Source organism: Microbacterium hibisci (genome assembly GCF_015278255.1).
GTDB classification, from domain to species: domain Bacteria; phylum Actinomycetota; class Actinomycetes; order Actinomycetales; family Microbacteriaceae; genus Microbacterium; species Microbacterium hibisci.
The window spans coordinates 57,672-173,014 of the sequence record NZ_JADIJC010000004.1 but is presented as its reverse complement, the minus strand read 5'-3'; the positions used below and the strand labels follow the sequence as shown (position 1 = coordinate 173,014).

Sequence of the window (115,343 nt, the reverse complement as noted above, 5' to 3'; positions counted from 1 at the left end):
GGATCCATCCTCGACGGCGACCCGGGCGACGCCTCGGATGCGACCGACCCGGCCGACGTCGCCGGCCGGAGCATCACGCTGCTCGCGCCCGACGGCAGCGTCGGCACGGCCGCCGACTTCCTCGAGATCGACCTGCTCGACGGGATCGTCGACCCGGTGACCTGCACGGCCGTCGGGTGCGAGACCGCCGCGGGTGCGCTCATCGCGCGCGCCGCACTCGTGGTGATGATCACGGAGGTCGCCGGTGATCTGCGGCTCGACGAGGTGACGTCGCGCTCGGTGGACCGCAGCGTCGCGGCCGACGTCGTGCTCACCACCCGCTCGGGCTCGATCCTCGGCACCACGACCGCCCGCACCATCGTCTCGGGCGTCCGGGTGAACCTGCTCGCCGGTGGACTGGGCGGCATCGGCGGACCGGCGGGCGGATCTGCGCTCATCGTCGACACCTCGGTCGCCGGTGCCGGATCCGGGCACCTCTTCGCGTCGGGCTACGGCGACGTGGTCGTCACCGAGGCCGACGACGAGCTCGTGCTGCTCGGCGCGATCTCGACGCACGGCTCGGTCGTGCTGACCGTGCCCGACTCGGCGTCGCCGCGCGGCCCTCCGGCGCTCGGCGGCCCGAACGGACTCCCGCCGCTCGTGTCCGACCCGCAGCTGTCCGACGCGAGCCAGCCCGACGACCTCATCCTCGTCGCGCGCGGCGAGGTGCTGCTGACGCAGAACCTCCCGACGGACGCCCTCCCGAAGGGCGAGACCGCCCCGTACCGCAGCGGCATCTGGGCCGCGGTCGACATCGCGCTCTGGGTGGGCGACGACGTCTCCGCCCCCGTCGACACCTGGATCGTCGCCGGCCGCTTCATCTCGATCCACGGCGACGAGGCCCCCGCCGGGGTGAACGCCGACGCGGCCGGCACCGCCATGGTCTTCGCCGGTGTCGTAGGCGGCGTCTTCGACCTCTGCGCCGGCGGCTGCGCCGATCGCACCGACCTCACGCAGATCTTCGGGCACTCCGACCCCGACGTCTTCACGTTCACGCGCACGTATCTCGGCACCAAGACCCATGCCTTCGGCAGCAGCACCGCGGCCAACGGGGGAACCGCCGACGACGGCGCCGACGTCTTCACCGTCACCGAGCTGCAGACGATGCTCGTCGATCTCGGCCACACCCTCACGCTGGACGGGCAGGACGAGGGCGACACCTACCTCGTCCAGACGACCGGCAGCCAGGGCGACCCGCGCGACTACGTCGTCAACGTGCTCGACACCGGCGGCGCCGGCACCGACACGCTCGAGATCCGCGGCACCGACGCCAGCGCCGACGTCTTCCTCCTCCGTCGCTTCACGACGCTGACCGAGGCCGGCTGGACGCCCGATCGCCCCGCGTTCGTCGCCCTGCTCCACGTCGACACCGACGACGCCCGGGCCTCCGACCCGACCGGCAGCGCCGGCATCCGTCCTCAGCACGTGCAGCGGGTCAACTACGACCTCGGTCTCGACGACGCGCTCGGCGGCCTCACAGTGCGCGGCCTGGGGGGCGACGACACGTTCGCCTCGGACGACAACAGCGCCCGCACCACGCTGGACGGCGGCGACGGCGACGACACGTTCCAGTTCGGCCAGCTCTACGGCACACAGCGCAACGGCGTGGCGGCCCCCGCGGGCGGCGACCTGGCGGCCGGCGACATCTTCGGCACCATCGCGACGACGCGCGGCTGGCTGAGCGCCGGCGTGAGCCGCGCGACGGTGGCTGTCGGCGGGGCGGGCGACGACGTGTTCGCCGTCTATGCGAACGAGGCGCTGCTCACGCTGCTCGGCGGCGCCGGCGACGACCTCTTCACGCTGAGGGCGTTCGCGCTCGCCGAGACGACAGGCGACTGCACGCCGGATGCCGTGAGCCCGACCTGCGAGATCGTGTTCCGCACCGACGCGCCCGGGGTGCCGATGCCGAAGCTCGTCGGCACGCAGGTCGTCTATCACGAGAACCGGCCGGTGGCGATCGACGGCGGCGACGGCTTCGACAAGACGGTCATGATCGCGACGGAGTTCGCCGACCACATCGTGGTGACGGTGGCGGGCGTCTACGGCGCCGGCATCACCGCGACCTACACGACGATCGAGGTGCTCGAGGTCGACGCGATGGAGGGCGACGACACGATCGACGTGCTCTCGACCGCGGCCGGCGTCGCGACCCGTGTGATCGCCGGTCTCGGCAGCGACGTCGTGCAGGTCGCCGGCGACGTCCGACCGGATGTCGTCGCGCGCGGTGCTGCGGGCGAGCTGATCGTCTTCGGCGAGGGCTCCCACGTGCTCACCGGCATCGACGGCCCGCTCGAGGTCATCGGCGGCGCGGGCCGTGCCCGCCCGCTGTGGATCGCGCTGGTGCTGCCGGGCGAGGCCAACCAGGACCTCTTCGCGCTCGCGCCCATGCCGACCGAGGCGCAGCAGGTCGACCTGCTGCTGGTCTTCGACGACGGCGAGACGGCGGGGCAGACGGGCGTTCTCACCGCGACCTCGCTCACCGGACTGGGCCTCGCGGGGGCGCTGACGTTCGGCATCCCCGTCGCCCACGGCGAGCCCGCATCGTTCGGCGCCGGCATCACGATCGGCGACACGCTCGAGGTCGTCTCGGTCTTCCTCGGCACGGGTGCGGACTCGTTCACGGTCGCGTCGACGCTGATTCCAGGAGCGGATGCCTCGACCGGCGTGCCCGCGGTGCACGGGGACCTCACGCTCGTCCACGGCGGCGGCGGCAGCGACACGGTGCTCGTGACCGGCGGCGCCGGACCGCTCTCGCCGCTCGTGCTCTACGGCGACACCGACACGACGGGCCTCTGGTACAGCGGCGACGCCGGAACCGTGTCGCTCGTCTCGCTCGGCTCCACGCCGTTCGCGAACGAGATCGGCAACGCGGGCGTCTTCACGGTGAGCGTCGCACGGAGCTTCGCGAACCCCGGTGCCGACGTCATCGACGCCTCCGCGATCGGCGACGCCTCATGGTCGATCGGCGTGGTGGCCTATGGCGGCGCGGGCGCCGACACCCTGCGCGGCTCGCAGGCCGGCGACGTGCTGGCGGGCGGCTCGGGCGACGACCTGATCGTGGCGAACGCCGGCGACGACGTCGTCTGGGGCGACTCGGGCGTCGTCGTCGACGTGCGCACCCGCGCGCTGTCGGTGCCGACGCAGGCCATCGGCACCGAACCGGCCGCCGACCCGCTGGTCGCCGGGCACGACACCGTCTCGGGCGACGCCGGCGATGACCTGATCTTCGGCGACCACGGTGCGCTCGTGCAGGACACGATCGAAGCCGTCGTCGGCCCGAACGGCTACGTGCGGTCGGCCGTCAAGCCGGAGCGCATCGAGACCACGACGCGACGTGTCGACGCGCGGACTCTCGAGCCGGCGAACGGCGCGAGCGATGCCATCTCGGGCGACGCGGGCGACGACGTGATCTTCGGCGGCAACGGCGGCGACCTCCTCTCGGGCGGCGCGGGCGAGGATGTCGTCCTCGGCGACCACGGGCACGTGGCGTGGGCGCTTCCGGACGCACCGATCGCGCTCATCGAGACGACCGATCCCGGCGTCGCCGCCGGCGACGACGTGATCTCGGGCGGTGCCGAGCGCGACGTGATCCTGGGCGGCAACGGCGCCGACACGATCCGGGGCGATGCCGAGGCCGACATCATCCTCGGTGACCACGGCCTCGTCCGCGACGGGGCGAGCCCGGCCGTGTCGGACGGCACATGGGACCTCATCACGACCACCGATCCGAACCAGGGCGCCGGCGACGTCGTGTTCGGTGGTGCGCACAACGACCTCGTCGTGGGCGGCACGGGGGCCGACACGATCTCGGGCGACGAGGGCAACGACCTGATCTTCGGAGACCACGGGAAGGTCGAGTCGACGGTCGCGCACAACGGCGCAGTGGGCATCTTCCTCGAGCTCCTGCCGCTGAACATGCCGCTCGCGGCGCACCCGTTCCGCTGGACTTCGGTCGACACGCAGGCAGCCGACGGCGGCGGCGCAGATCTGCTGCGCGGCAACGCCGGCGAGGACGTGATCATCGGCGGCCAGGGCGCCGACCGCATCACCGGCGGCGACGGTGACGACGACCTCATCGGCGGCCACAACGTCGCCGGGGGCAGCGACGATGCCGGTCCGGACGGCTGGGGCGACCTCATCGACGGCGGCGCGCAGAACGACGCGATCGCCGGCGACAACGCGAACCTGCTGCGCACCGGCGACATCTCGAGCCGCCGGTTCCAGGTGCTCACGACCACCGGGATATACGCACAGGACACCGGGTGCGCGAACATCGCCGGCGGCGCCTGCGGCACGAACCCGGCGAACGCCTACGACGATCCGCGCGCGGCCAAGGAGCGCGACGTGATGCTCTTCGACCACGATGCGTCGACACCCGCCGGCCGGTACGGCGACGACGTCATCGCGGGCGGCGCCGAGGACGACCTCATCTTCGGCCAGCTGGGCGATGACTGGATCCAGGGCGACGGCTCGGTGATCGACGATGCCGGCGCCGTCACGGTCGATGTGCGCACGACGCGCCAGTCGGCCGAGGACTGGGCGGGCGCCGGTCGCGACGGCGACGACTACATCGAGGGCAACGGCGGGAACGACGTGATCTTCGGCGGGCTCGGCCGGGACGACCTCGTCGGCGGCAGCTCTGAGCTGTTCAGCCTCACCACCCCGGAGCGTCGCCCCGACGGCGCCGACACCATCTTCGGCGGCGCGGGCATCCGCCTGGTCCGCAACAACCACGGCGACCTGGAAGAGGGAGGCCACGCCGCCGACAGCGACGTGATCCTCGGTGACAACGGCAACATCCACCGCCTCGTCCGGGTGGTCGCCGCCGCGGCCGGCGCCGACCCGTTCACGCCGGGCACCGCGTTCGTCAGCTACAACTACGACACCTACGCAGGCACCGTGCGACTGCTTCCCCGGGCCTACACGTTCCTCGATTACACGCAGGGATCGGCCTCGGGCATCGGCGCGGCCGACCTCATCCACGGTGAAGACGGCGACGACACGATCCACGGTCAGCTCGGCGACGACGTGCTGTTCGGCGAGGGCCAGGACGACGATCTCTACGGCGGCTGGGGCAACGATCGCATTTACGGCGGCACGGGCGTCGACGGCGTCCTCGGCGACGACGGCAAGCTGCAGACGAGCCGCAACGGACTCACCGAGCCGCTGCACAACGTGAACACCGTCGACACCGCCCAGTTCGTGTCGGTCCCTGGGCCGTTCACGGGCGCCGAGATCTATGTCCTCGGCGAGCTGCTCAAGCGCGCCGATCTCGCGATCTGGATCGACGGCCTCGTCAACAACGACGTGATCTACGGCGGGCTGGGCGACGACTTCCTGCACGGCGGTGAAGGCAGTGACTCGATCTCGGGTGCCGAGGCGATGCAGGAGTTCTACAACCGCGACCTGCGCAACGGCCTCCTCGCACGTCTGGCGACCGAGTTGCCGGCCGTCGACACGAACCCGCTGCACTACGACGCCGACACCACGATGTTCGCGCAGTACGACCAGGACGACCCGCGCTCGATCATCCCGGGCTTCCTGCTGAACTTCGACGCGTACGTGCTCGACGAGGCCACCGGACTGCCGATCGACATCGACGGGGTCAAGGTCAAGAGCGACGACGGCCGCGACCGGATCTACGGCGACCTGTGGCACGACTGGCTCGTCGGCGGCACGAACTGCGACTGGCTCTTCGGCGGCTTCGGCGACGACCTGCTCCAGCTCGACGACAACCTCGAGACCGCCGGCGGTGCCAACACCGACCCCGAGAACGACGACCCGCGCTTCCGCGACGGCGACTTCGCGTACGGCGGCGCCGGACGCGACGTGCTCATCGCCAATACGGCGCAGGACCGCATGTTCGACTGGACGGGCGAGTTCAACAGCTTCATCGTCCCGTTCAGCCCGTTCGGCGCCCCGACCGTCAATCGGCTGTTCAGCCCGGCCGCGCGCGACTTCATCCGCGCGCTGTCCGAGGCCGGCGGTTCGGACGAAGGACCGGGGGTTCCTCCCGGCGAGCCGTTCGACGAGGAGGCGCTGGTCGAGCCGAGCGACGGTCCGCTGTGGCAGGACCAGCACGGCGGTCCGCGCGACCCGCAGCCCGGCAACCTCCCGGGCGTCGGCCGCGACGACGTCGGTGGGCCGAACCTGCACTGCCCCTGCGACGGCCAGACCATCCTCCGCGTCGTGAAGCTCGTCAACGGCGCCGACGCGAACGAGCCGGGGCTCACCGTGCCGGCCGGCTCGAGCGTCGTGTGGACCTACCTGGTCTCGAACCCCGGCACCATCCCGATTCAGCTCACCCGCATCCTCGACGACGCGGGCACGCCGGCCGACCCGTCCGACGACTTCACGCCGATGTACGTCTCCGGCGACACCGACGGCGACGGCCTGGTCGACCCCGGCGAGGTCTGGCTCTTCCGCGCCGAGGGCGTCGCCCGCGCGGGCCGCTACATGAACCTCGTCACGGTCGAGGGGGTCGGAGGCACCGGCCACGCCGTCCGCGACAGCGACCCCGCCGTCTACGACGGGATCACCGTCGACGACCCGCCGCGGATCTTCGTCGAGAAGGCGGTCAACGCCGCAGACCCGCTGAACCCGACGACGGCGGAGGACGCCGACACCGGTCCGGGCCCGTCAGTCGCGGTGGGCTCGCTGGTGACGTTCACCTATCGGGTGACCTCTCTGGGCGGTCCGGTCGCCGGCGTCACCCTCGTCGACGACAACGGCACGCCCCTCGACCCCACGGACGACTTCGCGCCCGTCTACGTCTCGGGCGACACCGACGGCGACGGTCTGCTGGATCCCGGCGAGGTCTGGCTGTTCCGTGCGGTGCGCACCGCGGTGCTCGGGCCGTACGTCAACGTCGGCACCGCGCGCGGCACGTCGGGAGGCACCCCGCTCACGGCGACGGATGCCGCGCACCATGTCGGCGTGCCGGTCGGCGCTGTGCGGATCCAGAAGGCCGTGAACGCGGCATCCCCCCTCTCCCCGTCCGCCGCCGACGCCGCCGACGCGGAGGCAGCCGCCAAGCCGCTCGCCCCCGGGACGAGGGTGGTGTGGACGTACCTCGTCACGAACCTCACCGAGTTCGCGCTGCGCCAGATCGCCGTCACCGACGACAACGGCACGCCGTTCGACCCGACCGACGACTTCGCGCCGGTGTACGTGTCGGGTGACGTCGACGGTGACGGCCTGCTCGACCCGGACGAGGTGTGGCTGTTCACCTCCGAGGGTGTCGTCGACCACTTCGCGGTTGCGGGCCTCTTCGGCAACCGCGCCGAGGTGACCGCGTACGACCTGGGCGGCGTGCTCGTGACGGCGGACGACATGGCGTTCCACTTCGGGGCGGTCGTGACGCCCGGGATCGTGAAGTACGTCGATGGGCAGGATGCCGCCACCCCGCCGGGCGTCGAGGTGCCGGTCGGGCGCCCCGTCGCCTGGACGTACGTGGTGACGAATCCGGGAAACATCGCGCTGGCCGTCACGGTGCGGGACGACAACGGCACTCCGCTCGACGCCTCGGACGACTTCGCACCGGTGTACGTCTCGGGCGACCTCGACGGCGACGGCCTGCTCGACCCGGGCGAGACGTGGCTGTACAGCGCGACCGGCATCGCGGCGGAGGGCCCGTACCGCAATGTCGCGGAGGTCACCGGTGCGGTTCCCGGAACGACCCTCACCGGCCGCGACGAGGACGACGCCCATCACCTCGGTGTCGTGGTCCCGCCGACGGGTGTCGTGGTGGTGAAGCGGGCCAACGGACACGATGCCGACACGGCCGAGACCGCGGTGCGCGTCGTGCCGGGGTCGGCGATCGAGTGGACCTTCGAGGTGCGCCTCATCGAGGGTTCGCCACCGCTCGACGGCATCGTGCTGGTCGACGACCGTGGCACCCCGCAGACCGACGACGACGTGACGCTGACGCTGCTGAGCGGTGACACCGACGGCGACGGCATCCTCGACGACGGTGAGGTCTGGCGCTACGCGTGGACCACCGTCGCGAGCGCCGGCGCGTTCCGCAACGTGGCGCGGGTGAGCGGCATCGACCGGTTCGGCCGGGTTTTCACCGACGACGACCCGGCGCACGTGTACGGCGCGGTGCTCGGCATCGACGTCGAGAAGGCCGTGAACGCCGTCGATGCGTGGCACCCCACCGCACTGGAGGACGCCGACGTCTCGGGACCGCAGCTGCTCCCGGGCACCACCGTCGTCTGGACCTACGTGGTGCGCAACACCGGCAACACCGCGCTCGCGGTGACCCTCGTCGACGACAACGGCACGGTGAGCACCGGCGACGACTTCGCGCCGCTGTACGTCTCGGGCGACGTCGACGGCGACGGCCTGCTCGACCCGGACGAGGTATGGCTGTTCCGCGCCACCGGCACGGTCGGCACCGCGGCCTACACGAACACCGCCACGGTCACCGGCACCGACGCGACGACCGCGCAGACGACCACCGACCGCGACAGCGCCGCCTACCGGGCGGCGACGGGCGGAGCCGAGGGTCACACGCCCGGCTTCTGGAAGACGAATGCGACGAACTGGGGAGCGGCGGCCTGGCCGCGCCTGCCCGACGGCACGCTGCTGTACCGCCCCGACCAGACCGTGGCCAGCGTGTTCTCGGCGGCCACCGGCGCGCTCGGCGCCCAGACGCTGCTGCAGGCGCTCGGGACCGGCGGGGGCGGGGCGACGGCGCTGCTGCGGGCGGCCGTCGCGGCTCTGCTGTCGTCGGCGCACCCCGACATCCCCTACCCGTACACGACCGCCGAAGTGATCGCCCGCGTGAACGCGGCCCTCGCGAGCGGCAGCGCCGCCCAGGTGAGCGCGCTCGCCGCCGAGCTCGACCGCTGCAACAACTACGGCTCCGACGTCGACCAGCACGGGGTGACCACCAGCACACGGCTTTTCGATCCGTCCGAGTACTCCGAGCCTGTGACGACCCTGCCGACGCTGAGCATCTCCGACACGACGGCGATCGAGGGCGACAGGGGCGCGGGTGCGACCGCGACCCTCGTCATCACGCTGTCGTCGGCCACGACGACCGCTGTCACCGTGGCCGTCAGCGTCGTCGGGGGCACCGCGGCCGGCGGCGACTACAAGGGCGCCACGAGCATCGTGCTCGTGATCCCGGCGGGCGCGACGAGCGGCACGTTCTCGCTCACCATCAAGCCCGACAACGCCGACGAGGCCAACGAGACGATCATCGTCGCGCTGAGCGGTGCCAGTGCGGGTGCCACGATCGCCGACGGCATGGGCGTCATCACGATCATCGACGACGACTGACCCGACCCCGCCTGCCCTCGTCCTGCGCGATGCGACACCTGCTCTGCGGATCGCGTCGCACCCTTCGCGGGCGGGGGCAGGCGGCCTCGGTAGGCTGGAACCCATGCTCAACATGGCCGAGGGCATCGCGCGCCTCGGCGCGCTCGCCGAGTCCCCCGTCGTCGCCACGCTCGCCCGCGCGTTCGCCGACGCCGGGTTCGACCTGGCGATCGTCGGCGGTCCGGTGCGTGACGCGCTGCTCGGGCGGCGCACCAACGACCTCGACTTCACGACCGACGCGCGGCCCGACGAGATCCTGCGCATCGTCACGCCCGTCTCGACCGCGCAGTGGGACATCGGCCGCGCGTTCGGCACGATCGGCGCTCGCGTCCACGGCGAGCAGGTCGAGATCACCACGTATCGCGCCGACAGCTACGACGGCGTCACGCGCAAGCCGACCGTGGAGTTCGGCGACACCATCGAAGGCGACCTCGTACGCCGCGACTTCACGGTGAACGCGATGGCGCTGCGCGTGCCGGGCCAGACGCTCGTCGACCCGACGGGCGGCGTCGAAGACCTCGTGCGCGGCGTGCTGCGGACGCCGACCGACCCGGCCGTGAGCTTCGGCGACGACCCGCTGCGCATGCTGCGCGCCGCCCGCTTCGCCTCCCAGCTCGGGTTCGGCGTCGACCCCGCCACCGAGGCGGCGATCGCCGAGCTGCGCGGCACGCTCGAGATCGTGAGCCCGGAGCGCATCCAGGCCGAGCTGGTCAAGCTGCTCGCGACCGACGACCCGGTGCGCGGCATCCGCCTGCTCGTCGAGACCGGGCTGATGGGCGAGTTCCTCCCCGAGATCCCCGCATTGCAGCTCGAGGTCGACGAGCACCACCACCACAAGGACGTGTACGAGCACTCGCTCACGGTGCTGCGCCAGGCGATCGAGCTCGAGAAGGCGCGGAACCCGGATGCCGCGCCCGACGTGCCGCTGCGGATCGCGGCGCTGCTGCACGACATCGGCAAGCCGGCCACGCGACGACTCGAGCCCGGCGGCGGGGTGACCTTCTACCACCACGACCTCAAGGGCGCGCGGCTGGCGCGCAAGCGCCTGCAGGCGCTGCGCTTCGACTCCGCGACGATCACGAGCGTCGCGCGGCTGATCGAACTGCATCTGCGCTTCTTCGGCTACTCGGAGGGCGCGTGGACGGATTCGGCGGTGCGCCGGTATGTGAGGGATGCCGACGCCGAGCTCGAGCGCCTGCACATCCTCACGCGGGCCGATGTCACGACGCGCAACGTCAAGAAGGCCGCGCGCCTGGCCCGCGCGTACGACGACATCGAGCGCCGCATCACGGAGCTCGCCGCCCAGGAGCAGCTGGACGCGATGCGCCCCGAGCTCGACGGCAACCGCATCCAGGAGGTGCTGGGGCTGAAGCCCGGCCGCGAGGTCGGCGAGGCGTATCGCTTCCTGCTGGACCTCCGCCTCGACGAGGGCATCGTGGGCGAGGACGAGGCCGAACGGCGGCTGCGGGAGTGGTGGTCCGCCCGGTCGTAGGCGGCGGTGAGCGGGACTCGGGTTCGGCGCTGATGCGGGTCTCGGCGGCTCGAGTCAGCGTGAGCGCAGGTGGCGCGATACGCGCTCGGCGAAGGCGGGGCAGCCGGCGGCCGTCAAGGCCTCGGCGAGGCCCGCGTTCGAGGCGCCGTCGCCGTCGCCGGCGTCCTGCCGTGCGGCATACTGCCGCGCGGCGGCGCTGCGGACGTGCGTCGCCGCGGTGTCGTCCAAGAGGCAGAGGAACTCGTCGGCCGTGTAGACCTCGAACGGCAGCTCGTCGGCGCCTGCGACGTCCCCGGCACGCGAGGAGAGGAGCACATGCGATCCCGAGGACGCGGCGGCCCCGAGCGGGCCGGGCGCGTGCCCGGGGGCCGCGTCGGCCGAGGAGTCGAGCACCTCGTCCAGGCTCGTCGCGAGGAGCTCGCAGCGGCGCTCGGCCGCTCCTTCCCGCCGCTCGGGGTCGCGCGCGACCCATTCCCGGACGGACTCAGCCACGACCTCCGACGTCGAGTGCAGCTGGAACCAGTCGCCGGTCTCGTCGCGCAGGAGCGCGAGCCATTCGAACGGGGCGCGCGCGGCGAGGACGTCGGCGTCGACGAATACCCGTTGGAGCACCCGGTCAGACTACCGAGCGAAGCTTGTCGATCCGCTCAGAGTTCGTCGTCGAGCGCGCGTAGCGCCTCGAGGGCCTCGCGGCGCTCCTGGGCGCGCCGGCGGCGCAGCGCGAGCACGTCGGCGGTGGCGAGGCGGGTGTGGCTGCCCACCGATCGCGAGGGCAGCTCGCCGCTGCGGACCAGCTTCATCAGCGTGGGGCGCGAGACCCCGACGAGCTCGGCCGCGACGGTGGTGGTGAGCTCCTCAGGAAGGGTGCTGACCGAGACGCGACCGCGCGCGAGCCCGCGGAGCACCTGCACCAGGAACGAGTTCAACTCGGGCGACAGGTCGGCCGCGGACGCCCCGCCGGCCGCGAGGACGAACTCCAGCCGACCCGGATCGGCTGCCCTCTCCAGGAGATCGGCGGCCTGCGCGCGGAGGTCCTCTTCGACGAGAACTGTCCCGTTCGTCAACAACACGGTCATAAGGCCCCCCGACCCGTGACGCGCCGCAGACGGAAGCACGGCGCACGTGCATGATATCCGGTTGCACCTGCACGTGGAGGCTTTGCACATATAGGTGCAACGCACTAGCGTCGGCCTTTATCGACCGCCGACGGAGGGGATACGACACAGGTGGATGCGGAAGCGCTCAAGCGGACCTGGGCTCAGGTCGCCGCCCACGGGGACGCGGTGCCCGGGTACTTCTATGCGCATCTGTTCCTGGCCCACCCCGAGACCCGTGATCTGTTCCCGGTCGCGATGGCCGCCCAGCGCGACCGGCTCGTCAAGGCGCTCGGTCACATGGTCAGCAACGTCGACCGCGTCGGCGACGTGGTCCCCTACATCGAGGACCTCGGTCGTGACCACCGCAAGTTCGGCACGATCGCCGGCCACTATCCCGCGGTGGGCGCGTCGCTGCTGGCCACGCTGAAGCACTTCCTCGGCGACGCGTGGACGCCCGAGCTGGCGGCCGACTGGGCCGACGCCTACGGGTTGATCGCCACCACGATGGTGACCGCGGCCGAGGCGGTGGAGTCCGAGCCGGCGACGTGGGCGGCCGAAGTCGTCGCGACCGAGCGGCGCGGCATGGACGTCGGCACCGTGACGATCCGCCCCGACGACCGGTACCGGTATCAGGCCGGGCAGTCGCTCGCTGTCGAGATCCCGCAGCGGCCGCGCCAGTGGCGCTACCTCTCGCCGACGCACGCGCCGCGCGCCGACGGCACCATCACCTTCCACGTGCAGCTCGTCGCCGGCGGCCAGGTCAGCGGCGCGCTGCTGCGCGATGTCTCGGCCGGGGACCGGGTGCGGCTCGGCCCGCCCATCGGCGAACTCCTCACCCTGCCCTTCGGCAGCGAGTGGCCCGACCTGCTCCTCGTGGCCGGCGGCACGGGCCTCGCCCCCCTCCTCGCGGTGCTCGACCAGGTCGCCGGACGCCACGCGTCGCGCGGCGACGGCCCGCGCGTGGCGCTGTACCACGGGGTGCGGCATCCGTGGGGCTTCTATGCGAAGCAGGAGATCGACCGCTACGCCGACGCGCCGTGGCTCACGGTCGGCTACGCGGTGTCGGACGACCCCTCGTATCCCGGACCCCGCGGACTCATCGGCGACATCGCCGCCGCGGACGGGCCGTGGGACGACCGCCTCGCGATGGTGTGCGGCTCGCCGCGCATGGTCGACCACACCATCGCCGTCCTGCGTCGCGCGGGACTCGACGAGCACAGCATCCGCAGCGAGAAGTACGAAGACCCGTTCACCCAGCAACCCCGCGTCACCGGCGATCAGGCTCACTCCCCGGAACTGGTCCGGTCGGGCACCGCGAGGGGAACCCAGTAGAGGGCAGAGACGACCATGACCGCGACCCGATCCGCATCCATCACGCCCGAGTCCCTCCGCGACGCATCGTTCTCGGACGAGCGCAGCGGCTACTCCCGCGCCGAGGTGCAGGCGGTCCTGACCGCCGCGGCCGACGCGCTCGAGCTCGCGTGGCGCAACAACGACGCCCTCACCGCGAACGTCGGCACCGAGGACGGCGAGATCTCCAGCCGCGCCGTGCTGCTGCTCAGCAGCGCGCAGCGCATCGCCGACGACGCGGTCGCCGAGGCCGAGTCCTACGCGAAGGACCTGATCGAGACCGCCCGCAAGCAGTATCGCGAGATCATCGAGCGCGCGCAGCACGTCGCGCACTCGATCGAGAAGCAGGCCGCCGCGCACCCCGGGCAGGTGGCGGCTGCCGCCGCCGCCGCAGCTCCGGCCACCGGCGCCATCCCCGTGGCGGGTGCCGTCGGCGCCGCCCCCGCCGCCGACCCGTGGGCCGCCGATCGTCCGCCGGCGCTCGCCTTCGCGACCGACGACCTCGCGGCGGCCGGACCGGCGTCGCCGGACGAGGTCGTCCGCGCCCGCCAGTTCGCCCGTATGGCCACCGCCCAGGTGCACTCGCTGCTCGAGTCCATCGAACGCGAGCTCGGCCGCCTCGGTGCGACGCCCGCGCGGATCCTCCCGCCGGACCCGGCCGGGCGTGCCGTCCCCGCGGAGCCCTTCGCGGCCGCCCCGGAGCCCTTCCCGGAGTCCTTCCCGGCTGCGCGGCAGCCCGAGCCGGCCGCCCCGCAACCCGAGTCCGCGCGGCGGGACGGCTTCGCGCCCGGCGCGGAGCCTGAGCCCGCACCGGCGCCCGCGCCCGCCGCGGCCGAAGGCTTCTGGCGCCGCCGAGGTGCCGGGGAGAACTGAGCACCCGGCCCAACCCGTGGTCGACCTCGGCCCACAGCATCCATCCCCCTCTCACGATCGGAGCACCCGCATGACCGACACGACTGAAGCGACGCTGTACCAGCGCCTCGGCGAGGGCGACGGCATCGCCGCCGTCGTCGACAGCCTCTACCGCCGGATCCTCGGCGACGAGACGCTGGCGCCGTTCTTCTCCGAGACCCGCATGGTCGAGCAGAAGCGCCACATGGCCCTCTTCCTCGCCGCCGCGGCCGGCGGTCCCGACGGCTACCGCGGCAAGGACCTGACCGTGGCGCACGCCGGCCGCGGCATCACCGACGCTGACTTCGACCGCGTCATCGGCCACGCCGCCGCCGCGCTCGAAGAGGCCGGTGTGGACGCCGACGCCATCGCGCAGGTCGCCGGTGCCCTGATGCCGCTGCGCGAGAAGGTCGCCACCGCGGCGGCCTGAGAGCACCCCCGCCCGTCGGGCGCGAGAACGGCCCGGGTCGCCGGAGCGACGCGCGTGCGCGCCGACCGACGGCCCGGACCGAGCCTCCTCTCGAGGAGGGATGGATCAGCCGACTCCCGGGTCCTCCCACTCCGGGCAGTCGGCCGGACCGGCCTGCACGAAGGTGGTGTTGTTGTTCGCCGCGTCCAGCGCCTTCGACAGCGACAGGTCGTCGGTGCCGCTGGTGAGCGACGCCGCGGCGTCGGCCATCAGGCCCGCGATGGTCGTGTAGCCGAACGAGTTCGCGCTCGCCGCCGTCGGCGCGTAGACGATGGCCGTTCCGGCGGTCATGCCCGACGCCACGTTCAGCGCCATCGCGGCGAGCTGCGCCGACAGCATGTACGACGGCGTGCTCGCGTTGGCCGCCCGCAGCCAGGTGCGGAACGAGCTGTAGCTCGCCGGGTCGAACGTCGCGCCCCCGGCCTTCTCCAGCGGCAGCGCGACCAGCGTCGCCAGCGCTCCCGGCGTCGCCTTGAACGACGCCTCGCCGTTCTTGTTCTGCCAGTACCCGAGCGTGTGCCCGCCGCCCTCGCCGAGGCAGAGGTTGCCGAAGCTCACATCCGTCGTCTCACCTTCGGCCACCGTCACCTCGACGCTGTCGGGCGAGACGTGCGTCCATCCCTCGAGCAGTCCTTCGCTGACCGTGTAGTCACCGGCCGCGACGTCGACCTGCACGGTGCCGTCGCCCTGGGTGACGGTGTCGATCGGCGTGACGCCGTCGGTGATGCTGATCGGCCACGAGCCGATGCCCGGCTCGCCGGCATCGCGGCTGCCGTTGGCGTTGGCGTCGTAGTACTTCAGAGCGGCGATGGTGCCCGGCTCGGGCGCGGTCACGCAGTCGGGGTCGTCGCCGTCGACCAGCGTGTCGCCGTCGTTGTCGATCATGTCGTCGCAGATCTCGGGCGGCGTCGTCGTGATGCCGTTGCCGCGCAGCAGCACCCACGTGTCCAGCTGCTCGTCGCCGCTGTCGGCGAGGACGAGCTTCATGGTGTTGGGCACGTTCGGCGTGACCGCAGCCGTGCATGTCAGGACGACGGTGAGGCCGTCCATCTCGGTGTCGATCGCTGCGGCGGTGTTGTCGCGGAAGAGCGCCGCATTCGTCGTGCCGTTGATCGAGTCGACGGTGACGGGCGTTCCCGCCTCGACGGTCGCGCAGTTGGTTCCGTTCACGTAGAAGGCGAAGACATCATTGAACCCCTGGCCCACCCACTCGTTGTACTCCTCCGAGCCGAAGACGTAGCTGATGTAGACGGTCGCCGCGTCGGGGACGAAGTCGAACGAGAGAGCAACCGCGTCGAACGTGTCGTCGCCCGACAGCGCGCTGAGATCGGCGTCGCCCGGCGTCCCCACGATGGTCGACGTGTTGCCGGCGTCGTTGGGACCAGGGAGGTTGCCGACGTCGCCGCTGGACAGGACGGCCCCGGCCCCGAAGCCGTAGGTCGTCAGAACCGGGTCTGCGAACAGCCCCGCCTGATTGGAGCCGCCGGTCAGGGCGACATTGGACACGGTGATACCGCTGCCGGCGATGGCTTCCGCCACCTGCGTCGGTGTGATTCCTCCCGAGACCGGCTGCACGGTCGTCGCGGCCGATGCCGGCAGCGCCGAGACCGCGACCAGTGAGGCCGAGACGGCCATGATCGCCACGAAGGCATGCTTTTTGAACATCAGAATGATCCCCCCACGGGATACCCCAGACAAAGGGTCGGCCCCGCGCCGACCCACCCGCGCTACATCGTCCTCCTGCTCTCCGACGAGCACAAGACCCCCGTGAACAGGGCTTTCCGTGCGCCCCGCGGCGAGGACCCTGCCCGCGAACGGCTCCCCGGCGGTGAGACCCTGCCCGCGAACGGCGCCGTGCGGGAACCCACCCTCTCGCGATTGCGAAACCGCGAGAGGGTGGATCTCCGCGGGCGACGGCGCGCGACGCCGCACCTACACTGGACGCACGCTCCACCGACGTCGATCGGAGCCGCCGTGTCCTCACCGTGGTCGCACCGGCGGGAGGTGTCGCCCGAGACCTCGCGCCTGCTCATCGAGCGTGCGCATGACGAGCTCGTCGCGGGGAATGCGGGCGATGAGCGCCTGCGCGACGTCCGCATGCTCGTCCGCGAGTCGTGGCGTCGTTCGCTCGACAGTCTGGTGGGCGCCGAGGCGCTGCCGCCGCTGGATCTCACGGCCGAGGAGCTCGAGGCCTACCGCCGGGCGCATCCGCTGGCCGGCGTGATCGACATGGTGCGCGGGCTGCTGCTGCCGGGCGAGGCATCCGAATCCGGCGTCGTCGTGGCTGTCGGCGATGCGTCCGGCCGGCTGCTGTGGGTCGAGGGCGACCGGCATGTGCGCCGACTCACCGGCGACATGGGGTTCGTCGAGGGCGCCAACTGGTCGGAGGACGCGGTCGGAACCGCGGCGCCCGGCACCGCTCTCACCCTCGATCGATCGGTGCAGATCACCGGCGCCGAGCACTTCAACCGGCTCGTGCAGCCGTGGTCGTGCACCGCGGCACCCGTGCACGACCCCGAGACGCGCCGCATCCTCGGTGTGATCGACGTCACCGGGGGGCTCGAGGCGGTGACCCCGCAGGCGCAGCTGCTGGTGGATGCCACGGCCCGGGCGATCGAGGGCGAGCTGCTGGTGGCCCGGCTGCGGGCGCGGGCCGCGGCACCGCAGACTCCGGCACCGCAGACTCCGGCGCCGCGACGCCCGTCGCGCGGCACCAGCCGGCGGCCCGAGCCCACCCGCGTGACCCTGCACGTGCTCGGGCGCGACCGTGCGCTGCTCGAGGTCGCCGGCGAGGGGACCGACACCGTCTCGGAGCTCGGACCGCGCCACGCCGAGCTGCTGCTCATGCTCGCGCTCCACCGGCACGGCCTGTCGGCCGAGCGGCTGGGCGAGCTCGTGTACGGCGAGCCCGACGACAGGGCCGCCGGACCGGGTGCGACCACCGGCGGCGCATCGAGGGCGTCGGTGACGCTCCGCGCCGAGATGGTCAGACTGCGCAAGGCGCTCGCGACCGCCGCACCCGCCCTCGTGCCCGAGTCGCGGCCGTATCGCCTCGCGGTGGAGGTCGAGACCGACGCGCACCGGGTGCTGTCGCTCCTCGACCGCGGCGCACACCGCGTGGCGCTCGCCGCCTACCGCGGCGACGTGCTCCCCGACTCGGTCGCGCCTGGCGTGGAGGAGTTCCGCGACACGGTCCGCCAGGCGCTGCGCGAAGCACTCATGGCCGAGGCATCCGTCGACGTCCTCCTCGCGTTCGCCGAGACGGATGCCGCCGCCGGCGACGTCGAGCTGCTCCGGCTCTGCCTCACCATGCTTCCTCCCCGCTCGCCCCGGCGCGCCGGCCTCGTCGGGCGGATCGAGCGGCTCGAAGCCGACCTCTGACCTGGAGCCGCAAGACCCTCGGCCGGACGCTCGCAACGTTCTGCAACGTGGCGCGGCCTACGTTCGACGCATCGCGACGACGACCGTCGCGGACAGCGTCGAAGGAGACCAGCATGACCATCGTCGAAGAGGGCGTCTCGAGCGTCTACGCCGCCCCCGGGCAGCGCGGCTCGATCGCCGACTACCGCCCCCGCTACGGCCACTACATCGGCGGCGAGTGGGTCGAGCCCGTCAAGGGCGAGTACTTCGAGAACATCTCGCCGGTGAACGGCAAGCCCTTCACCGAGGTCGGCCGCGGCACCGCCGAAGACATCGACCGTGCCGTCGACGTCGCGTGGCGCGCTTTCGAGAGCTGGAAGCGCACGACGCCCGCCGAGCGCGCGAACATCCTCAACAAGATCGCCGACCGCATCGAGCAGAACCTCGAGCGGATCGCCGTGGCCGAGACCTGGGAGAACGGCAAGCCGGTCCGCGAGACGCTGGCCGCCGACATCCCGCTCGCCGTCGACCACTTCCGCTACTTCGCGGGCGTCCTGCGCGCGCAGGAGGGCTCGCTCAGCCAGCTCGACGACGACACCGTCGCGTACCACTTCCACGAGCCGCTGGGCGTGGTCGGCCAGATCATCCCGTGGAACTTCCCCATCCTCATGGCCACGTGGAAGCTCGCTCCGGCGCTCGCGGCCGGCAACTGCGTCGTGCTCAAGCCGGCCGAGCAGACGCCCGCCTCGATCCTGTTCCTGTTCGACATCATCGGCGACCTCCTCCCGGCCGGTGTGGTCAACATCGTGAACGGATTCGGGATCGAGGCCGGAGCGCCGCTCGCGCAGCACAAGCGCATCCGCAAGGTCGCCTTCACGGGCGAGACCACGACCGGCCGCCTCATCATGCAGTACGCGTCGCAGAACCTCATCCCCGTGACGCTCGAGCTCGGCGGCAAGAGCGCGAACGTGTTCTTCGAGGACGTCGCCCGCGACACCGGCGACTCCTACTACGACAACGCCCTCGAGGGCTTCACGTTCTTCGCCCTCAACCAGGGCGAGGTGTGCACCTGCCCGTCGCGCGCCCTCATCCAGCGGTCGATCTACGACCGGTTCCTCGGCGACGGACTCGACCGCGTGGCGAAGATCGTGCAGGGCAACCCGCTCGACCCCGCGACGATGATCGGCGCGCAGGCCTCCAACGACCAGCTCGAGAAGATCCTGAGCTACATCGACATCGGCAAGCAGGGCGGTGCGAAGCTGCTCGCCGGAGGCGAGCGCGTCGACCTCGGCGGCGACCTGTCGGGCGGCTACTACGTGGCGCCGACCGTCTTCGAGGGCACCAACGACATGCGCATCTTCCAGGAGGAGATCTTCGGCCCGGTGGTCTCGGTCACCTCGTTCGACGACTTCGACGACGCCGTCTCGATCGCCAACGACACGCTCTACGGCCTGGGCGCCGGCGTCTGGAGCCGCTCCGGCGACACGGCGTACCGCGCCGGCCGCGCGATCGAGGCCGGCCGCGTCTGGACGAACACGTACCACCAGTACCCCGCCCACGCGGCGTTCGGCGGCTACAAGCAGTCCGGCATCGGCCGCGAGAACCACCTCAAGATGCTCGACCACTACCAGCAGACGAAGAACCTCCTCGTGTCGTACGCCGACGGAGCGATGGGCTTCTTCTGATCCGCCTGCCGGTCCCTCCGGGGGGTCTCGGGGCCGGCACCCATGACCCGGGCGGCGTGCCCCACACTCGCCGCCCGGGTCGCCCTCGCACATGAGAAGGAGCTGGCGACGATGGAGGAGCGCACGTACTCACGCGTGGCGGTGACGGATGTCGCGGCATCCCTCCTGCGGCAACTCACCGCGCAGCACGGACCGCTCATGTTCCACCAGTCCGGCGGCTGCTGCGACGGCAGCGCACCGATGTGCTACCCGATCGGGATGTTCCTCGTCGGGCCGTCGGACGTGAGACTCGGCGAACTCGACGTCGGCCGCGACCCTGCGACGGACTCAGGTACGGCTGAGCCGATCGAGGTCTTCATCTCGGAGGCACAGTTCGAGTACTGGAAGTACACGCACCTCACCATCGACGTCGTCCCCGGGCGCGGTGCCGGCTTCAGCGTCGAGGGTCCGACCGGCAACCGCTTCATCATCCGGTCCCGCATGCTCGACGATGCGGAGCTGGCGAGCTTCGGGCTCGTGTGAGCGGCGTAGCTCAGCCGACCTCGGCCCTCTCTCGGGCGACGACGGCGGTTCCTTCGAGACGACCCTCCCGGTCGTCGTGACCCGTCGATAGCATTCGCACGGCGGCCGGTCGCACGGGCCCGGCCCTCGGCGGAGGTTCCGATGAGCGGCGACCTGATCCTGGTCCTCGTCCTGCTGGTCGTCACGATCGTGCTGTTCGCGATCGGGCGGCCGCGCATGGACGTCGTCGCCGTCCTCGTGATCGTGGCGCTGCCGCTCACCGGCGTGCTGACCGTCCCCGAGACCCTGGCCGGCTTCGCCGATCCCAACGTCATCCTCATCGCGGCGCTGTTCGTGGTGGGCGAAGGGCTCTCGCGCACGGGCGTCACCTACCGCCTCGGCGACTGGCTGGCCGCGCACGCCGGCCGCAGCACACCGCGACTCATCGTGTTGCTGATGCTCTCGGTGGCCGCGCTCGGCGCCGTGATGAGCTCGACGGGCGTCGTCGCGATCTTCATCCCCGTCGTGCTGAGCATCGCCGCGCGCACCGGCCTCTCGCCGCGGCAGCTCATGATGCCGCTCAGTATGGCCGGCCTCATGAGCGGCATGCTCACCCTCATCGCGACGGCCCCGAACCTGGTGGTCGACGCCGAGCTGCGCCGCCACGGACTCGACGGCTTCGGGTTCTTCAGCGTCACGCCCTTCGGCCTCGTGGTGCTCGCACTCGGCATCGGGTACATCCTCGTCGCGCGGCGGTTCCTGGGCGACGACGCCGGCGCCGCCCGCCGCGGCCGCCGCAGCTTCCGGAGCCTCATCGCCGACTACGACGTCGACAGCCGGACCGCCCGCTATCGCGTCGGGCCGGGCTCGCCCCTCGTCGGCCACAGCCTCGCCGACGCCGACTTCGCGCCGTCGCTCAGCTCGGTGCTGGGACTCGAGCGCGCCCGGTTCCTGCGCGGCACGGTCCTCGCCACGCGCGGCGACACCGTGGTGCAGCGCGGTGACACGCTCGTGCTCGACATCTCCCCGTCCGCGGCCGACCGGCGACGCCTCGACCTCGAGCGGCTCGACGTGGCCGGGGGCTTCTTCGACGCCTATGCGCGGCAGGTCGGCATGGCGGAGGTCATCGTGACGCCCGACTCGGTCGCGCTCGGCCGCACGATCCGCGAGCTGCGGTTCCGCACCGAGTACGAGGTGACGGTGCTCGGCGTGCGGCACGCCGGTCACGCGGCCGGCGAGGACTTCACCGACCGCCGCCTGCGCGCCGGCGACACGCTGCTGGTGGCGGGCTCCTGGGCCGCGGTGCACCGATTCCGTGAAGAGGCACGCGACTTCGCGCCGATGGACCTGCCCGCCGAGGGCGACGAGGTCGCCCCCGCGGCCGACCGCGCGCCGTTCGCGCTGCTGAGCCTCGCGGTCATGATCGTGCTGATGGTCACCGGCATCGTGCCGAACGTCATCGCCGCGCTCCTCGCCGCGCTCATGATGGGCCTCTTCCGCGCGATCGACATGCCGTCGGCCTATCGCGCGATCCACTGGCCGACGCTGCTGCTGATCGCCGGCATGCTCCCGTTCGCGCAGGCGCTCGAGGTGACCGGCGGCATCGATCTGGCCGCCGACGCGCTGCTGAGCGCGTTCGGCGGTGCGGGCCCGTCGCTCGTGCTCGCCGCGCTGTTCGTGACGACGGCCGTGATCGGACTGTTCGTCTCGAACACCGCGACCGCCGTGCTGATGGCGCCCATCGCGATCACCGCCGCCGAGCACCTCGGAGCGTCGCCGTACCCGTTCGCGATGATCGTCGTGCTCGCGGCGTCGTCCGCGTTCATGACACCGGTGTCGTCACCGGTGAACACCCTCGTCGTCGAGCCGGGGCGGTACCGGTTCGGCGACTTCGTGCGGCTGGGCGTGCCGTTCACCGTCGTGGTGCTGATCGTCAGCGTGGTGATGGTGCCGCTCGTCATGCCCCTGTAGGGCAGGCAGGCGGATGCCGGCGACCGGAGCCGCCGGCATCCGCCCCGCTGCTGCGCTCAGGCGCTGTCGCGGAGGTCGCGCGCGAAGCCCTCGGCATGCGCGCGGAGCGCATCGATGCGGCGCTGACGCGCGGCCTTGACGTCGAACCCGAGGTAGGCGGGCGGCATGGGCCGCCGGGCGTTCGCCGAGCACTCGAACTTCTCGCAGAGCAGCGTGCCGACGCTGTCGCCGTTGCGGCCGGCCTTGCCGGCGCGCTTGGCGCCGAAGAGCACGACGTCGTTGGGGAGCGTGACGTCCTCGCACCACGAGCACTGCGCGCGGGAGCGCGTGCGCTGCTCGGTCTGGCGCAGCAGGATGCCGACGGGCGCGTCGTCGACCGGCACCACGATGAAGCCGGCCAGCGGCTGCTTCGGATCGCGCCAGCCGAAGTAGTCGAGGTCGGCCCAGCCCACATGGGCGAGGTCGGGCACGACGAGCGCGTTGCGCTCGCGCAGGGAGGCGTTGATGAAGGACGCGCGGATGTCCTTCTCGGTGAATGCGTGCATGATTCCTTGATTCACGAGGGGTCGTCCGTGGGGACGACGAAGAGGGATGGATGCCGCAGACCGGCGGTCCGCGGAGAGTCGGGCGGCGCCGCACGCGAGGCCGGACGGTGACGTCAGCCCGCGCGGCGCGCGCGGCTACCTCCGCTCGGCGCGAGCCGCGCCGAGTACCCCCTCACGCCCGCCGGGCGTCGTGATCGTCGAATGCACGCCCGACAGCATACGCTCGCCCGCCTGATGACCGGGTCAGCGCAGGAACGCCGGTCCGACCTGGGTGAGGATCCAGAACAGCACCACCACGCCGCCGACGATGATCGTCGCCCACGGCACACCGCGCTGCAGGCGTCGGCCCTGCGGGGCGACGCCGGCCGGCGGTCGCAGCGCGTCGAGCGGAGGGACGAACGGGACGGATGCCGCGCCGCCGGGCCCCGCGCCGACCTCGGCCGAGGCGGGGCCGAGGGGTGCGGCATCCGTCATCGCCGTCGCGGCCGCCGCCAGCCTCTCGTCGCGCCACCGCGCCCACTGCGCGAACTTGTCGAGCAGGGCGCCGACGACCGAGAACAGCCACGCCCACGTCTGCGGGTCGAGGGTGGAGAAGTCGCGCTTGGCGTAGAGGAAGAGCCAGTCGTCGACGATCTCGACGTCGAGGGCGGCGGCGTTGTCGATGAACCGCGCCATGATGTCGGGCGTGAAGAGGTAGAGCGCGTCGCGCTCGTAGTCGGCGGGGCAGTAGAGGGAGAAGAAGCGGTCGAAGTCGCCCTCGAGGCTCAGCCGCTGCTCCTTGTCGAACGTGAGCGGCAGGTTCGAGGCGCCGAACAGGCCGTTGTTGCTCGTCGCGTCCAGCACGATGTGCGGGAGCGGGGTGTCGAGCTTCACCGCGACGTAGCCCCACTGGTGCGTCTGCTGGTTCTTGCCCGACCCGGTCGTGTAGCGGTAGTTCGCGAACTCGACGAAGCGCGGCTGCCGGCCGCGCACGAGGTCGAGCGCGTGGCGGGCGCTGCCGATCGAGAAGATCATCCCGGGAAGCCCCGGCGCGTCCAGCCGCGGCAGGTACTCCATGGCGTTGGCGCGCGCGAACCGGTCGAGGCGGTAGCGGCGCTCGCGGCCGGCGCGGGCGCCCCGAACGAAGAGCGTGATCCCGACGGCGGCGATGACGCCGATCACCAGCACCGGAAGCACGGCGAACAGCAGGGCGATCCCTCCGGCGCCCTCGACCCCGGCGCTCACAGCGCCCAGTACCGCCGAGATCATCGTGATCGCCACCGAGCCGAAGACCACGAGCACGACGAGCGCGAGGACGACGCCAAGAACGGCCCCGAACGACGAGCTCGCCATCCTTCCGGTGCGGCGGAGCTCGTGATCGAAGGCCCGTGCCGCGCCGGGGGGAACGGGCTCGACGAGCGGCCGCGCGTCGAACGGATACGACGGCGCGGCGCCGGGGGCGGTGGACGGAGCGCTCACGCGGTCCACCGTACTCGCGGCCGCGAGCCGGTCCGGTTCCGCGCGGGATGCGAGCGTCGTGCGGCAGGATCGGACTCGACAAGGAGGCACCATGACCGATGCCCGCAGGGATCCCGACGACCTCCGCACGCTCCGCGAAGCCTCCGACATCCTCGGCATCGACGCGCTCCTGAGCGCCGAGGAGCAGGCGGTCCGCGACCGCGTGCGGGCATTCGTCGACGCGGAGATCCGCCCGCACATCGCCGGCTGGTTCGATCGCGCGCACTTCCCCGCCGAGCTCGCCCCCGCCCTCGGTCGCCTGGGCGTGCTCGGCATGGAGCTGGACGGACACGGATGCCCCGGCCGCAGCGCCGTCGAGTATGGCGTGGCAGCCCTCGAGCTCGAGGCCGGCGACTCGGGCATCCGCACGTTCGTCTCGGTGCAGGGGTCGCTCGCCATGGGGTCGATCCACCGATGGGGCAGCGACGCGCAGAAGCAGGAGTGGCTCCCCCGCATGGCGGCCGGTGAGGCCATCGGCAGCTTCGGACTCACCGAGCCGACGGCCGGGTCGGACCCGTCGCGCATGAAGACGTTCGCCCGGCGCGACGGCGGGGACTGGATCCTCTCGGGCGCCAAGCGCTGGATCGGTCTCGCACCGATCGCCGCGGTGACGGTGGTCTGGGCGCAGACCGACGACGGCGTGCGCGGCTTCCTGGTGCCCGCCGGCACGCCGGGATTCGAGGTGACGGTGCTGGAGCCGAAGGGCTCGATGCGGGCGTCCGTGCAGACCGCCCTCCGCTTCGACGAGGTCAGGCTTCCGGCATCCGCTCTCCTGCCGGAGGCACGCGGGCTGCGCGGACCCCTCTCGGCGCTCAACGACGCGCGCTACGGGATCGTGTGGGGTTCTCTCGGCGCAGGGCGCGACAGCTACGAGGCGGCACTGCGGCACGCGCTGCGGCGCGAGCAGTTCGGGCAGCCGATCGCCGGCTTCCAGCTGACGCAGCGCAAGCTCGTCGACATGGTGGTGGAGCTGCAGAAGGGCGCGCTGCTCGCGCTGCAGATCGGGAGGGCGAAGGATGCCGGAACCCTGACCCCCGCCCAGATCTCGCTCGGCAAGCTCAACAACGTGCGGGAGGCGATCGAGATCGCCCGCGAGGCGCGGACGATCCTGGGCGGCGACGGCGTGCTGCTCGAGCACTCCCCGATCCGGCACGCGGCCAATCTCGAGTCGGTGCGCACGTACGAGGGCACAGACGAGGTGCACACGCTGATCCTCGGCCAGCATCTGACCGGGCTGAGCGCGTTCCGCTGAGCGGTCTGAGGGATCAGCGCGCGAACTCGGCGAGGACCGCGGAGCGCAGCCAGGCGGTGTAGCGCTCCGGCGTCCAGCCGGACTGCGTGACCAGCTGCTGATACCCCTCCGGCGACAGCTGGAACGACAGCGCGGCCGCCGTCGCGTCCGGGTCGGCGACGGTGGGCGCCAAGCCGCGCGCGACCAGTTCGTCGACGAACCGCCGGTAGTCCACCGCGCGACGGGCGAGGATCGCCCGCAACGCGGTGTGGACGACGGGATCGGATGCCGCGGCGCCGAGCAGCACCGTCCACAGGGCATGGCCGCGCGCGTTCGCGAGAGCGATCTGTCCCACCACCGCGTCGAGCAACGCCGCGTCGGGAAGGTCCAGGACTCCCCGTCCCACCTCGGTGTCGGTGAGCGAGTCCGCCGACTCCGTTCCGGCGAACATCACCTCGAAGGCGGCGATCAGAAGCTCCGACTTGGCGGCGGTGGTCTTCACCGTCTCGGTCGAGACGCCGGCTTCGCGCGCGATGCCCGCGAGAGTCGTGGCCGCATAGCCGCGCGTGGCGAACAGGCGAGCGGCGGCCTCGACCACGCGCCGGCGGGTCTCTTGCGCCTGCCGAGCCCGCAGTGCGGAGCGGTATGCGCGCGGCGATGTATCAGAGGTCATTGACCTGCCTCATGGGGTGGTGAATACTCCAGCAGTACATCCAATCCTAGCGAAGGCGCCTCACCCATGTCCCGGTTCCTGATCACCTGCACGCCCGCTCACGGTCACGTCATGCCCCTCCTGCAGATCGCGCGCCACCTCGTCGCACGGGGCGGCGAGGTGAGCTTCCTGACGAGCCCCCGCTGGGCAGACCGCGTCCGCGAGACCGGGGCGCGGTTCGTGCCGCTGCCCGCCGAGGCGGACGTCGACCTCGACGAGCCCGACCGCGCCTTTCCGGAGCGGTCCGGACTGACCGGTCCCGCCGCGATCCGCTTCGACATGACGAATCTCTTCGTCCGGCCCGGTGCCGCCCAGTTCGCCGCCCTCCGCGCGGAGCTCGCGGCACGTCATGTGGACGCGGTGCTGACGGAGCCGCTCTTCCTGGGCGCCGCGCTCTTGAACCGATTGCCGCGCTCCGAGCGTCCGCCGGTGATCGCGCTGGGCATCTTCCCGCTCGGGGTGAAGAGCCGTGACACCGCGCCCTTCGGCCTGGGCGTGCCGCCGAAGGCGGGCGCGGTGGGCCGTCTGCGCAACCGCGTCCTCTCGCTGGTGGCCGAACGCGCGATCTTCGGCGCCGTGCAGCGAGAGGCGGACGAGATCAGCCGGCGCGAGGTCGGCGTGCCGCTCGGCGGCTTCCTCCTCGACTGGCCGTCGCGCGCCGACGCGGTGGTGCAGTTCACGGTGCCGGCGTTCGAGTATCCGCGCTCCGACCTCCCGTCGACCGTGCACTTCGCCGGTCCGATCCCGGTTCCGGCGTCGGCGGTGGCGCTGCCGGAGTGGTGGTCCGACCTGGACGGCCGCCGGCCGGTCGTCCACGTGACGCAGGGGACGGTGGCGAACGCCGACTTCGGCCAGCTCGTGCTGCCGACGATCGAAGGGCTCGCGGCATCCGATCCTCTCGTCGTGGTCTCCACCGGCGGGCGCCCGCGATCGGCGCTGCCCGCCGATCTTCCCGCGAACGTGCGCGTCGCGGAATACCTGCCCTATGACCGGCTTCTCCCGCTCGTCGACGTGCTGGTCACCAACGGCGGCTACGGCGGCGTGCAGCAGGCGCTGGCCCACGGCGTGCCGCTGGTGGTCGCCGGGCAGACCGAAGACAAGGTCGAGGTGTCGGCCCGCGTCGGCTGGTCGGGCGCCGGCATCAACCTCAAGTCCCAGCGCCCGAGTCCCGCACAGGTGGCCGCCGCGGTCGATCGCGTGATGACGGATGCCTCGTACCGCGCCCGCGCGGAGGCGCTGGCGACCGCATTCGCGGCGGCCGACGGGCTGGCCGGGCTCGATGCGGTGATCTCCTCTCTCGCCGCGCCCGCGCCGGTGAAGACCTCGGGCGCTCACGGCGAGTGACGGGTGCGCCCACCCCGCGCGGCGGGCGGCGACCCCGAGCGCGGCGGTCGATTCGGCGCACGATCGGGCATCCGGTACCATAGGAGGGTTGTCCGTGTGAGCGCGCGCCCGCGCGCCGTCCGGATGACGTGCAACACACCCTCCTGCTGCCGGGAAATGCCCGACAGCCGTTCTAGTCCGAAGGAGGTGGGTTAGTGACGCACCAGTACGAACTCATGGTCATCCTGAACCCTGAGATCGACGAGCGCCAGGTCGGCGCCAACCTCGACAAGTTCCTGAAGGTCATCACGACCGACGGCGGCACCATCGAGAACATCGACATCTGGGGCAAGCGCCGTCTCGCGTACGAGATCCAGAAGAAGACCGAGGGCATCTACGCTGTCGTCAACTTCACCGCGACGGCCGAGACCACCCAGGAGCTCGACCGCCAGCTGAACCTCAGCGAGCAGATCATGCGCACGAAGGTCCTGCGTGCCGAGGAGGCCATCGCGATGGTCGCTTCGGAGAAGGCCCGTGCCGACGAGCGCGCCGCCCGCAAGACCGCCAAGGCTGCGAAGGCGTAAGGCTGATGGCCGGCGAGACGATCATCACCGTCGTGGGAAACCTCACGGCTGATCCCGAACTGCGCTACACGCAGAACGGCCTCCCCGTCGCGAACTTCACGATCGCGTCGACGCCGCGCAACTTCGACCGTCAGGCCAACGAGTGGAAGGACGGCGAAGCGCTGTTCCTCCGCGCGAGCGTGTGGCGCGAGTTCGCCGAGCACGTGGCCGGCTCGCTGACGAAGGGCATGCGGGTCATCGCGACCGGCCGCCTCAAGCAGCGCAGCTACCAGGACCGCGAGGGCAACAACCGCACCGCGATCGAGCTCGAGGTCGATGAGATCGGTCCGTCGCTGCGCTACGCGACCGCTCAGGTCACCCGTGCCGCGGGCGGCTCCGGCGGTGGCGGCGGCAACTTCGGCGGTGGCGGCCAGTCTCGTCCGGCGCAGGTCGCCGACGAGCCGTGGTCGACCCCCGGTTCGCAGAACGCCGGTGGCGGCGACGCGTGGGCTGCCCCGGGCGCCTACGGCGACGACACCCCGTTCTGATCGGTCAGATCTCAGCAACAGATTCCGGATGCCTCGTGACGAGGCATCCGATCATCAACACGTAAAGGAAACACCATGGCTGGAAAGGCAACCGGCGACCGCCGGAAGCCGCGGAAGGGCGCGAAGAACGCGGCCCCCGCGAAGGCGATCCGTGTCGGCGTCATCGACTACAAGGACGTCGCCACCCTCCGCAAGTTCATCTCGGAGCGCGGCAAGATCCGTGCCCGTCGTATCACCGGTGTCTCGGTGCAGGAGCAGCGTCTGATCGCCAAGGCGATCAAGAACGCGCGCGAAATGGCGCTCCTGCCTTACGCCGGCGCTGGCCGCTAAGGAGTACCCACATGGCAAAGCTCATTCTCACGAACGAGGTCGCCGGGCTCGGTAGCGCCGGTGACGTGGTCGAGGTCAAGAACGGGTACGCCCGCAACTACCTCATCCCCCAGGGCTTCGCGGTCGCGTGGACCCGCGGTGGCGAGAAGCAGGTGGCGTCGATCCGCGCCGCCCGCGAGGCGCGCGCGATCCACGACCACGAAGAGGCTGTGGCGCTGAAGAACAACCTCGAGACCAACAAGGTCCGCCTGGCCGTCAAGGCCGGCGCCGAGGGTCGCCTGTTCGGTGCGGTCAAGACCGCCGATGTCGCCGACGCGGTCAAGGCCGCGGGTCTCGGTGACCTCGACAAGCGCAAGATCCACATCACCTCGCCGATCAAGTCGACGGGCGAGCACGAGGCGACGGTCCGTCTGCGCGACGACCTCACCGCCGTGATCACCCTGCAGGTGGTCGCCGCCAAGTAATCCCTCGGGATACGGCAGAACGGATGCCGCAGACCGGTGCTTCTGAGAGGCACTGCGTCTGCGGCATCCGTCGTCTGTGGCCCGCGCAGTGGTCACAACTCAGGCAGATGCGGGTCGTGCGGCGCCGACGGAGCCGCTGCACCCGATTCCGCCCGAGTTGTGCGCGCACACACGGGGTGCCGACGGCTCAGAGCCAGCCGTTGTCCCGCGCGAGGCGGGCGGCGTCGGCGCGATTGCGACCGCCGGTCTTGCCGATCGCGCTGGAGAGGTGATTGCGCACCGTCCCCTCCGACAGGTGGAGGAGCGCCGCGATGTCGGCGATCGAGCCTCCGGTCTGCGCCGCCGAGAGCACGTCGGTCTCGCGTTCGGTGAGCGGTGAGTCCCCCTGGGCGAGGGAGTCCGCGGCGAGGACCGGATCGACGACGCGCAGCCCCTGGGCGACCCGCCGCACGGCGTCGGCCAGCTGCGCCGCGGGGGTGTCCTTCACGACGAAGCCCGAGGCGCCCGCCTGCATCGCGCGCTTGAGGTAGCCCGGTCGGCCGAAGGTCGTCACGATCAGCACGCGGCACGCCGGGAGCGCGGTGCGAATCGCGGCGGCCGCGGCGATCCCGTCCATACCGGGCATCTCGATGTCGAGCATCGCGACGTCGGCGCGTGAGGCGAGCGCCGCGTCGACGACCTCGTCTCCGCGGCCGACCTCGGCGACCACCTCGATGTCGGACTCGAGTCCGAGCAGCGCCGCCAGCGCGCCCCGCACGAGCGCCTGGTCGTCGGCGATCAGGAGCCGGATCACATCGTCACCCGCAGGCTGAAGCCGCCCAGGTCGCTGCGCCCGACCGCCAGGCGTCCGCCGGCGGTCTCGACGCGCTCGCGCAGGCCGGTCAGTCCGGTCCCGGCTGCGGCGGTGTCGGACGGTCCGACACCGTCGTCGGCGACCTCCACCTCGTGCCGGCCGAGCGTGACGCGGCATCGCGACGCGCCGGCGTGGCGCACGACGTTGGTCACGCCCTCGCGCACGATCCAGCCCGCGAGCTCGCGGCGGCCCGGGGGCACGGCATCCGTCGACGAAGGCAGCTCGGCCGCGATGCCCGCGGCCTCGAGCGCCGCCCGGGCGGCGGCGAGCTCCCCGCTCACCGTGACGCCGCGCACCCCCGCGACGGTCGACCGCACGTCGGCAAGAGCGCCGCGCGCGAGCGCCTCCACCTCGGCGATCTCGGCCTTGGCGCGTTCCGGGTCGACGTCGACGAGCCTGCCGGCGAGTTCGGCCTTCACGGTCACGACGGTGAGCGAATGGCCGAGGATGTCGTGGATGTCGCGGGCGACGCGGCCACGCTCCCGCTCCACCGCGAGCGCCTCGAGCTGCGTCTGCGCCCGCCGCAGCTGATTCATCGCGGCCGCGGTTCGGGCGAAGGAGGCCATCATGAGCGAGACCGACACGATGATGGCCGGGACCCAGAGGACGTTCTCATCCCAGCCCTCGGTCATTCCGTTGGTGACCAGTGCGACCACACCCAGACCGAGGATCGTCGGCCACGTCCACTGCCACGGCAGCACGCACATGCCGAGGGCGACCCCGACGTACGTCCAGAAGACGGCGATGCCCCAGCCGAGCCACGGGAACAAGGCGAAAGAGAGCACGAGGAGACCGGCGCAGACGGCGATGCGCCCGCGCTCGCCGAGCGTCCAAGCCAGCGGCACCGACACGAGGAACGCTGCCGCGAACAGCACGACGAGAGAGAGGCCGAGCGCGGCCGCGGCTGCGGAGCCCGCCTGCGCGATCACGTCGCGGCTCGGTCCGATGAGCCACAGGAGAGCGACGCCGGCGCCGAGGTACCAGCCCGCCGCCGCCCGCGACCAGAGGATCCGCGGAAAGGAGCCCGTTCGCCGGATCGTCACGTCGCCCCGGCGAGCCGTAGCCGGCGACGAGAGGTCGGCGGCGGGCCGATCGCCGGGGGGCGTGGCGTGCATGGACATCACCTTAGAGCGGCGGGCCGGGGAGCGGCACCGGGCCGTGTACGGCAGGAGTCGCGCGGCCCGGTGAACGGAGGCGGTGCTCATACGCGCTTGGTGTCGCGGCGGAAGGCCCAGGCTGCGCAGGCGACGAAGATGCCGAGCCAGGCCACGGCGTTGACGAACCACAGGATGTCGACGTCCGCGCCGGTGAGCGGCGCACGGGCGATCTGACTGATGCCGTACACCGGCGTGAACCGCGCGATCACCTGGAGGAGCTCGGGCATCGCGCTGAGCGGGGTGAAGAGCCCGCCGAGGAACGACAACAGGGCGATCGCCAGGCTCGTGACCTGCGCCGCCCCATCGCCCGGCATGAGGTAGCCGACGGCGAGGCCGAGCGTCGTGAACACGGCGCTCGCGAGCAGCCAGCTCGCCGCACCGGTGGCGATCCACTGCGCCCACGTCAGGTGGACGCCGCTGGCGGCCCCCACCAGGTAGGTGGCGGTGACGGCGAGCAGGCCCAGCACCATGCCGGCGAGCGTCTTGACCACGACGTTCACAAGGGGGTTCAGCGGAGTGAGCCGCAGCTGCCGGCTCCATCCGTATGCTCTCTCGGTGCCGATGGCCGTGCCGGTCTGCGTGGACGACATCATGGCGCCGTACATCGCCATCGACACCATGACGTAGGCGGCGACCGACGGACCCCCCTGCGAGAGAGGGGTGGCGGTGAGCTGCTGTTCCCGCAGCGGGAGCCCGATGATGACGAACATGGCGACCGGGAAGGCCACGGTGAACAGCAGGAGGCGGCGGCTGCGGAGCTTGCGCTTGAGTTCGATCCACAGATAGGTCAGGGTGAAGCCGCCCCTCGGCGGCACCCTCCGCTCGAGCGACACGCGGTCGCTGATCGTCGTGCTGGTCGTGGTCATGATGCCGTTCCTTCGGAGGTGAGAGCGAGGAACACGCTCTCGAGGGTTTGGGCGGCGATCTCGACGTCGCGCGCCTCGGTGCGGGTCAGCAGATGCCGCGCGACGGCATCCGAGTCCCTGGTGTGGATGGTGTAGCGGTCGCCGAGCGCTTCGACGCTGTCCACTCCGGGGAGCGTGACCAGTGCGACGGGATCCGCCCCCGGCAGGGTCGCGCTCACCGCACGGCCGGATGCGAGGCCTTTGATGTCGGCGGTCGACCCGTCGGCGACGATGCGACCGCGGTTCATGAGGATGATCCGATCGGCGTACTCGTCGGCCTCGTCGAGGTGGTGCGTGGCGAACAGCACCGTGCGGCCGCGGGCGGCGTCCGCCCGGATGGCGTTCCAGAAGGATCGTCGCCCGGCGACGTCCATCCCGGTGGTCGGTTCGTCGAGGATCAGCAGGCCCGGGTCGGACAGAAGCGCCATTGCGAAGCGCAGGCGCTGCTGCTGCCCTCCCGAGCACAGCCCGACGCGCCGGTCGGCGATCTCGGCGATCCCCGCGCGCTCGAGCACCTCGGCGACGGGTCGCGTGTCTGCGAACAGGCCGGCCGTCAGGTCGAGCGTCTCGCGCACTGAGATGTCGGGGAGGAGCCCTCCCGTCTGCAGGACCGCCGACACGAGGCCGTGCGCGATCGCGGCACGGGGCGACTCGCCGTAGATCCGCACGGTGCCCGAGTCGGGCTGCGCCAGACCCAGCAGCATGTCGATCGTCGTGGTCTTCCCGGCGCCGTTCGGCCCCAGGAAGGCGACCACCTCGCCGGGACTCACCTGCAGGGTCACGTGCTCTACGGCCCGGACCGAGCCGAACGACTTGCGCAGTGCGGTCGCGTCGACGGCGAAGGGAAGGGCGGATGCCGGGTCAGCCGGCCGGCCGAGGAGCTGTGTCGATTCCATGCCTCCAGCGTCGTGCCGCCGCCTCGGCTGGCCCTCACACGGGCGTCACGATCTGTCTGTGACATCCGTCACACCCGCCCGGCGAGTCGAGCGCCTCGCGACCGGCGACGTGCGGTGAGACGTTCGGACATGCCGAGACGGATGCCGCGAGCCCCCCGGGTCGCGGCATCCGCCTGGCTGCCATCCCCGACCACGGCATCCGGTCCAGGCATTGCCGAACGACCGGGGTCGGAGATGGGTCTGGCACCCCCGACCGCGACGCCCGCTCCAGGCACGGCCGGGACGATCGCGGTCGGGGGTGGTCTAGAAGCGGGAGGGCCGTTGGGGACGGCCCTCCCGCCTGCTCACGCGGGTCGGGGCGAGGGGCGTCTGGGGAACGTCGACTTGCCCCGTCGACTCACGCGGAGCGTCGCCGCGACGCGCGCGCGACGGCTCCCGCTGCGAACAGCGAGATCCCGAGCAGCAGGAAGGGCATCGCGCCCGTCCGTCCCGTCATGGCGAGCTGAGAGGCCGAACCGGCCGAGGCCGCCGAACCAGTGACCGCGGCCGAACCGGTGACTGCGGCCGAACCGGTGGTTCCGTCGGTGCCATCGGTCCCGTCGTCACCCGGCGTGCCGGGCGTACCGGGCTCGGTCGGGTCGGTCGGGTCCGTCGGGTCCGTCGGGTCCGTCGGGTCCGTCGGATCGGTCGGGTCCGTCGGGTCCGTCGGGTCCGTCGGGTCCGTCGGGTCGGTGGGGACCGTCGGGACGACGGTGTCGACGGTGCTGTCGCCGATCACCGAGATCCCGTTGCCGCCGATCGTGATCGGCAGCGAGATCGGAGCGAGGATCTGCGTGCCGCCGAGGATCGAATCGGTGCCGTCGGTCGTACCCGTCGCGCCGCCGCCCGAGCCGGAACCCGGAGTGGCGACCGCACCCGACGACTCGCTGTCGCCGACGCCCGAGATCGCGTTGCCCACGACCGCGATCGGCACCGTGACCGGAGCGAGCACCTGGGTGCCGCCGAGGAGCGAGTCGGTGCCGTCGGTGGTGCCGACGACGCCGGGTCCACTCGAGCCGTTCGACGGTGCCGCGGTGGCGCCGTCGCTCGTGCTGTCTCCGACGACCGAGATCGCGTTGCCGACCGCGGTGATCGGTGCCGTGATGGGTGCCAGCACCTGGGTGCCGCCGAGGAGCGAGTCGGTGCCGTCGGTCCAGCCGTCGGTGCCCGAGGTTCCGGCCGTGCCGGCGGACGGCGCCGTGGTGGCGGCATCCGTCGTCTCGCTGTCGCCGATCACGGAGACCGCGTTGCCGACGGCGGTGATCGGCGCCGTGACGGGCGCGAGCACCTGGGTGCCGCCCAGGAGCGAGTCGGTGCCGTCGGTGCTGCCGACGACGCCGTTGCCGCTCGAGCCGGTCGACGGCGCCGTGGTGGCGCCGTCGCTCGAGCTGTCACCGATCACCGAGATCGCGTTGCCGACGACGGTGACCGGGGCGGTGACGGGTGCGAGCACCTGGGTGCCGCCGAGGATCGAGTCCTCGCCGCTGGTCCAGCCGTCGGTGCCGGGGGTTCCGGCGGTGCCGGCGGCGGGCGCCGTGGCTCCGTCACCCACGACCGAGATCGCGTTGCCCGACACCGTCACCGGTGCCGAGATCGAGACGATCCCCTGGGTGCCCGACAGCAGGCCGTCCTCGCCGGACGTCTCCGCCGACGCGGGTGCGCCGGCCGGGGCGGGTGCGGTGGCGGCGGTGGCGGCATCCGTCGACGCGCTGTCGCCGATGACGGAGACGGCGTTGCCGGCGACCGTGATCGGCACGTTCACCGAGACGAGCGCCTGCGTGCCCGACCCGACGCCGTCGGCGCCGCTGGTCGAGGCCTCGGCGGGTGCCGGGGCGGGTGCGGGAGCCGCGGTCGTCGCGCCGCTGCTGGACGAGTCGCCCAGCACCGACAGCGAGGTGCCACTGACCGTGACCGGGAGGTTGACGTCGATGATCGCCTGGGTGCCCGAGAGCAGTCCGTCGTCACCGTTCGTCTCGGCCGCTGTGGCGACCGTCGCGCCGAGCAGCGTGATGCCGCCGGCCAGAAGCGTGCCCCACAGGGCGCGCTTGCAGAAAGTACGCATGATGTTCCCCTTTGTGGATAGATCGGTTCGCAGCGCGCGAAGAGGCACTGCTCAGCGCGTGAGGGCGCGCTGATGCTGTGCCGCCGAAGCCCGGATGGGCACGGCAGCCGAGAGCCGATCAGTCGGGGGAGACGTCGGTGGAGCCGACAGGCGCCGGCGGCGCGTGCTCGTCCTCCGGTCCGGCACGACGCACCCAGGCACGGTGTGCGGCGAGCGGGAGGAGGGCAGCGAGCGCCCAGGCGCCGGGACCCGCACCACCGGGTCCCGAGGAGGCAGCGGCGGGAAGGCAGAGCCCTCCCGCAGAGCCGGAGGTGCCGCCGGCGGCAGGCGCGGCGGAAGAGACGACGGCCGCGGTGATCACGGCGCTGTCGGAAGCGGATGCCGCACCCCACGCGGTGCGGAGCGCGCCGGCCGCCGAGGATGCGGCGGTCGCGGCATCCGTCACCGTCTCGGTCGACGTCGCTGCGGCCGGCGGTTCGGCGGAAAGCGATGGGGACTCGACGTCGGCGTCGGTGCCGGTCGAGAGTCCGGGAAGGGTGGGAAGCGGGGGCAGCAGCGGGCCGCCGACCGAGCCGTTCGCGGGCGGCTGGCCGACCGTGGCGCCGGTGTCGTCCACCGCGCCGACGACCGCGCCGAGCGTGTCGTCGACGGTGCCGCCCAGGTCGGTCACGGCGTCGTCGAGGCCGGTGCCCGAGACGATGCCGCCGACGACCGGAACCTCTGCGATGAGGTCGACGACCGGCTGCGTGATGCCGCTCACGACACCGCCCGAGACGACGTCCGACACCGGCTGAGTCACCGTGGTCACGACCGTGCCGACGGTCTGCACGACCTCGCTCACCGGCTGCTGCACGGGAGCGGGCGCCACGGAGACGACCGTGTTGACGGTCTCGGTGACCCCCGTCGTGACGGTCGATACGGTGTCGGTGACGGCGGTCGCGGTCGTGTCGACCAGCGAGGTCACCGCGCCGAGAGCACCCCCGAGAAGCCCTTCGTCGTCGGTCTCGTCGGCGTGCGCCTGTCCGAGGCCGAGGCCCAAGACCAGCGAGACGACGATCCAGGCGAACGCGGTTCCGATCCCGATGAGGGCCAGCCGCACGATCCTCGGCAGCTGCGAGGTTGCGATCTCCACGTTCACCTCCCACGACGAAAGAGCCGCACGTTCCGGACGGATCGTGCGTGAGGGTGCCTGGACTTGAGAGGCTACCCCGAGGCTCGGCGTCGTGTCCAGACCCCTCGAACAGAAGACGGACGGCGGATGCCGGCGGGTCCTTCGCGCGGGCCGAGGCCGCGGAATTGTGCACAGGGCGCCGGCCGGGGCGAAACCTTCAACCCTGACTTCAACCACATCGTCCTCCACAGGCTGTGAAAACAGAAAGGCCTGATCGGACGCGCTTCGCGCAATATATCCCCCAGAAAACGGCTCAGTTCTCCACAGAGGTTGTTCACAGGTGTGACGGCGTTTCTCGCAACCTCTCCACACACTTATCCACAGGGCATGTTGCGAGTGTCGGACCCCGTCCATAGCGTGGGGTGCGGCCCACTCGGGAGCGCGCGCCTGAGTGCTGAGCACGACGGCGAGACTGCGATCGGGTTCGCAGGACGCACGGACTACGGGGGACAGGGTGCGGGGGCATCCCGCTATCCGTCGTGCACTTCGGGGTGCACGGCGAGCCGTCCCCATCGCCGCCCGGTGAGCTGCACGATGTGAACGAACGGTAAGGAGGACGCGCACCCTATGTCGATAGCCGACATCTCCGAAGAGCGCATGGGGGGTCCCCGCGACTTCGAGCGCACTCCCCCGCACGATCTCCTCGCCGAGCAGAGCGCTCTCGGCGGAATGCTGCTGTCGAAGGATGCCGTCGCCGACGTGATCGAGACGCTCCGCGGCACCGACTTCTACGTGCCGAAGCACGAGCTGATCTTCGAGGCGATCCTCACCCTCTACTCGCACGGCGAGCCGACCGACGTCGTCGCCGTGACCGACGAGCTCATCAAGACGGGCGAGCTGCAGCGCGCGGGCGGTGCCGATTACCTGCACACGCTCACGTCGATCGTGCCGACGGCGGCGAACGCCGGCTACTACGCCTCGATCGTCTCCGAGCGCGCCCTGCTGCGACGGCTCGTCGACGCCGGCACCCGCATCGTGCAGATGGGCTACTCGGGTCAGGGCGAGGCCCTCGACCTCGTCAACAACGCCCAGGCCGAGATCTACTCGGTCACCGGCGCCGAGCAGGCCGAGGACTACGTGCCGCTCACGATCGCGGTGGATGCCGCGGTGGAAGAGATCGAGGCCGCACGCGGTCGTGACGGCCAGATGACCGGCATCCCGACCGGCTTCTCGGGTCTCGACTCGCTGACCAACGGTCTGCACCCGGGCCAGATGATCATCATCGCGGCGCGACCCGCGATGGGTAAGTCGACGCTCGCGCTCGACTTCGCCCGCTCAGCCGCGATCAAGGCGAACATGCCGACGATCTTCTTCTCGCTCGAGATGGGCCGCAGCGAGATCGCGATGCGCCTCCTGAGCGCCGAGGGCGCGATCCCGCTGCAGTCCATGCGCAAGGGCACACTCGACTCGCGCGACTGGACGACGGTCGCCGCCACGCGCGGCCGCATCAACGACGCGCCGCTGTACATCGACGACAGCCCCAACATGACGCTCGTCGAGATCCGCGCGAAGTGCCGGCGGCTCAAGCAGCGGGCAGGCCTCAAGCTGGTCGTCATCGACTACCTCCAGCTGATGACCTCGGGCAAGCGCGTCGAGTCGCGTCAGCAGGAGGTCTCGGAGTTCTCGCGTGCGCTGAAGCTGCTCGCGAAGGAACTCGGCGTGCCGGTCATCGCGCTGTCGCAGCTGAACCGTGGCGCCGAGCAGCGCGCCGACAAGAAGCCCGCGCTGTCCGACCTGCGTGAGTCGGGCTCGATCGAGCAGGACGCCGACATGGTGGTGCTGCTGCACCGCGAGGCCGCCTACGAGAAGGACTCGCCGCGCGCCGGCGAGGCCGACCTCATCGTCGCCAAGCACCGTAACGGCCCGACCGACACGATCACCGTCGCGTTCCAGGGCCACTTCTCGCGCTTCACCGACATGGCGCCGGGGGACTTCGGGTAGTGTCGGATCCCGACGATCCTTGCGCAAACCGCGATATCGGCCGGGGCACTTTGCGAATACGCAAAGTGCAGCTGGATTGACCGGACGTCGACTGCCGGCCAGGGGAGCTGCTATCCGCGCCAGACGTCGCGGTAGTCGGCGTGGTCCTGATGGGCGGAGGCGAGTAGCCGCAAGACAAGTTCCAGGGCCGTCGACGCTGGGTCTGACGCGACGAGAAATTCGTTGACGATGTTGCGCTTCGCGGCGCACTCAGCGATCACTCGTTGATAGTCCGCTGCGACGATCATCCGCTCTGCGTCGAAGGCGAACTGGGTCGCCCATAAGCAGAACTTGGTGTCAGTAGTCGGCGAGACGGATGCAACGTGATCGGCGATGCGTTCGTCCTCCTCGATCCGGGCGAGCAAGAACTCTACGAGATCCGCTACGTTGTCGTTCATGGCCATGTCCCTTCGCTCGAGCAACTGGCCAGGATCCCACATCCTGCGCTGAACGAACAGTGGCGACCTAAGCCGCAACGGCCCCGTCGAAGAGCGCTGAGACGGTTCGATCCACCAGGTCCTTCGCGGCGCGGAGCAGAATTTCGCGGGCTCCTATGCGTGCGACGAACTGCCCAACGGCCTCCCGTGCAGCGGCAGACTCGGCCACGGCGACCGCCCCTAGTCCCACGCCCGCGCACGTGAGCGCGACCGCGACCTTTCCGGTCGTTGACATGGATCTCCGATCTCTCAGATGTCGCTCTTCGTTCGAACGCGGTCGGGGGCTACTTGTCGGTGAGGTAGTACGTGATCGCGAAGCGCTTGGCGATTGATCGCAGTTCCTGAGGGGTGCCGTGGCAACTCTTCGCATCCCAGAAGTCGAGTCCTTTCCCGAGGAGCACCCGCCACTTGGGGGTCTCGATCGACCGATCGTGGTTGGACTCATCGAACGAAACGCAAAGCTTGATGCCGTGCTCGACGAGCTCTTCCTGAAGCGCGATGAGCGCCTTGGCCAGGCCATACTCCCAATCGATTCCGGCAGCGCGGGCGGTGACGATGTGCGCGTCGTGAGGACCTCCGTCGGGGTCAGAAGCAACCGCGAGGATCAGCTCACGGAGGTTGCGGATCTGACGGAAGGTCTTGATGTGCGAGTCGACGATTGTGATTGTTGCCTCCTTGGTGAGGTACGGAACGAGAACGTCCTCGTAGGTCACACCGCACTGCCCTGGTTCAAACCAGCGCGTTCCCTCCGCGAGCGGAGCCATGGCGGCGGATGCCTTCGCGGCGCGAGCGTCTTTGACGAGTCGGATGACGGCGGGAACAAGCGGAAGCGCGAGTCCGATTACCGCATGCAACGGAGCGATCCCCGCGAACGGTCGTGGAGCTGAGAGAGCGATCGACATTGCGGATTCCCTTTCCGATAGTTTGGTTGGTCCAACATAGCGCGCTAAATTTAGAGACGCAACCGCTAATTCCTCTGATTCACGCTATGCTCGTATCATGACAGTGTCAGATTCTGCATTCGGGCAAGTCGTCCGTGATCTGAGGCGCGAACAGGGACTCACCCAGGGCGCCCTCGGTGTTGCGGCGGGATACCAAGGAGGGGCGGGCGTCACCGTATCCCGAATAGAGAATGGGCTCCTGGAGCCGAGTGCGGACAGGCTTGAAGGAATCGCTACAGCCCTCGGCTTGACGAGCCGCGATCTCTTAGACCTCGCAACCGCACGCGCTGCGTCCGCGCGCGAGCAATCACAGAATGGGATCGAGAGCTTCGACCATCGAATCGCCGTTATCCAAGAGGTGAATGAACGCCGGAAGAGCCTTGCAACGGCGTACCGTGCCTATACCGAGGCCGGAGCTGCCGCGGATTCAAGCTTCCTCTCTCCATTTCGTGCGATGGCCGCGCGGATTGAGGGGATCGAGGTCGAGGAGGCGCCACACGCTGAGGATGGACGCGGCGGAGATTGCAACGCAAGAGCCGAAGCTTCCTATCAACTTCGCCTCACGACTTACGGGGTGAAGGAGGCGCTGGCAAGGTCCTCAAGGATCGGATCGGCCGCTGGTACGAGCTTCGACAGTTTCGCGGAGGCAGTCGCGCTATCTACTGTGGCAGCGGGAGCCGCCGCCGCTAGCGCCAGCATGACGTCGGCTATGAGTGGTCTCGGCACGGCGCTAAACGTCGCGTCTTCCTTGCGCGGCGCGCGGTCCACAAGCTGGCTCGCAGTCGCGGGAGGCGTCGTCGCGGGTGCTCTAGTCGCCGCGCTGACGGCCTCCGGAGCGAAGCGCACGAGGAAGCAGCGGCAGATTCTTGATGAGGAGCTCCTCAAGGTCGAGGAACAGATCGCGGACACCCAGCCCGGTCTCGATGCGCTCCTCGAAGTCCTTCCGACCGCTACGAAGACGCTGAACTACATCGCCGTTCACGCTGGACACGCACTTGATCGATGGGATGTCGTCGGGGCCTCTGGTCACGGCGACTGGCGGAATCTAGGCGACCTTGGTCGTTCGCAGTACGAGGCGTTCGCCGAGATCGCCGCTGCGCAGGTTGCTGTCCAGACCATCAGCGTCCGCGACCTCGTCGAGAGTCGTGGGCAGGAGTTGGATCGCACGAAGTCGCTAGTCGATGAGGTTCTGACCCAGTCGTGGGAAAGGGTCACTCAACAGGTTTAGGAGAGGTTCGCCCCCGTGTCGGTGCGCGGACGTACACTCCGAGAGCCAATACCCATTCGAACCCGTCCGCTTTGTGACGTGCCGATATGATTCGGGCATCATGGCAGATGGCGCGTCGAAGCAGAAGGAGCGGTTCAGTCGTGCCTGGATCATCGCAGCCGCAGCGTCTGCCAATTACACCTATGAGATCGTCGCTGACGACGCGCGCGGCGTCGATATGACGGTGCACAGCGACGTGCACACACTGGACTTTCAACTCAAGGCGACGAGCAAACCTGAGGTCCAAGATGGCCACCTCATCCACGATCTTGATGTTCGAACCTACAACCTCCTTCGTTCGCAGCAGCGCTCCGGGTACGGAGTCCTTGCTCTCGTCGTGGTGGGGTCGGATACGTCACGTTGGCACGTCATGGACCACAACGGCACCGCACTCACTCGGTCCGCCTACTACTTGCCGCTGATGGGCATGCCAACGACAACGAACACGGCGACCGTTCGCCTCAAAGTCCCAATGAGCAACCTCCTGACCGCGGACGCCATGCGGATGCTCATGGATGCCCAGGCAGCAAGGTGGGCGGCGTGATGGAGTCGCAGGAGTACGCATCCGAGTCCGTCGCACCGGCAGATGTCGGGCAGTGGCTGAGAGCTCACGGGTGGCGTCGCGTCGCACAACTTGGCGACATCGCTCAACGCTGGCAGGGCGAAGAAGCTCAGGTGGTCGTGCCGATGCTTGAGTCATCGCCGGACTTCGGACTTCGGTGGTCGGAGATGCTTGGTCTCCTGTCGAAGGCATTGGACACAGACGAGGCTGGCATCCTGCTTGCCATTTCAAAGTCCGGCTCGGACGTGGCCGAGTTCCGAGCTGCCGGCCAGATCGATGATTCCCTTCCCCTAGGAGACGCCGCCACGTTCATCGACTCAGTCCGTCGTTGGATGCAGGCATCCGCCAACTCCGTCCTACAGCCACGCAGCTACTTTGGGCACAGCGTCCCTGACGCTGCGCGAGATCACGCCCGCAAGGTTCGCATGGGGCAGACTCGTCGAGGCAGTTACGTCGTACCAGTGATCAGCCGCCTTCCGATCCTCTCGCCTGAGGATGAGGACGACGCTGTCCTGTTCGATGAGGTGTCGTATCAACCGTTTGCGCGTAGTGCGATGCTTCGTCTTGCAGAAGGGCTCGGCACGCTACGCGACCTCACGCACGGTGTCAGCGCACCCAGCCGTAGCAGGATCACTGAGGCCGTCGGTGCGGGCGTATCCTCCGAGCTCTGCGAAGCCGTCGCCAACACGCTTGAGACCGAGAGCATCGCTAGCCTCGACGTTTCCTTCAGTTGGGCCGAGAGGCTGCCCGTTGCTCATGCACCGCGCGCGGTCCGGCTCGAAGACGGCGCGGTCGCAGTTATCCGCGAAGTCGAGAACTTCCTGAAGGGAGAACCGGTTGTCGGCCGCCAGACTGTCACGGGATATGTCAAGCGACTCGATCGCGGTGAAGACGACCAAGTCGGACGAGTCACGCTGAGAATTCTCGATAACGACAAGGCGCGCAACGTCACGATTGAGCTCAATGATGACGATTACCACGTCGCGGGCGAGGCAAACACGGAGCGGAAGATGGTGTCAGCAACCGGCGTGCTCAATCGCACGCCTGGACGCGCTCTACGGTTCACGGAAGTCGATCAGTTTCGGTTCCTTGATGACCTCCCCCTCTTCGTTGACTAAGTCGGGTAGGCCCTGAACGGTCACTCGCATCCGAACGCGTCTGCTCCGGTCTGCCGCCGCCTGAGAGACGGCTCCCCCAACTAGCGGATCGGGTCGCCGATGTGTGCAAGCATCCGCAGCACGTCGGGCTTGGTCTTGCGGTACAGAAGCGTCCGCTCGCCGGGCAGACCGCCCGCTCGCTCAATCACGCCGATGCGAATCAAGCGTGAGATCAGCACGTGGATACTGCTCCCCGCGAGGCCAGTGATCGAGGCGATCTCGGGCGCCGAGAACTCATCGGTGTCGGTGCTATCGATGGCGACAACGACGGCGTGCATGTGCGAGCTGCCGTAGAGAGCCTTCGACAACTCACGATCGTCAGGCACAGTGCTCACCATAGGTCGAGTTTTCCACAGCCGACCGGACACCAGTGAATGTCACATTCATCATTCAGGAACATTGGACACGGAATCCGGAATTTGACTAGGTTGGCGGGGTGAGTGATACAGGATTTCGACTCCAGATTCGGACCGGGTCCGAGCAGTTCGAGGACGCTCCACTTCAGAACGTGACGTGGCGGTGGCTGCAACGAGCCATCCAGTTTCGAGAATTCAGGTACTGGAAGGGCCAGAAGCACTACCCCGGGCTCTACTGGTCATCGACCATGCGGGCGCACGTTGGATATGAATCGCGGCTCGAGCTCTGGTCGGCCCTCGGCGCTGACTTCGACCCGCACGTCTGCTTTCAGCTCTCGCAGCCCTTCGAGCTGTCCGAGGGCGCGGGCACGCGGCGGCTGTACCACGTCCCGGACTACCTCCTCAGGTACGACGATGGCCGGCTTTGTGTCGTTGACGTGAAGCCCGCCAGCAAGCTCGCAAAGCCGAAGGTTCAGGCTCAATTCGCCTGGACCCGTCGGGCGTTGAAGTCGCGCGGGTGGGAGTACCGCGTCGAGTCCGAGCCTGATGACACGTATCTGCAGAACCTGCGATTTCTTGCTGGCTACCGGCGGAGCATACAGTTCGACCAGGATCACGTTCACCGCGCTCATGAGCGCGTGAGCGGTTCGCTTTCTTTCGGCCAGGCTGTTGCTTCTGTGACGTCGATCTGCGGCGATCGCGAGGAAGCTCGGGCCATCGTCCTGCACCTGCTGTGGACGCGGCACTTGAGGGCCGACCTCTCTGTACCCCTCCAGTCGACAAGCATCCTTGAGGCGACTCGGGATGCCTGAGCTCGCGATCGGACTTGAGCTCGTTTACGACGGCGACCGGTGTCAGATCGTCGAGATTCAGGGCGGCGCCGTAGTTCTCGTTGATTCCCGTTCGCGCGCGAGGCGGGTTCGACTCATCGATCTCCTCAAATCCGCGGAGCAAGGTGGTCTCGCGCAGCTTCCGCGCGACAGCAGCGACGACAGGGCCACAGACGAGAACGTCTTGTTCGGGGTTCAGTGGACCACCGCCACGCCGGCTGCACGCGCGGAAGCTCATCGTCTCGCAGAGCACATCCGGGAGCTCGAGACAGGCTACCGGTCAGGGTCTTCCGAGATCGCTCGACCCGACGAGCCGCGGCCACAGTACGACGTCGGGGCGACCACGATTGGGCAACGCGAGCGTTCCAAGGCCGAGGAACTCGGCAAGCACTTGCGGACCATCCAGAACTGGCGTCGCCTCTACCGCGATCTCGGCGAACCGGGCCTGCTGGATGGCCGAGCGGCGCGACAGGGCACACTCCTGAAGAATCTTGATCCTGCGTGGCTTGATACGTGCAATTCGGTGCTCGGACGGCGCCTCAGGCGCAAGTTGCTCGAGGCGCGGAATGGGCACCCCGAGCTCTGGGGTGACGGTGAAGCTTAGGCGAGACCTGGTGCGATGACGTCCCCGTGCCCGGGGACGTAGGAGATCGCGCCGAGACGTGACCAGTAACTCAGGAACCAGGCCTCAACCAGCGCGCCTTGCTCGCGGCGATGCGCGAGCGAGCGTCGAGGGTCTTCGATGACTGCGCCCCAGTCGAGGTCCGGGAAGACCTGGTTCATGAGCTCGGAGCGGGTCGGGCCTGTGCCGTGGAGGTCCCACCACTGGCGCGCAGCCTCACCGGCGCGCCGGGCGGTCTCGCTGCCGTTCGGTTCCTCGATCGTCCCGATCAGCACCTCGAGGAACGGGTCGCCAGCGGCCAACGAGAACGCCTCAATCTCGCGAGGATCCTGCTCGTCCATGATCCGACGATGCCATACGGATTAGGCCATGCCAATCACGCATGCCGGTCAGCGTGCCGCGAGATCAGGCGCCGTTGCGGGGAGCAGGTCCGTGAGTTCGATCTCGAGCACCTGCGCGATCGCCAACAGCGTCTGTAGACGAGGGTTGGCGGGGTCGCCGGGACGAGACTCACCCTTCTCGAGCTTCTGGTAGGTGTACCTGCTGAGCCGAGCCTCGTACGCGACGCGCTCCTGGCTGTAGCCGCGTTCGACGCGACGTCTCTGGATGTTGTTGCCGATGTCCCGCGCGTACGACTCCCACGTCAATGTGGGGCGCTTGCTGTTGGACACCTCCCAAGGCTGGCGATTAGGCCACCTCAACATGGCCTAATCGGTATGGCATTCTTCGATGAATGTCACGTTGAGTGGTCGCGAACCCGGCCATCCCGGCCCCGACGACCCTCGACCGTCCGGGGCATGGGCCAGGATGGGAGGGTTCGCGGCATCGCTGCCGCTTGTTCGCTAGCTCTACAGCAGGAGTGCCCACCTGTGGTGAATCACGTCGCCTTCATCTGGAACATCGCCGAGTCCCTTCGCGGCCCGTTCAAGCCCTCCGAGTACGGGTCGGTCGTTCTCCCGTTCACGGTGCTCCGCCGCCTCGACGCGGTCCTCGCCGACACCAAGCCCGCCGTGCTTGAGGCCGCGAAGGGCATCGAGACGCTCCCCGAGATGCTGCAGGCGATCAAGCTCCAGGACGCATCGGGCCACCAGTTCTACAACACGTCGCCGTTCGACTTCGCCAAGCTCGTCGCCGACCCGGCCGACCTCCGAGCGAACCTCTCCTCATACCTGGCAGGGTTCTCCCCGAACGTGCGGGACATCTTCGAGCGGTTCGAGTTCGACAAGACGCTGAACAAGCTGGCCGAGAAGAACAAGCTGTTCGCGGTGACGGAGAAGTTCGCGCAGGCCGACTTCCACCCCCGCACGGTCAGCAACATCCAGATGGGCCTGGTGTTCGAAGAGCTGATCCGGTTCGCGAACGAGAAGTCGAACGAGACCGCCGGCGACCACTACACCCCGCGCGAGGTCATCAAGCTCATGGTCGAGCTGCTGTTCGCGCTCGACGACGACGCCCTCTCAAAGTCGGGTGTGGTGCGGTCCATCTACGACCCCACCGCGGGCACGGGCGGCATGCTCTCCGTCGCCGACGAATACCTCCGCACCCTGAACCCGGGCATCCAGCTGAGCTTGTACGGGCAGGACTACAACGACGCGTCGTACGCGATCTGCAAGGCCGACATGGTCATCAAGGGTCAGGACGTAGACAACATCGCGCTCGGCGATACCCTCACCGAAGACGCCTTCGACGACAAGAACTTCGACTACGGATTGTCCAACCCCCCGTTCGGGGTCGACTGGAAAGACCAGCGCACCTACGTAGACGACGAACACGCCAAGCTCGGCTTCAACGGCCGGTTCGGCCCCGGCACCCCCGCTGTCAGCGACGGCGCGATGCTGTTCCTGCTGCACCTGGTGTCGAAGATGCGCAAGCCCGAAGACGGTGGCTCCCGCATGGCGATCGTCCTCAACGGGTCGCCGCTGTTCTCCGGCGGCGCCGGCGGTGGGGAGTCGAACATCCGCAAGTGGCTGCTCGACAATGACCTCGTCGAGGCGATCATCGGGCTGCCGAAAGACATGTTCTACAACACCGGGATCTCCACCTATGTCTGGGTCCTCACTAACCGCAAGGACGACAACCGCAAGGGCCGGGTGCAGCTCATCGACGGCCGCGAGATGTTCACCAAGCTCCGCAAGGGCCTCGGCTCCAAGCGCAACGAACTCTCCCCGACCAACATCGAGACCATTGTCGGCCTGTACGCAGGGTTCAAGGACGGCGAGCACTCGAAGATCTTCCGCAACGAAGACTTCCTCTACCGCACCATCACCGTCGAACGCCCCCTCAAACTCAACTGGCACGCCACCCCCGAACGCATCGACACCGTCTTCGAAGCAAAGGCCATCCAGAAGCTGAACGACACGGATGCCGCAGCCCTGCGAGCGGCCCTTGACCGGCTCGGCACCGAAACGGTGTGGAGAAACCGTGCCGAGTTCCAGAAGGTGCTGAAGGATGCCGCGAAAGCCGAGGGCCTCCCCCTGCCCGCACCGTTGCTCAAGACCGTGACCATCGAGCTCGGTGAGCAGGACGACACCGCCGACACGTGCACCGACGGGAAGAGGAAGCCCGAGCCGGATGCCTCGCTCCGCGACACCGAAAACGTGCCCTGGGACGAGGATGTCGACGCCTACGTCACCCGCGAAGTCCTCCCGTACGCGCCCGACGCGTGGGTCGACTATTCCAAGACCAAGGAAGGCGCGGAGATCCCCTTCACCCGCCACTTCTATCAGTACGTCCCGCCCCGCGCCCTCGAGGAGATTGATCGCGACCTCGACGCCGTCATGGACCAGCTCCGCGCAATGCTCGTCGAGGTCGAGCGGTGAGTGCAAGCGATTGGATCGGCGCTCTTCCAACTACGTGGAAGTTGTCGACGATCGGCCGGCTGGCTAGCTTGCGAGCCGGTGGAACACCGGCCTCTACCGACGAGGATTACTGGCACGCGTCGGCGGGGACACGTTGGCTTTCGATCGCCGACATGGCTGATGTCGAAGCGGGGGCTGACCACGGGGGGCGATTCCTGACTTCAGAGGGATTGTCGGCGTCACGGCTTAAGCCGAACCAGCGCGAGACGGTGCTGTTTGCGATGTACGCGAGCGTCGGTGCAGTCGCATTCCTACGTGACTCGGCAGTGTGGAATCAGGCCATCGTTGGTCTCGAGGCGCGGGAGCACCAAGCCGATACTCGGTATCTGTACTGGGTGGTGACCGCTCTCAAGCCGACGCTGCCATTCCACTTTCGGAGCAACACCCAAGACAACTTGAACGCGGAACAGGTTCGTTCGTTCGTCGTGCCACAACCGCCTCTTGCTGCTCAGCGGGCGATTGCGGACTATCTGGATCGGGAGACGTCGCAGATCGACGTGTTCATCGCGAAGAACGAGGAACTCATCACCCTCCTCACCGAACGCCGTGGTGCTGTGATCGCCCGAGCCGTCCTCCGCGGGCTTGATGCGTCGGCCGAGCTCCGAGACAGCGGCGTGACGTGGCTAGGCGATGTGCCCTCCCATTGGCGGGTCTCGCGGTTGTCGCGATGGTTCGAGGTGACCCTCGGCAAGATGCTCGACGAGGCGAAGTTCGCGGGCACCGTTGGCGACGTATTGCCCTATGTCCGAGCGTCGAACATCAAGGCTGAGCGATTGGACCTCTCGGATGTGAACTCCATGCCGTTCACGCCGTCGGAGAAGGCGAAGTTCAGCTTGCGGAAGGGTGACCTCGTGGTCGTGGAGGGCGGCTCGATTGGGGTGAACGCTCCCGTTGAGGAGGACATGCATGGCTGGGGATTCCAAAAGACGGTCAATCGGGTTCGAGCGATCCGCGGCGACCTCACTCGATTCCTCGGATATCAGATCGATGTGATCCGCGAAGCTGGCGTGCTCAACATGATCACGAACGTGTCCACGATCCAGCACCTGACTGCCGAGAAACTCGAACGGATTGTTGTCGCCATGCCGCCGATCGAGGAGCAGGAGGCGATCGTGAGCCACATCAGACGTGCGACCTCGGCAATCGATCGGGCGGTCGGGACCGCGGAGGAGGGCGTTCGGCTCGCTCGCGAGCGCCGTGCCGCGCTGATCTCGGCTGCGGTGACGGGGAAGATCGACTTGGGGGTGCCAGCATGATGCACACGCGTGAGCAGCTGCTCCACCTCGTCCCTGAGCTGGCGACGCTCCCGGCCGAGACGGAATGGCTCGAGTTCAAGGTCGACAACACCGATCCCGAGATGATCGGGAAGGCTGTATCAGCTCTCGCGAACTCCGCGCGGATCGCAGGAGAAGACTTCGGGTTCCTCATTTGGGGTGTCCAGGACGATACCCATCGGATCGTGGGAACGACGTTCAGCCCTGCAAAAGCGAAGAAGGGCAACGAGCCCCTCGAGACGTGGCTCGCGCGGCAGATCCACCCGCAGGTTCATCTCCAGTTCGAGCAATTGACAATCAGCAAAACCCACGTCGTCGTGCTCACCATCGAGCCCGCGATCTCCGAGCCTGTCAAGTTCAATGGGGTTGAGTACGTGCGCGTGGGGCCATCAACACGCGAGCTATCACGCAACTCAGATCGCGCGCGCAGGCTCTGGCGTTCTTTCGACCAGCGGAGCTGGGCTGCGAGTGCAGCGCGAGAGCGGCTGACAGAGGAACAGGTGCTGTCGCTCCTCGACTACCCGTCCTACTTTCAGCTCCTCGACTTGCCGCTTCCCGAGAATCGGCGAGGCATCCTGGATGCGCTGATCTCCGATGACCTGATCTCGCACGACCTGGGCTCATGGAGCATCACGAATCTCGGTGGAGCGCTTTTCGCCCGGCGGCTGTCAGAGTTCCCGTCGTTGTCCCGAAAGGCCTTTCGAGTCATCCGCTACCGCGGATCGAACCGGCTTGAGACAGTGAAGGAGCAGATAGGCGGGCGGGGCTATGCATCGGGGTTTGAGGGACTGATCGATTACGTGAACGGGTTGCTCCCGACGAGCGAGGAGATCGGTGCTGCACTACGCACGACGAACGCCGTCTATCCGCCGCTGGTTGTGCGCGAGTTGGTGGCGAATGCGCTCGTTCATCAGGACTTCGGCGTCACCGGAGCCGGGCCGATGGTCGAGATCTTCGACGACAGAGTAGAGATCTCAAACCCGGGTCAGCCCCTGATTGATAAGGAGCGGTTGGTGGATGCTCCACCGCGTTCCAGGAACGAGGCACTGGCGAGTCTGCTGCGCCGGATGGGCATCTGCGAAGAGCGCGGTTCCGGCTGGGACAAGGTCGCATCCCAGGTGGAGATCCACCATCTCCCGGCACCCGAGGTGACGACGACCGACGAGACGATGCGTGTGACGCTTCTCGCGCAGCGGTCTTTCGGGGAAATGTCGATAGACGAGCGGGCTGCGGCCGTCTACCTGCATGCCTGTCTGAACCAGGTTTCTCGCCGCGTAACGAATAACAGCTCCATACGCGAGCGGTTCGGGATCGAGGAGCGCAACAAGGCGGTCGCTTCGCGATTGCTTCGAGACACCGTGAGTCGCGGCCTGATCGCTCCGTACGACAAGTCGGCGGCGCCGAAGATGATGCGATACGTCCCGTTCTGGGCTGCTCCGGACTCCGGCTATGTTGACGGCAAGTTGATCGGAACCCATGACGACTCCGTGGAATCTTCTGGTTACCCGCGAGATTCCGCGGCACGAGCACGCTAGATCAAGTTGATGGGTAGTTGATGGGTGAGACTGTGAACGTCGCTGGGGCGCATCTGGAGTCGGTGCTGGAGAACGAGATCGCGGAGCACCTTGCGGCGCACGGTTGGCTGTACTCGCCGACCGATGCCGGATACGACCGTGAGCTCGCGCTGTTCCCCGAGGACGTGCTCGGGTGGTTGGAGGATTCACAGCCGACCGAGTTCGCGAAGGTCGTCCGTCCCGGCGACACCGACGCGCAGCGGAAGGCTGCGGGCGACAGCATCCTGAATCGTCTCGCGAAGTCTCTGGATCTTGATCCGTTGAAGAACGGGGGGACGATCCGGATTCTGCATGAGGGTTTCTCGATGGTGCCGCTGCATGGGGGTGCGGTCAAGTTCCGGTTGGCGCAGTTCCGGCCGGCGACCACGCAGAACCCGGACACGCTTGAGGCGTACGCGAAGATGCGCGTGCGGGTGATGCGTCAGGTGCATTACTCGGCGAAGCATCCGAACAAGGCGTTGGATCTGGTGCTGTTCGTGAACGGGATCCCGGTCGCGACAGTGGAGTTGAAGACGGACTTCACGCAGTCGATCGGGAACGCGGTGAACCAGTACCGGTTCGACCGGTCGACGGCGGGTGAGCCGTTGTTCGGGTTCGCGAAGCGGTCGCTGGTGCATTTCGTGGTGTCGAATTCCGAGGTGCGGATGACCACGAAGCTCGCCGGGCCGAAGACGCGGTTTCTGCCGTTCAACAAGGGCGCGGATGAGGGGGCGGGGAACCCGGTGAACCCGGACGGGTCGGCATCCGCATACTTCTGGGAAGAGATCCTGCAGCGCGATACGTGGCTGCAGTTGTTGGGGTCGTTCGTGCATCTGCAGGTCGAGGTCGATGTCGACCCCGATACGGGTAAGAAGACGAAGACGGAGAAGGTGCTGTTCCCGCGGTACCACCAGTGGCGGGCCGTGACCCGGCTGGTGGATGCGGCGCGGGTGGAGGGGCCCGGGAACCGGTACTTGGTGCAGCATTCGGCGGGGTCGGGGAAGACGAACTCGATCTCGTGGCTCGCGCACCGCCTCTCGCAGCTCCACGACGATCAGAACGCGCGGGTGTTCGACACGGTCGTGGTGGTCACCGACCGGACGGTGCTGGACAAGCAACTGCAGGACGCGATCGGCCAGTTCGAGAAGCAGGCCGGCGTGGTGCAGTCGATCACCAAGGATGCCGGCGAGTCGAAGTCGAAGCAGCTCGCCGCTGCGCTGACCGGTGGCAAGAACATCGTGATCGTGACGATCCAGTCGTTCGAGGCGCTGATCACCGCGATTCAGACCCTGCCGGAGTTGCAGGGGCGCCGGTTCGCTGTCATCGCGGACGAGGCGCACTCGTCGCAGACCGGGTCGACCGCGGGCGCGTTGACGAAGGTGCTGTCCCCGGACGAGCAGGCCGCGGTCGCGGAGGGTGCACCGATCGATTCGGACGCGTACCTACAGTGGGCGATGGAGGTCACCGCAGCCGCCCCGAACATCTCCTACTTCGCGTTCACCGCGACGCCGAAGGCCAAGACGCTCGAGCTGTTCGGCCGGGTCCCGGAGGACGCGGGGCCGGATGCGACGCCGGAGCCGTTCGATCTGTATTCGATGCAGCAGGCGATCGAGGAGGGCTTCATCCTCGATGTGCTGCAGAACTACACCCCGTACAAGGTCGCGTGGAAGCTGCAGCATCCCGATTCCGACTACGACGGTGCCGACGAGGTCGACGAGTCGACCGCGGTGAAAGCGCTCGTGCAGTACGTCAGGTTGCATCCCACGAACATCAGCCAGAAGGCGAAGATCGTCGTCGACCACTTCCGCACCTTCGTCCAGCCCCTGCTGGACGGCAAGGCGAAGGCGATGGTCGTCACGGGATCGCGAGTGGAAGCGGTGCGGTGGAAGAAGTACCTCGACGACTACATCGCCGATCGCGGGCTGCAGGATGTGAGGTCGCTGGTCGCGTTCTCGGGAACTGTCGATGACCCGGAGCTCGTCGGTGAGGGGCTGACGGAGCGGACGCAGAACCCGGGTGTCCAGTCGGATCTCGCGGAGGCGTTCAAGCCGGCCACGTACAACGTGATGATCGTGGCGGAGAAGTTCCAGACCGGGTTCGACCAGCCCCGCCTGGTCGCGATGTACGTCGACAAGAAGCTCGGCGGCGTCCAGGCCGTGCAGACCCTGTCCCGACTGAACCGCACCTACCCGGGCAAGGACAAGACGTTCGTCCTCGACTTCGTCAACGACCCCGTCGAGGTGCTGGACGCGTTCCTGCCGTACTACCGGAAGGCGACGCTCACCGCGACGACCGACCCGAACCTGATCTACGACCTCGTGGTGAAGCTCGACGCGGCTGGGATCTACGACATGGCAGAGGTCGAGCAGGCGTTCGACGCCGCTTTGGTCGGCGGGGTGAACGCGAACTCGACGGTGTCGGCGGCGACCGCGCCGGCGGTGGACCGGTTCCAGAAGCGGTGGATCGCCGCCGTCCTCGATGACGACAAGGCCGAGCAGGACGAGCTGCGGCTCTTCAAGGCGGACGTGGGGAACTTCGTGAAGTTCTACGACTTCATCTCCCAGGCCCGCAACCTCGAAGACACCGACCTGCCACGCCGGCACTACTTCTTCCGCCGCATCCTCCCGCAGCTCTCGACCGCGACGATCCTCGAACCGGTCGACATCTCAGACGTCACGCTCGTCGGCTACAAGATCAGCGCCGGCGAGTCGGTGAAGCTGAACCTCGAGCAGGGACCGGGGCTGGACCCGATCAGCGCGATCGGGTCGGGCGCGATCCACGAGAAGCACCGAAGTGCACTCGAGGAGATCATCCACAAGCTCAACGAACGCCTCGGCGACAAGTACGGCGTCGGCGTCATCGACCTCCAGATGAACCACATCGTCGGAAAGCTCGCGCTCGACGTGGAGCTCGCGAACCAGGCCGCCGTGAACAGCCCGCAGCAGTTCGCCGAGTCACCAGCGCTCCCGAAGGCGTTCACGAAGGCGCTGCTCGGGGTGCGGGACGAGACACCCGCGTTCATCGACGACCTGTTCAGCGACAGCGGGCTGTTCGCCGAGCTGGGGAAGGCGCTCCCCGCGATGCTCTACGAGTACCTCAAGGACCAGGGGAGCTCATCTTCTGTCGGCCCGGGGGGAACTCCGTGAGCCCCACGCCCGCCAATCTGCGCACGCTTCCGACACCCGTGGGGCGTCAGAGTGACGTCGTCTATATGGATGCCGACCGTGATCAGGTAATCCTCGGCACGGCCGGATCTGGCAAGACGACGATGGCCGTTCACCGAGCCGCGTTTCTCGCGAACTCAACGCTGGTGCATGGCGGGCGGACCCTACTGGTCACTTACAACAAGGCGCTCACCGGGTATCTGCGGCACCTCGCAGGTGTGACCGGGGAACTGGACATTCGCAACTACCATCATGTGGCGCGAGGCTACTTGGCCAACCGAGGGCTGATGAGCTACGGAGCAGTGCTCGACGCTCAGCGACCAACTGTCCTTCGGAGGGCGATCGAGGATGTTCGCGCGGAGGGTTCGACCTCGGATGTGATCGACAGGCCCTTCGACTTCTTCAAGGATGAGCTCGATTGGATTTCTGGGCATGGCTACGCCGACCACTCCGCCTACATGGCGGCAGAGCGTCGCGGCCGTTTCGAGGCGCTGCAGCCAGCTCAGCGTGAAACAGTGTGGCGCGTCCGCGAAGCGTATCTAGCTCGTCGCGCGGCGACAGGCCATCAGTACGACTGGTGGAGCCTGCCATCTGCGATGATCCAGGCGCTCGAGGCGGACAATGAACCGCGCCTATATCGCCATGTCGTCATCGACGAGGCGCAGGATCTTCCACCGGAGGCCATCCGATCATTGAAGAGACTTGTGCAGCCCGGCGGAACGGTGACGCTCTTTGCCGACTACGCGCAGCAGCTGTACGGACAGCACTCTTCGTACAAATCTTGTGGGCTTCGAGTCCACAAGATTGAGGAGTTCAAGGAGAACTATCGGAACAGTGCGGGAATCGCGAAATTGGCGATAGCGACAGCAGAGCTTCCGCACTTCCGTGACAGAGCGGATCTGGTTGTCCCCACCTCGCCCACAGCCATTGGTGTTCCCCCAACGCTGTATCGGGCGTCGAGCTTGGCGGACGAACTTGCCGCCATCCGAGCACAGGCTGTTCAGTTCGCCAGATCGGGGACAGTTGCGATCTTGACCCGCACTCATGCCGCGGCGCGTGTGGCTGCTCGGGGCCTTGCGTTCACTGAACTGTCTGAGAGCCAGGAGTGGACGAGCTCCAATGGGCTCTACGTGGGGACTCTGTACTCAGCCAAGGGTCTGGAGTTCGACGCAGTGATTGTTCCACACCTCAATAGGGCGGACTACCCAGGCTCCGAGCAGGTCGCCGCATTTGGACGCGCTGAAGCTCTCGAGCGCGACGCGCGTTTGATCTACGTGGGCATCACTCGGGCTCGGTCGGAGCTACTCGTAACCCATCACGGTGACCTCACGGAATTGGTACCAACAGAGGAGAGCGGTTTGTGGGCCTTGACCCAAGGGGCGCCCGCATGAACGACCTGTCGGTGGCAGAGGGGTTGTCTATCAGAGGCGTCTCGCGACTAACGCACTTCACGAGCAGCCGAAACCTGCCCAAGATCATCCAGTCGGGCGCGATTCTCTCGACGGCCGACCTGGTATCTCTCGGGCTCGATCATGTCGCGACAGATGCCGCGAGATTTGACGGTCATCCGGGGCATATCTGTTGCAACATCGAGTACCCGAACATGTTCTACTTTGATCACGCGAGTGAACGCGAACAGTATGTGAACTACTCCGACTGGATCGTGTTCCTTCTGGCACCAGCGGTCGCCACCGCTCAAGGTGTCTTGTTCTCCCCAGTCAATGCGGCGCTGGGCCGTGGAAAGTTTCTCGAGAGTGGCGCCGAGGGCCTCGCGGCTCAGTACGCGGCAGCGGTCAACGGTCGATCGCGCGCCGCCCGGCACAATCCTGCCTCACCGACGGACGTACAGGCGGAGGTTCTCGTCCCCGGGCGGATTCCTCTGTCCGAGGTTCGCGGCATAGTTGTGCCGAGTGAGGAGACCCTCCATCGTGAGCATGCAAGATTGAGCCAGTTGAACCTCATGCGAGCGGACCTCGACTGGTACATCTCGCCGGAGATGTTTCGGAAGTACGCCGTAACTGACGCGGTGCGGGGGGCGCGTCCGATCTCCCTCCAGGGTCCGTTTCGTAGTGAAGAGTCAGAGCAGTGAACGCACAAGTGGCAGCTAATCCAGATCGAGCGGTCGCCTCGCTCGTTGGCGCCGCAGTGGGTGACGCGCTGGGGTGGCCGCAGGAACCCCGCGGTGGACTCGTCGGTGGCTCTCGAGCGAGGTCTAGTCGCCCGGCGCGGCCGGAATTCACAGCGTGGCAGCGAAGTGCGGGCTCTCGGTTCCTTCGCTACCAAGAGGAAGTCGAGCCCGGCGCGTACAGCGACGACACGCAGCTCATGCTCGCTGTCGCTCGTTCGTGCCTTCGAGGGGATGGGTGGCTTACTCACCTCACGCGGGTCGAGCTACCCGCCTGGCCGGTCTACCAGCGCGGCGGTGGGCGCGCCGTGTTGTCCGCAGCTGGCGCTTGGGCAGCAGGCTCGCCACCTTGGGAGTTCCGGCGGGGAAAGACCTCTAGTTCGGTCGACGCATATTTCGGAGCCGGCGCCAACGGTGCGGCGATGCGCATCGCCCCGCATGCCTTGGTTACGTCGGACGATTACGATCCGCGCAGCCTTAACGAGCGTGTCGTTCGAGACGCAGTATCCACTCATGGACATCCGCGCGCGATCATTGGGGCACTATGCCTCGCGGCAACAATCTCAACCGCGCTTCGATCGCGAGAGCCGCTCCAGCAGGGCGAACTCATCGATGCAGCTATGTCGGGGCTTGCGCCGCTGAGCGCGGTCTCCGCCTACCTGCCCGCGGCGTGGGGAGATTCGTCCCGAAGATCGTGGTTCGACTCGACTTGGGATGAAACGCTCGAAGAGGCGAAGGACCTGCTTGGAGTCGCACGAAAGTCCCTCAACCGCGGCAGCATGTCGAATGTCTCGGACACGCTCAGAGACTTGGGTGCCGTCGGCAACTTTTCCGGCTCCGGAACAAACAGCGTTGTCGCGGCGATCTATCTTGCGAGCCGATCGGGCACGCGGCCGGTGAGTGGCTTGCTACAAGCCGCCTTCGAGCCAGACCTCGACACCGACACGGTGGCCTCGATGACAGGGGCTGTGCTCGGCGCGATCCACGGCATGCACTGGCTTGAGTCCATGCGAGATGTCCAAGACATGGCCTATGTCGCCGACCTTGCCGTGCGGCTGAGCAGTCAAGCTCCGGGTAGTGGGTTGCTGGAAGAGTCACTCGCGCCCCCATCATCGCCGCGTGCCTTCTATAAGCAAATCGATGCTGGTGGCCTCGCGGGCCGCTTCGTTGATGGCCGAGAGTACCGCGTTCAAGGCCGCGAGCTTCTGGCTCAGGACCCCTGGGTGCTTCGGTTCCAACTCAAGCTATCGGATGGCCAGACCCTGGTCGTGGATCGGGTAACACGTACAGCTCCAGATAGCGAGAGTCTGCTGGCGAGCGGTGGAACGGACGACCGGGACGCTGTTGCTTCTGTGGTTCTACCCACACGAGATCTCGGAACCACGAGGCGCTTTTATGAGCGGCTCGTTGGCCGGTCACTTCGTGTCAATGACGGCACGCTCCACCTCAACGAGCGTCTCGGGTTTATTGAGGTGGGCGGCCACCGGAACTCTTGGGTGCCGGACGCGCAGGTGACGGTTTCCCTTGCGGACCTCAAATCAGTGCTTCTGACGATGCCATCTGCGCGCGCGAGACCAGATGGCTCTGCGACCTTGAATGACCCGGATGGTCGCCTTGTGATTCTCACCCAACGACTGCGGGATGAGCCAGCGGGTGATTGAGTGGTGAGCTCGTTCGCGACGAGTTAGTCGGATTTCGCAATCTAGGACGTTCGAGATCGGTCTTGAACTCCGCAAACCACGCCACATTCACTCCGAATTTCCGCAAGCTCGATCGGGATCCGACAGGTAGTAGGCGTCCTCGTACGCCGCTCGGACCCCGCACTGACGGACACCGCCGAGGAAGCCAGCGTCGGTCCAGGATCAGCGCGTCGGTCGGCTCGCGGACATGCCGTAGCGGCATCCCACCATCCCCGCGAGACGTGTATTCACCGGGTGGCGCCGCGCTCCAGTTGGCAATCCGTCGCCCGGATCCAGTCGATGTGCATCGTCGCCGGCCGCGTGGATGGATCGGTCGTGTTGCCCGGCCATGTGCCGCCGATCGCGAGGTTGAGCGCGAGAAAGCAGAAGCGGTCGAAGAGCCACGGCCCCGAGAGCGACGCTGGCGTGACCTGGAAGAACCGGAACGTACAGCAGCTGCAGTCCTCGGCGGAATGACGGACCGGCACGACCCGCAACCGGGCGTGTGGGAGAAGCAGGGCTGGGAGTTCGTCCGGGCCTTCCTCTTCGAGACGCCGTTCGCGCTGATGCGGATGACTCCGTACCTGCTCGCCGGGGTCTGCGTCGTGTTCGCGATCCTGATCGCCTACCAGGCCGTCCTCTACCGCCGCACGCTCAGGCGCGCCCAGCACTGAGCAGCCGACTCGGGTTCCGAGGCGGGTTTCGGGGCCACAAGCGCCCGCCTAGGCTCGGGCGCGAGGCATCCGTCCGCGTTCCGGGACTCCGTCGAACGGGCCCGGACCACCGCACGAGAAGGAGAGTCGCGATGCAGACCCTGACGGTGGACTTCATCATCTCGCTCGACGGCTATGGCGCCGCGGAGGGCTGGCCGGGCTGGTGGGGGCTCGAAGGGCCCGATTACCTCGGCTGGCTGGAGGACTCGCCCGATAAGGACGATCCGATCCTCATGGGCGCCACGACGTACCGTGTCATGTCGGAGCTGACCGCCGGCGGCGAGGAGGGCACCGACGTCCTCAACCGGGTGCAGAAGTACGTCTTCTCGTCGCAGCTCGAAGAGCCGCTCGCCTGGGAGAACTCGATGCTCGTGCGCACCGACGCCGTCGAGTTCGTCCGGCGCCTCAAGGAGGAGTCGGATCGGCCGCTGCGCACGCTCGGCAGCATCGCCCTGTGCCGCTCGCTGCTCATCGCCGGTCTCGTCGACCGGTACCGCGTCGTGGTCTTCCCGGTGATCACCGGTGCGACCGGCCAGGACCGCATCTTCGACGGCTATCCCGATGTGCGTCTCGAGCTCGTCGAGGCCCGCACGTTCGATGGGCGCAGTCAGCTGCTGGAGTACATCCCGACCGTGCTCGACGGTCCGCCCGGCGCGTGACGGCCGACGCGACGCCCGCGGAGCCGCCCGCGCCCCGATCGGCGTTCGCCCGCTACTGGACCGCGGCCGCGATCAGCTCGTTCGGCACCGCACTCACCGCGGTCGCGATGCCGGTGCTGGTGGTCCAGCTGCTGGGCGCGACGCCGCTCGAGGTGGGCCTGGTCAATGCCGCGCAGTTCCTGCCGTACGCGGTGCTCGGGCTGTTCGCGGGCGCGTACACCGACCGATGGCGCCGCAAGCCCATCCTCGTGTGGGCGAGCGTCGGCCGGGCGGTGTCGCTCGCCGCCATTCCGGCGCTGTGGTTCGCGGACGCCCTCGCGATCTGGATGCTCGTGGCGCTGCTCCTGCTCTTCGGCTCGTTCTCGGTCTTCGGCTTCGCCGCGACGCAGTCCTTCCTCCCCCGGCTCGTGCCGCGATCGAGACTGGTGGTCGCGAACGCGCGCCTGGATCAGACGGATGCCGCAGCCCAGACCTTCGGCCCCGCGCTGGGCGGCGGGCTCGTGGCGTTGCTCGGCGCTCCGCTCGCCCTCCTCGTCGACGCCGTGAGCTACATCGTCGAGGCGATCCTGAACGCCGGCATCCGTGTGGAGGAGGCTCGTGTCCGCGCGCGGGAGCGTCATCTGTGGCGGGAGATCAGAGAGGGCCTTTCGTGGGCGTACGCGCATCGCACGCTGGGTCCGCTCGCGGTCTCGACCCACGTCTGGTTCCTGGCGAACGGCGTCGCGTTCACGGTGCTGTCACTGCTCGCGCTGCGGTCGCTGGGGTTCTCGGCCTTCACGTACGGCCTGTTGCTCGCGGTCGCCGGAACGACGACGCTCGTCGGCGCGACCTTCGCTGTGCGGCTCGGCGCGATCCTCGGCAGCGGGCCGACGATCATCGCGGCACGCGCCGCATACCCGGTCGCCTGGCTGCTCGTCGCCGTCGCCGCCTGGTTGCCGACGGGTCCCTCTCTCCTCTTCGTCGCGCTGGCGATCCACGGGCTCGCGGCTGGCGTGGAGAACGCGCACGAGATGGCGCTGCGGCAGACCGCGACGCCCGACGGCCTGCTCGGGCGCGTGAACGCGAACCTCCGCTCGGCCAACCGCTCTGCGGCGGCGCTCGGCGCCCTCCTCGGAGGTGTCGCGGTCGGAGCGCTCGGCGAGCAGTGGACGCTCGTCGCCGTCACGGTCGTCTTCGCCGTCGCCGCGGTCATCACGTGGTGGTCGCCCCTGCGGCACGTGGGGACGTTGAACGCCTGAGGCGGTCTCCCGGTCGCGCACCATCGGCGCTGCGAGACGGACGACGCCGCGAGGCGGCCGGTCGGGAGATCCCGACCGGCCGCCTCGAGCCTTCACGCGGTCAGTGCACCGCGATCAGATCGTTCGTCCAGCCGATCATCCGGGTGCCGAACGCCGTGTCGACGCCCTTGCCGAGCTGGCCCTGCAGCTGCTCGACCACCGCGCCGAGCTGGTTCACCTCGGTCGGGTGCCTGCCCGTCGCGTGACTCTTGAGCGCCGCGTTGAGTTTGTCGCGCAGGCCCTTCTCGACCTTCGGGTCGGTGACGAGCTTCTCGGCGACCGCCCGCGTCAGGTTGTTGCTGAGCGACTCGGTCGTGGCCAGCAGGGTGAACGCCCGCGTGGCCGTCGCGCTGTTGCCCACGAAGTCCGTCGCCGTCGCCACCGCCGCGTGCGCACCGGTGTCAAGCGTGAACATGTCGAGCACATGCCCGGTCGGCACCTCGGTGCCGTCGAAGGTGACCGACTGCGTCTCGACGCCGCTGAGCGCATCCGTGATCGTGTACTCCACGCTCGCGAAGTCGTCGGTGTCGTAGCCGGTGGCCGCGGGCTGGCTGAGGTCGATGACCGGCGCCGTGCGGTCGACCCGGACCGTCCGGGTGCCGCTCACGGTCTCGCACTCGCTCGTCGTCTTCCACTCGATGACCCACTCCAGGTTCTCATCGGCGTTCCCCGGAAGGGCGAACTCGGCCACCGCGCCGTTCACCGTCGTCCAGCTCGGCGCGGAGCCGGCCGGGTGGACGGAGTACGTCGTCGTCAGCGACTCCGGCGTGAAGGAGTCGTCGGCGGCCGTGACGGTGAACGTGTGGTCCACGCCCACCCACTGCACGCCCGAGACGACAGCCTCGTCACCGGTGATCTGCAGATCGGCGCTGAGCGACCCGGCGATCCACGAAGGGGCGCTCGGCGTGTCGCCGTGATCGGGGAAGTTGTTCCCCGGCTGGTCCCAGGCGCCGTTCTCCCAGTCGCGGAACACGTCGCGGAAGGTCGAGCGTGCGAGGCACGACTCCCACAGCGGCATCTGCCCGGTGCCGGCGTAGTGCGGCTCCTCGTCGGAGTGGTGACCCGGGTCGGGCGACTCGAAGACCGGCAGGCGGTCGGCGCGCCACGAGTGGTCGGAGTCGATGCTCCGCAGCCACGGCTGCCCGTCGAGACCGTCGATCATGACATTCGCGGGGCGCCCTGCCGGGTCGGTGTAGATCGCCGTCGACACGCTCGGCAGCAGGTTGGCGCTGCGGTGATCGGAGATGACCTCGTTGAGGCCGTTCGCGTCGAGCAGCAGCAGCTTCGACATCTGCACGGCGTCGTAGGCCGGCTCGAAGTCCTCGAGCGTCCATTCGGCGGTGTCCTTCAGACGTGACGAGGGCACGATCGTGCCGTCCGGGAGCTCGACCTGGTCGCCGACGAGCGGATCGACGAGACCCATCACGGCGTCGAGGTACTCGCGGTCGCCGTCGTCGAACAGGTCCACGTGCACGTCGTCGTCGGAGAACGGCACGTCGATGTCTGCCGAGCCGATCTCCATCCAGTGCGTGGGGTGCTTCAGGAAGTCCGACAGCAGCTCGACGTCGAAGCCCAGGGCCTCGGAGGCGAGCTCGAGCAGCAGCTCCTTGGCGTCGGCCAGCACCGGGTCGAGGAAGTCGATGTCGGGCATGATGGTCGCCATCAAGTCCTCGAGCCAGAGGAAGACCTCGCCGCCCTCCTCGACCGCCTCGCCGACGAAGTCGGGAGCGCCGAGCATCGACAGCAGGTACTCGTTGATGAAGCCCGGCCGATCAGTGTCGTCCAGTCCGCCGAGCGTGTAGCCGACGACCTGGAAGATGCCGACGCCGTCCTCGCACTGTGCGCGGTCGGTGTCGAGCACCTCATCGGTCTCGCCCTCTTCGTCGTCGTTGCGGCAGATGAAGTTCTGCGCGTCACGGAACGTGCCGGCGTCGAACAGCGTCTTCGACAGCGCCTCGCCGAGTTCGGGCCAGTGCTGCAGGCCGCGGTCGATGTCGGCGATCCACGCGTCGAGGTACGAGATGATCGCCGGGTTGACGACGGCGTCGTCGGCCTCGTCGATCGGGCTCGTGACGCAGAAGTACTCCGCGCGACACTCCTGCACGGTCACGGGCTCGACGGTCACGCCGCGCACCGTGTCGACCGTGACGTTCTCGACCACTTCGTAGCAGTCCCAGTCGACGATGTTGCAGTCTTCGTAGTCCAGATCCTTCTGGATCGCCGCGCGCTCGACCTGGAGGTCGGCCTTCAGGTCGATGAAGTAGTCGATGAGCGGGCCGCGGTTCGGCTCGGGATCTTCGCCGACGGTGTACGCGAGGCCGGGGCATCCGTCATCCGCGGTCCCGTCGCCGTCGTCGTCGACGCCGTCGCCACACGTGCCGACGGGCAGCGGGTTGTTCGGATCGACGAGCGTGTCGTAGATCCAGTCGTTCGGTGCCGCGTACTCGAAGGCCGGCGTGGAGTCGTTGCTGTACTCGGGGCCGGTCTGGTCGGACTCGCCGGGCACCTGCGAGCGCCGCGAGTTGCCGTCGTAGCCCGCCGTCGCGTCGCCGACGTACCCCTCGGCGATGACATGGCGCAGGGCGATCTCGAGCGCGGTGGGGTCCTCGAGGTCGAGGATGTCGCCGACACCTGGGAAGACCCCTTCGGCGACCTGGTTGATGATCGTGTGCGCCCACATGTCGCCGGCAGCGTGCGTCATGAAGCCGTACGCGAACGCGAGGATCTGCTCCTTCTCGGCGGCACTGCGACCGGCGTCGTCCTGCGCGTCCCACGCCTCGGTCATGAGGTGCTGCAGCCATCTGCCCGTCTCTTCGGGGTGTATCGCCGACTGGCCGTACGCCAGATCGGGGAACCCGTCGGGACCGATCACGCCGGCGTTGTACGCAGCCGGCTGGTTGCGCAGCGCGGTGACGATGTCGCCGCGCACGGTGTACTCGGTGCCCTCGACGGTCACCTTCCCGTCGTCGGTGACGTCGTCATAGGCGTTCTCGGCGGTGGCGTTGTGGGTGTACGGCTTGAAGGCGGCGGCGGGCAGCGTCGTCACGACGAGTGTCGTCACGGTGAGCGCCGCGGTCGCGGTCAGGCCGGCAGCGAGCTTTGTGAAGCTGCGGCGTCGGCCGGCGGTTCGAGACATGGGTATTCCTCCCCAAGGAACGGACGTGCGGAACGGGGGCACCGAGAGAGTGGTTGCCCCGATCCAGCGAGAGTCACCTCCGACTCCGTCAGATACATGGGAGGCAGACGGATGCCGCGGCCCCCGGCATCCGTCACCTCCGCGCGTGCTCCACGAACGTGTCGAGCGTGGCGCGCAGCGCGGGAGAATCCTCCTGCGTCCGGCGGTGGACGGCCAGAACGTCGCGCGTCGATGCCGGCTCGACAGTCGGGATGGCCACCAGGTCGGGTCCGAGGTCGCCGCGGCCCAGCCGCGGCACGAGCGCGACCGCGCGGCGTGCGCGCGCGAGTTCGAGGTGGTTCTGGAACTCCATCGATTCGTGCACGATGCGGGGCGCGTTGGGGACGCCGTCGAAGAGCCGCCGCAGCCACTGCCGGCAGATGGTCGCCTCGAACGTCGCGACCCAGTTCTCGCCCGCGAGCTCTTCGGGGTGCAGTTCGCTGCGGTCGGCGAGCGGGTGTTCGCGGTGCAGGATGACGTCGGCGACGTCCGTGAACAGCGGCGTCGAGACGAGGTGGTCGGGCATCGCGAGGGCCACGCCGCCCCAGCGGTGCACGATGCCGAGGTCGCGCTGGCCCGAGGCGACGAGCGCGATCGTCTCCCACGGCTCGCTCTCGCGCAACGGCACCGAGAGGCCGGGATGCTGCGCCGCCAGGTCGCTCAGCACGGGGATGACCAACCCGCGCACGACGGTCGAGAACGCGGCGAGCCTGATCTCGCCCACCACGCGGTCGTCGATCCCCGCGGCGAGCTGCAGATCGGCGCGCAGCCGCTCGAGGTCGGCGAGGATCGGGGTCGACGCGACGACGAGGCGCGTGCCCGCCTCGGTGAGGATCACCCCGCGCCCGGCGCGCTCGAGCAGGGCGATGCCGGTTTCGCGCTCCAGCCGCTTCACCTGCTGAGACACGGCGGACGGGGTGTAGCCCAGGCTCGTCGCGGCGGCGACCACGCTGCCCTGCGTGGCGACGGCGCGGAGCGACAGCACTGCCTCGAGATCGATCATGAAGCAACGCTACATCGTCTCGTGGAGAAAGCATCGCTGGTGCTTCATCCAGTGTTCGGGTGAAGTGGAACCCGTGAACAGACGCGACATGGTGCTGGCGGCGGTCGTGGCATCGTTCTGGGGCTTCAACTTCGTCGTGATCGACTGGGGGATGACGGGCGTGCCGCCCCTGCTGTTCGTGGCGATCCGCTTCCTGGTGGTGGCGCTCGCGGTCGTCGTCGTCCCGCGTCCGCGCACCTCCTGGCGCACGGTGATCGGCGTGGGCCTGTTCATGAGCCTCGGGCAGTTCGGGCTGCTGTACACGTCGATGGCGCTGGGGCTGCAGCCGGGGCTCGCCGCGCTCGTGCTGCAGGCGCAGGCGGTGTTCACGATCCTCATCGCGGCCGCGGTGCTGCGTGAGCGCCCGACCGCGCCGCAGGTCGCCGGTGTCGCGCTCGGCGTGGTGGGCCTGGCCGTCGTCGCCGCCGGCCGGGGCGGCGATGCCCCCGCCCTCGCCGTGGCGCTGGCGCTCGCCGCAGCGTTCTCGTGGGGCATCGGCAACGTCATCTCTCGCCGGGCCGGCGCGGTCAGCGGAGCCGGCCGGCTCGGATCCCTGTCGCTCACCGTGTGGTCGGCGCTCGTGGTGCCCATCCCCGCCTTGATGCTGTCGCTCGTGATCGAAGGGCCGGCCGCGATCGCGTCCGGCATCGCCGCCTTCGGCTGGCAGTCCGCGGTCTCGACGCTGTACACCGCGGTGCTGTGCACGATCATCGGCTATTCGATCTGGAACGGCCTGCTCGCTCGCAATCCGTCCGCGGAGGTGGTGCCGTGGGTGCTGCTCGCGCCGGTCGTGGCGATGGCGTCGTCCGCGCTGCTGCTCGGCCAGATCCCCACACCGGGCGAGGTCGTCGGCGGCACCCTCCTCGTCGCGGGCGTGCTGGTCACGGGGCTGCGTCGAGTGGGGGTCCGGGGGAGGGCGAGAGCGGATGCCGCAACACCGCGGTTGCGCTAGAACGGCGGGGCGCCGGGGGACCCGGGTGGGTCGTCAGCGGAGAACAGCCAGGGTTCGCGCATCGTCGCGCGGGGGCGTGCGGCGGTGTCGTCCGGGATGAATCTCACGGTGGGCTCGGGCCGGTCGGTGTGCTTCCGGCCGGTCGGGCTGGTCCAGACCAGAACGCCCGGCGAGACCTGCTCGACCGACCATGCTGTGACGCCCTTGAGGGTGTGATGGCCACGGCAGAGGTGAGCCAGGTTGGCGTGGTGGGTCGGTCCGCCCTCGGAAGCGGCGATCGTGTGGTCGATGTCGCACCGCCGGACCGGGCGGCGGCAGCCGGGGAATCGGCAGTGCTCGTCACGGGCGGCGAGGAACCGGTTCAGCGCCGGTCCAGGACGGTAGCGGTCCACCGCGAGGACGCTTCCGGTGACCGGTGACGTCATCACGCGCTCCCAGCCGGTCGCGCCGGCGGCGAGGATCCGGGCGGTTCCGGGGTCGATCGGACCGTAGCCCGCGAGAAGTGCTGGCTCGTTGGACGCGCCGGTCATTGCGAGCACGGGAACGGTGACCTGCACGGTGGCGCGGATCGCCTCGAGTCCGGTACCGGCGACGCACTCGGTGGGGCCGGCTGTCAGCAGGGTGTCGGTGAAGATGTCGACGCGGAGCTGATCCATGGTGCGCTCGTCGGCCTCGCAGTCGTCGGCATCTTCGACGTCGCGGTCGACGTCGCGGTCGCGGTCGCGGTCGCCGCCGCCGTCGGTGTCGTCGGAGCCTCGTGCGGCGATGACGGAGCGCGCCTGCTGTGTGAGCCGGTCTTCGATGCCGTGCGCGAGCGTCGCCGGCAGGATCGCGGTCAGCGCGGCCATATCGTCGGGCAGATCGAACACCTCGATGCGACGGCCCGCCGCGGCTGCCCGGTGGCGCTCGTCGATCGTGCGTTCGAGGAAGCGCTCGGCGACCACCTTGAGCACCGGTGCGAGGCGACCGGCGGTGAGCGTTGCCGCGCGGTCCAGTGCGAGCTGGAGGAACTCGGCGCGGGCCGCGTCGTCGGTGATCGCGTGGCCGGCGTCATGGATCACGGCGAGGTGCTGCCGGGTGATCTCGCCACGCGCCAGCGACTCGACACCGGGCTCGAACCGTGCGCACAGGTCGGATGCCTCGCTGAGCAGCCGACTCACGGTCCACTCCGAGACCCGGCTCGAGGTCGCGAGGTCGGCGACCAGTGCCCGACGGTCGAGCTCCGCCCGCCGAGCCCGATCCGGCGACGCGTGCGCGGGCCGCGCCACGGCGGCGGCCGCATCCGCCAGCACCCGGATCTCGGCCGCATCCGCGGTCGCTCGCTGTCGGCGGCCGTCTTCGAACGCATCGACCAGCCGCACGACCCGGATGAACTCCGGTGCAACGCCGTCGTCGGCACCGGGATCGGGAGTGGGAATCGGAGACATGAGGCTCGCAGTCAGGAGTGGCGGAACGAGATTCCGCGCATCACACGCGATCTGCCTCAACACCTGCCCGCGGCCAGAACCGCACCTGCCCACCGCCTTCGCGAAGAAGGCTCACTCTGATCCGAATCTCTGATCGACAGTCTAATACGGGTCAGCAACGACCACAAGAGATTTCTCGTACAGATGTGCGATGCCGTCCTCGATCGGCCACGGCTCACCGACCTCAAGCCATAGAGCGATCGACGGCCATATTTTGCGCACGCGACCGAATCGAGGATGGCGCGCCCGAATCGATTCGATACACTGGGCTTCTGCCACTCGGCACCTCTCCGTCGCCCGCGGGCGCGGCATCCGTCCCCTTCCCTCGCCTTCTCGCTCGAGAGCCGCCCTCATGCCCACCGCCCTGACGACGGGTCGCCCCTGGCGCGTCATCCTCCTGTTCTCCGTCCCGCTGCTCATCGGCAACGTGGTGCAGCAGCTGTACCACGTGATCGACGCGATCGTCGTGGGCCGCCACCTCGGCGTCGACGCGCTCGCGGCCGTCGGCGCGACGGGCAGCATGCTGTTCCTGCTGCTCGGGTTCGCGTGGGGGCTGACGTCTGGCTTCGCGATCCCGACCGCTCAGGCGTTCGGCGCGCGGGACTACGCCGCCGTGCGCCGCTCGGTCGCCGCCGGGACGATCCTCACCGGCCTGTGCACCGTGCTCCTCACGGTCGGCGCGCCGCTGCTGACCGGACCCCTGCTCGTGATGCTGCAGACGCCCGCCGAGCTCATGGACGACGCCGTCGTCTTCGCGCAGATCAGCTTCCTCGGCGCCGGCGCGATGATGTTCTTCAACTACCTGTCGGCCATCATCCGTGCGATCGGCGACTCGCGGACGCCGCTGGTGTTCCTCACGCTCGCGTGCATCCTCAACGTCGTGCTCGTCATCCTCATGGTCGGTCCGCTCGACTGGGGCGTCGGCGGCGCGGCGCTCGCCACGGTCGTCTCGCAGGCGATCTCGGTGCTGCTCTGCCTCGAGTTCGTGCGTCGACGGATGCCGGTGCTCCACGTCCGCCGCAGCGACTGGCGTGTGACCCGTGCCGAGCTCGCCGAGCACCTGCGTCTCGGGCTGCCGATGGGCTTCCAGGCGTCGATCATCGCGATCGGCACCCTGTCGGTGCAGGTGGCCCTCAACGAGCTCGGCGCCGACGCGGTGGCCGCGTACACCGCGGCGTCGCGCGTGGACGGCCTCGCGGTGGCGCTCCTGCAGTCGCTCGGCCTCGCCGTCTCGATGTTCGTCGCGCAGAACCACGGCGGCGGCCGGCCCGACCGCATCCGCCGCGGCGTGACGCAGGCGACGTGGATGTCGGTCGCCGCCGCGATCGTGCTCGGCGCCGTGCTCATCGCCTTCGGGGCGGCGCTCGTGGAGCTGTTCGTCGGCGAGGGCTCGCGCGAAGTCGTGGACCTCGCCGCCCAGATGCTCGCGATCAACGGCGCGACCTACTGGATCCTCGGGGTGCTCTTCGTTCTGCGCGGAGCGTTGCAGGGCCTCGGGCACACGCTGATCCCCACGGTCACGGGCGTGATCGAACTCGTGATGCGCGTGGGTGCCGCCGTCGTGCTGGGCGGCATCTTCGGCTTCATCGGCGTTGCGGCGAGCAACCCGCTCGCATGGCTCGGTGCCGTCGTCGTGCTGGTGCCGGCGTATCTGCACGCGCATCGGCAACTGGCCAAGGAGCCCGTCAACCCGATGGTCGCCACGCCGACGACGCCCATCCCGGTCATCGGCCCGACCGACGGGTCGATGGTCGTCGACGCGATCGTCACGCAGCCGATCGTGCTGCCGACGGCCGCGCAGACCGCGACGCCGACGCCGTTCCGCCGGCTGCGACGGTTCAGCCGCACCTCGGTGCGCGCGCGGCGGCGCACCCGCGGCTGATCCGCCGAACGCGGTCTCGCAGATCTCCGGCGGGGGCGGTGCGCGTCGCCGAGACCGAGCTTTTCGGCCGAGACCGGGGGCGACGTCCTGTGTTTCGGCCGAAAGCCCTTGTCTCGGCGGGGGCCGCCGAGGGCTCGCGCCGGCTGGAACCGCGCACGCGGGCGCAGCGGCCGGTCAGTCGTCGAAGACGTGCCAGCAGATCGGGCTGCGCAGCCGCTGGTCGTCGAGCACGAGGTCGCGGATCTCGCCGGGCAGCTGCGCGCGCTGCCAGTCGCGCTCGCGCAGGCGCGCGGCGTCGGCTTCGCCGGCAGGGACGGATGCCGCGACCGCCCTGATCGCGTAGGCCGCGGCGCCGAGCTCGTGGGCGGCGACGTGGGCCACCGCCACCGACTGCCCGGCGGCGAGGGCGGCGAACTTCGCCGGGTCGGGCAGCCCTTTGCCCGCCGCGTTCGCGACGAACGCACGCTGGTGCGCCTCTTTCATGGGCACCTCGCCGCGGATCCAGGCCCACCCCAGCTCGATCGCGTCGCGGACGGCGGGGTCGCCGGGCCGCGCGGCCTCGAACAGCGGCAGCACATGCTCCGCGCAGACCGCCGCCCACTCCGCGAGCAGGTGGTGGTTCTCGTCGGTCAGCGTGCCGCCGCGCCGGATCGTGATGAAGCGCGGGTCGCGCTCGGTGGGAAGGATCGGCATGACGCCACCCTCGCACACGCGACGCCTCGCTCGGAAAGGGCGGCACGAGTATTATCTGCGTATGCGTGCAGATAAGCAGGAAAGCGGATACGCGGTCGAGAGCCCGTACGTCGAGCTGGCGGTCGAGGTCTTCGCCATGCTGGCCGACGCCACGCGCGTGCGCATCATCCTGGCACTCCAAGAGGGCGGGGAGCTCTCGGTCAACCACATCGCCGACATCGTCGACAAGTCGCCCGCTGCGGTGTCGCAGCACCTCGCCAAGCTGCGCCTCGCACGCATCGTCGCCACCCGCCAGGAAGGGCAGCGCGTGTTCTACCGCCTCGAGAACGAGCACGCCTCGCGTCTCGTCGCCGATGCGATCCACCAGGCGGAGCACTCGCTCGGCGGCACCCCGCGCCACCACCGGACCGGACCGGTCGCGCCGTGAGCGCGCAGACCCGGGGCCGGCACGCCCACGACCATCCCGACGTCCCGCACGATCACGACCACCCCGTCGGCCCGCACGACCACGACCACCCGGGCCACCACCCCGACAGCCCGCATGACCACGGCCACCAGCACCACGGCGCGCACGACCGTTCCCACGCCCGCGGCATCCGCGGGTTCCTCCACGAGCTGTTCGTGCCGCACAGCCACGACGCCACGGACGCCATCGACGACGCCATGGAGGCCAGCTCCGCCGGCATCCGCGCGCTCAAGATCAGCCTCGTCATCCTGCTCGCGACCACCGTGCTGCAGGCGATCGTGGTCGCGTTCAGCGGGTCGGTCGCCCTCCTCGCCGACACGGTGCACAACCTCTCCGACGCGCTCACCGCGGTGCCGCTGTGGGTCGCGTTCGCGCTCGGCCGGCGCGCGGCATCCCGTCGCTACACGTACGGCTACGGGCGCGCCGAAGACCTCGCGGGACTCTTCATCGTGTTCGTCGTCGCGCTGTCGGCCGTCGTGGCGGCGTGGCAGGCGATCGACCGCATCGTGCACCCGCAGCCGCTCGACCATCTCGGCTGGGTGATCGCCGCGGGCATCATCGGCTTCGCCGGCAACGAGATCGTCGCGGTGTACCGCATCCGCGTCGGCAAGCGGATCGGATCGGCCGCGCTCGTCGCCGACGGCGTGCACGCCCGCACCGACGGATTCACCTCCCTCGCCGTCGTGCTCGGGGGCATCGGGGTGCTGCTGGGCTTCCCGCTCGCCGATCCTCTGGTGGGCCTGCTCATCTCGGCGGCCATCTTCGTGCTGCTCATCGGCACGGTCCGCAGCGTGGGCCGCAGGCTGCTCGACGGCATCGAGCCCGAACTGGTCGACCGTGCCGACCACGCGCTCGCGCACGTCGACGGCATCGCAGGCATCGAGCGGCTGCGCCTGCGCTGGGTCGGCCACCGGCTTCAGGGCGACGCCGTCGTCGTCGCCGCGCGCGGTGCGGATGCCGCGGTGCTCGCCGCCGGCGCAGAGCGCAGCATCCGTTCGCATCTCCGCAATGTCGACGACTTCACCGTCACCGTCCGCTCCGCACCGGCCGCCGCCGGGGATGCCGACGTCGGCACCCGACCCTAGGCTCGTACGCATGCCCGTGACGACGCGCCGCATGCAGAACCTGACCATCGACGACCACACGCTCACCGTTCCCCTGGTGTGGGGCGATCCGGCCGACGCCCGCACCATCGACGTCCACGCCGCCGTGGTCGCGCGCGAGGGCGGCGAGCACCTGCCGTATCTCGTGTTCCTCCAAGGCGGCCCCGGGCACGAGGCGCCGCGAGCCTTCCACTCGCCCTCCGGGCCGCCGTGGCTCGACGCGGCCCTGGAGCACTACCGCGTCGTCCTCCTCGACCAGCGGGGCACCGGCCGCTCGACGCCGGTCTCGGACCGCGACCTCGAGCGCGGCACCGTCGAGCTCTCCGAGTACATCACGCACCTGCGCGCCGACTCGATCGTGCGCGACGCCGAGGCGCTGCGCACCGAGCTCGGGGCCGACACGTGGAGCGTGCTGGGGCAGTCCTTCGGCGGGTTCACCACCCTGTCGTATCTGTCGACGGATGCCGCGTCGCTCGAGCACGTCTACATCACCGGCGGTCTCAGCGCCGTGGGGCGGCATCCCGATGACGTCTATGCGCTCACGTACGAGAAGATGCGCGAGGCGTCGGAGCGCTACTACCGGCGCTTCCCCTCGCACCGCGACGCGATGCGACGCATCCTCGACCTGGCCGACGCGGGCGACATCGTGCTCCCGGGCGGCGAAATGGTGTCGGTGTCACGCGTGCGCTCCGCCGGCTCCGCGCTCGGCAGCAACGACGGCTGGCAGACCCTGTGGCGTCTGCTCGAACTCGACCCGCACTCCAACGCGTTCCGCCACGACCTCGCCGCCGCGATGCCGTTCGACGCGCGCAACCCGCTGTATCTCGCCTTCCACGAGTCGAGCTACGCCGACGGCCACGCGACGAACTGGTCGGCTGAGCGCACCGAGCCCGACGACTTCCGCGCCGATCCGACGCTGTTCACCGGTGAGCATGTGCGACGCGAATGGCTCGACACCGTGCCGACCCTTCAGCCGTGGCGCGAGGTGACGCTGACGCTCGCCGAGTTCGAGTGGCCGCGGCTGTACGACGGCGACGCGATCGCGGCATCCGATGCCCGCGGAGCCACCTCGATCTACGTCAACGACGTCTACGTGCCCTTCGAGTTCGCGATGGAGACGGCGAGCCTGATCCCCGGCGTGACCCCGTGGATCACGAGCGAGCACGAGCACAACGGCCTGCGCTCCGACGCGGACGTGCTCGCGCGGCTCATCGACCTCGCCCACGGGCGCCGCGTGCGCTGAGACGCCGGCGGACGTTCCCCGCAGAGAACGACGGGGGCGGAGGATGCCGCAGCATCCCCCGCCCCCGTGTTCGGCGTGGCGGCGGCTCAGCCCTCGAGCGTCACCGTGTCGATGGTCACCGCGGCGATGCCGGGGTGGTCGCTGAACACCCCGTCCATGCCAGCACCGATGTAGGCCTTCAGCTCGCCGTCGAGGTCGCCGTAGGCGTTCGGATCGGCGCTCGAGCGGAAGTCCACCGGCAGGAACTGGTTCTCGGCGCGGAACGTCCAGCCGTGCACCGACAGACCCGCTGCGTGCGCGTCGGCGATGACCGGCGTGGGCGCGCCGAGGCGGCCGTCAGCGGTGCGCGGGATCATCACGGACTTCTCGAGGCCCACGCCGTCGGCGTAGGTCGCGATCTCGGCCAGGCCCGCGCGCGTCACCAGGTCCTTGTAGGTGCGCGTGTCGCCGGCGAGCGTGAAGTCGTACGGACGACCGGAGTTGCTCACGAGCTGTGCGAGGGTGACGTCGGTGAGACCGTCGAGGTCGCGGAGGTTCGCGGTCTCGAAGCTCTGCACGATGACGGGCGCGTCGGCGCGGTCGAGGCCGTTGGCCTCGAGGGCCGCGACGAGCGGCTCTTCCATCGACAGCCCGATCGAGTCGAAGTACGAGGGGTGCTTCGTCTCGGGGTACACGCCGACGGTGCGGCCGTCGCAGCTGATGGAGTGGCGGGCCAGATCCATGACCTCGTCCAGCGTCGGGATCACGTAGAGGCCGTCGAAGGCGGTGTTCGCCGGACGCGTCTGCGGCAGCCGCTCCTTGGCGCGGAGCGTCCGCAGCTCGGCGAACGTGAAGTCCTCGGTGAACCAGCCCGTGATCGAGACGCCGTCGATGAGCTTCGTGGTCTTGCGCGGTGCGAACTCGGGGCGGGCCGCGACATCCGTGGTTCCGCTGATCTCGTTCTCGTGACGCGCGACCAGCACGCCGTCCTTCGTCGACACGACGTCGGGCTCGATGTAGTCCGCGCACTGGACGATGGCCGTCTCGTACGCGGCGAGCGTGTGCTCGGGGCGCGACCCGCTCGCGCCGCGGTGACCGATGAGGCTCACCGTCGAGGGCTCGATCTTCGTCTTGTCGAGGTCGATGATCGCGAACTCGGTGTCGTCGGGCGTGCCGGGGATGCGCGCATCGTTGCCCGGGTAGTTGTTGTCGTTGCCGATGAGGAGGCTGCCGTCCTCGAGCTGCACGACCGTCTCGAACGACTGGACGGGCAGTGAGTAGATCTCGCCAGTGCCGTAGCCGTCGCCCGCGCCGATGCCGTGTGGGTTCGCGATGCGCAGCGCGTCGAGCACCAGGGTCTTTTCGAGGTAACCCTCGGCGTCGGTGCGGCGGAGGTCGACCTCGTAGACGCGCTTCGTGACGGACTGCTCGCCCTCGAAGTCGTCGCGCTCGATGAGGATCAGCACGTCGTTGCGCACGGTGAACGCGTCGCCGATGACGTTCGGCTCCTGGTCGGTCTGGTAGCTCCAGGTGCGGCCGGTGTACTGCCCGGAGCGCGTGTCGAACTCGAGGATCTCGCGGCGGCGGAGGTCGGCGTCGTCGGCGTACGAGCCCTCGACGATCGGGTACAGGTACCGGCCGTTGACCGAGGCGGCCATCGCCTCGAAGCCGCGGCTCGCGCGCACGCGGGGCGTCTCACCGGGCTGCAGGTAGGGGTTCTGGGGCGACTTCGCGCCGTCCAGCTCGTAGGGGTTCTCGAGCAGCGTGCCTTCGGCGTCGAAGTGGAGCAGGAACGGCCCGAACTCCTCGCCGACCCAGAAGGTGCCGTCCTTGGCCTTGACGACCGACTCGATGTCGAAGTCGCCGCCCGTGAGCAGACGCTCGGAGGTCCCCTCGTTCACGATGGGGAAGTCGAGCACGTTGTTGCGGTCGTTGTAGGAGATGAACCGTTCCACCCGGATCTCGCCGGCGCCGCCGTCGGCCGTCTGCCAGGCGGGTCGCACGAGGTAGTTGCGCAGCAGGAAGTCGGCCGAGTTGCCCTTGGCGCCGAAGCCGTTGTCGGGCTGCGCCCAGAAGGTGCCGTCGCCGTTGTCGATCGCGGCCGAGAAGCCGGGGATGACCTGGCCGTCCCAGGGGCCGGTGCGGCCGTTGGCCGAGCTGGCCAGCGCGCCGGACGCCGGACCGGGCTCGAGGTGGTCGGCCGACAGCGTCGCGCGCGCGACCAGCGTCGGCACGTGCGTCTGCACGTACGGCGAGTTCGACGTGGCGGGAGCGGCGGCGACCGGCTGGGCCGCGGCGGCGGTGGCGGGGAGGAGCGCGACGGCGGTGGCCGTCGCGGCTGCCGCGGCGAGGAGGCGCGGCAGGACGCGTCGTGTGGGGATTCGACTCATGGCACCGACGCAACCGGGGGCGCCCAGCCGTGCGTTGACCGGCTGTCGACCACCGCGCGACCACTCGGTGAACGGGCGGCGAGCGACGCGTGAGAACCCGTTAACCCGGGAGGGTCAGACCGCCGCGAGCAGCGCGGCCAGCGGAGGCGGCACGTTCTCCAGCGGGACGGCCTCGGCGAGCAGGCGGGCATAGCGCGCCTTGTTCCCGCTGCGACCGCCGAAGAACCGCGCCAGCTGCGCCTCTGCCGGCCGGTCGCGCTGGAACGGCTGCCGCTGGAGGCTCCGGAACGAGCCCAGCTCCCCCTGCTCAGCGATCACGGCCTCGACGCCGGCGACGCCCAGCGCGCGGACGAACTCGGCCTCGAGGTCGGGGTCGCACACGAACACCTCGTCTCTGGGTGTCGTGCATCGCCGGTGACGAGCCGGTGCCGGGCGACGGCTGGCAGATCGTGGAGCTGCCGGCCGTGGAGCGCGCCGCGGTGACGCAGTACCGGGGCGCAGCAGCCCGTCGCCTGATCCGTGACACAGCGATGCCCCGGTCCCGACGGACCGGGGCATCTCCGCGGCAGATCACCTGTCGTCGGTGAACGCGTCCTTCACATCCTGGCCGGCCTTCTTCATCTTGGCGCTGGCCTGGTCAGCCGCACCCTCGGCCTGCAGGCGCTCGTTGTCGGTCGCGTCTCCGACCGCCTCCTTCGCCTTGCCTTTCACGTCTTCCACGTTGTGCTTGATGTCATCGTCCAGACCCATGGGGATCTCCTCTCTTCGTGGTGGATAGGTCTCCGTCAACGGGTCCTAGACCCGCCCGTCGCCGAAGCCGGCGCGGTCGACACGGCGGTGATAGCGCATGCCGGCCATGCCGCCGAGGATGGCGGCGACGAGCGCGATGACCGCGGCGCCGATCGCGGTGAGGATGCTGGTCAGTGTCACGGTCTCGGGCGTCACGGGGATGCGGGGGAAGATGTCGACGTTGGCCAGGATGTCCCACTGGCTGCCGGCGATCGCGGTGATGGCCGCCACGATGATGGCGATCACGATGGCCCACAGCCAGACGGCCAGGCCCTGCTTCCAGCCACTCAGCCGCGCCATGCGGCCGGCGACGTATCCGCCGGCGAAGTAGGCGACGAACAGGACCAGGCCGATCGCGATCGCCCCGATCACGGTGGCAGCGCCCATGTTCTGGTTGGCGGCATCGACCGCGTCCTCCACCGTCTCGGGCGAAGTGAGTCCGGTCGCGGCGCCGATGGCCGCGACCACAGCGGTGAGCGCCACCAGCGCCCCGAGTGCGGTGAGCCAGCCGAAGAACGCGGCTCCGAACTTGAAGCCGCCGAAGCGCTCGCGCTCGCGGCTCAAGACGTCCTGCCGCAGCGAGGCGTCATAGCGGTCGGCCAGGCCGTCGCGGTCGACGTCGGCCGCCGCCCGCGGCGTGGTCACCGGGGCAGCTCCGGGTGCGGTCACCGGCCGGGTCGGCTCGGTGCGTCGGGGATCATCCGTGCTCATGCCGTGACGCTATTCGCAACCGGCGGGCCGCTCAGCAGGGTTGCGGATCGACGACGACAGGCGTAATCTCCGCGAGCCCCGGGTGGACGGCCCTGCTCGGCAGCGCCGCGGCGCTGGACGGCGTTGCGCGGCGCGGGAGCAGAATGGCGGTATGGATGCCGTCGCCCCGACCATACGCACCGAGATGCCGCCGCCGAGCTACATCATGTCGGCGGAGGGCTACCAGATCGCGACATACTCGTGGGGCCCGCCGGATGCCGAGCCGGTGCTGTGCGTGCACGGGTTCGCGTCGAGCTGTCGCGACAACTGGGTGGAGACGGGCTGGGTGCGCGCCCTCACCGGCGCGGGATACCGCGTGATCGGCGTGGATCAGCGGGGCCACGGCGCGAGCGACAAGCCCTATGACCCGCTCGCCTACTCGATGAGCGCGTTCGTCGGCGACCTCATCGCGGTGCTCGACACCTATCTCGTCGACGACGTCCGCTACGTCGGCTACTCGCTCGGCGCGCGGGTCGGCTGGCAGCTCGCCGTCGATGCTCCCGAGCACGTGAGCCGTGCCGTGCTCGGCGGCATCCCCGACGGACGCCCGCTAGGACGCCTGCGCATCGAGCAGGCGCGGGCGTATGCCGAGCAAGGCATACCGGTCGAAGACACGGTGACGCAGAACTACGTCCGGCTCGCCGAGCGCGTCGCCACGAACGATCTGCGCGCCCTCATCGGCCTCGCCGAGGGCATGAGATTCGGCGACGCGGACCCCGACCCCGAGCGGCCGCCCGTGCAGCCGGTGCTGTTCGCCACCGGTTCGGAGGATGCGATCCTCGAGCGCTCCCGGGTGCTCGCCGGCAGTGCGCCGAACGGCACGTTCACCGAGATCCCCGGCCGGCACCACTTCAACACCCCGGGCTCCCGCGCGTTCCGTGACGCCGCCGTGGACTTCCTGGGTGCGGACGGGGCAGAGCCATGACCCACCGCATCCGCGTCGTCTACTGCACCCAGTGCGCCTGGATGCTCCGCGCGGCATGGGTCGCGCAGGAGCTGCTGACCACGTTCCAGGACGAACTCATGGGCGGGGGCGCGACCCTCGAGCCCGGCACCGGCGGCATCTTCGAGGTGTACGCCGACGACGAGCTCGTCTGGTCGCGCAAGACCGACGGCGGATTCCCTGACATCGTGGCGCTCAAGCGGCGCGTGCGAGACCGCATCGCGCCGGGCCGGGCACTCGGCCACGCCGACCGCGCCGCCGCGGCGTCCGCGCCGTCCGCTCCGGAGTGATCGGCCGTATCGACGACCGCGGGGCGCGGCATCCGGAATCGAACGGATGCCGCGCCCCGCAGCGCGTCGTCGGTGCCACGGCACCGCGCGCGGTCCTCACGCCAGGGCGGTGGCGACGAGCTCGCTGATCTTCTTCTCGATCGCTGGTGTCCAGGCGAGCACGGCGAAGCCGATCGGCCAGAGGTCGCCGTCGTCGAGATGGGCGGGCTCGTCGAAGTTGATGGTGGCGTAGCGGGTCTTGAACTTCGATGCCGGCTGCGTGAACACGACGACCTTGCCCTCGGCGTTGGCGTAGGCGGGGAAGCCGTAGAACGTCTTCGGCACGAGGTCGGGTGCGACCTCGCCCACGACCTTGTGCAGGCCCTCCGCGATCTGCTTGTCGGTGCCGTCGAGCTTCGCGATCGCCTCGAGCACCTGCTTCGTGCCGGCCTCGCGATTCTTGCCCGCCTTCGCCTGGTCGCGCAGCTCTTTGGCGCGCTGCTTGACCGCGTCGCGCTCCTCCTGCGACAGCCCGTCCGATGCCGTCTTCGGCATGATGGTCCTCCTCACGCTCATGGGCGCCCTCGCGTCCCGTGATCCTCACGCTACTGAGGGGACGAGCGGCGGCGCTTCTCCATTCCTGCTGGATCCCCGGCGCCGGCGACGCCGGCGGCGACGCCGACCGCGACGCGCCCCGAGACCCCCGCCACGAGCGTTCGCGCGCGGGACGGGCTGGCCGCCGGTCGATTCGACGCGCACCTTGTGGTGCGCCAGGGCGAGGACTATCGTGTCGGGCGCCAAGGACCGGCTCCAGCACCGCTCGGGGGTGCGCCGGCCCGCCGGGGGGCGATCGGCATGTCTGTGCGGCTGCGCGTGTTTTCTGTGGGGATCGGGACTCTTCTTGTCGGAGGGTTGTTCGCGTCGGGGCTCTCCCCCGCCGCGGCGGCCCCGCAGGACGACATCGGGCAGCCGCCAGGCGTGACCGTCCATCCGGCGAGCGGCCGCGTCGTGGCCGACCCGTCGGCCGGCGCGCTGACCGGCGCCAGCGACGCGCCACCGGCAGACGTCGCGCTCGCCTACGTGCGGGCGCACGCCGCCGATTTCGGGCTCGCCGGCGACGCGGCATCCGGAATCTACGTCCACAAGGAGCTGGCACTCTCGACCGGCGCCACCGCCGTCCATCTGGGCCAGCGGGTCGACGGTCTCCGCGTCCGCGACGCCGTCATGACCCTCGTGGTCGCGCCTGACGGCAGACTGCGTTCGGTCGCCGGGTTCTTCGCTCCGGGCGACGGCACCGGCACGGCTGCCGCCCTCACCGCGCAGGCGGCCATCGACGTGGCCGCCGACGCGCAGGATGCCGACGCGAGCCGCCCGCTGCGCGAGGCCGCGACGACCACTCCTTCGCCGCAGGAGTACCCGAACGTGTACGCCGAGGGGGTGACCGACCCGGCGCCGGTGACATCGGAGCTCGTCTGGTACCCGGGCGAAGACGGCACCGCGCTGCGCCTCGCGTGGCTCACCGACATCGAATCGTCGGGGCAGGCGTGGTTCGAGACGGTCGTCGACGCGAACACCGGCGAGGTCATCGACCAGCGCAGCCGGTACGCGCACGCCGCCCCGGAGGGCGACGTGTTCCGCGAGGAGCACCCCGAGGCGGCCGGCGCGACGCGCCAGACGACGTCGTTCTCGGGCATCAACGGCACCTGGGTCGACGACCGCACGACGAACGGCAACAACGTCAACGCCTACCTCGACCGCAACGACGACGACGCGAACAACGAGTACCAGCCGCAGACGGCCGCGAACGGGGATCCCGGCTATCAGCAGTTCTTCTACCCGTGGACGGACGCATGGCGCACGACGGCCGACGTCGACTCGCTCGCCGCGCTCGACGCCGACCGTGATGCGATCATCACGCAGCTCTTCTACTACACGAACGTCATGCACGACTGGCTCTACACGCACGGCTTCGACGAGGCGAGCGGCAACTTCCAGGTCGACAACTTCGGCAACGGCGGCTCGGGCGGCGATCCCGTGCTGGCCGAGGCGCAGGACGGCTGGGACTTCGGGTGCGTCGACGACAAGGACAACGGCGACCCGAGCGACGACGAAGACGTCCGCTGCCTCAACAACGCCAACTTCGGCACACCGGCGGAAGGCACGAGCCCACGCATGCAGATGTACATGTGGGCGCCGGGGCGGCCCTTCCGCGACGGCGACATGGACGGCGACGTCATCGCGCACGAGTACGGGCACGGGGTCTCGAGCCGGCTGGTCGGCGGCGGCGCGCTCGGCTACAACGACTTCGACCAGCGCGGCGCGCTCGGCGAGGGCTGGAGCGACGTCATCTCGTTCCTCAAGTGGGACGACGCCGTCGTCGGGGAGTACGTCACCGGCGACCCGGTCGACGGCATCCGCTCGGTCGGCTACGACATCTCGACGCGCACGTACCAGACGTACAACACGTCGTCCGACAGCGGTCACGGCAACGGCGAGATCTGGGCCGCGACGATCTACGACATCCGCGAGCTCTTCCCGGGCGGCGCCGAGGCGCTCGCCACGCTGGTGCTCGACGGCATGAAGGCGACGCCCGCGAGCCCCAACTACATCGACGCGCGCAACGCCCTGCTCACCGCCGACGACGACGCGAACCGCTGCCTCATCTGGTCGGCGTTCGCGGGTCGCGGCCTGGGCACGGCGTCGACCACCGGGCTCGACACCGTGCCGACGGCGAGCTCTGCCGTGCCGGCGGAGTGCGAGCCGACCGCCGACGCCGGGGGACCGTACGTCACGCCGGAGGGGACGGATGCCGCGCTCGACGGCACCGCCTCCGCCGCGGGCAGCGACCCCAGCGCCGGCGCGATCACCGCCTACGCGTGGGATCTCGACAACGACGGGCAGTACGACGATGCGACGGGTGCGACGCCGTCGTTCACGACGGTCGGCCAGGACGGGGTCTACCCGATCGGGCTGCAGGTGACGGACGAGTTCGGCCGCACCTCCACCGCCGCCAGCACGGTCACCGTCACCAACGTCGCGCCCACCGTGGCGATCGACGCGATCACGCCGATCGACGAGTTCGGCACCGTGACGGTCTCGGGCACGGTCACCGACCCCGGCTGGCTCGATGACCTGTCGGCCACGATCTCGTTCGACGACGGCGCGGCCGCGGTCGCCCTGGGCGGAGCGGAGGAGAACGCGCGCCCCGATGCGACGCTCGCCTTCTCGGTGCAGCACCAGTACGGCGACGACGGCGCGTACACCGTCGAGGTGTGCGCCGCCGACGACGACACGACCGGCAACTGCGACACCGCGATCGCCGCGGTGGCCAACGTCGATCCCACGGCGACGATCGACACCTCGGGCGAGGAGGTCTACGACGGCCAGAGCGCGTTCGTGCTCGAGGCGGGCGAAGAGCTCACCGTGCCGGCTAACTCGACGGACCCCGGCAGCGACGACCTCACCCTCACCTGGGAGTGGGGCGACGGCACCTCCGACAGCCAGACGTCGCTGGTCAACCCGCCCGCCGCCGATCCGGCCAAGTCCCCGAGCGTGCAGCCCCGCGACATCACGCTCGAGGCGAGCCACACCTACGGCGACGCGTGCCTCTACGAGCTCGGAGTCACGACCGAGGACGACGACGGCGGCGTCTCGCCGACCGACACGGCGGCCGTGGTCGTCACCGGCGACGCGACGGTGTCGAAGGGGCACGGCTGGTGGCTCAACCAGTACCGCGTGAAGAAGTCGAACGACTTCACCGCCGCTGAGCTGCAGTGCTATCTCGACATCGTGGGCTACTTCAGCCTGGTGTTCGACGAGGGGAAGGATGCCTCGACCCGCGCCGCGGCCACCCTCGTGCTGAACAACCCCGCGAAGGCGCCCGCCGACGTGATCTTCGACCAGCACGCCCTGGGCGCGTGGCTGAACTTCGCGAACGGCTCGGTGAGTCTCGACACGCCCGTCGACTCCGATGGTGACGGCACGCTCGACGGCACGTTCGGCGCTGTCATGCTGGCGGCGGAGACCGTGCGGATGAACCCCGCGTCGACGTCGGCGCAGATCAAGGCGCAGAAGGACGTCGTCGAGCGGATCGCGACCCAGAGCGGTGACTGAGGCGAGAAGGCGAGGGCGCGGTGGAGAGACGACGGCCGCCCGCCCTCGCGCTGCGTGCCCTCGCGCTGGTCGCGGCGCTCGCGGGGTGCGCGGCGCTCGCGGGGTGCGCGGGTGCCGGACCACCGACGGACACATCCACGGCCACGGCTGAGCCCTCGCCCGGCGGGCGCTCGCCGTCAGAGCCCTCGCCGTCCGGACCCCGCCCCTCAGACCCGGTCGCGCCGCCCGTGCCGCGGTTCATCGGCCCCGCCGACGACGGAAGCGCGTTCACGATGACGGTCGGGCAGACCACGACGCTGCGCCTCACCGACCCGGCGGCCGCCGAACCCGAGGCGGACGGCGTCGCAGTGCTCCTCATCCCGGTGGCGAGCGTGACGGCCCCCGGCGCACGCGAGTGGGAAGTCCGCGCCGTCGAAGCCGGCACGGCGGTCGTCCGATCGACGGGCGAGCCGCGATGGCAGGTCTCGCTGACCGTCGCGGAGGAGTGACCGGAGACGGATGCCGCGGCATCCGTCTTCTTGAACGCCGCCGCGTGCGCATCTAGCGTGAGGTGTCACCCGACCCACAGGAGCGTCCATGACCTCGCCCGCCGCAGCCGACCGCATGCACGCGATCTCGGCCGACACGCGCCACACCGTCGAAGACGTGCTCGAGTACGCGCGGCGGCGCGCGCTCTACGAGGACGTCCCGCTCGACAAGCCGCTGACGCCGCGCGACCTCGAGCGACTCGCGTCGCGCTCGATCACCCCCGACGGCATCGGGTCGCGCCGCGCGATCGCGCTCTTCGAGAACGTGCTCGCGCCGGCCTGCGTGTCGACCGACCACCCCGGGTACCTCTCGTTCATCCCCTCGGCGCCGAGCAAGGCCTCGCTGGCCTTCGACCTCGTGGTGTCGGCATCCGCCATCTACGGCGGCTCATGGATGGAGGGCGCCGGCGCGGTGTACGCCGAGAACGAGGTGCTCCACTGGCTCGCGGGCGAGTTCGGCCTGCCTGTCGGCGCAGGCGGGGTGTTCGTCCAGGGCGGCACCATCGGGAATCTCTCGGCGCTGGTGACGGCGCGGGATGCCGCACGCCGGCGCGCCGCGGAACACGGGCGCTCCACGCCGTCGCGGTGGGTGGTCGTGTGCAGCGCCGAGGCGCACTCGTCGATCGCGTCGGCGGCCGCCGTGATGGACGTCGACGTCGCGACCGCGGCCGTCGACGAGAACGGGCGCCTGCACGGCGACGCCGTCGCCCGGGTGCTCGACGAGCACGGCGACGCGGTGTTCGCGGTCGTGGCGACCGGGGGCACCACCAACTTCGGGATCGTCGACGACATCGCGAGCGTCGGCGCCGTCGCGCGGGAGCGCGGAGTGTGGTTCCACGTCGATGGCGCGTACGGCCTCGCCGCGATGCTCGTCGAGCGCCTGCGACCCGCATTCGCCGGCGTCGAGCTCGCCGACTCGGTCATCGTCGACCCGCACAAGTGGCTGTTCGCGCCCTTCGACGCGTGCGCCCTCATCTACCGCGAGCCCGCGCTGGCGCTGTCGGCGCACACGCAGAAGGCCGAGTACCTCGACACCCTCACCGGCAAGCCGGACTGGAACCCGTCCGATCTCGCGGTGCAGCTCACTCGACGGGCGCGCGGCCTCCCGCTGTGGTTCTCGCTCGCCACCCACGGCACCGCGCAGTACCGCGCCACGATCGAGTACGGCATCGACCTCGCCCGGCGCATCGCCGACGAGATCGAAAGTCGTGACGGGCTGTCGCTCGTACGGGATCCGGAGCTGTCGGTCGTGGTCTTCCGCCGCGAGGGCTGGACCCTCGCCGACTACGAGGCCTGGTCGAACCGCCTGCTCGACGAGCAGCACGCGTTCGTCGTGCCGAGCTCGCACGCCGGCGAGCCCGTGCTGCGCTTCGCGATCATCTCGCCCCTCACGACCTTCGAGCTGCTCACCGGGATCCTCGACACCCTGACGTGACGGATGCCGGCGGTTGCGGCATCCGTCTCCGCCGATGTCGGTCTGCCAGATCAGGAGATCTGACGGAGGCAGGACGATTCCCGCCCGATCGTCCTGTACCGGCGAGATCGCCTGATCTCGAAGTCCGCTGCACGCATGGACGCCGGGGAGCGAGCCGGCTGCCGGAAGCTCTCAGCCGGGACGCACGTAGACTGGGGGCATCCGTTCTCGCTCCTGAGAACCCGCCGCTCCGCAGGATCACCGTGACCTCAGCCGAATCCCGCACGTTCGCCGTGCGCCACGTGCAGCTCGCACGCGCCGCCTTCGCGGCCCTCGCGGCACTCATGATCACGTTCTCGCCCGACCACTCGGCTGCCGTCGGCGGCTCGGTCTTCAGCGGATTCGCGATCGCCACGGGCCTGGTGCTGCTGCTGTCGGTGTGGCTCGTGTACCCCAGGGGTCGACGCTGGCCCGCCGCTGCTCTGGGCGGCGTCACGGTCGTCGCGGGCATGGCGAGCGGCCTCTACCCGCTGCGCACCGCCACCGGGTTCTTCGTCATCGTGATCGCGTGGGCGCTCCTGAGCGGACTGCTCGAGGTGATCGCCGGCTGGCGGGGGCTCACCGCGGGCCGCGCGCGCCGCGAGATCGCGCCGGGCGTCGCCGACGTGCGGCCGCCGGCGCCGGTGGGCCCGCGCTCCGAGAGCCGCGACGCCGTCGTCGTCGGTGCGATCACGCTGCTGCTCGGCGTCGCGCTGCTGTTCGTGCAGCCCGCCTACGCCCTCGACTACACGATCGAAGAGGCGCACCAGACGTTCACCCTCACCGGCGTCACGATCGGCGTCGGCCTGTTCGGCGGCTACGCGGCGATCGTCGCGGTGTACCTCGGCATCGCCGGCTTCTCGCCGCGCGCCGAGACGCCGCCCGCGGACGCACCCGACGACGCTGACGCGGAAGCACCCGTGACCGCCGACCCCACACCGCAGAAGGACTCCGCGTGAGCCACGAAAGCCCCACCCGCCGCGACCTGATGAAGCCCCTGCAGCTGCTCGGGCTCGCCTTCGGCGCCGCCCTGTTCGCGGGGATCGTGACGCTCGTGTCGATGGGCTTCTTCCAGCAGCGCACCGCCGAAGAGGCCCAGCGCGCGGTCGTCACCGCCCTGGTCATCGCCGGCATCAGCTTCATCGCCGTGCTGCTCATCGTGTCGCTGCTGCTCCTGGCCGTCGACCCCGCGCAGGTGGCGAAGCAGATCGACAAGCCGGTGCTCTTCGACGACGACTCCGACGCCGCCGGTCGTGATGAGAATCCGGATGCCGCGGCATCCGGTGATCCGAAGCGCTGAGCCCGCTCGGATCTCAGCCGCGCGACCCGTTCCCAGCGCCCGCGCCGGCGTCGCTCGAGCCGTTCGAATCGCGCACTTCGCAGCTTCCGGCGCTGAAAAGCGCCAAGTGCGCGATTCGAAACCGAGGATCCGGCCTCAGGCCTGCGGGCCCTCGACGACCAGGTACTCGCCCACGAGCTGTGACGCCAGGCCGGCGTAGCTCGCCGGGGTGAGCGCGAGCAGCCGCTCCTTCGCGTCGTCGCCGATGTCGAGGCCGCGCACGAACTCCGCGAGCTCGGGGGCGCCGACGCGGCGTCCGCGCGTGAGGTCTTTGAGGAGCGCGTAGGGGTCGCTGATCTGCGACCGGCCGGCGGCGATCTCGGCCCGCACGACGGTCTGGATCGCCTCGGCGAGCACCTCCCAGTTGGCGTCGAGGTCGGCCAGCAGCACGTCCTCGGCGAGCGAGATCTCGGTGAGCCCTCGCTGCAGGTTGTCGAGCGCGAGCAGCGAGTGGCCCAGCGCGACGCCGATGTTGCGCTGCGTCGTCGAGTCGGTGAGGTCGCGCTGCAGGCGGCTGGTCACGAGGGTCTGCGACAGGGTCGCCAGCAGCCCGCCCGCGATCTCGAGGTTGGCCTCGGCGTTCTCGAACCGGATCGGGTTGATCTTGTGCGGCATCGTCGACGAGCCGGTGGCGCCGGCAACCGGGATCTGCGTGAAGTAGCCGATCGAGATGTACGTCCAGATGTCGGTGGCGAGGTTGTGCAGGATGCCGCCCGCGTGCCGCACGCGGTCGTACAGCTCGACCTGCCAGTCGTGTGACTCGATCTGGGTGGTGACCGGGTTGAAGTCCAGTCCCAGCGACTCGATGAACTCGAGCGAGATGTGCGGCCACTCCGCGTCGGGGTCGGCCGCCAGATGCGCAGACCACGTGCCGGTCGCACCCGAGAACTTCGCGAAGAACTCACCGCCGGCGATCTGCGCGGCCACCCGCTCCAGTCGCCATACGAAGACGCCCAGCTCCTTGCCCATGGTCGACGGCGTCGCGGGCTGGCCGTGCGTGCGCGACAGCATCGCGGCGTCGCGGTGGTCCACGGCCAGCTGCCGCAGCGCGGCGATCACCCGCTCGAGCTTGGGCAGCCATACGCGCTCGACCGCGCGCTTGACGGTGAGCGCGTACGACGTCGAGTTGATGTCCTCGCTCGTGCACGCGAAGTGCGTGAGCTCGGCGATGGCGTCGAGGCCCAGTGTCGACAGCCGGTCGCGCACGAGGTACTCGACGGCCTTCACGTCGTGACGGGTCACCGCCTCCTTCTCGGCCAGCCAGTCGATCTCGGCCTGCCCGAACTCGAGGTACAGCGCACGCAGCCGGGCCTTGTCGTCGTCGGACAGCGGCGACGTGCCGAACAGCGACCGGTCGGTGAGGGCGATGAGCCACTCGACCTCGACCTCGACGCGGGCGCGGTTCAGGCCCGCCTCGGAGAGGTACTCGCCGAGCTCGCCGACGGCAGGGCGGTAGCGCCCGTCGAGAGGGCTGAGCGGCTGCGGGGGAAGAGAAGTCATGAGAGCTCCCGTCGGTCTCGGGGATCCTGCGGAGAGGACCAGGAGGACGACCGTCGATCCGGTGTCATCACACCGGGCGGATGGCGGGTTCGAGTTGCCGGAAGAGCGCCCGGCTCGCGCTCTCGATCATACCGAGCACCTCGTCGAACATTCCGGGGCCGGCATAGTACGGATCGGGGACGTCGAGCGTGTGGGCGCCCGGGTCGAACGAGAGCAGCAGCGCGATCTTGTCGGCGTCGCCCTCGGTGCGGGCCCACCCGCGCAGGATCCGCTCGTGGCTGCGGTCGAGCGCGACCACGAGGTCGCTGCGGGCGAAGTCGGAGTGCGTGAACTGCCGGGCGCGGTGATGGGTGCCGTCGTAGCCGGCGCGCTCGAGCGCCTCGATGGTGCGCAGGTCGGCCTGCTCGCCCACGTGCCAGTCGCCGGTGCCCGCGCTCGTCGAGGCGACGCGCGCGCCGAGGCCTGCGGCATCCGCGAATCCACGGAAGACCACGTCGGCCATCGGCGAGCGGCAGATGTTGCCGGTGCAGACGAACACGACGCGGAACGGCGCCACGTCGCTCGCGGTCATGGGTCCCATTCTGGACCGACCCGACACCGAACGTTAAGGATCTCTCCTCCTGGGGTCTTCCGGTGACGGATGCCGCTCGCCTAGCTTGTCTCAGACGGGGAGGCGAACCGGCCTGCCCTTTTCCAGGCGCGGTCCACCGGCCGCCGTCGTCACGTGGAGGTTTCGTGTCCCAATCACCCCGCAGAGCGGCAGCGGCGATCGCTGCGCTCTCCCTGGCCGCCACGGGCGTCGTGGCCTTCGCCGCACCGGCCGCCGCGGCACCCGGCGATCTGCTCATCAGCGAGTACGTCGAGGGCTCGTCCAACAACAAGGCCATCGAGATCTACAACCCGGGCACCACGGCGGTCGACCTCGCCGCCAGCGGGTACAAGCTGCAGCAGTTCACCAACGGCAGCGGCGCCGCGTCGATCACGATCAATCTGACGGGCAGCGTCGCCCCGGGTGACGTCTTCGTGTTCGCGCACAGCCTCGCCGACGCGGCGATCCTCGCCCAGGCCGACCAGTCCGCCAACCTCGGCCTCTTCAACGGCAACGACGCCGTCGCCCTGGTCAAGGGCACCACCGCCGTCGACGTCATCGGCCAGATCGGGTTCGACCCCGGCACCCAGTGGGGTGCGGACCTCACCTCCACGGCCGACAATACGCTTCGCCGCAACCTCAGCGTCGTCGTGGGCGACGAGGACGGCAGCAACCCCTTCGACCCCGCGGCGGAGTGGACCGGCTACGCCACCAACACCTTTGACGGGCTGGGCTGGCACGGCGCCGCGCCCGAGCCCGAGCCCGACCCGGTCGCCGACTGCAGCGCCGAACCGGTCAAGGTCGGGGTCGTGCAGGGCTCCGGCACGGCGTCGCCGATCCTGGGGCAGGACGTGCTCGTCGAGGGCGTCGTCGTGGCCGACTTCCAGACCAGCGACCTCGACGGCTTCTACCTGCAGGGCGACGCCGACGGCGACCCGGCGACCTCGGACGGCATCTTCGTGTACCAGCAGGACGCCGACAACGCCCCCGGGAACGGCGACGGCATCGTCGATGTCGCCGTGGGCGACGTCGTGAGCGTCGCGGGCTCGGTCGCGGAGTTCCAGGGCAACACGCAGGTCGTCGCCGACGACACCGCGGTCTGCGGCACGGCGCCGGTGCCGGCCCCCGTTGCGCTCACCCTCCCCCTCACCGACGCCAAGCGCGAGCAGGTCGAGGGCATGCACGTCACGCTCACCCAGTCGCTCGTCGTCGGCGAGTACTTCGAGTTCGGCCGCTTCAACACCGTGACGGTCGCACCGGAGCGCCAGTACCAGTCGACCCACACGTACGAGCCGGGCACGCCCGAGCAGGCGGCGCTCGCCGCAGCGAACCTCGCCGCGCAGATCATCGTGGACGACGCCCGCTCCCGCCAGAACCCGGATCCGCTCCGCCACCCGAACGGCGAGCCCTACACGCTGCAGAACCTGCTGCGGGGCGGCGACGTGCTCACGGGTGTCACCGGCATCCTCGACCAGCGCGTGCGCACCGGCGACACCAACCCGCAGGTGTTCAGCTACGGCATCCAGCCCACCGCTCCCATCGGCTACCAGGTCGCGAACCCGCGACCGGAGGCCCCCGAGGTCGGCGGCGATCTGAAGGTCGCGAGCTTCAACGTGCTCAACTACTTCACGACGCTGGGCTCGCGCGGCGCGGAGAACCCGACCGAGCTCGCGCGGCAGCAGGCGAAGATCGTGTCGGCGCTCGCCGAGATCGACGCCGACGTCTTCGGGCTCATCGAGATCGAGAACAACGGCGATGCCGTGCCTCCGGCGGTCCCGGCGGTCGAGACGCTCACGAACGCGCTCAACGCCGTCGTCGGCGCCGGCACGTACTCCTACATCGCCACCGGCAAGATCGGCACCGACGTCATCACCACGGCCTTCGTGTACAAGACCGCGACGGTGACCCCGCTCGGTGCGCACCAGCTGCTGACGTCGAAGGTCGACCCGCGCTTCATCGACACGCTGAACCGGCCGGCCCTCGCTCAGACGTTCGCCGCGGTGGAGGGCGGCGAGCCGGTGACGGTCGTCGTCAACCACCTGAAGTCGAAGAGCTCCGCGTGCGACGAGGTCGGCGACCCCGACACCGGCGACGGTCAGGGCAACTGCGCGGTGACCCGCACGAACGCCGCCGCGGCGATGGTGGACTGGCTCGCGACGGACCCGACCGGCTCGGGCTCGCCCGACCGCTCGATCGTCATCGGCGACCTGAACGCGTACGCCAAGGAGGACCCGATCCGCGTCTTCACCGACGCCGGCTACACCGACCTGCTCGACGAGCACCAGGGTGACGACGCGTACTCGTACGTCTTCGACGGGCAGCTGGGCTATCTCGATCACGCGCTGGCCGCCCCCGGCCTCGCCGCTGATGTGACGGATGCCTCGACCTGGGCGATCAACGCCGACGAGCCGAGCGTGCTGGACTACAACACCAACTTCAAGCCCGCGAGCCAGGTGACCGGGCTCTACGCGCCCGACGCGTACCGGTCGAGCGACCACGACCCGGTGATCGTCGGCATCGACCTCGACACGACGCCGCCCGTGGTGACCCTCACCGCGACGCCCGACCGGATCTTCCCGCCCAACGGCAAGCTCCGCGAGGTGACGGTCGAGGTCGGCGTCGAGGACGAGAGCGACGTCACCGTCGAGCTCGTGTCGGCCGAGGCGATCGGTGCCAAGGCCGAGGTGACGACGGTGGACGACACGACCTTCGAGATCGTCGCGGCCAACAAGTCCGTCTACCGGTTCACGTACACGGTGACGGATGCCGCGGGCAATGCCACGACCGAGACCGTCGAGGTGGTCGTGGGCCGCTAGCGGCTCGCCCTCGGGTCGAGGGGGCGTCGTTCCGGCAGCGGAGCGATGCCCCCTTCTCCACATCCCCGCCGCCGGCGGGATTGTCCACCGGTCGGTCGCCGGGCCGGCCGCGTGCGCTCGGCTCCGGCGACGATCGAGGGGTGACCTACTCCCCGTTCCCCGCATCGACCGCTGACCGACTGGACGCTCTCGCGCGCGACGTCGCGCGGCTGATCGAACGGATCACGGATGCCGCGCTCGTCGCCCGCGGACTCCCCGAGGTCGTGGACTGGCAGGCGAAGTCCGCGACGGCGTTCCACGAGCGGGCGACCACGTGGGCGGGCGACGTCTCAGGGCTCGCCTGCCTGGCCGAGACGGTGAGGTTCGACACGCTGCGCGCCCGTGACCGCGCGGCCTTCGTCGAGTCGCTCTCGGGCCGGGCGGTGGGGCGGTGAGCGGGGCCGTGCCGGCGCCCGACGTCCGGCACGACCCGAGCGTCGCGGAGCCGGGCCGCCTCGGTCAGAACGAAGGGCTCGTCGGCCTGGCGGCCGACCACTGGCCGCGCGTCGACGACGGCCTGCAGATCCGCGGCGGCGGCGCCGTCGCGGTCGACACCGCGACGCTGTCCGAGGCCGCGGTGCGCTTCGACACCGTCCGCGACCAGCTCGCCGAGATCGACGAGCGCCTGTGCACGCTGCAGAACAGGCTGGGCGTCGTGCCGGAGCACGGCGCCGACGCCCGGGCGTCGGCAGCCGTCCTCGCGACCAGGCTCGAGGCGGCACGCGTCGAAGCCGACGCCATCGCACGGGCGCTCCGCGAAGCGGCGTACGCGTACCTGATGGTGGAGCTGCAGGCGGCGCACCGGGCGGCGGTGCTGGCCGGCGACGCGGAAGGGGCTGCGCGGATCGACGCGCGAGTGAGCGCGCTCGTGGACGCCCACCCCGACGCGTGGCGGATGGCGCTCGGCGCGGAGTTCGGGCGCGCCGTCATGTGGCCCTCCGAGCTCGTGCGTCAGTCGACGCAGTGGGGTGTCGCCGCGGGAGGCGAATTCGGCGATCCGGCCGCCATCGCGCTCGGGGCGGGCGCCGGGCTCCTCACACTCGGCGGCGCCGCCGTAGCCGGCGTCGCGGCCGCGGGCAGGCTCTCACGCGACGCGCGGCTGTCAGGTACCGCAGGGCCCGTCACCGTGACCCGGGTCGCGCCGGCGGCGCCGGGCAGCGTCGGCGCGGCGGTGGCACCGGTCGGGGCGGGCGTCGCGGGGGTGGCGCTTGGGGTAGGAGTCTCGGAGGCCGCGGCGCGAGCGGCGGGAGGCTTCGCCGGCGATCCGGCCACGGTGAGGAGGGCAGCCTCGGTCGCGCCGGCGACGCTGGCGGCGGTGGCCGAGCGGATGCCGGGGTCGGGTGACTCCCGCGTGCGCGTCGAGCGCTACACCATGGCGGACGGGTCGCGGCAGTACGCGGTCTACATCGCCGGCATGCAGTCGCAGGGGGCGGGCGGGAAGGAGCCGTGGGACAACGCCTCGAACGTGGAGCTGTACGCGGGGAGGAAGTCGGACTCGTACGCCGCGACCGAGGCGGCGCTGGCCGCGGCCGGGGTGCAACCCGGCGACGCCGTGCACGTGTTCGGGTTCTCGCAGGGAGCGATGATCGGCTCGCACCTCGCGCTCGAGGGCGCCTACGACACCCGCACCCTCGTGTCGTTCGGCTCCCCCGTCGAGGCCGATGTCGGCCCCGGCACGCTCAGCGTCTCGGTGCGGCACACCGACGACCCGGTCGTCGCGCTCGCGGGCGGCGGACACCCGCAGGCGGTGGGCGCACCGGGCAGCTTCATCGCGGAGTACGTGTCGGATCCCGGGGTCGAGCTCGACGACGCGCAGCTTCCGGCACATCGCCTCGCGGCCTACGCCGAGACGGCCGCGCTCGTCGACGCGTCCCGCGACCCCCGCGTCGACGGGCTCCGTGACGTGTTCGGCGAGCTGGCGCGCGCCGAGACGGTGGAGGTGACCGAGTATGCCGCGACGCGCGGCTGAGTCAGTCCTTGCGCGGGCGGAGGATGATGCCGAAGATCCAGTTGATCAGCGTGATGATCACGGCCGCGACCACGCCCCACCAGAAGTCCTCGACGCGCAGGCCCCAGTTCCAGAAGCTCGTCAGCCACGCGGTGAGCCACAGCAGGAACGCGTTGATGATCAGGCCGATGAGACCGAGCGTGAGGATGTAGAGCGGGAACGCGAGCACCTTGATCACGGTGCCGATCACCGTGTTCACGATCGCGAAGATCGCTGCGACGATCAGCAGCGTGAGCACGAGCTGGAGCGTCTCTCCCGGCGGGAACGGGATCACGGAGACCTGGAGCGCCGGGATCAGGGTGACGACCCAGATCGCGAACGCGTTGATGACGACGCGGATGAGGAAGCCCATAGTGGGGCCAGTCTTCCACGGCGGCCCCCGGGGGCCAATGGCGACGCACCGGCCCGAGACGCGGCATCCGTCCCGCTCGTAGACTCGGGGCGTGACCGACGCTCCCGAGATCCCCGTCCGCGTGCGCCCCGAGGTCGCCGCGCTCCCTCCGTACAAGCAGGGGCGGCAGGCCGGCGCCGACGCGTTCAAGCTGTCGAGCAACGAGAATCCCTTCGACCCGCTTCCCGGCGTGCTCGAGCGGGTGCAGGGGGCGACCGCGCTCAACCGCTACCCCGACGCGACCGCGGCCCGCCTGCGCGAGCGCCTGGCGGAGCGCTTCGGAGTCGGCACCGACGCGGTCCACATCGGCGCGGGCAGCGTGTCGATCCTCGCCCAGCTTGTGCTCGCGACGTCGGGTCCGGGCGACGAGGTCGTCTACGCGTGGCGCTCGTTCGAGGCGTACCCGTGGCTCGCGGTCGTCGCCGGTGCGACCGCCGTGCAGGTTCCCCTCGCCGAAGGCGCGCGGCACGACCTCGACGCGATGGCGGCGGCGATCACCGAGCGGACGCGCGCGGTCCTGGTGTGCAGCCCGAACAACCCGACCGGTCCGATCGTCACCCAGGCCGAGTTCGACGCATTCGTCGAGCGGGTGCCCGCCGACGTGCTCGTGATCCTCGACGAGGCGTACGCCGAATTCGTCACCGACCCCGACGCGGTCGACGGCCGCCGTGTGCTGGCGAGCGCAGCACACCCCAACGTCGTGGTGCTCCGCACCTTCTCCAAGGCCTACGGCCTGGCGGCGCTGCGGATCGGCTACGCGATCGGGCACCCGCGGGTGCTCGACGCCGCGCGCAGCACCGCCATCCCGCTGTCGGTCACTGCGCACGGCGAGGAGGCGGCGCTGGCGAGCCTCGACGCCGAGGACGAGCTGCTGCAGCGCGTGCGAGTGATCGCCGACCGGCGCGATCGCCTGGCCGCCGGCCTGCGCGATGCGGGCTGGAACGTGCCGGAGGCGCAGGGCAACTTCGTGTGGCTCGCCGCCGGCGATGAGACCGCGGTCTTCGCCACGGCCTTCGAGGAGGCCGGGGTGATCGTGCGCCCGTTCGCGGGTGACGGCATCCGAATCTCGGTCGGCGAAGAGGAATCTGTGGAGAAGGTCCTAGGGATCGCAGCATCCGTTGTGAAGAACCTCCCGGAAGGCCACGCGGGGGTGCGGGCTAGCGTAGAACGGTGACCCCGCCTGAAGACTCGGTGACGACCGGCGCCACGGCACCTTCGGAACCTGTGACTCCCGAAGACCCCGCACTCGTCCGCTTCCTGGAGGCGGACGGCACGTTCGCCCCGACACCGGCGGCCGAGCGCTACCGCGCCGCGGTCGACGCGCTCGGCGACGCCGAACTCGAGACGTTCTACCGCGACATGGCGGTCATCCGCGCGTTCGACGTGCAGGCGACCAACCTGCAGCGGCAGGGCCAGCTCGCCCTGTGGCCGCCGAGCTACGGCCAGGAGGCGGCGCAGGTCGGCTCGGCCCGCGCCGCCCGGCCGCAGGACCACATCTTCCCGTCGTACCGCGAGCACGTGGTCACGAAGATCCGCGGCGTCGACCCGATCGACATCATCCGTGTGATGCGCGGACTCACGCACGGCGGGTGGGACCCGACCGATCCGAAGAACGGCAACACGCACATCTACACGCTCGTGCTCGGGTCGCAGACCCTGCACGCGACCGGGTTCGGGATGGGACTCGTGTTCGACGGCCGCTGCGGCACCGGCGACCCCGACCGCGACGAGGCCGTGGTCGTGTACTACGGCGACGGCGCCTCGAGTCAGGGCGACGTGCACGAGGCGATGGTCTTCGCCGCCAGCTACCGCACGCCCGAGATCTTCTTCCTGCAGAACAACCAGTGGGCGATCTCCGTGCCCGTCGCGACGCAGTCGCGCTCGCCGCTGCACAAGCGGGCCGAGGGGTACGGCATGCCGAGCGCTCTGATCGACGGCAACGACGTGCTCGCGAGCTGGGCGGTGACGCGCGCCGCGCTCGACGAGGCCCGCGCCGGCCAGGGGCCCCGGGCGATCGAGGCCATGACCTACCGCCTCGGCGCGCACACGACGAGCGACGACCCCACGAAGTACCGCACGCAGGACGAGGAGGAGTCGTGGCGCCGTCGCGACCCGATCGCCCGCATGAAGGCATTCCTCCAGGGGCGCGGCGCCTCCGACGCGTTCTTCGCCGACGTCGACGCCGAGTCGCAGGCGCTGGCCGACGACGTCCGCACGCGCACCAACGCGCTGGGCGGGCTCGAGGCGGACTCGATGTTCGCGCACGTCTACGCCGAGCCGCACCCGGTCATCGAAGAGCAGCGACGCTGGCTCGCCGACTACGAGGCATCCTTCGAGGGAGGCGCATCGTGACCCTGCAATCCCGGTCGTCGAGCGAAGAGCTCCGCGACGAGACGGCACGCGCCGCGCACGCGCCGGCAGCCCCGGCCGCGAGCACACCGGAGGCGCCGGCGGCGTCGGCCGAGGCATCCGCCGTCCGCACCATGCCGTTCAGCCGCGCGATCAACGCGGGACTGCGGGCAGCCCTCGCCGGCAGCGACCGCGTGCTGCTGATGGGTGAAGACATCGGCAAGCTCGGCGGCGTCTTCCGTGTGACCGAGGGTCTGCAGGCCGAGTTCGGCGAGCAGCGCGTGCTCGACACCCCGCTCGCCGAGTCGGGGCTGGTCGGCACCGCGATCGGCCTGGCGATGGCCGGCTTCCGGCCCGTCGTCGAGATCCAGTTCGACGGGTTCGTCTTTCCCGCGTTCGACCAGATCACCACGCAGCTCGCGAAGCTCACCAATCGCCACGAGGGCGCGCTGCAGATGCCCGTCGTCATCCGCATCCCCTACGGCGGCCACATCGGCGCGGTCGAGCACCACCAGGAGAGCCCCGAGGCGTACTTCACGCACACGGCCGGACTGCGGGTCGTGAGCCCATCGACGCCGAACGACGGCTACTGGATGATCCAGGACGCGATCGCCTCGCCCGACCCCGTCGTCTTCCTCGAGCCCAAGAGCAAGTACTGGCAGAAGGGCGAGGTCGACACATCGGCGCGCGCCCTGCCGCTGCACGCGTCGCGCGTCGTGCGCCGGGGCACCGACGTCACCCTCGTCGGCCACGGCGCGATGGTGACCACGATGCTGCAGGCCGCCGTGCTCGCCGAGGCCGAGGGCACGAGCATCGAGGTCGTCGACCTCCGCTCGCTCTCGCCCGTGGACTACGACCCGATCCTCGACTCGGTGCGCCGCACCGGCCGCATGGTCTACGCGCAGGAGGCGCCGGGCTTCACGTCGCTGGGCTCCGAGGTCGCCGCGACCGTCATGGAGCGCGCCTTCTACGCGCTCGAGGCGCCGGTGCTGCGCGTGTCGGGCTTCGACACCCCGTTCCCGGCGGCCAAGCTCGAGGGCGCGTACCTCCCCGATGCCGACCGCATCCTCGAGGCCGTCGACCGTTCCCTGGCCTACTGACCCACCCCTGCCGTGCCCCTGACCGCGAGAATCCATCTGGACGACGAGACTGTGGGTGATCCCCGCGGTCTCGGCCCCCAGATGGAGTCTCGCGGAAGGGGCGGCGGATGGAAGGAGCTCCGATGAGCACGCAGACCTTTGTCCTCCCCGACGTCGGCGAGGGACTCACCGAGGCCGAGATCGTCCAGTGGCGGGTCGCCCCGGGCGACGCCGTGGCCGTGAACGACGTGCTCGTCGAGATCGAGACCGCCAAGTCGCTCGTCGAGCTGCCCTCGCCCTTCGCGGGCACCGTGGGCGAGCTGCTCGTGGCCGAGGGCGACACCGTCGACGTCGGTGCGGCGATCATCACGATCGCTTCGGAGACGGATGCCGCGTCCCCGGCGACCGTCGGACAGTCCGAGCACGGCGAGCCCGCCGACGCCGCGGGAGAGGGTGCGGTCCTCGTCGGCTACGGGACGGGCGGGCACGTCCAGTCACGGCGGCGCAAGCCGGCTGTGCCCGCGGAGGAGCGGGTCGCGGCATCCGTCGGCGTCATCGCCAAGCCGCCCATCCGCAAGCTCGCGCGCGACCTCGGCGTCGAGCTCGCCGCGGTGACCCCGAGCGGCCCGGCGGGCGAGGTGACCCGCGACGACGTCGTGCGTCACGCGTCGCAGGCGAGCGTGTTCCGCAACATCGAGACGCCCGAGTGGGGCGACGTGCGCGAGGAGACGATCCCGGTGGCCGATCGCTCGGCTGCGCCGGCCGGCCCGGCGTCGGTCGCCCCCTCGATTCCCGCGCCCGATGCGGCCGGCCGCGAGGAGACCATCGCGGTCAAGGGCGTGCGCAAGGCCACGTCGTCGGCGATGGTGCAGTCCGCCTATTCGGCGCCGCACGTCTCGGTGTGGACCGACGTGGACGCCAGCCGCACCATGGAGCTCGTCAAGCGGCTGAAGACGTCGCCCGACTTCGCAGACGTCAAGGTGTCGCCGCTGCTGATCATGGCGCGCGCGGTGATCTGGGCCGCCCGGCGCACGCCGATGGTGAACGCCGCGTGGGTGGACGCCGAGGGCGGCGCGCAGATCCGCGTGCGGCGCTACGTCAACCTGGGCATCGCCGCAGCCACCCCACGCGGCCTGCTCGTGCCCAACATCAAGGACGCGCAGGATCTCTCGATGCGCGACCTCGCCCGGGCGCTCGAGAAGCTCACGCTCACGGCGCGCGAGGGCAGGACCACCCCGGCCGACCAGCAGGGCGGCACCATCACGATCACGAACATCGGCGTCTTCGGCATGGACGCGGGAACGCCCATCATCAACCCGGGCGAGGCCGGCATCGTCGCGCTCGGCACGATCCGTCAGAAGCCGTGGGTCGTCGAGGGCGAGGTGCGCCCCCGCTGGGTGACGACGGTCGCGGGCTCGTTCGATCACCGGGTGGTGGACGGCGACGGGATGTCGCGCTTCATCGCGGATGTGGCGTCGATCCTCGAAGAGCCTGCGCTGCTGCTCGACTGACGCGCAGGGCGCGCCCGGCCGCCCGGCGCAGCAGCGACGGGCCTTCGCGCCGGCGGCGCTCCTCGTGCCGCCGCACGGCGGCCTCCTGCACGTCGATCCAGCGCTCGAGCACGGACTCCTCGTCATAGGCCTGCGCAGTGTGGCGGGCGCTGCGCCGCATCGCGGCGAGGCGGTCGTCGGGGAGGACGCACAGCGAGGTGAGCGCGGCGGCCGCGGCCGCGATGTCGCCGTCGGGGACGAGCCAGCCCGACCGCCCCTCGCGGATCACCTCGGCGGGTCCGTACGCGATGTCGTAGGCGACGGGGATGCACCCCGCTCCCATCGCCTCCAGGAGCGCGAGCGATGTGCCCTCGGAGCGGCTCGTGAGCAGCGTCCACGACCCGCGCGCGAAGCCGTCGGCGCCATCCGCGGCATAGCCGGCGAAGGTCGCGGCTTCCGCCAGCCCGAGGCGGGCGGCCTCGGCCTCGAGGCGGGCGCGCTGCGACCCGTCGCCGAGGATCTCCGCCGTGACGGGCACACCCAGGGCGCGCACGCGCGCGATCACCTGGAGGGCGTGGTCGATGCGCTTGAGGGCGGAGAGCCGCGTCGCGATGACGCCGTGCAGGCGATCGGGCGGGAGGCGCGGCATCCACTCGGGGATCGTCACGGCGTTGGGGACGACGTCGAGGTTGCCGATGTCGCCGACCGCGGCGATCGCCGCCGCCCGCTGCCGATCGGTGAGGAAGGCCACGGCGTCCCACCGCTCCAGGTGCTCGAAGATGTCGCGCCGCGACGCGGTGAGCCGGCCCTGCGCATCGTGGTGGGCGCCGTGCACCAGGTGGATGCGGGTGACGTGCGGGCGCCGATAGTGCTGCATCCAGCGCGCGGCCGTCTTGCTGTCGACGATCGCCACCGTGGGCCGGCCGGCGACGAGTTCGTCGAGCCACGCGAAGCGGAAGCGGCGCACGCTCGCCCACTGCCCCGTCGTGCGCTCGGCGGCGTCGAACGACGTGACCACGCGGTGGGATGCCTCGGGGTGAGGGCGCTGCTCCAGCACCGCGAGGCTGCCGTCGGCGCGGCGGTGCTCCACGCGCGCGAGTGCCGCGCCGTCGCGCCAGCGAAGGACCGTGCCGGAGGCGGTGTCGTTCACCTCGTCGGGTGGCCGCTCCGCCGGCGCCGGAAGCGCGTCGACCGGACAGGGTTCGTCCGCGCGGCGACGGAAGTCCTCGTAGATGTTGCGCAGCCCGACGCCGCCGGCGAGCTCGCCGCGTGCCTCGAGCTCGGCGCGCACCGCGCCGTAGTCCGGGCGCGGCTCGAAGGTGACGACCTCCGCGCGCGCGCCGGCCGCGGCGAACAGCCGCGATCGGTGCAGCAGAGCCTCCGTCATGCCGCCGAAGCGGTCGGGGATGCCCCACGTCACCGCCAGCTGCCGCGACGGCAGCGCGTTGGCCGGGGGCACGGGGTCGGTCATGCCGGTCACCGTAGGACGGTGAGCGGCCCTTCGCCTTCGGGCTTGACGCGGTGGACGGCGGCCGGTAACGGGGTGGGCCGCGTGGAGTCCGCGGCGCCGGGGCGGGGCCCGCGCACGCCGGCCGGAGCCCGCGGAGCCGCGCTGGACCGGGCCGGCTGGGCGGCCGGCCGAGGATGAGCAGCAAGCACGATCGGGGTGCCGATTCGAGAACGATTCTCATTAGCGATAGGCTTGGTGCATGACCTCCCCTCGACGTTCCGTGATCCTGCTCGGCCTGGCGGCGGCATCCGTCGTCACCCTCGCCGGCTGCGCCACCACTCCGGCAGCCGGCGACGACGAGGGCGACGGGCGCATCACGGTGGTCGCCTCGACCAACGTCTACGGAGAGATCGCGTCGGAGATCGGCGGCGACCTCGTCGACGTGACCTCGATCGTGACCAACGAGTCGCAGGATCCGCACTCGTTCGAGCCGAGCGCCCGCGACCAGCTGTCGGTGTCGAAGGCCGACCTCATCATCGAGAACGGCGGCGGCTACGACGCCTTCATCGACGGGCTCATCGAGTCCAGCGGCACCGACGCGCACGTGATCACGGCCGTGGAGTACTCGCACGACTGGCCCGAGAACGAGGGCCACGACGACGAGGCCCACGCCGCGGACGCCGAGGAGACCGCGCCGGCGGAAGACGAGCACGCCGACGAGGACCACGACCACGGCGACCACGGGCACGTCGAGGGCTTCAACGAGCACGTCTGGTACGACCCGCACACCATCGCCCACGTGGCCGAGGCGATCGCGGAGGAGCTCGGCGAGCTGAGCCCCGACGCCGCCGAGACCTTCGCCGCGAACGCGGCGGCCTTCGCCGCCGAGGTCGAGGGCCTCGAGGCGTCGCTGGCCGACATCGAGGCCGCGCACGGCGGCGAGAAGGTGTTCGTCACCGAGCCCGTGCCCGTCTACCTCATCGAGGCCGCGGGCCTCGAGAACGCGACGCCCGAGGCGTTCAGCGAGGCGGTCGAAGAGGGGCAGGATGTCGCGCCCGCGACCCTGCTCGAGTCGCTGGCGCTCGTCCGCGACGGCGGCGTGAGCGTGGTCATCACGAACACCCAGACCGGTGGCGCCGAGACGCAGGAGATCGTCGGCGAGGCGGAGGGCCTCGACATCCCGGTGATCGCGTTTTCGGAAACGCTCCCGGAGGGGGAGACTTACATCTCGTGGATGCAGGCGAACATCGAGGCGCTCAGCACGGCGCTGCAGGCGTGACGCCCGGCTCCGCGCCCTCCTCGCGCGGCGTCGACCGACGCCGGCCGCCGGTCCTCAGCATCCGCGGTGCCGCCCTCCAGCGCGGCGGTAGGGAGCTCTGGTCGGGCCTCGACCTCGACGTGCACCCCGGCGAGCTCGTCGCGGTGCTGGGCCCGAGCGGCTCGGGCAAGACCACGCTGCTGCGCGCCATCCTCGGGCTCGAGCCGCTCTCGCGCGGCGAGATCACGGTGGGCGGTGCGGCGGTGGAGCGTCGCGGCAGCCGCAGCATCGGGTACATCCCGCAGGCACGCCCGCTGCCGCGCGACACTTCCCTCCGCGGGCGCGACCTCGTCACGCTCGGGGTGGACGGCCACCGCTTCGGCCTTCCGATCCCCCGCCGGGGCGACCGCGCGCGGGTGGACGCCCTCATCGAGGCCGTCGGCGCCACGGGCTTCGCGGACCGGCCCGTGGGTCAGCTCTCGGGGGGCGAGCAGCAGCGGCTGCGCGCCGGTCAGGCGCTGGCGGACGACCCGCGGCTGCTGCTGTGCGACGAGCCGCTCACCAGCCTGGACCTCGCGAACCAGCAGGCGGTCATCGGGCTCATCGACCGCCATCGGCGGGAGAAGGATGCCGCGGTGCTCCTCGTCACCCACGACATCAACCCGCTCCTGGGCAAGGTCGACCGCATCCTGTACATCGCGAACGGCCGCTTCACGCTGGGGACCCCGCAGGAGGTGCTCCGCTCCGACGTGCTGACGGCGCTGTACGGAGCGCACGTCTTCGTGCTGCGGGCCGGCGATCGCCTCGTGGTGGTGGGCGCACCCGATGCCGAGGCATCCCATCACCATCACGACCATGAGGCGCATGAATGAGCGGCACCCACGATGCAGCTCGTACACTATGTACCTCGTTCACTATGAGCAGGGCGCACGAATGAACTGGAACGACATCGCCGACGCGATGTTCGGCGGCCTGCCGTTCTATGGCGAGATCCTGGCGCTGGTGTCGAACTCGGTGTGGGCGGGGGCGGTGCTGGGCCTCGTCGGCGGCCTGGTCGGCGTGTTCGTCATGCAGCGCGACATGGCCTTCGCGGTGCACGGCATCAGCGAGCTGTCGTTCGCCGGCGCGGCCGCCGCCCTCCTCATCGGGTGGGACGTCGTCACCGGGTCGATCGTCGGCTCGCTCATCGCCGCCGCCATCATCGGTGTACTCGGCGCCAAGGCCCGCGACCGCAACTCGATCATCGGCGTGCTGATGCCGTTCGGCCTGGGTCTCGGCATCCTGTTCCTCTCGCTCTACGACGGCCGCAGCGCCAACCGGTTCAGCCTGCTCACGGGGCAGATCGTGTCGGTGCAGACCGGTCAGCTCGGGTGGCTGATCGGCATCGGCGCCGTCGTGCTCGTCGGCCTGCTGCTCATCTGGCGCCCGCTCCGGTTCGACTCGCTCGATCCGCAGTCGGCGGCGGCGCGCGGCGTGCCGACCACCGCGGTCTCGCTCGGCTTCATGCTGCTCCTCGGGCTCATCGTCGCGGTCGCGGTGCACATCATCGGGGCGCTCCTGGTCATGGCGCTGCTGGTCACGCCGGCCGCCGCGGCGATGCGCGTCGCGTCGGGTCCGCTGTCGGTGCCGCTGCTGTCGGCGCTCTTCGGGTTCGTCTCGGCGGTGGGCGGCATCCTGCTCGCGATCATGGGCACGCTGCCGGTGAGCCCGTACATCACCACGATCTCGTTCGTCATCTACGTCGTGTGCCGCGTCGTGGGCGCCCGCCGCGACCGCGTGACCCGGGTGACCGCCGCGACCGCGTGACCGGGTGGCCGCGACCGCGTGAGCCCCCGGTGGCGGCGGGCGTGCGAGCTGGGGCTTCGGGCCCACGACACGCGGAATCGCGCGTGGGATCCGGCGTGTTGCGCCACATGAACCGGGGCCCCCGGCGCCGAGTGCGTGCGGGCTGGGCCTCGGGTGTCACGACACGCGGAATCGCGCGTCGGATTCGGCGTGTTGCGCCACATGAACCGGGGCGGCCGCGCAAGAGCCACATCCCCGGCGCCCGGCCGACGCTCAGGACCCGTCGGTAGACTCGCCCCTATGGTCCAGCGCAATACGTGGCAGCGCGAACGCGTGCGCGAAGCGCTGTCGGACGCCCGCGGATTCGTCAGCGCGCAGTCGCTGCACGCCACCCTCCGCGACGAGAACACCGGCATCGGACTGGCCACGGTGTACCGCGCGCTCGCCGGTCTCGCGGCGCAGGGCGAGGCCGATTCGCTGCAGAGCCCCGAGGGCGAGGCGCTCTACCGTGCCTGCACCAGCAGCGGCCACCACCACCACCTGATCTGCCGCTCCTGCGGACTGACCGTCGAGATCGAGGCGACGGACGTCGAGCAGTGGGCGAAGCGCACCGCCGAACGTCACGGGTTCCGTGACGCCGAGCACGTCGTCGACATCTTCGGGCTCTGCGGGACGTGCGCCGCCGCCCGGGACGCCGAGCGTGACGCGGACTGATCCCGGCACGCGCGGGTCGCAGCGAACATCCTCGGGTTCGTCGCGGCAGCGCTACGAACCGGCGACCGCGCGCCTCGAGCCGTCCCCCCAGGCGCGCGCGGCGCTGTGGCTCGGCATCGGCATCCTCGTCGTCGCCGGCACCTTCCTCATCGACTGGCTGGCGCCTGCGCTCTTCACCGACCCCCTCTCCACGCGCGCGCAGGACGGCCTGACGCTCGCGATCAGCGTGCTCATCGAGTCGCTGCCGTTCGTCGCGCTCGGCGTCGTGCTGTCGATCGTCGTGCAGGTGTGGGTGCCGGCGGGTGTCATCGAGCGATGGATGCCGCGCCGCGCGTGGGCCCGTCGCGCGGTGCTGTCGCTCCTCGGGATGCTGGTGCCGGTGTGCGAGTGCGGCAACGTGCCCTTCGCGCGCGGGCTGCTGATGCGCGGATTCTCGGTGCCCGAGACGCTGACGTTCCTCATCGCGGCGCCGATCGTGAACCCGATCGTGATCATCACGACGCACCAGGCGTTCGGCTTCAGCGACGGCATCCTCGTCGCGCGCCTCCTCGGCGGGTACGCGATCGCGAACCTCATCGGATGGCTGTATTCGCGGCATCCGTCCCCGGACGCCCTGCTGACCGACCGGTTCCGCGACACGTGCGAGCTCGTGCTGCACGAACCGGGCGGCAAGTGGCGGCGCACGCTGGCGCAGTTCATCATCGAGCTGCGCGCGGTGATGCCGGCGCTGGTCATCGGATCGGCGCTCGCCGGCGCCGTGCAGGTGCTGATCCCCCGTGACGCGCTGCTCGCGATCGGGGCGAACCCGGCGCTGTCGATCGTCGCGATGATGGCGCTGGCGATGGTCGTGGCGATCTGCTCAAACGTGGACGCCTTCTTCGCGCTCTCGTTCGCCTCGACCTTCACGCCCGGGTCGATCGTGGCGTTCCTGCTCGTCGGTCCGCTCGTCGACGTGAAGATGCTCGCGCTCATGCGCACCACGTTCACGTGGCGCACGCTCGGCGGCATCGTCGTCGTCGTGGTGCTGTCGGCGTTCGCGATCGGGACGGCGGTGAACCTCCTTGCGTAAGGCCGGATTCGTCGGAACGCGCTGGCTCGGCGTCGGGCTCGCCGCGGTGCTCGCCGTCGTCACGATCTCGCTGGCGCTCACCGGCCAGCTCGGGCTCTACATCAATCCGGACTCGACCTGGTTCGCGGTCTCGATGGCGGTGCTGGTGCTCGTGGGCACGATCGCGTCGTTCGCGCTGCCGCTCGGCGCCGAGGCCGACCACGGCCACGACCACGGGGACGAGCGTGTGGATCGCCGAGGCGTTGCGTCTGCGGGCGCTGGAGCGCCCTCCGCTCAACGACCGGGGGCAGAGGCGCGGCTCCTCGCGAGCAACGAGCCGGACGGAACGCCTGGGCGCGGTCACGACCACGGCCGCGGCGAGATCTCGACGCTGTTCCTCCGTCACGAAGACGACAGCGACCACGACCGTCACGACGCGCACGAGCACCACGCCCACGTCTTCCGCAGCCATCCCGTCGCGGTCGCGGCGACGGCGGTCGGCGGGATCGCGGCATCGGGCGTCGTGCTCCTCACCCTCGTGCTGCCGCCCGCATCGCTGTCGGCCGAGCTCGCCATGTCGCGCGACGTCGGGGCGACGCCGCTGTTCGGCGGCGCCGACACCATCCAGCTCGCCTCGACCGGCGACACGGCGTCGTTCGGGGTCGGCGAGTGGGCGACGGTGTTCGCCACCGCCACGAATCCGGAGGCGTTCGACGGAGACCCGATCGAGCTCACCGGATTCGTCACACCGGGCGAGGACGGCGCCTTCGACCTCACGAGGCTGGTGATCACGCACTGCGTCATCGACGCGCAGCCGGCGAGCCTGCCGGTCGTCGCCGCCGGCGGCGCACCTGCCACGGGGCAATGGGTCTCGATCAGCGGCACGGTGCGCTCGTCGTCGGACGGGCGGCTCGTGGTCGACGCGGCCGCGGTCGAGGAGATCTCCGAGCCGCAGGATCCGTATGAGTACTGACGGTGCTTCCCCAGGCCGGGGTGCGAGCCGGGGCGCAGGCTCGAGCCCGGGCCGCTCCACGCCGCACGCGCGCCGCAGCGTGACCGCGGGCGCCGGACCGGGCACGCGGAGCGCGCGGGCGCGCCGCCGACGGGGGCGCGCGTTCGTCGGCACCTTCGCGATCGTGACGGCCGTGCTCGCGGTGTTCGGGCTCGCGGGGGCCGCCGCGACCGTGGCGCAGGGGCCCCGGGTCACCGACGTGTATGTCGATCCGGAGGCGGCGGCCGCGGCATCCGGCTCCCGTCTCATCGTCACCACGACGCAGTCGCTCGCCGAGGTCGACCCTTCGCAGGTCACCGTCTCGCCGGCCACGCCCTTCGCCGTCGACACGTCGGGGCGCAGCGTGGGCGTGCGGTTCACCCTGCCGCTGTGGGACGACACCGAGTACACGGTCACGATCGACGAGGTCGCCTCGCTCGGCGGCGGCCCGCCGGCGACGATCACCGAGACCTTCCGCACGCCGCCGGCCGAGGTGTACCTGCTGCAGCGCGGCACCGACGACGGCGACCTGATCTACCGCTCCGACCTCACCGGCCAGCAGGCGGTGCCGGTCTTCCGCCACGCGCACATCGAGGACTTCCGCGCGACGGGCGAGCACCTCGTCGTGTCGGTGCGCACCGACGACGATGAGGCGGGGCTCATCGTCACCGATCTCGACGGCGAAGATCCCCGCGAGCTGCCGCTGCCCGGCGACGGGTACGTGTCGAACCTGCAGAGCGCCGACCGTGGCGAGCGGATCGGCTACACCTTCTCCGATGCCGAGCTCGACGCCGACTCGGGTCGTGAGAGCCGCCTGTACACCGCCTCGCTCGGCGACGCAGGCGCCGATCCGGTCGCGATCGAGGTGGAGGGCGCCGACCCCCGTGTCGCGGAGTGGCGTTTCGTGCCCGACACCGACAGCATGCTGCTGCTGTCGTTCGACGGCTCGCTGCTGCTGACGGGCCCCGACGCGGGCACCGCCGCGACGGCGCTCGGCACCGCCATCGGCATCGACGGCATCGCCCGCGGCTCGAGCGAGGCCGTCGTCGACCGCCTCGAGCAGGCGTCGGTCATCGACCTGACCGACGCGAGCGAGGCGCCGCTGGTCGCCCCCGAGGTCGACCTCGGCGGCACGACGTCGGTGACGCCGCTGCCGGACGGGTCGACGGTCCGCACGGCCGCCGTGCTCGCCGAGGACGGCCTGCCCACCGGGCGTACCTCAGTGGCGCTCGTCGCGGCGGACGGCGCGACGAGCATGCTCACCGAGATCGCCGACACGGATGCCGTCATCCAGGTGTGCGTGTCGCCCAGCGCCCGCTACGTCGCCGTGATGGTGGCGCCGGATGCCGTGAGCAACACCTACGACACCTATCAGCTCCCGTTGCCGGAGCGCCCCGAGACGCGCGTCCTCGAGGTCGACGGCGGCGAGCAGGTGATCGCCCTGAACGGCGCCTCGATCTCGTGGTGCCAGGTGCCGCCCCGCTAGCGCCCGCGCCGCTTCCCGGCATCCGTCCCTCCCTCCTCCCGTCCTTCTTTTCCGTCGAGAAACCGCGGTGTCGTCGAACGACCACGTTCTCGGCGTCGACGTCATGGTCGCTCGTCGAGATCGCGGTTTCTCGGCAACGGTGAGGGGGGAGGCGACGGGACGGCCGGCAGGCGACGGGGCACGGGCGCGCCGGCCCGCGACGGGACACGAGAGCGGCGGGCCGTGGCGCGGCGCGACGCGCGGGCGGGCCGGGTCAGTCGCGAGGAGGGGGCGGAGCGGATGCCGGAGCCTGGGGCCGCTCGGCCGGCTCGGGGATCCTCGACGGCAGGCCGGCCGAGAGCATGAGCCCGAGCACCGTCAGGGCGAACACGAGGAACAGCGACTGCCGCAGCGACTCGACCTGCGTGTCGGCGTAGAGCTGGGCGATCTCGGCGGCGGACTCGTCGTCGGCGCCGGCGTCGCGCAGGATCTCTTCGGCCTGGTCCTGGGAGATGATCGGCGCGCCCTTGGACGCGACGGCGACGACCTCGTCGCGGATGTCGTCGGGCAGGGTGTCGCTCTGCTGCAGCGCGCCGGTGAAGCCCGACGTGAGCAGCAGGATGAACACCGAACCGACGATCGCCGTGCCGAACGACGAGCCGAGGTTCTGGAACGTTCCCTGGAGGCCGCCCACCTCTGACGTGTCCGACTGGTCCACGGCCGACATGTTGACGTTTCCGAGCTGCGACGCGAGCAGGCCGAAGCCGGCGCCCACCACGAACATGCCCGCCGCGAAGGCCCAGTCGGCGAGCTCGGGCTGCACCGCCACGAACACGATCAGCACGCCGAGTCCGAGCGTCAGCTGGCCGATGCGGCCGATGTTCTGCGCGGAGCGCACCGTCGACAGGCGCGACCCGAGCATCGAGAAGATGATGAGGCCGATCGACAGCGGCAGGATCTTCAGGCCGGTCTGCAGCGCGTCGAAGCCGAGGATCGTCTGCAGGTACACCGGGATGACGAAGAACAGCGCGGCGATCGCGAAGTACTGCGCCATGAACATCGTCAGGCCGCTGCGCAACGCGGGGATGCGCAGCAGGCTGACCTTGAGCAGGGGCACGCCGCCCGTGCGCTCGAGGTGCTGCTGGCGTTTCACGAACAGCCACAGCACGACGATCGACAGCAGGATCAGGTAGGCCACGGGCGAGACGCCGAGCGGTGCGAACGGCTGGCCGTTGATGACGGGCGGGTCGAGCGGCACGAACCAGCCCCAGCTCTTGGACTGCAGGATGCCGTAGACGAGCAGGGCGAGGCCGAGCGCCGAGAGCACCACGCTCAAGAGGTCGATGCGCAGCTTGCGGTCGCCGGGGACGTCCTTGATGCGCCCCGACACGATCAGCACGAGGGTCATCACGACCGCCTCGGCGACGAAGACGTAGCGCCACGACGAGTAGGTGGTGACGAGTCCGCCGATGAGCGGACCGGCGGCTGCGGCGCCGCCGGTGACGGCACCGAGCACCGCGAAGGCGACGACCCGCGCGCGCCCTTCGTAGTTGATGGCCGCCAGTGCCGCGATCGCGGGGATCACCAGGACGGCGCCGAGACCCTCGACGAGTGACCAGCCGAACATGAGCACCGTGAGGTTCGGGCTCAGCGCGGTGGTGAGCGATCCGATGCCGTAGACGATCGAGCCGATGCGGAACGCCAGGCTGCGACCCCAGCGGTCGCCGAGCTTGCCGCCGGTGAGCATGAACGCGGCCATGGTGAGCGCGTAGAAGGTGATCGCCGCCTGCATGCCCGAGATGTCGGTGCCGAGGTCGTGGGCGACGGTCGAGATCGAGACGTTCATGACCGTGCTGTCGAGCACCATGATGAACTGCGACACGCTCAGCAGGATGAGCACGAACCACTTCCCCATGCCGGAACAGTAGCGAAAGCCGGGAAGCGCAACCCCGAACGTGACGCCGACGCGCGGACGTAGACTCGCCGCATGGTGCGGGACCGGTGGCGAGCGGCGACCCGCGCCGATCTGCGCGGCCTGCCCGCCGACGTCGCGCCGTCGCTGCTCGGAGCCCGGCTCACGACCGTGGTCGAGGGCGAGACGGTGGTCGTTCGGCTGACCGAGGTCGAGGCCTACCACGGCCGCGGCACCGGCCCGCAGCCCGATCCGGGCTCCCACGCGCGCATGGGCCCGACTGCCCGCAACGCCACCATGTGGGGCGAGCCCGGCCACCTCTACGTCTACCTGAGTCACGGCATCCACTCGTGCGTGAACGTCGTGTGCGGTCCCGAGGGTGTCGCGGGCGGGATCCTGCTGCGTGCGGGTCAGGTGATCGATGGGACGGATGCCGCGACCCGGCGCCGACCCGCGGCGCGCACGCCGCGCGACCTCGCGCGCGGACCCGGCCGGCTGGGCGACGCGGTGGGGCTGCGGCATCCGTTCCACGACGGCATCGACGCGATCACGGGGACCGCTCTGCACGGCGCGACGGCCCGGCTCGACCTGCTCGTCGACCCGCTCGCCGAGATCGCGTCGGGTCCGCGCGTGGGCGTGGCCGGGGTGGCCGGCACCGCCGCGTTCCCGTGGCGGTACTGGATCCCGGGCGACCCCACGGTGTCGCCGTTCCGGTGGGGCCGCGGCGCGCGCGAGGTCGCTGAAGCGGTCTGATCGCTCACCCGCGCGCCCGGCTCCGCGGGGTCAGCGCAGCGAGGTGACCGCGACGAACGCGGAGCGCAGGGCGCGCATGCGCTTCTCGTAGCGGGCGGCGATGAAGATGAGCAGCGCACCCCCGAGGCCGAGCCACAGCCACCACGGCACCGCGACGTAGGCGTTCGAGATCCACGGCCACAGCTGTGCGACGGCGTGCAGGAGGAGCACCGCCGACCCGAGCACCAGCGGCGCCTGCAGGCGGTACACCGCTCCGATCACGACCATCGCGATCGCGACCAGCCCGAGCCCGACGATCCGCCACAGGGCGGTGTCGTCGGAGGTCGCCGTGCCGCCGAGCCACGACCCGGAGCCGGAGAAGTCGTGCAGGAGCGACGGCACGGTGAGGAGCGCGAGCCAGGGACCCAGCGTCGGCCACGTGCGCGCTTCGGCGTGGCGACGCAGCGTGCGCGCGCCGAGGAGGATGCCGCCGATCGCCGGCGGCACGGTCACGAGCTCGACAGGGCGGACCCCGGCCGCGGTGAGCGCGACGAGCCCGAAGACCACACTCGCCACCGCGGCGGCGATGGCCGGCGACAGCCCCAGCCGGGCGCGGGCGGCGAAGCCGACCGCCGCGGCCACCGTGAGGGCGCTCATCACGATCACCGCCCGGAGCTCGTCGCCGGCCGTCTGCGTGAAGAGCAGCTGCAGCTCGGCCATCGCGAACAGCACCGACGCCGCCGCGAAGCCGGCGCCGGCGGCCCGTGCCACGACGGGCGTGTCGGTCGCACGCAGCGCCGCGAGGGCGATCGCGGCAGCGATGCCGGCAGCCGCCACCGCCCACAGGTCGGCCTCAAGTCCGGCACCGGCGAGCGGAGCGACGGCGAAGAAGCGCATCGCGCACGCGGCGACGGCCGAGACGAGCCCGCCCACCGCGAGCACGGCGCCCAGCGGCGCCCAGCGGCGGAGGCCCAGCACCGACGCACCGGCGACGCCCACGGCGCCGCCGATGACCGCGGTCACGGTCGTGGTGACGAGATCCGCGTCGGGACGGGTGATGGTGACCAGCACGAGCAGCGCGGCTCCGGCACCTGCGAGCACGGCCGCAGCGCGACCCGGTCGGTCGGTCGCCGCCGTCGCGGTGAAGAGCACTGCCACCGCGAGCACGCCGACGGCGGCGACGATGGCCGCGGCGGTGTCGCCCGCGACGCCCGGAGGAAGGAGTCCTCGGACGCCCATCGCGAGGGCCGCGGCGCCGAGGATGGCCACCGTCGGCGTGCGCAGGCTCCAGACGTCGGGGAAGCGCGGCGGGCGGGCTGCGGGCGTCGGCGCGGGGCTCCATGGTGCGCGCGCGGCGGCTCCGGCGGCGGCGGTGGCGGCTGCGGGCGCCGTTGCGGGCGCGGAGACGGGGGCGGAAGCGCCGGCGACCGCGGGCGCGGGGACTCGGGCGGGCGGCGGGACCACCGCGGGCGCCGGGATCGTTGCCGGAGTGTCGACGGCGCGGTCCGCAGGCTCGCGCACCGCAGCGACGCCGGCGGCGGCGAGGAGCGTGAGCACGACGTACGCCCAGACGCGCGCCGGCTCCGCAGCCACGATCAGGCTCGGCGCTGTCGCCAGCACGAGGCCGGTGATCCAGGCGGGCCCCTCGGCGGCGGGCCAGGAGGCGCCGCTGCTCCGGCGCCGCAGCATCCCGAGCACGGCCCCCACGAGGCACATCGCGGCGACCGGGAGCGATACCGCTTCGATCTCGACGACCGCGCCCTGCAGCCAGCCGGCCGTGCCGACGACGGCCGCGCTGGCGAGTGCGATCCAGCGGGTCGCGGCCGTCAGCGGCACCCGATCGAGGCCTGCGGCCGCCAGGTGCAGCGCGGCCAGCATGATGACGGTGCCGGCCACGATGCGGGGTTCGGCGGCGACCGTCACGATCACGGGAAGCGCGGCCACGAGTGCCGCGGGAGGAACGATGTGCCCGTACGCCCGCGACGACGCCCGGCCCGGCGGGACGCGCGCCATTCCGGCACCCGACGCGTAGGCGATGGCGACGAGCAGCACGACCCACAGCACGTGCCAGCCCGGTCCGTCGAGGGCGCGCTCGACCGCCACGAGGCCGAGACCCGTCATGGCGACGGCTGCGCCGGCGGGAGCGACGGGACGGATGCCGCGCACCGGCGTGAAGGCCAGCGCCAGGGTCACCACCACGGCCGCGAGCGCCACGACGACGCCGCGCAGCGCGTCTCCGGTCCACCCGGCGACCGCGGGAATCCAGAGCGCGAGCGCGAGGCCGACCGCCAGCGCGACGGTCGCCTCCGCACGTCGGCGCAGCCACACGAGCAGCGCGGCGAAGATCACCAGCGCAACCGCGACCGGCAGCACATACGACTCGATCGTGTACGACGTCGCGGGCGTCCCCTCCGTGAGCCACGACCACCACGCTGCGATCGCCGCGGCCACCGCCGGCCACGCCAGAAGGCGGCGCGGTGCGTCGGCCAGCGGCATCCCGTCCCGCGTGATCGCGAAGCGATCGTCGGCAGGATCGCCCGCCGGGGCGGCCCAGCCGCGGGAGACGGATGCCGCGGCCAAGCCCAGCCCGATGAGTGCGAGGATCGCCCACGCGAGCTGGCCCGAGACTCCCCACACGACGGTCAGCACCGTGACGCCGGCGCCGGCGTCGGCCGCGAGACGGCGCGCGGCGCGGGAGTCGAGGGTGGTACGCGGCGGGGCGCCGGCGGCGTCCCCACCGGTCGGCGCGTTCGAGGCCGGATCCGCGGTCGTGGGCGAGCGGCGGAGGAGAGCCGTGACGGCGGCGACCACCGGAACCACGACGGTGGCCGCGGTCAGCAGCAGCGGAGCCCATTCCTCGCCGCGCGCGTCGAAGGTGCGCAGCGCATCGAACACGGTCGCCGCCGCCACAGGCGCGGCCAGGGCGGCGGCCACGACGGCCGGAACTCCGTCGATGCGCGTACGCCCCATGGCCACGATGGCGAAGGCGACGAGCAGGAGGGCGCCGCGAACGATCCCGAGCGCCGGTTCGCCGATCGCCGAAAGCAGCGGACTCGTCTCCACGGCGCCCGACGCGGCCAAGCCGGCGACCGCGACGACACCGACGATCACGAGGAGCTCGGCGGCGAGGGCCAGCGCCGTGCGGCTCCCGCGCTCGATCCGCAGCGCGACGGCGGCTGCCAGCGTCGCCAGGGCGACCCACTGCAGCAGCGCCAGCGCCACCCAGGTCTCGGCTCCCGCCAGGCCGATCGCGACAGACAGGGCCGCCGGGGCGAACACTGTGGACAGTGCGGCGATCGCGACGGGCGCGATCGCGGTCGCGACCGCCGCGGTGCCGGTCGGCCGCACGACGATGCGCAGGGCGATCGGGTAGGCGATCGCGATGACGACCGCGACGGCCCAGAGCCACGGCGTGGCGACGCCGGCGACATAGGCGGTCGCGGCTGCCATCGCCCCTGCCACGATCCATCCGACCGGCGCGTGGTGCACGCCGGCGCGCGCCGCCGTGCCGGCGGGCGTCGCGGGGCCGGCGGGTGCCGCGGGGCCGTCGGGCGATGCGGGGACGAGGTTCGGCGACGGGACCGCGGGAGAGCTCCGGCGGACCGCGACGGCGGTGATGACGATCGCGGCCACGGCGATCACTCCCGCCAGGCCTACCAGCGCGGCGGGCACCGCCGTCCGAGCTCCGGCGGCCAGCATCACGACGGTCGCCGCCACCGGTGCCAGTTCGCGCAGGCCTGGACGGGTGAGCGTGGGCGCTCGCAGCAGCAGCGCGGCGATGAACACCGCCGCGCCGAGCGCGAGCCACGGATCCTCAGGGGCGAGCGCGGGCTGAGCCAGGGCTTCGGTCCGCCACGGCGTCCACCCGGACTCGATGGCCTGCGCCGCCTGCGCACCCCACCAGATCGTGACGCCGACGGTCGACACCGCCGCGACCGCTGCCGACACGATCGCCGCCGGCAGCAGCGCGCGCGAGTCGCGGCGAGAGCGCACGACGTCGAGGCCGTAGGCGACCAGGGCCGCGAGCCCCGGCGCGATGAGCAAGCTGTACACCGGCAGTTCGGTGCGCGCGGCGAGCTGCCAGCCGACGAGCGCCGCCGCGGCGGTCGCGAGGCCCGAGGCGACGCCCGCGATCGCCGTCGACGCGGGAAGGACGGCGCCGCCGACCGGGCGGCCGGCGAGCCATGCGTGCGCGATGCCGAGTGCGACAAGGCCCGCACTCGACCACACGACGATCGGCACCGCGTCACCCGTCAGGAAAAGAGCAGTGAGGGCCGCGCCGACGAGCGCGACCACACCCGCCACCGCCAGCACGAGCCGCTCGGGCACGCCCTCCGCGCCGCGTCGGGCCGACGACCACGGGGCGGGGAGCGCGTGCGCGAGCCCGCCGGCGGCGGCGCCGAGGAGGCCCGCGGTCACCGCCTCGCCGGCGGGGGCATCTACGAGCCCGGCCACGAGGAAGCCGATTCCGGCCGGGAACGCGAGCGACGCCGCGAGATCAGGTCCGCGAAGGTGCGACACGCGCGCCCACAGCCGGAACAGCACGGCCACCACCAGCGCCGACGCCCCGGTGTAGACGGCCGCGTCCACCGATCCGGCGCCGAAGAGGTCGTTCGCACGCACGGCCCACGCGTCCAGCGCGAGCAGCACGACACCCAGCGCCCCGATGCCTTCGGCGGTCGCGGTGAGGCTGCGACGCCGCAGCCACGACGCCAGGCCGATCGTCGCCAGCGTGATGCCGCCGATGATGAGGGCGCGCACCTCGATCCCCCACGCGAACCACGCCAGCACCAGGAAGAACACCGCCGCCACTCCCACGAGCGAGACGCCCACGATCAGCAGCAGCACCGGCACCGTGAGGCGACGACGGGGGGCGGATGCCGCGACCGCTGCCGGAGGCGGAGTGGCAGGTCGTGCGGTCCCTGGGCCGGCGGCCGACGTCGTCACCGGCGGCACCGGCGGAGCCGGCATGGGCACGGCCTGCGGACCCGCCGGCACGGGGGCCGAGACGGGCAGGTCCGGCACCGGGACCTCGGCGACGGGCGTCTCCGACACCGGCTGGTCCATGACCGACGACGTGAGGGACTCCTCGACGTCCGGCGCCGTGAGCGCAGCCGGCTCGAGAACGGCGGGTTCGGGCGTCACGGCCACGGGCACGTCGACGCTCATGGTCGCGGGGGCCAGGATCGCGGCATCCGTCACCGCAGCCGCCCGCGCGGCGGACGCCGCGACGGGCACGCGCGCCGAGGCGAGGATCTCGTCCATCAGCTGCTGGCGCTCGAGCTCGGCCGTCACGATCTCGCGGCCGAGCTCCAGCACGCGCGGGGCGCGGGCGTCGGTGAGCACGAAGGCGCACGTCGGGCAGACCGGCGCCGAGACGAGGGTGAAGCACGACGGGCACCGGCTCGCGTCGGCGAGGTCGAACGGAGAGACCGGCCACAGGCGGGCGCGGTCGGGCGAGGCGGTCATGGCGAGGGGCCCCTCTCTCTCGGATTGACGAACATGTTCCACCGGGGCGGCTGACCCGCGAGAGAATTTGTAGACAAGCGCACGCGCGCGCGCCGCGCGAGGCGGCGCTGATTGGACGACCTGTCAGGACGGATTCCCCAGCCGGAATATAGCGCCTCACCGGGTCGGGAGCCGGCGGCGGCCCGCGGAGCGCGGCGAATCGACGGCCGCGGGGCCCACGTCAAGCGCGACACGCCGTCCGTGCTAGACTGACTCTTTGTCTGCGCGCACTCCAGCACGCAGTACGTATCCCACTCTCGACACAGGCCGCTTCAGGGCGGTCCCTGAGCCTGTCGAAGGCGGGGTGCAGACAAGGGATCTTGGGTGGGGCCGTCCGGCTCCACGGTACTAAGGAGACATCACTATGGCAGCAGTGTGCCAGGTGACTGGAGCAGTTCCCGGCTTCGGTCACAACATCTCGCACTCGCACCGCCGGACGAAGCGCCGCTTCGACCCGAACGTGCAGAAGAAGACCTACTTCGTTCCGTCGCTGGGTCGCAACATCAAGCTGAACGTTTCGGCCAAGGGCATCAAGGTCATCGACGCCCGTGGCATCGAGGCGGTCGTGCGTGACCTCCAGGCGAAGGGTGTGAAGCTCTAATGGCCAAGAAGGCACAGGACGTCCGTCCGATCATCAAGCTGCGTTCGACCGCGGGCACGGGTTACACCTACGTCACGCGCAAGAACCGCCGCAACAACCCCGACCGCATCGTGCTCAAGAAGTACGACCCGGTCATCCGCAAGCACGTCGATTTCCGAGAGGAGCGTTGATCCATGGCTAAGAAGAGCAAGATCGCGCGCAACAAGCAGCGCCAGGAGGTCGTCGACCGCTACGCCGCCAAGCGCCTCGAGCTGAAGAAGGCGCTCGTCTCGCCGACCTCGACCGACGAGGAGCGCGAGGCCGCTCGCGTGGGCCTGCAGAAGCTGCCCCGCAACGCGTCGCCGGTCCGCCTGCGCTCGCGCGACGTCATCGACGGCCGCCCCCGCGGTGTCCTCACGAAGTTCGGCATCTCGCGTGTCCGCTTCCGTGACATGGCGCACCGTGGCGAGCTGCCCGGCGTGACCAAGTCGAGCTGGTGAGCATTCTCGGTCGCTGAGCCTGTCGAAGCGCCACGAAGGCCCGGAGTTCCTCGGAACTCCGGGCCTTCTGCTTTTCCGCTCGACATCCCCTCGCCTGCTGTGTATCGTTACAAATCGCTTCGCCCGATGTTTCGAAGGAGAAACCGTGCCCGACCTCCGCGCCCGCGCCGTGATCGACCTGGACGTCCCCGGTCCCGCGATCAGCCGCCACCTCTACGGCCACTTCGCCGAGCACCTGGGTCGCTGCATCTACGGCGGGTTCTACGTCGGCGAGGACTCCGAGATCCCGAACGAGCGCGGCATCCGGCTGGACGTGGTCGAGGCACTGAAGGGCATCGGCATCCCGAACCTGCGCTGGCCGGGCGGCTGCTTCGCCGACGAGTACCACTGGCGCGACGGCATCGGCCCCAAGGAGTCGCGGCCGCGCATGGTGAACACGCACTGGGGCGACATCGTCGAGAACAACCACTTCGGCACGCACGAGTTCATGGACCTCTGCGAGATGCTCGGCGCCGATGCGTACGTCAGCGGCAACGTCGGCAGCGGCAGCGTCCAGGAGATGAGCGAGTGGGTCGAGTACCTCACCCGCGACGGCGACAGCCCGATGGCGAGCCTTCGGCGGCAGAACGGGCG

General features: G+C 70.3%; 95 protein-coding genes (2 of these 95 cut by a window edge). 62 read left to right on the top strand and 33 right to left on the bottom strand.

All coding sequences use genetic code 11. The features are described 5' to 3' along the window. Window positions 1–9,327 carry the 3' end of a hypothetical protein gene (locus IM770_RS09065; RefSeq protein WP_203580811.1) on the top strand. Its footprint begins 15,942 nt before the window's first position, so the window shows 9,327 of its 25,269 coding nt (coding positions 15,943–25,269); the start codon falls outside the window, past its left edge; its stop codon occupies window positions 9,325–9,327. Between the two features lie 103 nt (window positions 9,328–9,430). Next, a complete protein-coding gene (locus IM770_RS09060) occupies window positions 9,431–10,858 on the top strand; it encodes a CCA tRNA nucleotidyltransferase (protein ID WP_203580810.1) in 1,428 nt (475 codons plus the stop codon). Between the two features lie 54 nt (window positions 10,859–10,912). On the opposite strand, the gene IM770_RS09055 is transcribed toward IM770_RS09060, so the two are convergent. Continuing rightward, window positions 10,913–11,470 (bottom strand): hypothetical protein, encoded by a 558-nt coding sequence (locus IM770_RS09055; RefSeq protein ID WP_203580809.1) that lies wholly within the window; start codon window positions 11,468–11,470, stop codon window positions 10,913–10,915. Window positions 11,471–11,505: 35 nt separating this feature from the next. Next, on the bottom strand, window positions 11,506–11,934 hold the full coding sequence (locus IM770_RS09050; RefSeq protein ID WP_203580808.1) for a helix-turn-helix domain-containing protein: 429 nt from the start codon (window positions 11,932–11,934) through the stop codon (window positions 11,506–11,508). 150 nt (window positions 11,935–12,084) lie between these two features. Between IM770_RS09050 and IM770_RS18175 the strand changes: the two genes are divergently transcribed. The 3 genes from IM770_RS18175 to IM770_RS09035 all read left to right on the top strand — a co-directional run bounded on the left by IM770_RS18175 (window position 12,085) and on the right by IM770_RS09035 (window position 14,626). Continuing rightward, window positions 12,085–13,287 carry a globin domain-containing protein gene (locus IM770_RS18175; RefSeq protein ID WP_203580807.1) on the top strand — a complete coding sequence of 401 codons (1,203 nt, stop codon included), beginning with the start codon at window positions 12,085–12,087 and terminating at the stop codon, window positions 13,285–13,287. A 15-nt stretch (window positions 13,288–13,302) separates the two neighbouring features. Further along, window positions 13,303–14,178, top strand: a complete 876-nt coding sequence (locus IM770_RS09040) for a DivIVA domain-containing protein (RefSeq protein ID WP_203580806.1) — start codon at window positions 13,303–13,305, stop codon at window positions 14,176–14,178. 70 nt (window positions 14,179–14,248) lie between these two features. Next, window positions 14,249–14,626, top strand: a complete 378-nt coding sequence (locus tag IM770_RS09035; RefSeq protein ID WP_203580805.1) for a group I truncated hemoglobin — start codon at window positions 14,249–14,251, stop codon at window positions 14,624–14,626. Window positions 14,627–14,731: 105 nt separating this feature from the next. Here IM770_RS09035 and IM770_RS09030 read toward each other — a convergent pair whose 3' ends face one another. Further along, complete coding sequence (locus tag IM770_RS09030) at window positions 14,732–16,330, bottom strand: choice-of-anchor L domain-containing protein (RefSeq protein WP_203580804.1); 1,599 nt, start codon at window positions 16,328–16,330, stop codon at window positions 14,732–14,734. A gap of 309 nt (window positions 16,331–16,639) precedes the next feature. Between IM770_RS09030 and IM770_RS09025 the strand changes: the two genes are divergently transcribed. From IM770_RS09025 to IM770_RS09010, 4 genes are all read left to right on the top strand, one after another. Next, complete coding sequence (locus IM770_RS09025) at window positions 16,640–18,046, top strand: transcriptional regulator (RefSeq protein WP_203580803.1); 1,407 nt, start codon at window positions 16,640–16,642, stop codon at window positions 18,044–18,046. A gap of 113 nt (window positions 18,047–18,159) precedes the next feature. Next, the gene (exaC, locus tag IM770_RS09020; protein WP_203580802.1) at window positions 18,160–19,710 is read left to right on the top strand and encodes an acetaldehyde dehydrogenase ExaC; all 1,551 of its coding nucleotides are present in this window, start codon (window positions 18,160–18,162) and stop codon (window positions 19,708–19,710) included. A gap of 111 nt (window positions 19,711–19,821) precedes the next feature. Then, a complete protein-coding gene (locus IM770_RS09015) occupies window positions 19,822–20,232 on the top strand; it encodes a DUF779 domain-containing protein (protein ID WP_203581069.1) in 411 nt (136 codons plus the stop codon). Window positions 20,233–20,373: 141 nt separating this feature from the next. Then, entirely contained in the window at window positions 20,374–22,182 is a 1,809-nt protein-coding gene (locus IM770_RS09010; RefSeq protein ID WP_203580801.1) for an SLC13 family permease, read from the top strand. Between the two features lie 56 nt (window positions 22,183–22,238). Here the strand turns inward: IM770_RS09010 and IM770_RS09005 are convergent, their stop codons facing one another. Together IM770_RS09005 and IM770_RS09000 are read right to left on the bottom strand one after the other, a co-directional pair. After that, a complete protein-coding gene (locus IM770_RS09005; RefSeq protein WP_203580800.1) occupies window positions 22,239–22,727 on the bottom strand; it encodes an FBP domain-containing protein in 489 nt (162 codons plus the stop codon). 243 nt (window positions 22,728–22,970) lie between these two features. Next, window positions 22,971–24,185: a hypothetical protein gene (locus tag IM770_RS09000; protein ID WP_203580799.1), complete on the bottom strand. Its 1,215-nt coding sequence runs from the start codon at window positions 24,183–24,185 to the stop codon at window positions 22,971–22,973. A 91-nt stretch (window positions 24,186–24,276) separates the two neighbouring features. Between IM770_RS09000 and IM770_RS08995 the strand changes: the two genes are divergently transcribed. Continuing rightward, window positions 24,277–25,476: an acyl-CoA dehydrogenase family protein gene (locus IM770_RS08995; RefSeq protein ID WP_203580798.1), complete on the top strand. Its 1,200-nt coding sequence runs from the start codon at window positions 24,277–24,279 to the stop codon at window positions 25,474–25,476. Between the two features lie 13 nt (window positions 25,477–25,489). Here IM770_RS08995 and IM770_RS08990 read toward each other — a convergent pair whose 3' ends face one another. Beyond that, complete coding sequence (locus IM770_RS08990; RefSeq protein WP_203580797.1) at window positions 25,490–26,128, bottom strand: TetR/AcrR family transcriptional regulator; 639 nt, start codon at window positions 26,126–26,128, stop codon at window positions 25,490–25,492. A gap of 111 nt (window positions 26,129–26,239) precedes the next feature. Here IM770_RS08990 and IM770_RS08985 point away from each other — a divergent pair, with 111 nt between their 5' ends. The 5 genes from IM770_RS08985 to rplI all read left to right on the top strand — a co-directional run bounded on the left by IM770_RS08985 (window position 26,240) and on the right by rplI (window position 29,395). Beyond that, a complete protein-coding gene (locus IM770_RS08985) occupies window positions 26,240–27,511 on the top strand; it encodes a nucleotide disphospho-sugar-binding domain-containing protein (RefSeq protein WP_239065976.1) in 1,272 nt (423 codons plus the stop codon). A 194-nt stretch (window positions 27,512–27,705) separates the two neighbouring features. Beyond that, window positions 27,706–28,074, top strand: coding sequence for a 30S ribosomal protein S6 (gene rpsF, locus IM770_RS08980; RefSeq protein ID WP_109208695.1), 369 nt, complete (start codon window positions 27,706–27,708; stop codon window positions 28,072–28,074). Window positions 28,075–28,079: 5 nt separating this feature from the next. After that, window positions 28,080–28,601 (top strand): single-stranded DNA-binding protein, encoded by a 522-nt coding sequence (locus tag IM770_RS08975; protein ID WP_203580795.1) that lies wholly within the window; start codon window positions 28,080–28,082, stop codon window positions 28,599–28,601. 75 nt (window positions 28,602–28,676) lie between these two features. Then, entirely contained in the window at window positions 28,677–28,931 is a 255-nt protein-coding gene (gene rpsR / locus IM770_RS08970; protein ID WP_005054609.1) for a 30S ribosomal protein S18, read from the top strand. Window positions 28,932–28,942: 11 nt separating this feature from the next. Beyond that, window positions 28,943–29,395 (top strand): 50S ribosomal protein L9, encoded by a 453-nt coding sequence (gene rplI, locus IM770_RS08965; RefSeq protein ID WP_106815587.1) that lies wholly within the window; start codon window positions 28,943–28,945, stop codon window positions 29,393–29,395. Window positions 29,396–29,582: 187 nt separating this feature from the next. Here rplI and IM770_RS08960 read toward each other — a convergent pair whose 3' ends face one another. From IM770_RS08960 to IM770_RS08935, 6 genes are all read right to left on the bottom strand, one after another. Next, window positions 29,583–30,188, bottom strand: coding sequence for a response regulator transcription factor (locus IM770_RS08960; RefSeq protein WP_203580794.1), 606 nt, complete (start codon window positions 30,186–30,188; stop codon window positions 29,583–29,585). After that, window positions 30,185–31,363 carry a sensor histidine kinase gene (locus tag IM770_RS08955; protein ID WP_203580793.1) on the bottom strand — a complete coding sequence of 393 codons (1,179 nt, stop codon included), beginning with the start codon at window positions 31,361–31,363 and terminating at the stop codon, window positions 30,185–30,187. Before IM770_RS08955 ends, IM770_RS08960 begins: the two co-directional genes overlap by 4 nt. An 86-nt stretch (window positions 31,364–31,449) precedes the next feature. Next, on the bottom strand, window positions 31,450–32,271 hold the full coding sequence (locus IM770_RS08950) for an ABC transporter permease (RefSeq protein ID WP_203580792.1): 822 nt from the start codon (window positions 32,269–32,271) through the stop codon (window positions 31,450–31,452). Next, window positions 32,268–33,206: an ABC transporter ATP-binding protein gene (locus IM770_RS08945; protein WP_203580791.1), complete on the bottom strand. Its 939-nt coding sequence runs from the start codon at window positions 33,204–33,206 to the stop codon at window positions 32,268–32,270. Before IM770_RS08945 ends, IM770_RS08950 begins: the two co-directional genes overlap by 4 nt. 397 nt (window positions 33,207–33,603) lie before the next feature. Further along, window positions 33,604–35,307: a chaplin family protein gene (locus tag IM770_RS08940; RefSeq protein ID WP_239065975.1), complete on the bottom strand. Its 1,704-nt coding sequence runs from the start codon at window positions 35,305–35,307 to the stop codon at window positions 33,604–33,606. Window positions 35,308–35,425: 118 nt separating this feature from the next. Beyond that, window positions 35,426–36,439: a hypothetical protein gene (locus IM770_RS08935; protein ID WP_307785416.1), complete on the bottom strand. Its 1,014-nt coding sequence runs from the start codon at window positions 36,437–36,439 to the stop codon at window positions 35,426–35,428. 606 nt (window positions 36,440–37,045) lie between these two features. Here IM770_RS08935 and dnaB point away from each other — a divergent pair. Further along, window positions 37,046–38,419: a replicative DNA helicase gene (gene dnaB, locus IM770_RS08930; protein WP_116195182.1), complete on the top strand. Its 1,374-nt coding sequence runs from the start codon at window positions 37,046–37,048 to the stop codon at window positions 38,417–38,419. Between the two features lie 110 nt (window positions 38,420–38,529). Here dnaB and IM770_RS08925 read toward each other — a convergent pair whose 3' ends face one another. Together IM770_RS08925 and IM770_RS08920 are read right to left on the bottom strand one after the other, a co-directional pair. Then, entirely contained in the window at window positions 38,530–38,856 is a 327-nt protein-coding gene (locus IM770_RS08925) for a DUF6221 family protein (RefSeq protein ID WP_203580790.1), read from the bottom strand. A 323-nt stretch (window positions 38,857–39,179) separates the two neighbouring features. Further along, a complete protein-coding gene (locus IM770_RS08920; protein WP_203580789.1) occupies window positions 39,180–39,797 on the bottom strand; it encodes an MIT C-terminal domain-containing protein in 618 nt (205 codons plus the stop codon). A gap of 97 nt (window positions 39,798–39,894) precedes the next feature. Between IM770_RS08920 and IM770_RS08915 the strand changes: the two genes are divergently transcribed. The 3 genes from IM770_RS08915 to IM770_RS08905 all read left to right on the top strand — a co-directional run bounded on the left by IM770_RS08915 (window position 39,895) and on the right by IM770_RS08905 (window position 42,783). Further along, window positions 39,895–41,064 carry a helix-turn-helix domain-containing protein gene (locus tag IM770_RS08915; protein ID WP_203580788.1) on the top strand — a complete coding sequence of 390 codons (1,170 nt, stop codon included), beginning with the start codon at window positions 39,895–39,897 and terminating at the stop codon, window positions 41,062–41,064. A 100-nt stretch (window positions 41,065–41,164) separates the two neighbouring features. Continuing rightward, on the top strand, window positions 41,165–41,647 hold the full coding sequence (locus IM770_RS08910) for a DUF4365 domain-containing protein (protein WP_203580787.1): 483 nt from the start codon (window positions 41,165–41,167) through the stop codon (window positions 41,645–41,647). Continuing rightward, on the top strand, window positions 41,644–42,783 hold the full coding sequence (locus tag IM770_RS08905; protein ID WP_203580786.1) for a hypothetical protein: 1,140 nt from the start codon (window positions 41,644–41,646) through the stop codon (window positions 42,781–42,783). The genes IM770_RS08910 and IM770_RS08905 overlap by 4 nt, the downstream gene beginning before the upstream one ends. Window positions 42,784–42,863: 80 nt before the next feature. Here IM770_RS08905 and IM770_RS08900 read toward each other — a convergent pair whose 3' ends face one another. After that, window positions 42,864–43,160, bottom strand: a complete 297-nt coding sequence (locus IM770_RS08900) for a hypothetical protein (RefSeq protein ID WP_203580785.1) — start codon at window positions 43,158–43,160, stop codon at window positions 42,864–42,866. A gap of 98 nt (window positions 43,161–43,258) precedes the next feature. Here IM770_RS08900 and IM770_RS08895 point away from each other — a divergent pair, with 98 nt between their 5' ends. Beyond that, window positions 43,259–43,990, top strand: coding sequence for a TnsA-like heteromeric transposase endonuclease subunit (locus tag IM770_RS08895; protein WP_203580784.1), 732 nt, complete (start codon window positions 43,259–43,261; stop codon window positions 43,988–43,990). Beyond that, the gene (locus IM770_RS08890) at window positions 43,983–44,612 is read left to right on the top strand and encodes a hypothetical protein (RefSeq protein WP_203580783.1); all 630 of its coding nucleotides are present in this window, start codon (window positions 43,983–43,985) and stop codon (window positions 44,610–44,612) included. Before IM770_RS08895 ends, IM770_RS08890 begins: the two co-directional genes overlap by 8 nt. On the opposite strand, the gene IM770_RS08885 is transcribed toward IM770_RS08890, so the two are convergent. Then, complete coding sequence (locus IM770_RS08885) at window positions 44,609–44,971, bottom strand: hypothetical protein (protein ID WP_203580782.1); 363 nt, start codon at window positions 44,969–44,971, stop codon at window positions 44,609–44,611. The genes IM770_RS08890 and IM770_RS08885 overlap by 4 nt on opposite strands. A gap of 48 nt (window positions 44,972–45,019) precedes the next feature. Beyond that, window positions 45,020–45,301 (bottom strand): helix-turn-helix transcriptional regulator, encoded by a 282-nt coding sequence (locus tag IM770_RS08880; RefSeq protein ID WP_307785415.1) that lies wholly within the window; start codon window positions 45,299–45,301, stop codon window positions 45,020–45,022. Window positions 45,302–45,502: 201 nt separating this feature from the next. On the opposite strand from IM770_RS08880, the gene IM770_RS08875 reads away from it, so the two are divergent. From IM770_RS08875 to IM770_RS08845, 7 genes are read left to right on the top strand one after another with little or no spacing between them, the layout of a single operon-like run. After that, on the top strand, window positions 45,503–47,449 hold the full coding sequence (locus tag IM770_RS08875) for a type I restriction-modification system subunit M (RefSeq protein ID WP_307785414.1): 1,947 nt from the start codon (window positions 45,503–45,505) through the stop codon (window positions 47,447–47,449). Next, the gene (locus IM770_RS08870; protein ID WP_203580779.1) at window positions 47,446–48,744 is read left to right on the top strand and encodes a restriction endonuclease subunit S; all 1,299 of its coding nucleotides are present in this window, start codon (window positions 47,446–47,448) and stop codon (window positions 48,742–48,744) included. Before IM770_RS08875 ends, IM770_RS08870 begins: the two co-directional genes overlap by 4 nt. Beyond that, window positions 48,741–50,297: an ATP-binding protein gene (locus IM770_RS08865; RefSeq protein ID WP_203580778.1), complete on the top strand. Its 1,557-nt coding sequence runs from the start codon at window positions 48,741–48,743 to the stop codon at window positions 50,295–50,297. Before IM770_RS08870 ends, IM770_RS08865 begins: the two co-directional genes overlap by 4 nt. Window positions 50,298–50,329: 32 nt before the next feature. Beyond that, window positions 50,330–53,461 (top strand): type I restriction endonuclease subunit R, encoded by a 3,132-nt coding sequence (locus IM770_RS08860; protein WP_203580777.1) that lies wholly within the window; start codon window positions 50,330–50,332, stop codon window positions 53,459–53,461. Continuing rightward, on the top strand, window positions 53,458–54,870 hold the full coding sequence (locus tag IM770_RS08855; protein WP_203580776.1) for a 3'-5' exonuclease: 1,413 nt from the start codon (window positions 53,458–53,460) through the stop codon (window positions 54,868–54,870). Before IM770_RS08860 ends, IM770_RS08855 begins: the two co-directional genes overlap by 4 nt. After that, the gene (locus tag IM770_RS08850; RefSeq protein WP_203580775.1) at window positions 54,867–55,568 is read left to right on the top strand and encodes a DarT ssDNA thymidine ADP-ribosyltransferase family protein; all 702 of its coding nucleotides are present in this window, start codon (window positions 54,867–54,869) and stop codon (window positions 55,566–55,568) included. Before IM770_RS08855 ends, IM770_RS08850 begins: the two co-directional genes overlap by 4 nt. Then, on the top strand, window positions 55,565–57,265 hold the full coding sequence (locus tag IM770_RS08845; protein ID WP_203580774.1) for an ADP-ribosylglycohydrolase family protein: 1,701 nt from the start codon (window positions 55,565–55,567) through the stop codon (window positions 57,263–57,265). The genes IM770_RS08850 and IM770_RS08845 overlap by 4 nt, the downstream gene beginning before the upstream one ends. Before the next feature lie 266 nt (window positions 57,266–57,531). On the opposite strand, the gene IM770_RS08840 is transcribed toward IM770_RS08845, so the two are convergent. After that, window positions 57,532–57,771, bottom strand: a complete 240-nt coding sequence (locus IM770_RS08840; RefSeq protein WP_203580773.1) for a LamG domain-containing protein — start codon at window positions 57,769–57,771, stop codon at window positions 57,532–57,534. Between IM770_RS08840 and IM770_RS08835 the strand changes: the two genes are divergently transcribed. The 3 genes from IM770_RS08835 to IM770_RS08825 all read left to right on the top strand — a co-directional run bounded on the left by IM770_RS08835 (window position 57,757) and on the right by IM770_RS08825 (window position 59,893). After that, complete coding sequence (locus IM770_RS08835) at window positions 57,757–57,957, top strand: hypothetical protein (protein ID WP_203580772.1); 201 nt, start codon at window positions 57,757–57,759, stop codon at window positions 57,955–57,957. The two genes, IM770_RS08840 and IM770_RS08835, sit on opposite strands and share 15 nt — an antisense overlap. A gap of 131 nt (window positions 57,958–58,088) precedes the next feature. Continuing rightward, window positions 58,089–58,655, top strand: coding sequence for a dihydrofolate reductase family protein (locus IM770_RS08830; RefSeq protein WP_203580771.1), 567 nt, complete (start codon window positions 58,089–58,091; stop codon window positions 58,653–58,655). Further along, window positions 58,652–59,893, top strand: a complete 1,242-nt coding sequence (locus tag IM770_RS08825; RefSeq protein ID WP_203580770.1) for an MFS transporter — start codon at window positions 58,652–58,654, stop codon at window positions 59,891–59,893. Before IM770_RS08830 ends, IM770_RS08825 begins: the two co-directional genes overlap by 4 nt. Before the next feature lie 100 nt (window positions 59,894–59,993). On the opposite strand, the gene IM770_RS08820 is transcribed toward IM770_RS08825, so the two are convergent. Both IM770_RS08820 and IM770_RS08815 read right to left on the bottom strand, forming a co-directional pair. Then, complete coding sequence (locus tag IM770_RS08820; RefSeq protein WP_203580769.1) at window positions 59,994–63,068, bottom strand: hypothetical protein; 3,075 nt, start codon at window positions 63,066–63,068, stop codon at window positions 59,994–59,996. Between the two features lie 133 nt (window positions 63,069–63,201). Then, on the bottom strand, window positions 63,202–64,110 hold the full coding sequence (locus IM770_RS08815; protein WP_203580768.1) for a LysR family transcriptional regulator: 909 nt from the start codon (window positions 64,108–64,110) through the stop codon (window positions 63,202–63,204). A gap of 73 nt (window positions 64,111–64,183) precedes the next feature. Between IM770_RS08815 and IM770_RS08810 the strand changes: the two genes are divergently transcribed. Beyond that, a complete protein-coding gene (locus tag IM770_RS08810; protein WP_307785413.1) occupies window positions 64,184–65,101 on the top strand; it encodes an EamA family transporter in 918 nt (305 codons plus the stop codon). On the opposite strand, the gene IM770_RS08805 is transcribed toward IM770_RS08810, so the two are convergent. Continuing rightward, window positions 65,098–66,528 carry an HNH endonuclease gene (locus tag IM770_RS08805; RefSeq protein WP_203580767.1) on the bottom strand — a complete coding sequence of 477 codons (1,431 nt, stop codon included), beginning with the start codon at window positions 66,526–66,528 and terminating at the stop codon, window positions 65,098–65,100. The two genes, IM770_RS08810 and IM770_RS08805, sit on opposite strands and share 4 nt — an antisense overlap. Window positions 66,529–66,919: 391 nt before the next feature. Here IM770_RS08805 and IM770_RS08800 point away from each other — a divergent pair, with 391 nt between their 5' ends. Further along, a complete protein-coding gene (locus IM770_RS08800) occupies window positions 66,920–68,449 on the top strand; it encodes an MATE family efflux transporter (protein ID WP_203580766.1) in 1,530 nt (509 codons plus the stop codon). 174 nt (window positions 68,450–68,623) lie between these two features. Here the strand turns inward: IM770_RS08800 and IM770_RS08795 are convergent, their stop codons facing one another. Continuing rightward, entirely contained in the window at window positions 68,624–69,142 is a 519-nt protein-coding gene (locus tag IM770_RS08795; RefSeq protein WP_203580765.1) for a putative immunity protein, read from the bottom strand. Window positions 69,143–69,203: 61 nt separating this feature from the next. On the opposite strand from IM770_RS08795, the gene IM770_RS08790 reads away from it, so the two are divergent. The 3 genes from IM770_RS08790 (at window position 69,204) to IM770_RS08780 (ending at window position 71,954) form a co-directional block, all read left to right on the top strand. Further along, on the top strand, window positions 69,204–69,569 hold the full coding sequence (locus IM770_RS08790; RefSeq protein ID WP_203580764.1) for an ArsR/SmtB family transcription factor: 366 nt from the start codon (window positions 69,204–69,206) through the stop codon (window positions 69,567–69,569). Between the two features lie 236 nt (window positions 69,570–69,805). Further along, window positions 69,806–70,693 (top strand): cation diffusion facilitator family transporter, encoded by an 888-nt coding sequence (locus IM770_RS08785; RefSeq protein ID WP_239066003.1) that lies wholly within the window; start codon window positions 69,806–69,808, stop codon window positions 70,691–70,693. 10 nt (window positions 70,694–70,703) lie between these two features. Continuing rightward, window positions 70,704–71,954: an alpha/beta fold hydrolase gene (locus IM770_RS08780; protein WP_203580762.1), complete on the top strand. Its 1,251-nt coding sequence runs from the start codon at window positions 70,704–70,706 to the stop codon at window positions 71,952–71,954. An 86-nt stretch (window positions 71,955–72,040) separates the two neighbouring features. Here IM770_RS08780 and IM770_RS08775 read toward each other — a convergent pair whose 3' ends face one another. The 4 genes from IM770_RS08775 to IM770_RS08760 form a co-directional block, all read right to left on the bottom strand. After that, window positions 72,041–74,323, bottom strand: a complete 2,283-nt coding sequence (locus IM770_RS08775) for an esterase-like activity of phytase family protein (RefSeq protein ID WP_203580761.1) — start codon at window positions 74,321–74,323, stop codon at window positions 72,041–72,043. A 114-nt stretch (window positions 74,324–74,437) separates the two neighbouring features. Next, entirely contained in the window at window positions 74,438–74,704 is a 267-nt protein-coding gene (locus tag IM770_RS08770; protein WP_203580760.1) for a hypothetical protein, read from the bottom strand. Window positions 74,705–74,893: 189 nt separating this feature from the next. After that, window positions 74,894–75,073 carry a CsbD family protein gene (locus IM770_RS08765; protein WP_203580759.1) on the bottom strand — a complete coding sequence of 60 codons (180 nt, stop codon included), beginning with the start codon at window positions 75,071–75,073 and terminating at the stop codon, window positions 74,894–74,896. A gap of 45 nt (window positions 75,074–75,118) precedes the next feature. After that, window positions 75,119–75,823 carry a YrzE family protein gene (locus tag IM770_RS08760; RefSeq protein WP_203580758.1) on the bottom strand — a complete coding sequence of 235 codons (705 nt, stop codon included), beginning with the start codon at window positions 75,821–75,823 and terminating at the stop codon, window positions 75,119–75,121. Window positions 75,824–75,974: 151 nt separating this feature from the next. On the opposite strand from IM770_RS08760, the gene IM770_RS08755 reads away from it, so the two are divergent. Beyond that, the gene (locus IM770_RS08755; RefSeq protein ID WP_203580757.1) at window positions 75,975–76,787 is read left to right on the top strand and encodes an alpha/beta fold hydrolase; all 813 of its coding nucleotides are present in this window, start codon (window positions 75,975–75,977) and stop codon (window positions 76,785–76,787) included. Further along, window positions 76,784–77,095 (top strand): Rdx family protein, encoded by a 312-nt coding sequence (locus IM770_RS08750; RefSeq protein WP_203580756.1) that lies wholly within the window; start codon window positions 76,784–76,786, stop codon window positions 77,093–77,095. Before IM770_RS08755 ends, IM770_RS08750 begins: the two co-directional genes overlap by 4 nt. 96 nt (window positions 77,096–77,191) lie before the next feature. Here IM770_RS08750 and IM770_RS08745 read toward each other — a convergent pair whose 3' ends face one another. Next, window positions 77,192–77,629 (bottom strand): hypothetical protein, encoded by a 438-nt coding sequence (locus IM770_RS08745; RefSeq protein ID WP_203580755.1) that lies wholly within the window; start codon window positions 77,627–77,629, stop codon window positions 77,192–77,194. Between the two features lie 423 nt (window positions 77,630–78,052). Here IM770_RS08745 and IM770_RS08740 point away from each other — a divergent pair, with 423 nt between their 5' ends. The 5 genes from IM770_RS08740 to IM770_RS08720 all read left to right on the top strand — a co-directional run bounded on the left by IM770_RS08740 (window position 78,053) and on the right by IM770_RS08720 (window position 84,467). Continuing rightward, on the top strand, window positions 78,053–81,187 hold the full coding sequence (locus IM770_RS08740) for a M36 family metallopeptidase (protein ID WP_203580754.1): 3,135 nt from the start codon (window positions 78,053–78,055) through the stop codon (window positions 81,185–81,187). A 227-nt stretch (window positions 81,188–81,414) separates the two neighbouring features. After that, the gene (locus IM770_RS08735; protein WP_203580753.1) at window positions 81,415–81,675 is read left to right on the top strand and encodes a hypothetical protein; all 261 of its coding nucleotides are present in this window, start codon (window positions 81,415–81,417) and stop codon (window positions 81,673–81,675) included. A gap of 88 nt (window positions 81,676–81,763) precedes the next feature. Next, complete coding sequence (locus tag IM770_RS08730) at window positions 81,764–83,149, top strand: pyridoxal phosphate-dependent decarboxylase family protein (RefSeq protein ID WP_203580752.1); 1,386 nt, start codon at window positions 81,764–81,766, stop codon at window positions 83,147–83,149. Window positions 83,150–83,391: 242 nt separating this feature from the next. After that, a complete protein-coding gene (locus IM770_RS08725; protein WP_203580751.1) occupies window positions 83,392–84,126 on the top strand; it encodes an acyl-CoA synthetase in 735 nt (244 codons plus the stop codon). Then, window positions 84,123–84,467: an amino acid transporter gene (locus tag IM770_RS08720; RefSeq protein WP_203580750.1), complete on the top strand. Its 345-nt coding sequence runs from the start codon at window positions 84,123–84,125 to the stop codon at window positions 84,465–84,467. The genes IM770_RS08725 and IM770_RS08720 overlap by 4 nt, the downstream gene beginning before the upstream one ends. 135 nt (window positions 84,468–84,602) lie before the next feature. Here IM770_RS08720 and purB read toward each other — a convergent pair whose 3' ends face one another. After that, window positions 84,603–86,006: an adenylosuccinate lyase gene (gene purB / locus IM770_RS08715; protein ID WP_203580749.1), complete on the bottom strand. Its 1,404-nt coding sequence runs from the start codon at window positions 86,004–86,006 to the stop codon at window positions 84,603–84,605. Window positions 86,007–86,073: 67 nt separating this feature from the next. Further along, window positions 86,074–86,577: a low molecular weight protein-tyrosine-phosphatase gene (locus IM770_RS08710; protein WP_203580748.1), complete on the bottom strand. Its 504-nt coding sequence runs from the start codon at window positions 86,575–86,577 to the stop codon at window positions 86,074–86,076. A 164-nt stretch (window positions 86,578–86,741) separates the two neighbouring features. Between IM770_RS08710 and IM770_RS08705 the strand changes: the two genes are divergently transcribed. The 3 genes from IM770_RS08705 to IM770_RS08695 all read left to right on the top strand — a co-directional run bounded on the left by IM770_RS08705 (window position 86,742) and on the right by IM770_RS08695 (window position 91,419). Then, on the top strand, window positions 86,742–89,411 hold the full coding sequence (locus IM770_RS08705; RefSeq protein ID WP_203580747.1) for an ExeM/NucH family extracellular endonuclease: 2,670 nt from the start codon (window positions 86,742–86,744) through the stop codon (window positions 89,409–89,411). A gap of 140 nt (window positions 89,412–89,551) precedes the next feature. Continuing rightward, entirely contained in the window at window positions 89,552–89,845 is a 294-nt protein-coding gene (locus IM770_RS08700) for a hypothetical protein (RefSeq protein WP_203580746.1), read from the top strand. Beyond that, window positions 89,842–91,419 (top strand): hypothetical protein, encoded by a 1,578-nt coding sequence (locus IM770_RS08695; RefSeq protein WP_203580745.1) that lies wholly within the window; start codon window positions 89,842–89,844, stop codon window positions 91,417–91,419. Before IM770_RS08700 ends, IM770_RS08695 begins: the two co-directional genes overlap by 4 nt. Before the next feature lies 1 nt (window position 91,420). Here IM770_RS08695 and IM770_RS08690 read toward each other — a convergent pair whose 3' ends face one another. Further along, window positions 91,421–91,810 carry a phage holin family protein gene (locus IM770_RS08690; protein ID WP_203580744.1) on the bottom strand — a complete coding sequence of 130 codons (390 nt, stop codon included), beginning with the start codon at window positions 91,808–91,810 and terminating at the stop codon, window positions 91,421–91,423. Between the two features lie 91 nt (window positions 91,811–91,901). Here IM770_RS08690 and IM770_RS08685 point away from each other — a divergent pair, with 91 nt between their 5' ends. From IM770_RS08685 to IM770_RS08670, 4 genes are all read left to right on the top strand, one after another. Next, window positions 91,902–93,023 carry a histidinol-phosphate transaminase gene (locus IM770_RS08685; protein WP_203580743.1) on the top strand — a complete coding sequence of 374 codons (1,122 nt, stop codon included), beginning with the start codon at window positions 91,902–91,904 and terminating at the stop codon, window positions 93,021–93,023. Between the two features lie 50 nt (window positions 93,024–93,073). Then, window positions 93,074–94,201, top strand: coding sequence for a thiamine pyrophosphate-dependent enzyme (locus IM770_RS08680; RefSeq protein WP_203581065.1), 1,128 nt, complete (start codon window positions 93,074–93,076; stop codon window positions 94,199–94,201). A 131-nt stretch (window positions 94,202–94,332) separates the two neighbouring features. Next, complete coding sequence (locus IM770_RS08675; RefSeq protein ID WP_203581064.1) at window positions 94,333–95,298, top strand: alpha-ketoacid dehydrogenase subunit beta; 966 nt, start codon at window positions 94,333–94,335, stop codon at window positions 95,296–95,298. Between the two features lie 122 nt (window positions 95,299–95,420). After that, window positions 95,421–96,788: a dihydrolipoamide acetyltransferase family protein gene (locus IM770_RS08670; RefSeq protein ID WP_203580742.1), complete on the top strand. Its 1,368-nt coding sequence runs from the start codon at window positions 95,421–95,423 to the stop codon at window positions 96,786–96,788. On the opposite strand, the gene IM770_RS08665 is transcribed toward IM770_RS08670, so the two are convergent. Beyond that, window positions 96,736–98,238 carry a glycosyltransferase gene (locus tag IM770_RS08665; RefSeq protein WP_203580741.1) on the bottom strand — a complete coding sequence of 501 codons (1,503 nt, stop codon included), beginning with the start codon at window positions 98,236–98,238 and terminating at the stop codon, window positions 96,736–96,738. The genes IM770_RS08670 and IM770_RS08665 overlap by 53 nt on opposite strands. Before the next feature lie 238 nt (window positions 98,239–98,476). On the opposite strand from IM770_RS08665, the gene IM770_RS08660 reads away from it, so the two are divergent. The 7 genes from IM770_RS08660 to IM770_RS08630 all read left to right on the top strand — a co-directional run bounded on the left by IM770_RS08660 (window position 98,477) and on the right by IM770_RS08630 (window position 105,499). Continuing rightward, a complete protein-coding gene (locus IM770_RS08660; RefSeq protein WP_203580740.1) occupies window positions 98,477–99,496 on the top strand; it encodes a metal ABC transporter solute-binding protein, Zn/Mn family in 1,020 nt (339 codons plus the stop codon). Next, window positions 99,493–100,347, top strand: coding sequence for a metal ABC transporter ATP-binding protein (locus IM770_RS08655; protein WP_372430664.1), 855 nt, complete (start codon window positions 99,493–99,495; stop codon window positions 100,345–100,347). The genes IM770_RS08660 and IM770_RS08655 overlap by 4 nt, the downstream gene beginning before the upstream one ends. 61 nt (window positions 100,348–100,408) lie before the next feature. After that, window positions 100,409–101,281 (top strand): metal ABC transporter permease, encoded by an 873-nt coding sequence (locus IM770_RS08650; protein WP_203580739.1) that lies wholly within the window; start codon window positions 100,409–100,411, stop codon window positions 101,279–101,281. Between the two features lie 279 nt (window positions 101,282–101,560). Next, the gene (locus IM770_RS08645; protein WP_203580738.1) at window positions 101,561–101,974 is read left to right on the top strand and encodes a Fur family transcriptional regulator; all 414 of its coding nucleotides are present in this window, start codon (window positions 101,561–101,563) and stop codon (window positions 101,972–101,974) included. 103 nt (window positions 101,975–102,077) lie between these two features. Continuing rightward, window positions 102,078–103,043 (top strand): permease, encoded by a 966-nt coding sequence (locus IM770_RS08640; protein WP_203581062.1) that lies wholly within the window; start codon window positions 102,078–102,080, stop codon window positions 103,041–103,043. After that, the gene (locus tag IM770_RS08635; RefSeq protein WP_203580737.1) at window positions 103,036–103,995 is read left to right on the top strand and encodes a TIGR03943 family putative permease subunit; all 960 of its coding nucleotides are present in this window, start codon (window positions 103,036–103,038) and stop codon (window positions 103,993–103,995) included. The genes IM770_RS08640 and IM770_RS08635 overlap by 8 nt, the downstream gene beginning before the upstream one ends. A gap of 163 nt (window positions 103,996–104,158) precedes the next feature. After that, window positions 104,159–105,499 (top strand): hypothetical protein, encoded by a 1,341-nt coding sequence (locus tag IM770_RS08630; RefSeq protein WP_239065973.1) that lies wholly within the window; start codon window positions 104,159–104,161, stop codon window positions 105,497–105,499. A 253-nt stretch (window positions 105,500–105,752) separates the two neighbouring features. On the opposite strand, the gene IM770_RS08625 is transcribed toward IM770_RS08630, so the two are convergent. Continuing rightward, window positions 105,753–107,393 carry an MFS transporter gene (locus IM770_RS08625; protein ID WP_203580735.1) on the bottom strand — a complete coding sequence of 547 codons (1,641 nt, stop codon included), beginning with the start codon at window positions 107,391–107,393 and terminating at the stop codon, window positions 105,753–105,755. Window positions 107,394–107,465: 72 nt separating this feature from the next. Between IM770_RS08625 and IM770_RS08620 the strand changes: the two genes are divergently transcribed. Further along, entirely contained in the window at window positions 107,466–108,143 is a 678-nt protein-coding gene (locus IM770_RS08620) for a DNA-3-methyladenine glycosylase (RefSeq protein ID WP_203580734.1), read from the top strand. Window positions 108,144–108,173: 30 nt separating this feature from the next. Here IM770_RS08620 and IM770_RS08615 read toward each other — a convergent pair whose 3' ends face one another. Next, complete coding sequence (locus IM770_RS08615; protein ID WP_203580733.1) at window positions 108,174–113,591, bottom strand: SCO7613 C-terminal domain-containing membrane protein; 5,418 nt, start codon at window positions 113,589–113,591, stop codon at window positions 108,174–108,176. Between the two features lie 403 nt (window positions 113,592–113,994). On the opposite strand from IM770_RS08615, the gene rpmB reads away from it, so the two are divergent. The 4 genes from rpmB to IM770_RS08595 all read left to right on the top strand — a co-directional run. Then, window positions 113,995–114,231, top strand: a complete 237-nt coding sequence (gene rpmB / locus IM770_RS08610; RefSeq protein WP_013584774.1) for a 50S ribosomal protein L28 — start codon at window positions 113,995–113,997, stop codon at window positions 114,229–114,231. Beyond that, window positions 114,231–114,401: a 50S ribosomal protein L33 gene (gene rpmG / locus IM770_RS08605; RefSeq protein ID WP_018173550.1), complete on the top strand. Its 171-nt coding sequence runs from the start codon at window positions 114,231–114,233 to the stop codon at window positions 114,399–114,401. Before rpmB ends, rpmG begins: the two co-directional genes overlap by 1 nt. A 3-nt stretch (window positions 114,402–114,404) precedes the next feature. After that, entirely contained in the window at window positions 114,405–114,710 is a 306-nt protein-coding gene (gene rpsN / locus IM770_RS08600; RefSeq protein ID WP_018173549.1) for a 30S ribosomal protein S14, read from the top strand. 145 nt (window positions 114,711–114,855) lie between these two features. Next, window positions 114,856–115,343, top strand: the 5' portion of a protein-coding gene (locus IM770_RS08595; protein ID WP_203580732.1) for an alpha-N-arabinofuranosidase. It continues 1,039 nt past the right edge of the window; only the first 488 of its 1,527 coding nucleotides appear in the window; its start codon is at window positions 114,856–114,858; its stop codon lies beyond the right edge, outside the window.

What these genes read in the sequence shown, in the direction of transcription:
- IM770_RS09060 (WP_203580810.1), top strand. Translation starts at nt 9,431, where the DNA reads ATGCTCAACATGGCCGAGGGCATCGCGCGCCTCGGCGCGCTCGCCGAG.
- IM770_RS09050 (WP_203580808.1), bottom strand. Translation starts at nt 11,934, where the DNA reads ATGACCGTGTTGTTGACGAACGGGACAGTTCTCGTCGAAGAGGACCTC.
- IM770_RS09040 (WP_203580806.1), top strand. Translation starts at nt 13,303, where the DNA reads ATGACCGCGACCCGATCCGCATCCATCACGCCCGAGTCCCTCCGCGAC.
- IM770_RS09035 (WP_203580805.1), top strand. Translation starts at nt 14,249, where the DNA reads ATGACCGACACGACTGAAGCGACGCTGTACCAGCGCCTCGGCGAGGGC.
- IM770_RS09030 (WP_203580804.1), bottom strand. Translation starts at nt 16,330, where the DNA reads ATGTTCAAAAAGCATGCCTTCGTGGCGATCATGGCCGTCTCGGCCTCA.
- exaC (WP_203580802.1), top strand. Translation starts at nt 18,160, where the DNA reads ATGACCATCGTCGAAGAGGGCGTCTCGAGCGTCTACGCCGCCCCCGGG.
- IM770_RS09015 (WP_203581069.1), top strand. Translation starts at nt 19,822, where the DNA reads ATGGAGGAGCGCACGTACTCACGCGTGGCGGTGACGGATGTCGCGGCA.
- IM770_RS09010 (WP_203580801.1), top strand. Translation starts at nt 20,374, where the DNA reads ATGAGCGGCGACCTGATCCTGGTCCTCGTCCTGCTGGTCGTCACGATC.
- IM770_RS09005 (WP_203580800.1), bottom strand. Translation starts at nt 22,727, where the DNA reads ATGCACGCATTCACCGAGAAGGACATCCGCGCGTCCTTCATCAACGCC.
- IM770_RS08995 (WP_203580798.1), top strand. Translation starts at nt 24,277, where the DNA reads ATGACCGATGCCCGCAGGGATCCCGACGACCTCCGCACGCTCCGCGAA.
- IM770_RS08990 (WP_203580797.1), bottom strand. Translation starts at nt 26,128, where the DNA reads ATGACCTCTGATACATCGCCGCGCGCATACCGCTCCGCACTGCGGGCT.
- IM770_RS08985 (WP_239065976.1), top strand. Translation starts at nt 26,240, where the DNA reads ATGCCCCTCCTGCAGATCGCGCGCCACCTCGTCGCACGGGGCGGCGAG.
- IM770_RS08975 (WP_203580795.1), top strand. Translation starts at nt 28,080, where the DNA reads ATGGCCGGCGAGACGATCATCACCGTCGTGGGAAACCTCACGGCTGAT.
- rpsR (WP_005054609.1), top strand. Translation starts at nt 28,677, where the DNA reads ATGGCTGGAAAGGCAACCGGCGACCGCCGGAAGCCGCGGAAGGGCGCG.
- rplI (WP_106815587.1), top strand. Translation starts at nt 28,943, where the DNA reads ATGGCAAAGCTCATTCTCACGAACGAGGTCGCCGGGCTCGGTAGCGCC.
- IM770_RS08955 (WP_203580793.1), bottom strand. Translation starts at nt 31,363, where the DNA reads ATGCACGCCACGCCCCCCGGCGATCGGCCCGCCGCCGACCTCTCGTCG.
- IM770_RS08950 (WP_203580792.1), bottom strand. Translation starts at nt 32,271, where the DNA reads ATGACCACGACCAGCACGACGATCAGCGACCGCGTGTCGCTCGAGCGG.
- IM770_RS08945 (WP_203580791.1), bottom strand. Translation starts at nt 33,206, where the DNA reads ATGGAATCGACACAGCTCCTCGGCCGGCCGGCTGACCCGGCATCCGCC.
- IM770_RS08940 (WP_239065975.1), bottom strand. Translation starts at nt 35,307, where the DNA reads ATGCGTACTTTCTGCAAGCGCGCCCTGTGGGGCACGCTTCTGGCCGGC.
- dnaB (WP_116195182.1), top strand. Translation starts at nt 37,046, where the DNA reads ATGTCGATAGCCGACATCTCCGAAGAGCGCATGGGGGGTCCCCGCGAC.
- IM770_RS08925 (WP_203580790.1), bottom strand. Translation starts at nt 38,856, where the DNA reads ATGAACGACAACGTAGCGGATCTCGTAGAGTTCTTGCTCGCCCGGATC.
- IM770_RS08920 (WP_203580789.1), bottom strand. Translation starts at nt 39,797, where the DNA reads ATGTCGATCGCTCTCTCAGCTCCACGACCGTTCGCGGGGATCGCTCCG.
- IM770_RS08915 (WP_203580788.1), top strand. Translation starts at nt 39,895, where the DNA reads ATGACAGTGTCAGATTCTGCATTCGGGCAAGTCGTCCGTGATCTGAGG.
- IM770_RS08910 (WP_203580787.1), top strand. Translation starts at nt 41,165, where the DNA reads ATGGCAGATGGCGCGTCGAAGCAGAAGGAGCGGTTCAGTCGTGCCTGG.
- IM770_RS08900 (WP_203580785.1), bottom strand. Translation starts at nt 43,160, where the DNA reads ATGGTGAGCACTGTGCCTGACGATCGTGAGTTGTCGAAGGCTCTCTAC.
- IM770_RS08890 (WP_203580783.1), top strand. Translation starts at nt 43,983, where the DNA reads ATGCCTGAGCTCGCGATCGGACTTGAGCTCGTTTACGACGGCGACCGG.
- IM770_RS08885 (WP_203580782.1), bottom strand. Translation starts at nt 44,971, where the DNA reads ATGGACGAGCAGGATCCTCGCGAGATTGAGGCGTTCTCGTTGGCCGCT.
- IM770_RS08865 (WP_203580778.1), top strand. Translation starts at nt 48,741, where the DNA reads ATGATGCACACGCGTGAGCAGCTGCTCCACCTCGTCCCTGAGCTGGCG.
- IM770_RS08850 (WP_203580775.1), top strand. Translation starts at nt 54,867, where the DNA reads ATGAACGACCTGTCGGTGGCAGAGGGGTTGTCTATCAGAGGCGTCTCG.
- IM770_RS08835 (WP_203580772.1), top strand. Translation starts at nt 57,757, where the DNA reads ATGACGGACCGGCACGACCCGCAACCGGGCGTGTGGGAGAAGCAGGGC.
- IM770_RS08830 (WP_203580771.1), top strand. Translation starts at nt 58,089, where the DNA reads ATGCAGACCCTGACGGTGGACTTCATCATCTCGCTCGACGGCTATGGC.
- IM770_RS08820 (WP_203580769.1), bottom strand. Translation starts at nt 63,068, where the DNA reads ATGTCTCGAACCGCCGGCCGACGCCGCAGCTTCACAAAGCTCGCTGCC.
- IM770_RS08815 (WP_203580768.1), bottom strand. Translation starts at nt 64,110, where the DNA reads ATGATCGATCTCGAGGCAGTGCTGTCGCTCCGCGCCGTCGCCACGCAG.
- IM770_RS08805 (WP_203580767.1), bottom strand. Translation starts at nt 66,528, where the DNA reads ATGTCTCCGATTCCCACTCCCGATCCCGGTGCCGACGACGGCGTTGCA.
- IM770_RS08800 (WP_203580766.1), top strand. Translation starts at nt 66,920, where the DNA reads ATGCCCACCGCCCTGACGACGGGTCGCCCCTGGCGCGTCATCCTCCTG.
- IM770_RS08795 (WP_203580765.1), bottom strand. Translation starts at nt 69,142, where the DNA reads ATGCCGATCCTTCCCACCGAGCGCGACCCGCGCTTCATCACGATCCGG.
- IM770_RS08790 (WP_203580764.1), top strand. Translation starts at nt 69,204, where the DNA reads ATGCGTGCAGATAAGCAGGAAAGCGGATACGCGGTCGAGAGCCCGTAC.
- IM770_RS08785 (WP_239066003.1), top strand. Translation starts at nt 69,806, where the DNA reads ATGGAGGCCAGCTCCGCCGGCATCCGCGCGCTCAAGATCAGCCTCGTC.
- IM770_RS08780 (WP_203580762.1), top strand. Translation starts at nt 70,704, where the DNA reads ATGCCCGTGACGACGCGCCGCATGCAGAACCTGACCATCGACGACCAC.
- IM770_RS08775 (WP_203580761.1), bottom strand. Translation starts at nt 74,323, where the DNA reads ATGAGTCGAATCCCCACACGACGCGTCCTGCCGCGCCTCCTCGCCGCG.
- IM770_RS08765 (WP_203580759.1), bottom strand. Translation starts at nt 75,073, where the DNA reads ATGGGTCTGGACGATGACATCAAGCACAACGTGGAAGACGTGAAAGGC.
- IM770_RS08760 (WP_203580758.1), bottom strand. Translation starts at nt 75,823, where the DNA reads ATGAGCACGGATGATCCCCGACGCACCGAGCCGACCCGGCCGGTGACC.
- IM770_RS08755 (WP_203580757.1), top strand. Translation starts at nt 75,975, where the DNA reads ATGGATGCCGTCGCCCCGACCATACGCACCGAGATGCCGCCGCCGAGC.
- IM770_RS08750 (WP_203580756.1), top strand. Translation starts at nt 76,784, where the DNA reads ATGACCCACCGCATCCGCGTCGTCTACTGCACCCAGTGCGCCTGGATG.
- IM770_RS08745 (WP_203580755.1), bottom strand. Translation starts at nt 77,629, where the DNA reads ATGCCGAAGACGGCATCGGACGGGCTGTCGCAGGAGGAGCGCGACGCG.
- IM770_RS08730 (WP_203580752.1), top strand. Translation starts at nt 81,764, where the DNA reads ATGACCTCGCCCGCCGCAGCCGACCGCATGCACGCGATCTCGGCCGAC.
- purB (WP_203580749.1), bottom strand. Translation starts at nt 86,006, where the DNA reads ATGACTTCTCTTCCCCCGCAGCCGCTCAGCCCTCTCGACGGGCGCTAC.
- IM770_RS08710 (WP_203580748.1), bottom strand. Translation starts at nt 86,577, where the DNA reads ATGACCGCGAGCGACGTGGCGCCGTTCCGCGTCGTGTTCGTCTGCACC.
- IM770_RS08690 (WP_203580744.1), bottom strand. Translation starts at nt 91,810, where the DNA reads ATGGGCTTCCTCATCCGCGTCGTCATCAACGCGTTCGCGATCTGGGTC.
- IM770_RS08675 (WP_203581064.1), top strand. Translation starts at nt 94,333, where the DNA reads ATGCCGTTCAGCCGCGCGATCAACGCGGGACTGCGGGCAGCCCTCGCC.
- IM770_RS08670 (WP_203580742.1), top strand. Translation starts at nt 95,421, where the DNA reads ATGAGCACGCAGACCTTTGTCCTCCCCGACGTCGGCGAGGGACTCACC.
- IM770_RS08665 (WP_203580741.1), bottom strand. Translation starts at nt 98,238, where the DNA reads ATGACCGACCCCGTGCCCCCGGCCAACGCGCTGCCGTCGCGGCAGCTG.
- IM770_RS08660 (WP_203580740.1), top strand. Translation starts at nt 98,477, where the DNA reads ATGACCTCCCCTCGACGTTCCGTGATCCTGCTCGGCCTGGCGGCGGCA.
- IM770_RS08650 (WP_203580739.1), top strand. Translation starts at nt 100,409, where the DNA reads ATGAACTGGAACGACATCGCCGACGCGATGTTCGGCGGCCTGCCGTTC.
- IM770_RS08645 (WP_203580738.1), top strand. Translation starts at nt 101,561, where the DNA reads ATGGTCCAGCGCAATACGTGGCAGCGCGAACGCGTGCGCGAAGCGCTG.
- IM770_RS08625 (WP_203580735.1), bottom strand. Translation starts at nt 107,393, where the DNA reads ATGGGGAAGTGGTTCGTGCTCATCCTGCTGAGCGTGTCGCAGTTCATC.
- IM770_RS08620 (WP_203580734.1), top strand. Translation starts at nt 107,466, where the DNA reads ATGGTGCGGGACCGGTGGCGAGCGGCGACCCGCGCCGATCTGCGCGGC.
- IM770_RS08615 (WP_203580733.1), bottom strand. Translation starts at nt 113,591, where the DNA reads ATGACCGCCTCGCCCGACCGCGCCCGCCTGTGGCCGGTCTCTCCGTTC.
- rpmB (WP_013584774.1), top strand. Translation starts at nt 113,995, where the DNA reads ATGGCAGCAGTGTGCCAGGTGACTGGAGCAGTTCCCGGCTTCGGTCAC.
- rpmG (WP_018173550.1), top strand. Translation starts at nt 114,231, where the DNA reads ATGGCCAAGAAGGCACAGGACGTCCGTCCGATCATCAAGCTGCGTTCG.
- rpsN (WP_018173549.1), top strand. Translation starts at nt 114,405, where the DNA reads ATGGCTAAGAAGAGCAAGATCGCGCGCAACAAGCAGCGCCAGGAGGTC.